Origin of the sequence: Pseudorhodobacter turbinis, from assembly GCF_005234135.1 — a bacterium.
In the GTDB taxonomy this organism is placed as follows: Bacteria; Pseudomonadota; Alphaproteobacteria; order Rhodobacterales; family Rhodobacteraceae; genus Pseudorhodobacter; species Pseudorhodobacter turbinis.
In genome coordinates this window covers 57672-173014 of the sequence record NZ_CP039964.1, presented here as the reverse complement: position 1 = coordinate 173014, position 115343 = coordinate 57672, and the positions used below count along the sequence as shown (strand labels likewise).

At 57.2% G+C, this 115343-nt stretch carries 73 protein-coding genes and 13 pseudogenes (1 of these 86 only partly in view); 29 read left to right on the top strand and 57 right to left on the bottom strand.

Annotation, left to right across the window (positions count from 1 at the left end; all coding sequences use genetic code 11):
- The 5 genes in view from EOK75_RS00695 to EOK75_RS00675 are tightly spaced (at most 24 nt apart) and all read left to right on the top strand, a layout consistent with a single transcriptional unit that may run on beyond the window.
- On the top strand, positions 1-38 hold the final stretch of the coding sequence (locus EOK75_RS00695) for a Ppx/GppA family phosphatase (protein ID WP_137192152.1). Its footprint begins 1549 nt before the window's first position; 38 of the gene's 1587 nt are visible here — the last part of the coding sequence; its start codon lies off the left edge, out of view; its stop codon occupies positions 36-38.
- Positions 25-624, top strand: a complete 600-nt coding sequence (locus tag EOK75_RS00690; RefSeq protein WP_137192151.1) for a VOC family protein — start codon at positions 25-27, stop codon at positions 622-624. Before EOK75_RS00695 ends, EOK75_RS00690 begins: the two co-directional genes overlap by 14 nt.
- Positions 621-1361: a molecular chaperone DjiA gene (locus EOK75_RS00685; RefSeq protein ID WP_240793984.1), complete on the top strand. Its 741-nt coding sequence runs from the start codon at positions 621-623 to the stop codon at positions 1359-1361. The genes EOK75_RS00690 and EOK75_RS00685 overlap by 4 nt, the downstream gene beginning before the upstream one ends.
- A complete protein-coding gene (locus tag EOK75_RS00680; RefSeq protein WP_137192149.1) occupies positions 1342-2418 on the top strand; it encodes an endonuclease/exonuclease/phosphatase family protein in 1077 nt (358 codons plus the stop codon). Before EOK75_RS00685 ends, EOK75_RS00680 begins: the two co-directional genes overlap by 20 nt.
- 24 nt (positions 2419-2442) lie before the next feature.
- Positions 2443-2793 carry an AAA+ family ATPase gene (locus tag EOK75_RS00675; RefSeq protein ID WP_137192148.1) on the top strand — a complete coding sequence of 117 codons (351 nt, stop codon included), beginning with the start codon at positions 2443-2445 and terminating at the stop codon, positions 2791-2793.
- Positions 2794-2826: 33 nt separating this feature from the next.
- Here the strand turns inward: EOK75_RS00675 and scpA are convergent, their stop codons facing one another.
- Positions 2827-4956, bottom strand: coding sequence for a methylmalonyl-CoA mutase (gene scpA / locus EOK75_RS00670; protein WP_137192147.1), 2130 nt, complete (start codon positions 4954-4956; stop codon positions 2827-2829).
- Positions 4957-5051: 95 nt separating this feature from the next.
- On the opposite strand from scpA, the gene EOK75_RS00665 reads away from it, so the two are divergent.
- Complete coding sequence (locus tag EOK75_RS00665; RefSeq protein ID WP_137192146.1) at positions 5052-5489, top strand: DUF4174 domain-containing protein; 438 nt, start codon at positions 5052-5054, stop codon at positions 5487-5489.
- A 51-nt stretch (positions 5490-5540) separates the two neighbouring features.
- On the opposite strand, the gene EOK75_RS00660 is transcribed toward EOK75_RS00665, so the two are convergent.
- From EOK75_RS00660 to EOK75_RS00635, 7 genes are all read right to left on the bottom strand, one after another.
- Positions 5541-7544 (bottom strand): acetyl-CoA carboxylase biotin carboxylase subunit, encoded by a 2004-nt coding sequence (locus EOK75_RS00660; RefSeq protein WP_137192145.1) that lies wholly within the window; start codon positions 7542-7544, stop codon positions 5541-5543.
- 128 nt (positions 7545-7672) lie between these two features.
- Complete coding sequence (locus EOK75_RS00655) at positions 7673-7906, bottom strand: hypothetical protein (RefSeq protein ID WP_137192144.1); 234 nt, start codon at positions 7904-7906, stop codon at positions 7673-7675.
- A gap of 322 nt (positions 7907-8228) precedes the next feature.
- Complete coding sequence (locus tag EOK75_RS00650) at positions 8229-8630, bottom strand: hypothetical protein (RefSeq protein WP_137192143.1); 402 nt, start codon at positions 8628-8630, stop codon at positions 8229-8231.
- Between the two features lie 81 nt (positions 8631-8711).
- A complete protein-coding gene (locus EOK75_RS20650; protein WP_168199104.1) occupies positions 8712-8852 on the bottom strand; it encodes a hypothetical protein in 141 nt (46 codons plus the stop codon).
- Positions 8853-9066: 214 nt separating this feature from the next.
- Complete coding sequence (locus tag EOK75_RS00645; protein WP_137192142.1) at positions 9067-9447, bottom strand: DUF6497 family protein; 381 nt, start codon at positions 9445-9447, stop codon at positions 9067-9069.
- Positions 9444-10202 (bottom strand): class I SAM-dependent methyltransferase, encoded by a 759-nt coding sequence (locus EOK75_RS00640; RefSeq protein ID WP_137192141.1) that lies wholly within the window; start codon positions 10200-10202, stop codon positions 9444-9446. The genes EOK75_RS00645 and EOK75_RS00640 overlap by 4 nt, the downstream gene beginning before the upstream one ends.
- A 22-nt stretch (positions 10203-10224) precedes the next feature.
- A complete protein-coding gene (locus tag EOK75_RS00635) occupies positions 10225-11751 on the bottom strand; it encodes an acyl-CoA carboxylase subunit beta (RefSeq protein ID WP_137192140.1) in 1527 nt (508 codons plus the stop codon).
- 436 nt (positions 11752-12187) lie between these two features.
- Here EOK75_RS00635 and EOK75_RS00630 point away from each other — a divergent pair, with 436 nt between their 5' ends.
- The gene (locus EOK75_RS00630; protein ID WP_137192139.1) at positions 12188-13078 is read left to right on the top strand and encodes a metallophosphoesterase; all 891 of its coding nucleotides are present in this window, start codon (positions 12188-12190) and stop codon (positions 13076-13078) included.
- Between the two features lie 86 nt (positions 13079-13164).
- On the opposite strand, the gene EOK75_RS00625 is transcribed toward EOK75_RS00630, so the two are convergent.
- A protein-coding gene (locus EOK75_RS00625; protein WP_137192138.1) for an IS3 family transposase occupies positions 13165-14252 on the bottom strand; the annotation gives its coding sequence in 2 pieces (ribosomal slippage) (positions 13165-13991 and positions 13991-14252; 1089 coding nt in all).
- 167 nt (positions 14253-14419) lie between these two features.
- On the opposite strand from EOK75_RS00625, the gene EOK75_RS00620 reads away from it, so the two are divergent.
- Complete coding sequence (locus EOK75_RS00620) at positions 14420-14746, top strand: hypothetical protein (RefSeq protein WP_137192137.1); 327 nt, start codon at positions 14420-14422, stop codon at positions 14744-14746.
- Positions 14747-14857: 111 nt separating this feature from the next.
- Here EOK75_RS00620 and EOK75_RS00615 read toward each other — a convergent pair whose 3' ends face one another.
- From EOK75_RS00615 to EOK75_RS00590, 6 genes are all read right to left on the bottom strand, one after another.
- Positions 14858-16351: a hypothetical protein gene (locus EOK75_RS00615; protein ID WP_137192136.1), complete on the bottom strand. Its 1494-nt coding sequence runs from the start codon at positions 16349-16351 to the stop codon at positions 14858-14860.
- Complete coding sequence (locus tag EOK75_RS00610) at positions 16348-18087, bottom strand: restriction endonuclease subunit S (RefSeq protein ID WP_137192135.1); 1740 nt, start codon at positions 18085-18087, stop codon at positions 16348-16350. The genes EOK75_RS00615 and EOK75_RS00610 overlap by 4 nt, the downstream gene beginning before the upstream one ends.
- Positions 18084-19532: a class I SAM-dependent DNA methyltransferase gene (locus EOK75_RS00605; protein WP_137192134.1), complete on the bottom strand. Its 1449-nt coding sequence runs from the start codon at positions 19530-19532 to the stop codon at positions 18084-18086. The genes EOK75_RS00610 and EOK75_RS00605 overlap by 4 nt, the downstream gene beginning before the upstream one ends.
- 3 nt (positions 19533-19535) lie before the next feature.
- Entirely contained in the window at positions 19536-21989 is a 2454-nt protein-coding gene (hsdR, locus tag EOK75_RS00600) for an EcoAI/FtnUII family type I restriction enzme subunit R (RefSeq protein WP_137192133.1), read from the bottom strand.
- A 169-nt stretch (positions 21990-22158) separates the two neighbouring features.
- Entirely contained in the window at positions 22159-23172 is a 1014-nt protein-coding gene (locus EOK75_RS00595) for a hypothetical protein (RefSeq protein ID WP_137192132.1), read from the bottom strand.
- On the bottom strand, positions 23172-23843 hold the full coding sequence (locus EOK75_RS00590) for a hypothetical protein (protein ID WP_137192131.1): 672 nt from the start codon (positions 23841-23843) through the stop codon (positions 23172-23174). Before EOK75_RS00590 ends, EOK75_RS00595 begins: the two co-directional genes overlap by 1 nt.
- Before the next feature lie 452 nt (positions 23844-24295).
- Between EOK75_RS00590 and EOK75_RS00585 the strand changes: the two genes are divergently transcribed.
- From EOK75_RS00585 to EOK75_RS00560, 6 genes are all read left to right on the top strand, one after another.
- The gene (locus tag EOK75_RS00585; RefSeq protein ID WP_137192130.1) at positions 24296-25027 is read left to right on the top strand and encodes a uracil-DNA glycosylase family protein; all 732 of its coding nucleotides are present in this window, start codon (positions 24296-24298) and stop codon (positions 25025-25027) included.
- 220 nt (positions 25028-25247) lie between these two features.
- Positions 25248-25883, top strand: coding sequence for a hypothetical protein (locus EOK75_RS00580; RefSeq protein WP_137192129.1), 636 nt, complete (start codon positions 25248-25250; stop codon positions 25881-25883).
- Positions 25884-26744: 861 nt separating this feature from the next.
- On the top strand, positions 26745-27422 hold the full coding sequence (locus EOK75_RS00575) for a PDDEXK family nuclease (RefSeq protein ID WP_137192128.1): 678 nt from the start codon (positions 26745-26747) through the stop codon (positions 27420-27422).
- Between the two features lie 187 nt (positions 27423-27609).
- Positions 27610-29757 carry a DDE-type integrase/transposase/recombinase gene (locus EOK75_RS00570; protein ID WP_137192127.1) on the top strand — a complete coding sequence of 716 codons (2148 nt, stop codon included), beginning with the start codon at positions 27610-27612 and terminating at the stop codon, positions 29755-29757.
- 3 nt (positions 29758-29760) lie between these two features.
- Positions 29761-30732 (top strand): TniB family NTP-binding protein, encoded by a 972-nt coding sequence (locus tag EOK75_RS00565; RefSeq protein WP_137192126.1) that lies wholly within the window; start codon positions 29761-29763, stop codon positions 30730-30732.
- Positions 30729-31739, top strand: a complete 1011-nt coding sequence (locus EOK75_RS00560) for a TniQ family protein (RefSeq protein ID WP_137192125.1) — start codon at positions 30729-30731, stop codon at positions 31737-31739. The genes EOK75_RS00565 and EOK75_RS00560 overlap by 4 nt, the downstream gene beginning before the upstream one ends.
- A 400-nt stretch (positions 31740-32139) precedes the next feature.
- Here EOK75_RS00560 and EOK75_RS00555 read toward each other — a convergent pair whose 3' ends face one another.
- The 5 genes and pseudogenes from EOK75_RS00555 to EOK75_RS21730 form a co-directional block, all read right to left on the bottom strand.
- The gene (locus EOK75_RS00555) at positions 32140-33513 is read right to left on the bottom strand and encodes a type I restriction enzyme subunit R domain-containing protein (protein WP_168199102.1); all 1374 of its coding nucleotides are present in this window, start codon (positions 33511-33513) and stop codon (positions 32140-32142) included.
- Positions 33514-33596: 83 nt separating this feature from the next.
- Positions 33597-34174: pseudogene (locus EOK75_RS00550) on the bottom strand (DEAD/DEAH box helicase family protein).
- A 284-nt stretch (positions 34175-34458) separates the two neighbouring features.
- Positions 34459-34605: a hypothetical protein gene (locus tag EOK75_RS20645; protein ID WP_168199100.1), complete on the bottom strand. Its 147-nt coding sequence runs from the start codon at positions 34603-34605 to the stop codon at positions 34459-34461.
- Positions 34606-34636: 31 nt separating this feature from the next.
- Positions 34637-39241 (bottom strand): beta strand repeat-containing protein, encoded by a 4605-nt coding sequence (locus EOK75_RS00540; protein ID WP_137192121.1) that lies wholly within the window; start codon positions 39239-39241, stop codon positions 34637-34639.
- 246 nt (positions 39242-39487) lie between these two features.
- Positions 39488-40672: pseudogene (locus EOK75_RS21730) on the bottom strand (IS256 family transposase); the annotation flags it as partial.
- A 3-nt stretch (positions 40673-40675) separates the two neighbouring features.
- Here EOK75_RS21730 and EOK75_RS00530 point away from each other — a divergent pair.
- Positions 40676-40861, top strand: a complete 186-nt coding sequence (locus tag EOK75_RS00530) for a hypothetical protein (RefSeq protein ID WP_137192120.1) — start codon at positions 40676-40678, stop codon at positions 40859-40861.
- 2 nt (positions 40862-40863) lie between these two features.
- Here the strand turns inward: EOK75_RS00530 and EOK75_RS00525 are convergent, their stop codons facing one another.
- A complete protein-coding gene (locus EOK75_RS00525; protein WP_137192119.1) occupies positions 40864-41301 on the bottom strand; it encodes a MerR family transcriptional regulator in 438 nt (145 codons plus the stop codon).
- Positions 41302-41386: 85 nt separating this feature from the next.
- Here EOK75_RS00525 and EOK75_RS00520 point away from each other — a divergent pair, with 85 nt between their 5' ends.
- The 4 genes from EOK75_RS00520 to EOK75_RS00500 all read left to right on the top strand — a co-directional run bounded on the left by EOK75_RS00520 (position 41387) and on the right by EOK75_RS00500 (position 45469).
- Positions 41387-43654, top strand: coding sequence for a heavy metal translocating P-type ATPase (locus EOK75_RS00520; protein ID WP_137192118.1), 2268 nt, complete (start codon positions 41387-41389; stop codon positions 43652-43654).
- A 1-nt stretch (position 43655) separates the two neighbouring features.
- On the top strand, positions 43656-44645 hold the full coding sequence (locus EOK75_RS21145) for a signal peptidase II (protein WP_240793983.1): 990 nt from the start codon (positions 43656-43658) through the stop codon (positions 44643-44645).
- Between the two features lie 42 nt (positions 44646-44687).
- Positions 44688-44933, top strand: coding sequence for a disulfide bond formation protein B (locus EOK75_RS00505; protein ID WP_420821913.1), 246 nt, complete (start codon positions 44688-44690; stop codon positions 44931-44933).
- Between the two features lie 68 nt (positions 44934-45001).
- Positions 45002-45469, top strand: a complete 468-nt coding sequence (locus tag EOK75_RS00500) for a DUF411 domain-containing protein (RefSeq protein WP_137194232.1) — start codon at positions 45002-45004, stop codon at positions 45467-45469.
- 374 nt (positions 45470-45843) lie between these two features.
- On the opposite strand, the gene EOK75_RS00495 is transcribed toward EOK75_RS00500, so the two are convergent.
- The 3 genes from EOK75_RS00495 to EOK75_RS21140 form a co-directional block, all read right to left on the bottom strand.
- Positions 45844-46914 (bottom strand): PQQ-dependent sugar dehydrogenase, encoded by a 1071-nt coding sequence (locus EOK75_RS00495; RefSeq protein ID WP_137192117.1) that lies wholly within the window; start codon positions 46912-46914, stop codon positions 45844-45846.
- A 134-nt stretch (positions 46915-47048) separates the two neighbouring features.
- Positions 47049-47630, bottom strand: a complete 582-nt coding sequence (locus tag EOK75_RS00490) for a ferric reductase-like transmembrane domain-containing protein (protein WP_137192116.1) — start codon at positions 47628-47630, stop codon at positions 47049-47051.
- Positions 47627-48022, bottom strand: a complete 396-nt coding sequence (locus EOK75_RS21140; RefSeq protein ID WP_240793982.1) for a twin-arginine translocation pathway signal — start codon at positions 48020-48022, stop codon at positions 47627-47629. Before EOK75_RS21140 ends, EOK75_RS00490 begins: the two co-directional genes overlap by 4 nt.
- 673 nt (positions 48023-48695) lie before the next feature.
- On the opposite strand from EOK75_RS21140, the gene EOK75_RS21725 reads away from it, so the two are divergent.
- Complete coding sequence (locus tag EOK75_RS21725; RefSeq protein WP_420821912.1) at positions 48696-48815, top strand: SHOCT domain-containing protein; 120 nt, start codon at positions 48696-48698, stop codon at positions 48813-48815.
- A 205-nt stretch (positions 48816-49020) separates the two neighbouring features.
- On the opposite strand, the pseudogene istA reads toward EOK75_RS21725, so the two are convergent.
- From istA to EOK75_RS00435, 9 genes and pseudogenes are all read right to left on the bottom strand, one after another.
- Positions 49021-49872, bottom strand: a pseudogene (gene istA / locus EOK75_RS00475) (IS21 family transposase); the annotation flags it as partial.
- 126 nt (positions 49873-49998) lie between these two features.
- Positions 49999-51642: a ShlB/FhaC/HecB family hemolysin secretion/activation protein gene (locus tag EOK75_RS00470; protein ID WP_168199098.1), complete on the bottom strand. Its 1644-nt coding sequence runs from the start codon at positions 51640-51642 to the stop codon at positions 49999-50001.
- A gap of 62 nt (positions 51643-51704) precedes the next feature.
- Positions 51705-68387 carry a hypothetical protein gene (locus EOK75_RS00465; protein WP_137192113.1) on the bottom strand — a complete coding sequence of 5561 codons (16683 nt, stop codon included), beginning with the start codon at positions 68385-68387 and terminating at the stop codon, positions 51705-51707.
- A complete protein-coding gene (locus EOK75_RS00460) occupies positions 68354-68800 on the bottom strand; it encodes a hypothetical protein (protein WP_137192112.1) in 447 nt (148 codons plus the stop codon). Before EOK75_RS00460 ends, EOK75_RS00465 begins: the two co-directional genes overlap by 34 nt.
- On the bottom strand, positions 68695-73695 hold the full coding sequence (locus tag EOK75_RS00455; RefSeq protein ID WP_137192111.1) for a leukotoxin LktA family filamentous adhesin: 5001 nt from the start codon (positions 73693-73695) through the stop codon (positions 68695-68697). The genes EOK75_RS00460 and EOK75_RS00455 overlap by 106 nt, the downstream gene beginning before the upstream one ends.
- Positions 73695-74360 (bottom strand): hypothetical protein, encoded by a 666-nt coding sequence (locus tag EOK75_RS00450; RefSeq protein WP_137192110.1) that lies wholly within the window; start codon positions 74358-74360, stop codon positions 73695-73697. The genes EOK75_RS00455 and EOK75_RS00450 overlap by 1 nt, the downstream gene beginning before the upstream one ends.
- A gap of 97 nt (positions 74361-74457) precedes the next feature.
- Positions 74458-75207: a SapC family protein gene (locus EOK75_RS00445; protein ID WP_137192109.1), complete on the bottom strand. Its 750-nt coding sequence runs from the start codon at positions 75205-75207 to the stop codon at positions 74458-74460.
- Between the two features lie 393 nt (positions 75208-75600).
- A pseudogene (locus EOK75_RS00440) lies at positions 75601-76423 on the bottom strand (IS5 family transposase); the annotation flags it as partial.
- Positions 76424-76457: 34 nt separating this feature from the next.
- Positions 76458-77020 (bottom strand): annotated as a pseudogene (locus EOK75_RS00435) (transposase); the annotation flags it as partial.
- Between the two features lie 136 nt (positions 77021-77156).
- On the opposite strand from EOK75_RS00435, the pseudogene EOK75_RS21135 reads away from it, so the two are divergent.
- Positions 77157-78182, top strand: a pseudogene (locus EOK75_RS21135) (integrase core domain-containing protein); the annotation flags it as partial.
- A gap of 118 nt (positions 78183-78300) precedes the next feature.
- Here the strand turns inward: EOK75_RS21135 and EOK75_RS00425 are convergent.
- Positions 78301-79212, bottom strand: coding sequence for a bifunctional GNAT family N-acetyltransferase/nucleoside diphosphate kinase regulator (locus tag EOK75_RS00425; RefSeq protein WP_137192108.1), 912 nt, complete (start codon positions 79210-79212; stop codon positions 78301-78303).
- A 551-nt stretch (positions 79213-79763) separates the two neighbouring features.
- On the opposite strand from EOK75_RS00425, the pseudogene EOK75_RS00420 reads away from it, so the two are divergent.
- Positions 79764-80690, top strand: a pseudogene (locus tag EOK75_RS00420) (IS110 family RNA-guided transposase).
- Between the two features lie 274 nt (positions 80691-80964).
- On the opposite strand, the pseudogene EOK75_RS00415 reads toward EOK75_RS00420, so the two are convergent.
- The 7 genes and pseudogenes from EOK75_RS00415 to EOK75_RS00385 form a co-directional block, all read right to left on the bottom strand.
- Positions 80965-81570 (bottom strand): annotated as a pseudogene (locus EOK75_RS00415) (integrase core domain-containing protein); the annotation flags it as partial.
- Between the two features lie 307 nt (positions 81571-81877).
- Positions 81878-82699: an ABC transporter ATP-binding protein gene (locus tag EOK75_RS00410; RefSeq protein WP_137192107.1), complete on the bottom strand. Its 822-nt coding sequence runs from the start codon at positions 82697-82699 to the stop codon at positions 81878-81880.
- Positions 82700-83503, bottom strand: coding sequence for an ABC transporter ATP-binding protein (locus tag EOK75_RS00405; RefSeq protein ID WP_137192106.1), 804 nt, complete (start codon positions 83501-83503; stop codon positions 82700-82702).
- Positions 83500-84318 carry an ABC transporter permease gene (locus EOK75_RS00400; RefSeq protein ID WP_137192105.1) on the bottom strand — a complete coding sequence of 273 codons (819 nt, stop codon included), beginning with the start codon at positions 84316-84318 and terminating at the stop codon, positions 83500-83502. The genes EOK75_RS00405 and EOK75_RS00400 overlap by 4 nt, the downstream gene beginning before the upstream one ends.
- A complete protein-coding gene (locus EOK75_RS00395; protein ID WP_476705436.1) occupies positions 84315-85259 on the bottom strand; it encodes an ABC transporter permease in 945 nt (314 codons plus the stop codon). Before EOK75_RS00395 ends, EOK75_RS00400 begins: the two co-directional genes overlap by 4 nt.
- A 72-nt stretch (positions 85260-85331) precedes the next feature.
- The gene (locus tag EOK75_RS00390; protein WP_137192103.1) at positions 85332-86825 is read right to left on the bottom strand and encodes an ABC transporter substrate-binding protein; all 1494 of its coding nucleotides are present in this window, start codon (positions 86823-86825) and stop codon (positions 85332-85334) included.
- A 320-nt stretch (positions 86826-87145) separates the two neighbouring features.
- The gene (locus tag EOK75_RS00385) at positions 87146-88021 is read right to left on the bottom strand and encodes an NAD(P)-dependent oxidoreductase (protein ID WP_137192102.1); all 876 of its coding nucleotides are present in this window, start codon (positions 88019-88021) and stop codon (positions 87146-87148) included.
- Between the two features lie 280 nt (positions 88022-88301).
- Here EOK75_RS00385 and EOK75_RS00380 point away from each other — a divergent pair, with 280 nt between their 5' ends.
- From EOK75_RS00380 to EOK75_RS00370, 3 genes are all read left to right on the top strand, one after another.
- Entirely contained in the window at positions 88302-89207 is a 906-nt protein-coding gene (locus EOK75_RS00380; protein ID WP_137192101.1) for a LysR family transcriptional regulator, read from the top strand.
- A gap of 104 nt (positions 89208-89311) precedes the next feature.
- Positions 89312-90427, top strand: coding sequence for a 3-isopropylmalate dehydrogenase (gene leuB, locus EOK75_RS00375; protein ID WP_137192100.1), 1116 nt, complete (start codon positions 89312-89314; stop codon positions 90425-90427).
- Positions 90424-91878 (top strand): aldehyde dehydrogenase family protein, encoded by a 1455-nt coding sequence (locus tag EOK75_RS00370; protein WP_137192099.1) that lies wholly within the window; start codon positions 90424-90426, stop codon positions 91876-91878. The genes leuB and EOK75_RS00370 overlap by 4 nt, the downstream gene beginning before the upstream one ends.
- 204 nt (positions 91879-92082) lie before the next feature.
- Here EOK75_RS00370 and EOK75_RS00365 read toward each other — a convergent pair whose 3' ends face one another.
- Entirely contained in the window at positions 92083-92640 is a 558-nt protein-coding gene (locus EOK75_RS00365) for a LuxR C-terminal-related transcriptional regulator (protein WP_137192098.1), read from the bottom strand.
- Positions 92641-92724: 84 nt separating this feature from the next.
- On the opposite strand from EOK75_RS00365, the gene EOK75_RS00360 reads away from it, so the two are divergent.
- The gene (locus EOK75_RS00360; RefSeq protein WP_137192097.1) at positions 92725-94011 is read left to right on the top strand and encodes an acetylornithine deacetylase/succinyl-diaminopimelate desuccinylase family protein; all 1287 of its coding nucleotides are present in this window, start codon (positions 92725-92727) and stop codon (positions 94009-94011) included.
- Between the two features lie 114 nt (positions 94012-94125).
- Here EOK75_RS00360 and EOK75_RS21130 read toward each other — a convergent pair.
- The 7 genes and pseudogenes from EOK75_RS21130 to EOK75_RS21120 form a co-directional block, all read right to left on the bottom strand.
- Positions 94126-94299, bottom strand: a pseudogene (locus EOK75_RS21130) (IS5/IS1182 family transposase); the annotation flags it as partial.
- Positions 94300-94431: 132 nt separating this feature from the next.
- Positions 94432-95038 (bottom strand): annotated as a pseudogene (locus tag EOK75_RS00355) (IS6 family transposase); the annotation flags it as partial.
- A 21-nt stretch (positions 95039-95059) separates the two neighbouring features.
- A pseudogene (tnpC, locus tag EOK75_RS00350) lies at positions 95060-96622 on the bottom strand (IS66 family transposase).
- A gap of 54 nt (positions 96623-96676) precedes the next feature.
- Entirely contained in the window at positions 96677-97006 is a 330-nt protein-coding gene (gene tnpB / locus EOK75_RS00345; protein WP_276612515.1) for an IS66 family insertion sequence element accessory protein TnpB, read from the bottom strand.
- Positions 96975-97061, bottom strand: a pseudogene (locus tag EOK75_RS21720) (hypothetical protein); the annotation flags it as partial. The gene tnpB and the pseudogene EOK75_RS21720, both read right to left, overlap by 32 nt.
- 7 nt (positions 97062-97068) lie before the next feature.
- The gene (locus EOK75_RS21125) at positions 97069-97275 is read right to left on the bottom strand and encodes a hypothetical protein (protein ID WP_240793980.1); all 207 of its coding nucleotides are present in this window, start codon (positions 97273-97275) and stop codon (positions 97069-97071) included.
- On the bottom strand, positions 97239-97463 hold the full coding sequence (locus EOK75_RS21120; protein ID WP_240794052.1) for a transposase: 225 nt from the start codon (positions 97461-97463) through the stop codon (positions 97239-97241). Before EOK75_RS21120 ends, EOK75_RS21125 begins: the two co-directional genes overlap by 37 nt.
- 566 nt (positions 97464-98029) lie before the next feature.
- Here EOK75_RS21120 and EOK75_RS00335 point away from each other — a divergent pair.
- Positions 98030-98659: pseudogene (locus EOK75_RS00335) on the top strand (IS6 family transposase).
- A 113-nt stretch (positions 98660-98772) separates the two neighbouring features.
- Here EOK75_RS00335 and EOK75_RS00330 read toward each other — a convergent pair.
- The 4 genes from EOK75_RS00330 to EOK75_RS00315 all read right to left on the bottom strand — a co-directional run bounded on the left by EOK75_RS00330 (position 98773) and on the right by EOK75_RS00315 (position 108229).
- Positions 98773-100104, bottom strand: a complete 1332-nt coding sequence (locus EOK75_RS00330) for an HlyD family type I secretion periplasmic adaptor subunit (protein ID WP_137192096.1) — start codon at positions 100102-100104, stop codon at positions 98773-98775.
- On the bottom strand, positions 100101-101999 hold the full coding sequence (locus EOK75_RS00325; RefSeq protein WP_137194231.1) for a type I secretion system permease/ATPase: 1899 nt from the start codon (positions 101997-101999) through the stop codon (positions 100101-100103). Before EOK75_RS00325 ends, EOK75_RS00330 begins: the two co-directional genes overlap by 4 nt.
- 250 nt (positions 102000-102249) lie before the next feature.
- A complete protein-coding gene (locus EOK75_RS00320; protein ID WP_137192095.1) occupies positions 102250-104571 on the bottom strand; it encodes a hypothetical protein in 2322 nt (773 codons plus the stop codon).
- A gap of 142 nt (positions 104572-104713) precedes the next feature.
- On the bottom strand, positions 104714-108229 hold the full coding sequence (locus tag EOK75_RS00315) for a putative sodium/potassium/calcium exchanger (protein WP_137192094.1): 3516 nt from the start codon (positions 108227-108229) through the stop codon (positions 104714-104716).
- A 663-nt stretch (positions 108230-108892) separates the two neighbouring features.
- On the opposite strand from EOK75_RS00315, the gene EOK75_RS21115 reads away from it, so the two are divergent.
- On the top strand, positions 108893-109639 hold the full coding sequence (locus EOK75_RS21115) for a helix-turn-helix transcriptional regulator (RefSeq protein WP_240793978.1): 747 nt from the start codon (positions 108893-108895) through the stop codon (positions 109637-109639).
- Positions 109626-110129 (top strand): hypothetical protein, encoded by a 504-nt coding sequence (locus EOK75_RS00305; RefSeq protein ID WP_137194229.1) that lies wholly within the window; start codon positions 109626-109628, stop codon positions 110127-110129. The genes EOK75_RS21115 and EOK75_RS00305 overlap by 14 nt, the downstream gene beginning before the upstream one ends.
- A gap of 36 nt (positions 110130-110165) precedes the next feature.
- Here the strand turns inward: EOK75_RS00305 and EOK75_RS00300 are convergent, their stop codons facing one another.
- The 4 genes from EOK75_RS00300 to EOK75_RS00285 form a co-directional block, all read right to left on the bottom strand.
- On the bottom strand, positions 110166-111788 hold the full coding sequence (locus EOK75_RS00300; protein ID WP_137192093.1) for an ABC transporter ATP-binding protein: 1623 nt from the start codon (positions 111786-111788) through the stop codon (positions 110166-110168).
- Positions 111785-112624 (bottom strand): ABC transporter permease, encoded by an 840-nt coding sequence (locus EOK75_RS00295; protein WP_137192092.1) that lies wholly within the window; start codon positions 112622-112624, stop codon positions 111785-111787. The genes EOK75_RS00300 and EOK75_RS00295 overlap by 4 nt, the downstream gene beginning before the upstream one ends.
- Positions 112621-113592, bottom strand: a complete 972-nt coding sequence (locus tag EOK75_RS00290; protein WP_137192091.1) for an ABC transporter permease — start codon at positions 113590-113592, stop codon at positions 112621-112623. The genes EOK75_RS00295 and EOK75_RS00290 overlap by 4 nt, the downstream gene beginning before the upstream one ends.
- A 73-nt stretch (positions 113593-113665) precedes the next feature.
- Positions 113666-115231, bottom strand: a complete 1566-nt coding sequence (locus tag EOK75_RS00285) for an ABC transporter substrate-binding protein (protein WP_137192090.1) — start codon at positions 115229-115231, stop codon at positions 113666-113668.
- Positions 115232-115343: the final 112 nt, after the last annotated feature.

Below are 115343 nucleotides of genomic sequence, written 5' to 3'. Positions count from 1 at the left end.
CCAATGTGATCGAAGGGGAGGATGATGTTGATCCTTGATCATCTGGCCCTATCGGCCACCACCCTTGCCGAAGGGGTTGAGGCCGTCGAAACCGCGCTGGGGGTATCGCTGGCGACGGGCGGGGAACATCCGTTGATGTCCACCCATAACCGCCTGCTAGGGTTGGGCGATGTCTATCTAGAGGTGATCGCGATCAACCCTGATGCCCCGCGCCCGCCCCATCCCCGCTGGTTTGATCTTGACCATTTCTCGGGCCGTCCGCGCCTGACCAATTGGGTGCTGGCCTGCGATGATCTGGACACGGCGCTTGCACATCTACCCCAAGGGGTCGGCGCGCCCACCGATTTGGCACGTGGTGATCTGCGCTGGCGCATGGCGATCCCACCGGATGGCCGCTTGCCATTTGCCGGCGCGCATCCTGCGGTGATCGAATGGCAAGGCCCGCACCCCGCCCAGCGTCTGCCCGACAGCGGCATACGGCTGACGCAGTTTGAGGTGATCACCCCCGATGCCGCCGCCCTTCAGGGCTTGCAGAATGATCCGCGTGTGACCATCATCCAAGGGGCCACATTGGCCATGCGCGCCACATTCTCCACGCCTCACGGCCCCCGCATTCTGGAATGACAGTGCCGCCTGATCACGCTAACATGCTGCCTATGGAACGCTCTATCTGGACCCGCATCAATGACGCGCTGGCCGCCCTTACCGCGGGTGAGGGGCTTTCGGTTGTGCTGGACCGGCTGCGCGGGGCGCGGGTGGCATCGCCGGAACGCTCTGTCGGGTTTACCATTTCCGTGATCGCGCTGGGGGCCAAAATGGCCAAGGCCGACGGGCAGGTTACCCGCAATGAGGTCGCCGCCTTTCGCAGCCTGTTCACCATCGCCCCCGAGGAAGAGGCCAACGCCGCCCGCGTCTTTAACCTCGCACGTCAGGATGTGGCGGGCTTTGACGCCTATGCCCGCAAGATCGCCGCGATTTTCCCCGATGAGGGGCGCGAAACCCTGATTGATCTGCTGGAAGGGCTGTTCACCATTGCGATGGCCGACGGCGAATACCACCCGAATGAGGATGCCTTTCTGGCCGAGGTGGCAAGGATCTTTGGCCTTGGCGACGCCTGTTTCCGCAGCCTGCGCGCCCGCTTTGTCGAAGGTGCGCCGCGTGACCCCTATGACGTACTGGGAATTACGCCAGATGCCAGCATGGCCGAAATCCGCACCGCATGGAAACAAGCCGTGCGCGACAGCCACCCCGACCGCCTGATCGCGCGCGGTGTCCCCCCCGAGGCGGTAGAGCTTGCCAGCCGCCGGATGATCGACATCAACGCCGCATGGAAAGAGATCAATGGCAGCCGCGCCGCATAAGCCCCTGCGCCTTGCGACGTATAACGTTGAATGGTTCAACGGACTTTTTGATGATGACGGCGGGCTTTTGGCCGATGACGAACGCTCTGCCCGCTATGGTATTACGCGCGCGGAACAGCTAGCAGCGCTTGGCATTGTGTTCACCGCGATGGATGCGGATGGCGTGATGATTATCGAGGCCCCCGATACCGGATCGCGCCGCCTCACGTCACGCGCCTTGGAAAATTTCGCACGGTTTTTTGGCCTGCGCACCACCCGCGCGCTGCATGGGTTCACCAGCTCTACCGAACAAGAAATCGCCTTTCTCTATGATCCCGACCGGATTGAGGCCAGCCATCAACCCATCGGCGCCCCCCCTGCCGAGGGCGATCCCGCAAAGGGTCCGCGCTTTGACGGGGTGTTCTGGCATGATCTGAATACGGATGCCCGCCCGGAACGTATCCACTTTTCCAAGCCACCCTTGGAGGTGGCGATGACCGACCTTGCCACTGACCAAAACCTGCGCCTGATCGGCGTTCACGCCAAATCCAAGGCCCCCCACGGTGCGCGCACCCCCGATGAGGTAACGCGCGTCGCGATCGAGAACCGCCGCAAGCAACTGGCGCAATGTCTGTGGCTGCGCAATCGGGTGGAAACCCATCTGGCGGCCGGTGATCCATTGGTGGTGATGGGGGATTTCAACGATGGTCCGGGGCTTGATGAATATGAAAAACTGTTTGGCAAATCGGGGATCGAGATTGTGATGGGCACCGATGCCCCGCCCGAGATGCGGATGGTGGAACCCAACGCCCAGATGGTGCTGAACCGCAAGGTCGGGATCATGCCCACCTCTGCCCGCTTTTATGACCCTGTGCAGAAACGCTATTTCGGGGCGCTCTTGGACTTTATCCTCGTCTCCCCCGATCTGGCGCTGCGCGCGCCGCGCTGGCGCATCTGGCACCCGATGGATGACCCCGACTGCTGGCGCACGCCCGAGCTGTGCGATGCCTTGCTTGCAGCCTCGGACCATTTCCCCGTCACGCTTGATCTGCCCGCTGTCTGGACACTGGACAGATAGCCAAATCATCCCCATATCTGGGGGATGAAACATGCATTTTTCCCTCTCGCCCTTTGTCTTGCCCTTGCAGCACCCGCCCATGCCCAAGAGCCCGAGGAGGGGTTAGGCCTTGTGGAACGCGGCCTACGGCAGTTGTTTGACGGGTTTATTCAGGATCTGGAGCCGACCCTCAATGATCTGACCCAATCCATGCGAGAGCTGGAACCGATGGCGCGGCAGCTTGCCGAGCTGATCGGTGATGTGCGCCACTATGAGGCGCCAGAGCGATTGGAAAACGGCGATATCATTATCCGGCGCAAAGCCGATGCCCCGCCACCGCCGCCCTTGCCCGAAACGCAGACGGACCAGCCCCCGCAAGGGCAGATCGACCTTTAGGGGCAAGGAATTGCCCTGCCCCCTTATGCGGATTTATGTGCGGGCCTCACGGATCAGACGCAAGATATCCTTGGCCGCAGCCGGGATATTGGTGCCCGGGCCAAAGATCGCCTTCACACCCGCATCATAAAGGAACTTATAGTCCTGCTGCGGAATAACACCGCCACAGATCACCAGAATATCCCCCGCGCCCGCATCTTTGAGTGCCTGAACCAGCTTTGGCGCAAGCGTCTTGTGCCCTGCGGCCTGTGATGAAATGCCGATGACATGCACGTCATTGTCCACCGCATCCTGCGCCGCCTCGGCAGGGGTCTGGAACAAGGGGCCGACATCCACGTCAAAGCCGATATCCGCAAAGGCAGTCGCGATCACTTTCGCACCGCGGTCATGACCGTCCTGGCCCATCTTGACCACCAGCATCCGTGGGCGGCGGCCCTCTTCCTCGGCAAAGGCATCCACATCTTTTTGGATCGCGGCAAAGCCTTCGTCGCCCTCATAGGCCGCGCCATAAACGCCTGCCAAGGTTTTCACTTCCGCGCGGTGGCGGCCGAACGTTGCTTCCATAGCCAAGGAAATCTCCCCTACTGTGGCCCGGGCGCGGGCGCATTCCACCGCCGCCTCAAGCAAGTTTCCACCCTCAACGGTACGGCGGCCCAGCTCTAGCAATGCAGCATCACAGGCGGCTTGGTCACGGGTGGCGCGGATTTTCTCAAGCCGCGCAATCTGGCTTTCGCGCACGGCCACATTGTCGATATCAAGAATATCAATCGGGTCCTCATTCGCCAGCCGGTATTTATTAACGCCGACGATCACATCTTCGCCGCGGTCGATCATGGCTTGGCGACGTGCCGCACTTTCCTCAATCCGCAGCTTGGGCATGCCGGTTGCGACCGCTTTGGTCATGCCGCCCATGGCCTCGACTTCCTCGATCAGCTTCCAGGCCTCTTCGGCCAGTTCCGCCGTCAAGCTTTCGACATAATACGACCCCGCCAGCGGATCGACGACCTTGGTCACACCGGTTTCTTCTTGCAAAATCAACTGGGTATTACGGGCGATGCGGGCAGAAAATTCTGTCGGCAATGCGATTGCCTCATCCAGCGCGTTGGTGTGAAGGCTTTGCGTGCCGCCCAATACCGCCGCCATCGCCTCATAGGCGGTGCGCACCACGTTGTTATAGGGGTCGGCCTCTTGCAAGCTTACGCCCGAAGTTTGGCAATGCGTCCGCAACATCAAAGAGCCGGTCTTTTTCGCGCCAAATTCCGTCATGATGCGGTGCCAAAGCAGGCGCGCCGCACGCAGCTTCGCCGTCTCCATGAAGAAATTCATCCCGATGGCAAAGAAGAAGCTGAGCCGCCCAGCAAAAGCATCCACATCCATGCCACGCGCAATCGCGGTGCGCACGTATTCGCGCCCGTCGGCCAGCGTATAGGCCAGTTCTTGCACCAAATTCGCGCCGGCCTCTTGCATGTGATAGCCAGAGATAGAGATGGAGTTGAATTTTGGCATTTCAGCGGCGGTATATTCGATGATATCCGCGATGATCCGCATCGAAGGTTCGGGCGGATAAACATAGGTGTTGCGGACCATGAATTCCTTCAGAATATCATTCTGAATGGTGCCCGACAGCAGGCTGCGGTCCACGCCTTGTTCCTCGCCTGTCACGATAAAACTGGCAAGAATAGGGATCACTGCACCGTTCATCGTCATGGAAACACTGATCTTTTCCAAGGGGATGCCATCGAAAAGGATCTTCATATCTTCAACGCTGTCAATCGCCACACCGGCCTTGCCGACATCGCCCTCAACACGGGGGTGGTCGCTGTCATAGCCGCGGTGGGTGGCCAGATCGAAGGCCACGGAAACGCCCTGTTGCCCTGCCGCAAGCGCCTTGCGGTAAAAGGCGTTCGATGCCTCGGCGGTGGAAAAGCCCGCATATTGACGGATGGTCCAAGGGCGGCCCGCATACATCGTGGCCCGCACGCCGCGCGTGAACGGACCCACGCCCGGCACGCCGCCCATATGCGGCAGCCCTTCGACATCAGCAGCTGTATACAAGGGCTTAACCTTGATCCCTTCCAGCGTGTCCCATGTCAGGGTTGCCGGATCGCGGCCCTTAAGCTCTTTTTCCGCCACTGCTGCCCAGGATTTAAGTGCATCTGTCATGGCTTTTCCCCTTACTGTGGTCAAAGGGGCGTCCCCTTGACGATCTTACTTTGGTTTGCGGCCAAGACACCCTATATGAAGGTGAAGGAGACCGCATGAAACGACTTCAAATTCTTGTTCTCACGGCATTTCTGCCCTTTATGGCCATCGCCCAACCGGCAGAGCCTTTGGAAATATTCGACGCGGAAGGCGTGACCATGGATGATTTCCTATGGCTCAAGCGACCGGTTGTCGTTTTTGCCAACAGCCCGAATGACCCATCCGTCACCACACAGCTGGAATATCTGGCCGAGCGCCCCGCGCAACTGGCCGAACGGGACGTGGTTGTGATCGTCGACACAGATCCCGCCGCCGCCTCATTCTTTCGCCAAAAGCTGCGCCCGCGCGGTTTTTCACTGGTGATCATGGACAAAGACGGCAGTGTCGAGGTCCGCAAGCCCCGCCCTTGGGACGTGCGAGAGATTACGCGCGCCATCGACAAATTCCCGCTGGCCCGACAAGAACAGCTCGAACGCTTTCCCTCGGGGCGGTAACGGGGGCATATTGCCCCCGCGCGGGATTGATGATGACGCAGTCGGGTCACGTCATTCAAACTCCATGATAATCTCGTCAACCTTCAGGCTTGCGCCTGGCTCGGCATTGACGGATTTCACCACGCCTTTTCGTTCGGCGCGCAGGATGTTTTCCATCTTCATCGCCTCAACCGTGGCAAGCGCCTGACCTTCCTGCACCTCGTCACCCACGGCCACGTTGATCTTCACGATCAACCCCGGCATCGGGCAAAGTAGGAATTTCGACGTATCGGGGGCCACTTTTTCCAGCATCAAGCCGGCCAGCTCTGCCTGACGCGGGGTGCGTACATGGCAGGTGAAATCCGCGCCGCGCAACCGCAGACGGAAGCCCGACGGCACCTTGCCCACCTTCATCACCAAAGGTTTGCCATCCACCGTCAGCCGCGCCAAAGGCTGCCCCGGTGTCCAGTCGCTTTCGACCCGCATGGTTTTGCCATCGGCAAAGCGAATGGTAGAGCCGGCGCGGTCCGCCTCAATCGTCACCTCAAAGGATTGCCCTTGCAGCGACACATTCCACGCGCTGCCAACCTTGCGCTCGTGGTTGTCCATTGTGCCGGAAATCCGCGTGCGGCGAATTTCGGCCACGCGGTTCATCGCGGCAGCGGCGGCCGCAACACGGGCTGCCAATTCACCATCCAGATCAACGCCTTGGAAGCCGTCGGGGTATTCCTCCTCAATAAAGGCGGTGGTGATATTGCCCGAAACAAAGCGCGGATGCTCCATCACAGCGGAACAAAATGGCAGGTTGTGGCCGATGCCCTCAACCTCAAAGGTATCAAGTGCCAGACGCATTTCTTCAATCGCTTCGGCACGGGTCGGGGCCCATGTACACAGTTTGGCGATCATCGGATCGTAGAACATGCTGATCTCGCCACCTTCAAACACGCCGGTATCATTGCGCACAATGCCTCCGTTTGCCGTCGCCCCTTCAACAGGGGGGCGGTAGCGGGTCAAGCGGCCAATCGAGGGCAAAAACCCGCGGTAAGGGTCCTCGGCGTAAAGGCGGCTTTCCATCGCCCAACCGTTGATCTTCAGATCCTCTTGCTTGAACGGCAGCGCCTCACCATCGGCAATGCGGATCATCTGTTCGACCAGATCAACGCCGGTAATCAGCTCGGTAACAGGGTGTTCCACCTGCAAACGCGTGTTCATTTCAAGGAAATAGAAGTTGCGGTCACCATCGACGATGAATTCCACCGTACCGGCCGAGGTATAGCCGACCGCTTGGGCCAAGGCGCAGGCCTGCTCGCCCATAGCTTTGCGGGTGGCCTCATCCAGAAACGGGCTTGGCGCCTCTTCGATGACCTTTTGGTTGCGACGCTGGATAGAGCATTCGCGCTCATGCAGATAGACGCAATTGCCGTGCTTGTCAGCCAAAACCTGAATTTCGATATGGCGCGGCTGGGTGACGAATTTCTCGATGAAAATCCGGTCATCGCCAAAGCTGTTCGCCGCCTCGCTTTTGGAGGACTCAAAGCCTTCCTTCACTTCAGATTCCGACCAAGCGATCCGCATCCCCTTGCCGCCGCCGCCAGCCGAGGCTTTGATCATCACCGGATAGCCAACTTCACCCGAGATTTTCACCGCCTCATCAGCATCCGCAATCAGGCCCATATAGCCGGGAACGGTGGAAACGCCCGCCTCCATCGCCAGCTTCTTTGAGGTGATCTTATCCCCCATCGATTCAATCGCAGGCGAAGGTGGTCCGATAAAGACTACGCCCTCTTTTTCCAAAGCTGCCGCGAAGTTCATGTTTTCGCTTAGGAAACCATAGCCGGGGTGAACGGCCTCGGCTCCGGTTTTGCGCACGGCCTCCATGATCTTTTCGATCACGATATAGGATTGGTTGGCCGGGGCCGGACCAATATGCACCGCCTCATCCGCCATGCGCACATGCAGCGCATTACGGTCGGCGTCCGAATAGACCGCCACAGTCTTGATGCCCATCGCGCGGGCAGATTTGATAACACGGCAGGCAATCTCGCCCCGGTTTGCGATCAGGATCTTTTTAAACATGGCAGCCCCTTCTTTTGGTAACGCACGTAGCGTGAAATGCAAAAAGACCACCCGCGCGTACAGCACGGATGGTCCAGTCAGATTGTCCCCACTTGGGGGATGGTGTCAGATTAACGGTCGCGCGGTGCTCAGTAGCAGGCTGGCAAGCCGGGAACGCCGCAAGAAACGCCGCCGACCAACGCGCCAACAAGCGCGCCTTTGGTTTTGCTGCCGCCGGTTGCGCTGGCAATAAGTGCGCCTGCGCCGGCACCGCCGATGGTGCGCACAGCGGCGTTATTTGTGGGTGAATTGGGGTTGTTGTTGACGCAACCCGCAAGAGCCAAGATGACGGGAGCCGCCATAAGGAGGGTGGTGATACGCATTCTGCTAAGCCTCTCGATCGTGTTATTATTGACCGCGATTCTAGCGCATTTTTGCAAGAATTAAAGAGAAATCGCAAAGGCGTAGGCCGGCTCTTGCCGATGGCCGTTCGCCGCGCCCCAAAGGCCGACTTGCTGCGGGGGAAAGCAAGCCGAAAACCTAAGGACCGTGAGCATAAAAACGCATCATCATAGTCAATGCCGTCGCTTGCGACGGCCGGGGCATTTGCCGCATCCTGTGCCGCAATGGCAAAGCCATATTCCGCAAGATCCGCGCGCTGCGCAGGTTTTTGCCAATTTATGAGAGAGATGCGCGGGTTCATGCTTATTCGTCGTCCTCATCGCCCCAATCGTCCCAGTCGTCATCCAACGGTGGGGCATCGGGGGCAAAAACCTTGGGAAAGGACGCTTCGGCGATTTTGACATTCACCTTCAAAAGCGCCTCATAAGAGGCCGGATCAAACGGATCCTCGGCGGCAATCACCTCACGCCCGAACAGCCATGACAGGCGGCCGGCATCCAGATTGCCACGCTCGAACGGCTCTTCGCCGAAATGGATCCATAGTGCCTTGAGAAAACCTTCATCCGCAGTGCGATCATTAGAAGCACGGTCGCGGTAGCGTTCGCGGCGGATAATTTTTGTCGCCCCGGCCTTATTGGCCCGACGGATCACGAACTGAAAATCTGTGGACGGAAGCCGCCCCGGAAATCCACGATGCTTGATCATGCTGCACCCCCCGTCTGGATCGGTGCAGATAGAAAAAGGGCGGGCACGGCACCAAGCGCGCCTGCTGCCCGCCCCCAGATATTACTTGTATTTGCCGGTATAGACCGGCTCTTCGGAAACCACGTCTTCAATATAGACGACTTCTGGTTCCGTTTTAGCGCCGCAAGCTGCCAGGAAAGCAACAGTGCAGAGTGCCAGAATTGTTTTTGTGCTCGTCGACATCCTCTACTCCTAGTTTTTTGTGGGAAAGTCGCCGCAGATTGGCCCGCGACGCTGCCCAAATGTGAGGTATAGACCGCTTGGGTTCGGCCTTTGCAAACCATAGCCGGCCCGAAATGCAAAAGACACTGGCTATTATTTATCATGGCAGTTTGTGGCTTGGCTACATCACGGCGCGGTGATGAAAGGGCCAAAAACCCTAGATTTAGGGGCGTCATCAGAAAACCTCCGATATGCAGGCATCACCGTCCAAGCGGTAAGCCTCAAAAAACTGGGTCGCATCAGGGTCCGACTGGCCAAAAGGCAGCTCGACATCAGAAAGCGACAGGATGATTTGCGCGGGCCGCGCCGTTTCTGCCTGTAGCTGCGGCAGAACGAAACGATCGCACAGATAAGCCATATCGACCGCCGCAGCGTCATGGTCAAGCGCCCCTTCGGCCCGTGCGATTTGCGGGGCAACAAAACGGGCACGCAAAACCAGCTCATCCCCCTCTTCCCAAAACATCTCTTGCAGGGTGACATGCTGCCCCGAAGGCACGGTGAACTGCGCATCCCCCCCCGCTATACGCCACAAAAGATCCTGCGAACGCTGGGTCATGCCGCAGCCTTACGCAGCAAAACCCGCCGTGTTTTTGGTGGCGCATCAAGATCGCTCAAGGTGCCGAATTGTGACAGGGTGGCGGCCTGTGCCGTTGCCGTTTCTGCCCTCAGATCAAAAATCGCAGCGCCGCCGGGCTTCAGGACCTTGTCCAGAAACGGCACATAGAGATCCACCGGATAGTGGAACCCGCACGACAGGAAAGAGACGGCAAGATCAACGGGCTCGATGGTTTCCGGCGCAACCTCGCGCGGGTTCAGCGTTGTGATCTGCGTGGTTGCAACCCCATTGGCACCAAGCAGTTCCTTGGCCCGCGCAAGGCTGGAATAGGCCGCCCCTTCGGCTTGAAAGCCGAAATGACGATGCTCATTGCTTTCAAGGTCAATCAGCACCAGATCAGGGTTCAGGTCCTTTGCCAGAAACAGATCAAAGAACGCATAACCACAGCCGATATCGGCCACCCGCTTGGGCGCAAGCGCACGTAAAACCGGCGCGAGCGCACGATATTCGGCATGGATCACCCCCGCCGCACGCTGCGCAATTTGCGCGCCCAGACGGTCAACCTCGGCCTCCATCGGGGCCATATCGCCCGCCCCCCACGCCCGGATCACCTGACCAGAGCGGGGTCGATCAAACATCACCTCGGAGCGTTGCAGGATCAGGTTGACCAAGTCACCCCGATCCAGACACCCGAAATCCAATCCGGAAACCACCGGATTTTCCGCCTCTTTGGCAATATCAAGACCCTGCTGCATCGGTTGCTCCGCTTTTTATGAGTTATAGCGGGATGTTATCGTGCTTTTTCCATGGGTTTGTAAGCTTCTTGCCACGCAAACTTGCAAAAGCCCGCGAAATACGACGACGCGTGGACTGCGGCATGATCACCTCATCGATAAAGCCCTTTTCAGCGGCCACGAACGGGTTGGCGAAACGGTCTTCATATTCCTTGGTGCGCTCTGCGATTTCCTCGGCGGTTTTGCCGCGATAGATGATCTCAGTCGCGCCTTTCGCCCCCATCACCGCGATTTCCGCAGTCGGCCATGCATAGTTGAAATCGCCACGCAAATGCTTGGAGGCCATCACGTCATAGGCACCGCCATAAGCCTTGCGGGTGATCACGGTGACTTTCGGCACAGTCGCCTCACCATAAGCGAACAGCAGTTTCGCGCCGTGCTTGATAACACCGCCATATTCTTGGGATGTACCGGGCAAGAAACCGGGCACATCGACCAGCGTCAAAATCGGAATTTCAAACGCATCACAAAAGCGCACAAAGCGCGCGGCCTTGCGGCTGCTGTCGATATCAAGGCAGCCCGCCAGAACCATCGGCTGATTGGCAACCACCCCCACGGTTTGCCCCTCAAGGCGGATAAAGCCGGTGATGATATTGCCCGCAAAAGCGGCCTGAATTTCAAAGAAATCCCCCTCATCGGCCAGCTTCAGGATCAATTCCTTCATATCATAGGGCTGATTCGGGTTGTCGGGGATCAGCGTGTCGAGGCTGCTTTCAATCCGCGCCGGATCGTCAAAGAAGGGCCGGACAGGCGCGCGCTCACGGTTGGAAAGCGGCAGGAAGTCAATCAAACGGCGGGTTTCGGCCAAGGCCTCCACGTCGTTTTCATAAGCACCATCTGCCACGCTCGACTTCTTGGTATGCGTACTGGCACCGCCAAGCTCTTCGGCGGTAACCACCTCATTCGTAACGGTTTTTACAACATCGGGGCCGGTCACGAACATATAGCTGCTGTCTTTGACCATAAAGATGAAGTCGGTCATCGCAGGCGAATACACAGCGCCCCCCGCACATGGCCCCATGATCAGGCTGATCTGCGGCACCACGCCCGACGCCATGATATTGCGCTGGAACACCTCGGCATAACCGGCAAGACTAGCCACGCCTTCCTGGATGCGCGCACCGCCAGAATCGTTGATCCCGATCACTGGTGCGCCATTTTGCATCGCCATATCCATAATCTTGCAAATCTTCTGCGCGTGGGTCTCGGACAAAGAGCCCCCGAACACCGTAAAGTCCTGCGAGAAAACATAGATCAGACGACCGTTCACCGTACCCCAGCCCGTCACAACGCCGTCGCCGTAGGGGCGGTCTTTCTCCATCCCGAAATCGGTGCAGCGGTGGGCAACAAAAGTATCGAACTCCTCAAAAGAGCCCTCATCCAGCAATAGCTCCACCCGCTCACGCGCCGTTAGCTTGCCTTTGGCATGCTGCGCAACGATACGGCGCTCCCCTCCTCCCTTACGAGCGGTTTCACGGCGGCCTTCCAGCTCTTGCAAGATATCTTTCATCACAGGACTCCCCTTCGGATTTTAGTTAATCTAACTGCGCAAAGCGCCTGAGGAAAGAACAAAGCGGTAAATTTGCAAATAGTTGAATATTTGATTTGTGCAAATTGCAAATTTGCAAACAAACTTCATTGCCAAATGTCAGTTGTGTCGGACACATGAAATAATGTCCATTGGAGGGGGTTTTTGTCCATTAAACCACGTGGTTAATGGCCATCTGAAAATCAAGAAATGAATATTTACAATGAAAACAATGCCCTAGACAGTCAACTCCCTGTGATAGACACAATGCCTCGGCTTCGCCTATCGCTACAGTAATGAAAGCCTGCCTAGCCCCATGTTTACTGAACGTCTCCCATATAAAAGCTGAGTGCCGCGCTTGACAGATCAAGACCTTTAGGTCGCTGTAAGGCAAACCAAATAAGCCTGTGAGTGTTTTGTGAATTTTTCGGCAAACCTAAGCTTCTATAACCTGTCATGGAGGGACTTGCCGGGGGCACTTCCTGAAAACGAAGAGATCTTCGCTATCGGAGACGTCCATGGCGAGGCTGAGCTGCTCAATGCCGCGCTTTCCTCGATTGCCTCAATTCCGCGCACCACGAGCAGACGGCACCTAATCTTTCTTGGCGATCTCATTGACCGAGGCAGAGCATCCTTCGCCGCGGTCAAACTGGCGATGGCTGGTAACATGCAGGCCCTCGCAGACAATCTGCACATACTGCCCGGAAACCACGATCTGATGCTTCTGGACGCCATGAAAGATGAAAGCTGTCTCGAACACTGGCTCACCAATGGCGGAAAATCTGTTTTGTCTGAGCTGGGTCTTTCACAGCAGGTCAATACGTGGGCTGCAATCACAGAAAAAATCAGGGCCGCTTTGCACCCTGGTTACCTCGAACAAATCGCTCACGGGCCGTCTCACCTTCATCTCGGGGATTTGCTGTTTGTCCATGCGGGGATTGACCCCCATGCCGACAGGGCGACGTTTTTGGCACAAAGCCGGTATCAAATCAGATCGGACATGCACTGGGCCACTATGCGGTATCCATTTCTCAACTGGATCGGTGGTTGGAATGGTGATGATCAAGATCCGGAGCGCCGCCGTCAAAAGCCCACTGTAGTCGTTCATGGCCATACACCGTCACTGCGCGAACAACTTACCGAAGTGGAAAAACTGGCAATCTGTGATGGCATTGACGGTTATCGGGCCGTCGACCTGGATATCGGTGCAGGTTACAGACAGCAGCTAGCATGGGCACACTTCATAACGACCAAGGGCAAGAGCCAAATGCAGATCCACGCTGTTGTGAAACTCGGCCCGTCTTCTTAAAACTAACTTAGCGCAATGCAAAACTAGTTCGGTTTTGAGCATTGCATGGTAATCGCCCCCTTTTTAACGGGGTGCATCTGTAGAACTTACGCGGCCATTTTCAGTTTCATAGCGGGTGTGATGCCGCCGATGCCCATGTTCGGGCGGTCGTTGTTATATGTCCAGAGCCATTGTGTGGCCTGATCCTGAGCCTCCTCGATGCTTTCGATGATGTATTGATCCAGCCATTCATGCCGAACCGTCCGGTTGTAGCGCTCGACATAGGCGTTCTGCTGGGGCTGTCCGGGTTGGATGTGCTGGATCGTAACACTATGTTTCTCAGCCCATTTTCTCAGTGTTTCGCTGATATATTCCGGCCCATTGTCGACCCTGATCGTGCCCGGTTTTCCGCGCCATTCGATAATGCGATCAAGGCTGCGGATGACCCGTTCGGCAGGGAGCGAGAAATCAACCTCGATCCCCAGCCCTTCGCGGTTGAAGTCGTCCAACACATTCAAAAGCCGAAAAGCCCTGCCGTCGCCGAGGCGATCCGCCATGAAGTCCATGGACCAGGTCACATTCGGTCTGTTCGGGACCGCCAGAACGTCAGGCTTCTCCCGTTTCAGCCGCTTGCGCGGCTTGATGCGCAGGTTCAGTTCCAGCTCACAGTAGATCCGGTAGACCCGCTTGTGGTTCCACGGATGCCCCTTCACGTTGCGCAAATGCAGGAAACACAGGCCAAATCCCCAAGTCTTGCGCGCATCCGTCAGCCCTGTCAGCAGATCGGCGATCACCTCGTTCTCGTCTTTCAGCTTCGGGCTGTAACGATAGCAGGTCTCGCTGACCTCGAAGGCCCGGCACGCCAGCGCGATGCTGACGCCCCGTCGCTCTACCGCCGTTTCGGCCATCTCGCGGCGCTGAGATGGCCCCGTTACTTTTTTCCGAGGGCTTCCTTCAATAAGTCCGCCTGCATGCTCAGATCTGCATACATCCGCTTCAGCCTGCGGTTCTCTTCCTCCATGGCTTTCATCTGGCTGACCATGGATGCATCCATGCCACCATACTTCGCACGCCATTTGTAAAACGACGCATTGCTCATGCCATGTTCACGGCAAAGCTCGGCCACCGGCACACCACCTTCGGCTTGGCGCAGGATCGCAAGGATCTGGGGTTCGCTATATCTGGTCATTTTCATTCAAAATCTCCTCGTTCATCTTGCCGAGAAAATTCTACTTCCGCAGCCCCTTACTTTCGGGGGGGATTACCGCATCACCTTAGAAAGCACCCTGAACTCTAATTCAGGCGGCCCGCTCTTGACTGGCTAATATTTCGGGCCAATCCATGGAACCAAAAAGGTAAAACATGAAAAAACGCCCCACACTTGATGATTTGCAACGTGAAAGGGCGCGTTTTATCGGACCACTACAACCACCTCAGCCCCCGAAAATGCAACGGCGGCCAACCGAAAGCGACGACATTTATACCGAAACTCTTGTGACCGTCCATTTTATCCGAACAGCACTTGATGCGGGCCTGCCAATCGATCCGGAACGACTGCCTGACAAAATAATCGAGATTATCGAAAACAACGGATCAGGCCATGACAGACCGATTGTAGATGGTCGTGTGCATTATCATGTAGTTGACGTTATTAAGGCGCTCGACATTCGAAACGGTAAGATCGTTTAGGATTGATCCCTAAGCATCAAGAACGCTGCGAATTCGTCTGCGTCAATTAACGATCTTTTTACGACCGAGCTTCAGCATAGTTTGCAGAGCATAGCCGCTACATCAACGGCATCAGGCGCGCAAATCCACTTGATTTCTTACGAGCATGAGGAGATCGGAAAACGCTTCATTGTCACTGTCACCCTTCCAGAAATTGATGAACTGGCAGACGACCTGTAGATTTTTGTCCTCATAGTGGCCGTCACTGTCAATTCGATCCAGTGACGGCAACAGGTTTTTGTCAGCATTGCCGCCATGAAATTGCAATCGAATGCCGGTTAACGCGCAACGGTCGCCTTGCAGCTCCAGCAGTCGGGCGATAGTGGCCTCCAATTCATCGCGCGACATCCGCAATTCCTTGTTCTTCACCGTCCGTTCAACAACCTGACCGTTAGACCCTTTGACAGTGTTTTCTACTGAAAGGCGCATCGCTATGATCGATTTTTCGCGCGCGCCCAGCACGCGACCATCTGAAGCCTTCCCTCCAGAAACCGCCAGCTCCCCAGCGGCTTCCAGCTTCATAAGCGACGCCAAAATCCAAACAAGCGAATGCGCATCAACCAATCGGACGGAAGCCAGCTTTGCCTCACTGGCGATAAGCGGACGAAGCGCAGCTAGGATTGCAAGATAGGTCGAGTAATTGTCCCATGAACACTGTCGCAGGGTAGAGAAATCAATATCCATCGCACGGAATGCACGGTCAAATCCGGTGGGCTGGATCGGCATGTAGCGATCCATGTCCTTGAGGAAGAACAGATAGGCGATCAGCGTATACTTGCCACCCATATCCGCCAACCGGTCGAACGTCGCACCATCGTCCGCGTTGCCACGATAAAAGTCGAAAAGTATCCGCTCCATTTCTCGTGTTTGATTTGGTGTTTGCAGCGCTTCCAACAGTATCCGGTGCTCGCGGTTGGCATGGCCATACCGGTTTTGCCAGAACAAAAGGTTGTTTGTCAGGTTGGTGCGACTATCCTTCTGGATTTCTATCGCATCGATCACATGTCTGAGGATGCTGCCTGAACCGATATTCGCCTCGTCCCAGCTGTCCGGCGCCAATAACGCAAGGGCATGTTTACGCAGGAGCGGCTTATAGCTTTCCCAGCTCGCGGCGAGGCCATCCTCAAAGGTTTCAAACGGATGCCCCGAGCGGGCAGTGACCAGGCTTTGAAATCGCTCAAAGATTGCTTTGAAATCTGCGATACGCGGCACAGGCAGAGTATCTTCGATCTCAACCGCAGAGCCACCGCCATACCAGTCGATGAATCTCTGCAACGCTGCCGCAGTGTCAATTTCAACTCGAAGTGTATCCGGACGCGCCAATGGGCTCAGCGGGCCGTTAATATTGGAATTCCCGTTATTCGGCACAGCCAACAAGACCACCCCATCCATCTCGGGCGGCGTCGGCGGTTGAAACCAGATCCTCGTTTCGCTGGCCTGCCGATGCATCGCCAAAACTTTCCCGGTTCGGGTGCGGAAACCTATCACATAATCGGTCGGGGCTTTGGCCGGATCACCAAAACGGTTGGACAAAAGGCGCTCTGCCTCGACGGGTTTCAATGTCATGCGCTTTCCAGTTCGGTGGCGGGTTCCAGCGCCTCGTGCAGGAGGGCGTTGAGAAGTTTGCTGCGGGTGGTGGCGGTGGTGGTGATGCTTGCCTCCAGCTGATCGCACAGCGCCATCAGGGCATCGACCTTTGCCACGATGCGGTGTTGTTCGGCGAGGGGTGGGAGGGGAACGACGAACTGCGTCACATCGGTCAGCCGGAAACTGTTCTTGATGCCTCTTTGCGGGGCGTTGAATTGATCCTGAGCAAAAGGGGAGCGAAAAAGTTCAGGTAGATAACGTCCTTTCATGTCAGGCATCGGCCGAACCATCGCGGTGTGCTGGTTGATGTATGCCTCGCCAAAATCATCCGGTATCAGTCCAAGCATACCGACATCGCCCGTGATCGATATGAGGACATCGCCGCCCTCCAAGCTTGTGCGCGTACCTTCGCCGCCAGCTGGTGCATTCACTCGCTGTATATGATCGAGCCGAAGCTGATAATGGTTTTTGGACAGGTTTCCCATTCGGACAAAGATTGCACCCTCATTTGCGTAGTGCTTGGCCCAGTCTCGCGAGCCACTTGTTACGAATTGGCTGAGGTCTCCAAGCCGCGCCCACTTCCAGCCAGTGGGCAGAATAAATCTTATTTCATCTTCATCGATTGGCGGCAGCGGTTTCTGCTTTTTGAGTTCCCCACTCTTCAAAAGCCGCGCCTTCTCCTGCGCAATTCTTCCTAACAGCTCCTCCGCCGGTTCGTCCGCTGTATTCTGCGCCACCAGTTTTCCACGCACAGCGAGGTTCAGGATGGTTTGGCGGAGGGTTTTGATTTGGTCGGGGCGGGTGGTGAGGGTGGGGAGGGATTGCAGGGCAAAGCGGGCGTGGGATTGGAAGGCCTCCGCGTCGGTGTCTGGGGCGGTCAGACGAGCGAGGCTGGCGGTGGTCAGCCGGTCCCGCACCGCCTCGCGCCCCACGCGGGCCTGTTCCAACTGATCACACAGCGCCATGAGTTCATCGACCTTGGCCACAATCCGGTGCTGCTCGGCGAGGGGTGGGAGGGAGAATGGCGTCCCAACGATTTTCACCTTAGAAATATTTGGTTGCGCGCCCCCCTCGCTGGCTGCGTGAAATTTTGCGCGGTAGGCAAGCAGAAACAAGAATAGAAAACGGTTGGCCACGCCATCAAACGGGGTGCATCCGCAAACGGCCTGATTTGTAACTGCCGTTTCCGCAAGAATCGCAAGTTTTCCAATCGTCGCACCATACATTGCGATTAGAACGTCGCCGGGCTTGTTGACCCGGAACGAACCTTTTTTAACGGCGATTTCGGTAACTGTTTCCTCTGATCCCGCGAGGGCGGTGTTGTCGTTTAACTCGCCCGATTTCAACCATGTCATCGAGCCGCCGTAGAGTTCAGAATTGCCGCGCGACGGTGTTGAACCTGCACCCCAATCACCAATCGACCCAAGTCGCGTCCATGCCCAGTTTCTTGGCAAAACATACGGTTCTTCGTCGTGGGTAACGCTTTCTACTTCTGACTTTTTGATCTCTTTCGCTTTCACCAACCGCGCCTTCTCCTGCGCGATCCGCTCCAACAACTCCGCCGCAGGCTCGTCGCTAGCGTCCTGCTCCACCAGTTTGCCGCGCACGGCGAGGTCCTGCACGAAGCGGCGCAGGCGTGGGATGGCGTCGTCGGCATCGCTGATGCGGTCGTAAAGCGCTAGCAGGCGGGCAGAGGAAAACGTGGCGTCCTTCATCTCGCCAGCGCCTCGGTCAGGATCGCTTTCAACTGGTCGCGCAGGGCGGCTGTCTCGGCCTCTGCCGCAGTCAGATCGGCCAGCAGGGTTTCAGGATCGCCGTGATCCTCGACCACCGTATGGGGGTTCTTGACGTCAAGATTATAGCCGCGCCCCTTGATCTCGTCTGCCGTGACCTTCCACGCCTGCGGGCCCTCAACGCGCCCTTCGCGCGCGGCGCCACCCCACCATGCGGCACAATCATCCAGATGATCCAGCCGGATCGGCTTGGTCATCGAATAGGCTTTCTGCGTCTCGGGCACCTTGTGTTCCCAATACCAAATGTCCTTCGTGGGCGTGCCCTTCTCAAAGAACAGCAGGTTGGTGCCAATGGAGGCATAGGGTTTGAAGACCGAGTTCGGCAGCCGCACTATGGTGTGCAGGTTGCATTCTTCCATCAGGTGCTCCTTGAGGCGGGTCTTGATCCCCTCGCCAAAAAGCGAGCCGTCAGGCAGCACCACGGCGGCACGGCCACCGGGTTTGAGCAGGCGGATGATCAAGGCAAGGAACAGATCGGCGGTTTCCCGGGTGCGGAAGGTGGGGAAGTTGGATTCGATCCCGTCCTCTTCCTTGCCGCCAAAGGGTGGGTTGGTAAGGACAATGTCGACGCGTTCGTCGCGGGTCCAACTGACCAGCGGGCGGGCCAGCGTGTTGTCGTGGCGCACGAAGTCGGGTTCCTCAACCCCATTGAGCAGCATGTTGGTGACGCAGAGCATGTGGGGCAGCGGTTTCTTTTCCACGGCGCGCAGGGCGCCCTGCATCAGCACCTCATGCTCGGGGCGTTTGACGTAGTTGTCGCGCATGTGGCGCATGGCGCAGGTCAAAAAGCCGCCAGTGCCGCAAGCCGGGTCAAACAAGACCTCGCCGGGGTGAGGATCCATCTGTTGCACCATGAAGGACGTGACAGCACGCGGGGTATAGTATTCGCCCGCGTTGCCCGCATTTTGCAGGTCGTTCAGCAATTGCTCGTAAATGTCTCCGAAGTGCTGGCGCTCGGTCAGGTTGTTGAAGTCGACTTCGCTGATTTTGTTGATCACTTGGCGCATCAACTGACCGGATTTCATGTAGTTGTAAGTGTCCTCAAAAACATCGCGCACGACCTTTGCACGCGAACCCGCCAAAATAGGCAAAGCTTTGAGCTCTGGGAATAGTGTCTCATTCACGAAATTCAGAAGCGTATCGCCGGTGATCCCTTCAGGATCTGCCGCCCAGGTGCGCCACTGCAAATCAACAGGGATTGGCGATCTGTAGTTCTCTTTCGTCAGCTCAAGCTCTTTATCCTGATCGTCGATGATCTTTAGAAAGAACATCCAAACAAGCTGGCTAAGACGCTGAGCATCACCGTCGACCCCTGTGTCTTTCCACATGATCTGCTGAAGAGATTTCACAAGGCTTCGGACGGACATAAGTTATGCGCTTTCTTTGTAAATGGCAGCTTGCAGGTCGTGAACGGCCTGTTCGAACCCAGGTTTTCCGCCGAAAGCGCGGACGAGTTCAACGACACTTCCCATGCCACTGAATGGCGCGATCTTCAACACACCAAGATCGTCGAGGTCCATAACGCCCTCATCGGCATATTTTTCCAGCAAGGCCTCCAAAACAGCTTTCGCTTGAGGCCCATATTTGGTGAATACATCGCGTTTTTTTACGCTTTCAGCCCGCTCACGCCGGGTCAGTGGTTTTGCGTCGAAGGCTATGTGACAGATCAGGTCGAATGGATCCAGATCCTTGCCCAGCTCCGAAGCGATAACATCGAGCGGCAGACCTTCGGCCTCCAGCTCTTCGAACAGGGCCTGCTTTCGGCCTTCGCCATTCCAGCGTTTGAGAAAATCATCAAGGCTGGCAAACTGCCGCTTCAGGGCTTTGCGCGTGTAATCGCGTAAAGACTCTGTAACGAGCTTGCCATTTTCGTCGAGGTATTCAACGCGCTCTGCCACGATGACTGCGCCGACCCCATCGACATAGACCTTGCGGATCGGTCCGCCGCCCTGCTTGTCAGCAATCGGATCGACGTGATCGGTGAGAACCGTTTCATCATCGCTAGGCTTATCTGGCAGGGGCGCGCCTTCATCATCGGTCTGGGGAACATCATCCGGTGGTGTGATCGGATCGTCTGGGCCAGGCTGGTAGATTTGAACAGGTTCACCATCGAATTCCGGATCAGCAAAATGGCTTGTTGACCCCCGAAAATCCATGACAGTGAAAAACAGCTTCTGGGTATCCTCATGAACGCGCGTGCCGCGACCGACGATTTGCTTGAACTCGGTCATTGACCCGACCTCTCGGTCTAAAACGATCAGGCGACAGGTTTGCGCATCCACCCCAGTCGAGAGAAGCCTCGAAGTGGTAACGATTACCGGATAGGCTGCTTCGGGGTCGATAAAGTTACCAAGTTGATCGAGGCCTTCTTTGTCATTCCCTGTGATACGCATGACGTAACGATGGTTTTGCGCCACCAGATCGGCATTTTCATTGATCAGCGCCTGCCGCATCCGCGCCGCGTGCTCCTGATCAACACAGAATACAATCGTCTTGGCCATCCGATCGCCGCTCTGCTTCAGAAACTCCGAAACCTTATGGGCAACCAGTTTGGTTCGATCGTCCAGAACCAGAGTCCGATCGAAATCCTTGGCGTTGTAGATCCGATCCTCAACTTCTTCGCCCGCACGGTCAAGTTGCCCTTGCACAGGTCGATAGCCTTGAACGTCGCGGTCGATGTGAACTTTGATCACCTTATAGGGTGCCAAGAACCCGTCCCGTATGCCTTGTTTCAACGAATAGCTGTAAACGGGTGCCCCGAAGTAGTCGATGTTGGAGGCATACTCAGTCTCTTTAGGCGTTGCGGTCAGACCGATCTGGGTTGCCGAGCCGAAATGGTCCAGGATTTCCCGCCAAGCAGAATCATCAGCAGCACTGCCCCGGTGACACTCGTCGATTACGATCAGATCAAAGAAATCAGGTGAAAACTCCTTATAGAGCTTCTGACTTTCGTTAGGGCCGGTGATGGCCTGATAAAGGCCAAGATAAATCTCATAGGAAGTGTCAATCCGGCGGTGTTTATCCAAAGCCAATGTTACATCAGTCGAGGTTCCGTCTGCACGTTCAATTGTCTTCGCCTGCGTTGAAAGCTTGGCCATACTTCCCGCAAATGGCCGGAAATCATTCACCATCGTCTGATCAATAAGAACATTCCGGTCGGCAAGAAATAGGATACGCTTCTTTTGCCCAGCTTTCCAAAGCCGCCAAATGATTTGAAATGCCGTATAGGTTTTACCCGTGCCCGTCGCCATGACCAAAAGAACGCGGTCCTGCCCTTTGGCAATGGCTTCAATTGTCGAATTGACGGCGTTGACTTGGTAATACCGTGGGGTTTTGCCACTACCGTCATCGAAATAGTCCTGAAGTGCGATCTCTGATCCTTCATCCGAAAGACCTTTCCACGCCCGATACCGCGCCCAGAGTTCGTCCGGCGACGGAAACTGGTCTAACGTCAGAGTGACCTCTGGCGGCGTCGACATACCGGTCCGATCGTGAAACACGAAACCATCGCCATTAGACGCAAACACGAAGGGGATATCCAGCGTTTCAGCGTAGTCTAGCCCCTGCTGAAGCCCTGCCCCGACCGCCTGACTGTTGTCTTTGGCCTCGATGAGAGCGATCGGTATGTTAGGCTTTACAGAAAGAATGTAGTCCGCACGCTTGCCTTTGCCGCGACTGACCAATTTACCGCGGACAATTATGCGGCCTTTGGTAAAACTAACTTCTTCACGTATCTGGGTAATTTCGTCCCAGCCTTTGAGGCGGAGTGCAGGAGTTATGAATTTTGTGCAAATATCGCGCTCACTGAGCGATCGTTTTTCCATGAAATCTTACCCGTAATAAACACTTCCATCCCCTTAAAAGCAGACGGTTGAATATTCTTTGTTGTCGAAGAATAGACGGCTTTCAACGTAAGGGGCAACGCTTATCAATCACAGCGGGCCGATTTGAGGCAGACCGCTTTCCAAATAGAGAAAGCAATTTATGGTAAGGTTAGGTGCGTGGCACGAGGCAAACTAGGGGCACGTTGGTTTCAGATCCGATCCGGCGGACATAATCGATCCCCGTCATCCCCTCTTCGCGCAACGTGCTGGCGATGCTAATTTGCCCAGCTATAGCAAGAACACCGCCTTTGATGCCATCGGTCAAGGCCCGCGCTTGGCCAAGGGCAGTTTGACGAAGACTACGGGCGGTTTCCGGATCTGGCTCACCGCGGCTGACTAGGCGGCTAAGAATATCGGGGCTGAGCACCTGGAGGAGAGCTATCTGCCGCTCCAGTTCGAATTGCCCCATGCGCTGCGCAACCTCAAGCTCATCGGCCGCAAACAGCGCTTGAATAGACGACTCCTGACAAAGTCGGATGGCGGCAGCTAGTGTCCAAAGCCGATCAAGTTGCTCAATTGGAAGCGATGTCCGCCGACTCAGCTCAGCTTCACGCAGGAAGTAATGCTCGATTTTTCGGGTCGAACGCGCAAGAGACAACTGCAGCTGCTCGGCCACGCGCTGCGGATCACGGCGGTGAGATAGAGTTTCAACATTTTGAACATCACCAGAAATTTCGGCAAACACTGACTTAAGGTCATCCTCACGGCGATCTGTCGTCACCTGATCTACGGCTGCGGAAATCGCCTCTAAACGAGCTTCAATGGCCTTCAACCGCGCGAGGGTTGCTGCGAAGCCGGCTATAGAGACACCAAGTCCGAGGCCAGACAATGCCAGTGTGCCGTATTGCAAATTCTGCATCAGGATCATGCCGTTTTGCAATTCGGCGACACCGCGCCTAATGCCTTCGTTCTGCGCCACCGAAAGTATTCCAAGCGGTGAAAAACCAGACGACCCCACTGCTCCTAGTGCCTGTCCCAGCATTGGAGCAAGGCCGGAGGCTTGCTGCACATGGCCAAGGATCAATCCCGAGGCATTGTCCTTTATCATAGCCCCCACCAGCGAAGCTTGCTGAGACCCGATCATTGTCTGCAGATGCAACGGGATTTCATAAAGTAGTGGCATCAGGCGATGTCCTCCAGCCGTGTTTGGCCCGCCTTTAGGACAGCCGCTTGTAAATCATTGAGGAGGCAGCGCGCATCAGGTGCGAGGCCATGTCCAAAGATCGCAGATAGCGCGAGGCCTTGAACTCGCCCGGCGAGATGAGCGCGCATCTTGTCCTTGGCCTGATCAAATGCCTTGACCCCAGCGAACGACACCCCAGCAAGAACCGTCCCACCTACCAGTAAAATGGGAAGACTGATTGTCGGTGTGGAAAAAACGAATAAGGACGTCGTGGTTATCGTGGCGTATGAAACAAGAGCGGGGAGCCCGAGGACTGAAGCTGCGAGCATCCCGACCCCAGCCAGCGCAGGTAGGGCAGCGCCAAGGTGGGCACCGATGCCGCTATCAAGATGGAGTGTCGAGATCAGGTCAGACAAGCTCGCCTCGGCCCGTCTAACAGCAATTTGACTTTGCTCCGCTGCCCATGGCGCAATGAGGCTCTCGGCCAACGGACGTGGGTTGATATGTGCCCTTCCAACCTCAAAAGAGGTCATCGCGCTTATGCGTGCAACTGATTCCGCAGCCAACGCGGGATATGCCGTTTCCAATTGATTTGTAATGGCCTCTAACTGACCATCTCGCCATTCCAGCAAGCCAAGCTGCGTTTCAATACTGGCCAAGTCAAATTGCATGGCAATCACCTCCGAATTTCCTCGAAATTGCCTTCACAACTTGAGCTATGCAAGGCGGAACAGTGGCTAAACCTGTTCATAAGATAGAAATATAGGACGCAAGTGGAGATTAATTTCCATTATGATGACCCAGCAGCACATCGCGCAGACCACACTAAGCCATTCCCGTGAAGTTTTCGGGAGAAATTTTCTCAACAACTAAAATGGCTGTTGCATCATTTTGTAGAAAATCGGCTCAGGAAGTTCACCAGCAGAAACTTACACACCTATTCGAAAAAGCCCTTGGTGTTCTGCCTCGCGTTGCCGTCAGATATGCGAAGCTGACCTGCTCTGATTACAACAGTATTTGCATCAAATACGGGTCCGTTTGACCGCAAAGTTCTTTCTGCACTATGGTCAGAAAATTACGCGGTTAGAATATCATTTACTAGCTATAAGGCATTACCATTAACATGACATCATCCGACAAGTTGAAGAAATTTGACGCAGACATTCTGTTCAATCCGCCATCATGGTCAAGCTTAGTGGAAACTCAGAGCGATCTCTTCGCCCCTGATGTCCTCGTGCAAATCTCTGACCGGCTTCGAGATGAGTTTTACAATGGTCACGCACCCGGCCGCATGATGCCAGAAATTCCCCGCGTTGCATGGCAGACAGACTTACTTGAGCCATACGCCAACAAGACCATCGGTTACGATCTACCGTGCCTGCTGTCTGCCGACCGCCCCACGCGGGGACGGATCATGCTTTGTGCTCAAGACCCTAAACGCGATGGAAACGAAGCCAAGTTGACCGTGGGGACTTTCTTCGGGATCGACAGCGACTATCACCGCACACGGCGACACTGGGGTATGATGTGGCAACTCATCCGCCGATGTGTCCTTGCTGGGTATGATGTCTGGGTAACAGACGCGATAAAGTTGTATGCTGGCCGTAACGTCATACGCCTTGATCAAGATCTTCGCACTCTGTGTTTTTCCGTGATCCGCCGGGAAGTGGAAGCTTTCCAACCGGACAAGGTGCTGGCGATCGGAAACGATGCCCATGATGCGTTACAAAATGCAGGGATAAAAGTTCCAGTCGTCCGCGTCGTTCATCCAACAGCGCGCGGCCTCAGGGGACCGTTTAGCGATCGCTTAGAGTTTTATTGGCAGGAACTGGGTGGTGCGAACCTGACCGCCTAATCATTGCCGTCTTACTCTCAAGGCAATGACGTGATGCTTACTCATGCTTCAGGTTGATGCTGGCATCAAGCAGAGTAGATAGCGTTCTCTGAGAGGCTGAAACTAACCTAAGCCAGGTGCCACGCGCCCCATTCGAAATTTTTTCGGAATTCATTTGACTCGTTTTCGAGTCTCTGTCATTTATACCATACGAAAAAAATTCGAATGGGAGGGGGTCGCAATGACAACGGCAGGCGAAATGGTGATGAAGACGGCACAGGTTTTCGGCGTGAACCCTGTCACGCTCGAAAGCATTGACCGAGCTTTGTTGAATGCTGGCCTGAGGAACAAAGGCGGCCGTGGTCGTTCTGCCGCGCAAATGGTCGGTTTGGATATTTGCAACCTTGCGCTGGCTGCTGTGCATGGCGTCGGAATGAAAGAGGCTCCGGCTCTAGTTGCGAAGGTTTCTGGGTTGCCACGCCATCTGTCCAGGTTACGAAGACAGCCTGCTTCGGATTCCATCCTGGATCGGCTTGCTGAAGGGACAGACTGGGCGTTTCCGCAATGGCATGACGATTTTTCCCAGCTCCCACTGGGGCAAGAGTTGATGAGAGCCGCAACGCTTGGCTCTGCGATGGGAGTTCTCGTTGATGGGTTGGCGGCAGGTGCTTTAAATAATGAAGATCACCACAAAATAACGGTGAAAATTACAAATAACGATCCCTTTGCAAGACTACACTATGAGGCAAATCGTATGGAGCTGGAAGTGAGATACGGGTTGCCGGATGCCAATCTACCAGCCCCTGCTTTTCAGATGGCGTTGACCTTGACAACGGATCTATTTGAGCAACTGGCAGACATTATTCGAGGGACTTAACAACCGTCCAAAACGGAAGCGATCCATAGTGGGACTGAATCGTGGGCCAGCGAACGGGGCGCGCAGAAGAAACGTTTTATGAACGTCGAATCAGGTTTGAAAGAACAGAGCCAAAGACTTCGTATTTGAACCCGATCGGCTGATCTCTCGAAGACGGATAAAACTTTTTTGAACAGCAGCCTTCGGAATTTGTGGACCGGTTCTTTTTTACAATCATGGTTGCGGCAAACGTGACCAGCGCCGACCGACAACGTCTTGTAGCTAGGTCACCCTTGCCAACAAAATCGAGGATTGCGATTAAAGAAAACGGTGAGACAAATGCGGTGCGCAAGAAGAAAGCGACCAAAAAGAAATGAAATCAACACGTTGATTTTATTGCATAAAAGACTCGATGCGAGGATCTGACGTTGATAAAAGGTTCCCGTCGCCGCCCCTAAAAAGCGAAAAATCTGTTCACGCCAAATAACAACGAGAGGACTGAAATGAAGTAGACATCAATCGCCGAAAACAAAAACACTGGAATGCGTCAACATCCCAGTGCGATTGTTGAGACACAGATCTGTGCCCCCTACGTGATATAGGATCCTTAGCAGTTTCAGCAGCGAAATGCAAGGACACAGGCTGTTCTCACCACCATCGAGTGCCCTTAACGCCGACTAGATTTCGTTCCAACGCTCCCCACCCTCGCCCAGTCGCGCAGGGGATCGACCGAGCATTTTTGATCGCCAAGGGACCTTTCCGGACCAAGGACCGCAGGACGCTGCATCATATGCAGAACCCGATCGACCCGCTGGATCGAACAAGAGAAATGCCTCGCCCATTTTCCGGGCGGTGTCCAATGTGCATCTGTGAGAAACATCAATGACCCATCCTCAGGAAAACTATGGCCAACGGCCCGTTCAGCCAAGCCATTCCAAGCGCAACCTTTCCGGTGCTTCGAGAAACCATCTTACCGGCCTCTTCGTGTTCGGTGACGGTGATGGTCGCGTCGTCGGCTCCGAAAGCCACCTCGAGTTCAACTTCGCCCTGTGCTTGGCCGCACACCCAGATACGGCCGACTTGCATGAGCAGGTGCCGTTCGAGTGGCGTGATTTGGAAGGCAAAGCGCATAAGCATTACTTCGACTTCGTGGTAAGCTGCGTTGGCGGAAAACGCGTCGCATATACCGTCAAGCCAGTAGTCGGTTTGAAAGGGACGTTCGCCGAAACCATGCCACATATCGCGCAGCAAGCGCGTGAATCAGGGCATTTCAGCGATGTTCGCCTTTTGACGGATGCAGATCTAGATCAGGTTTCGCTGTTCAACGCAAAGCTGCTGCACGCGTGCCGTGCTGCGCAACCTGAACATGATTTGGCTGCTTTACGTGTTGTGCAGAACATGACCGGCGTCACTACGCTTGGCGCGCTTGTTGCGGAGACAGGCCTTCAAGGCAACGGCTTCCGGGCAATGGTGCGCCTGCTTCGTAGCGGACACCTTAAGCTCCGGGATCATGAGCATATTTCCTATGAGGCTGCGATCTACAAGGCAAAGCAGCCTTAAACCGGAGCACGCGAAACCTGTCCAGCACCCAGGTTTCTGAGGTCACCCGACCAATACCAACATCAATGAGCGGCAGCCTCTCGGCTGCGGCCTGGCCTTCGACAACCATTTCTAGGCCCGCCCTGCCCTCACCGCCCTCAATCGAACGCATTTCACCTGCGCCAAAATCAAACTGGAGAAACAAACCATGGAACTGAATTTCAACAATATAAGCGTTGCCACTGCACGCTACGCATTTAGCACATCTGACCAAGTTGTCATCGAAGGCACAGCATGGCGTCCCCACAGCTTCAACGAATTAGGGTGGGTGATGGAGCTTTCAGATGGCAGCGGCATGTGCAGGGAGTTTTCCCACGAACAGCTTCGCCGCCTTGGCTCGATGGGCCGTGTGCGCCACGACCGAGGCTTTTATAACCCGGCGCAGGCTGGACGCCGCCTCACAACCACCTCGACCTTGGTTTCAAGCTTGAGCAAAAAGCGCCGTGCCCAGCACTCTAAACGCAGCGCATGGGTGGCTGCCGCAAACGAAATGCGCCGTGAAGGCAAGTTGAATGCAACAGACGATGCCCTCAAAGCAAATGAAGCAGAGCTTTTGCAGCGCGCAACAAAGTTCGCGCAGAACTTAAACCCTATGGGTTACGACAATCCTGGTCTGTCATGGGATTTCGCTGCCGCACCTTCGCCTCGCACCCTTCGCCGCTGGATGCGGGAAGCAGCCCTTCTGGGTGAAGCCGGCCTTATCGACAACATGTGCATGCGGGGCAATCGGAACCGCCGGATGGCCCCAGAGGCCACAGGTATTATGATGCAGGAAGTGCTTAAATATCAGGCACAGGAACGACCGACAAAACGCGTTATCTTCGATAACGTGGAAATCGCCTTCGGGAAAGCAAACCAAGAACGCGCCGAAGCCGGGTTACCACCGTTGGATACGCCAAGTCGCGAGACGGTGCGCCGCGCCATCAATGCGCTGGATCCATTCACAGTGATGGTGGCGCGAGAAGGCCTTGAGGCTGCGCGTAAGAAATTCATGCCGGCAGGCATGGGTCTGAACCTCACCCGCCTGGGGCAGCGCATCGAGATCGACGAACACACCATCGACCTTTTGAGCTTGATGCATTCCAGTGCTCTTTGGAATCTGATGACCGAGGAAGAGCGGCTTGCCGTCGGGCTGGATAACACCAAGGCTCGCTGGGTTCTAACCGTCGCAATCTGCACGACGTCACGCTGCATCCTTGGAATGGTCATCTCTCGGGGCGCAAAAGCTACCGCGGCGGTTCAGTGTCTGCAAATGATCATTTCGGACAAGGGCCAATGGTCCGATGGCGTGCGCGCACGTGGCCCGTGGGACATGCATCTTACCCCTGAACTCATTGTGACGGACAACGGCACGGCTTTCAAATCAGAAGCATTCCGCATGGCCTGTGCTGACCTCGGGATATCCGTTGAAAGCACAGTAGCGGGCATGCCGCAACAGCGTGGCCGCAATGAGCGCTTTTTTGCGACGCTGACTAACGCGGTGCCACCCGTTTCACCAGGACGCACGTTCTCCGACATCCTTACCAAAGGCGATGCCGATCCCAGAGCCCGTGCTGTTTTGACATTTGACGATCTAGCTTTCGCCCTGGTGCGGTGGATCGTCGATGGTTACCACAACACGCCCCATCGCGGTCTTGACGGCGAAACACCTGCACAATGCTGGCGTCGCCTCTCTGCGCAATATGGTGTGACACCTCCGCCAGACCTTCGCCGCTGGCGGTTGGTATTCGGTGAACCCCTCGTTCGCAAGGTAACAAAAGAAGGACTGACGGTTCTCGGGGTGCGCTACCACTCGGAACGGCTGGCACTCTGGATGAACCGCAACGGCGAGGCCCATATCGACGTGCGTTGGCATCCCCGCGACATTGGAGCCGTCGAGGTGCGCCTTGGAACCGAGTGGTTCGAAATCCCTGCACTGGACCCTATGATGGAGGGCAAGGCCGCAAAAACTTGGATGACTGCAACGAACAACCTTCGAGCAGCGCACCCTAAACGCAAGAGTTTCGACCGCGAAGTTGTTCTCGCGGCGATGGAAGCCATCCAAGACCGCAATGCCACAGCAATGGCGGCAGCTGGATTGTTGGTCGACGAATGGAGCGAGACGCGGATCAAGAAAATCGAAACGACCATGTTTCAGGGCTCATTCTGCAACGCTCCTGCACAACCTGCTCCGGTGGATGGTGGCTTCGGTCAGTCGATCCCCGGCCCTGAAGACACTGCAAACCCCCTTTCAACTTCAACTGCAAAACAAGTCCAAATCCAAAAGCGCCAAAGCGGCGTAAGCTTCGAGGAATAAGCCATGACTGACTACACAAAAATCGAACTGACCCTGAACCGTTTGCGCGGATTGCATGTGAAAAACATGCGCGACGATGCGTTCGCTATGCATCTTGACCGCCTTCTCAAGAGGTCGCCGGAAGGCGACCTCATCCCGGAAGCGTTGCGGTTCACCAACACCCATGAAACGCGCGGCATTATGGTAATTGACGCACCCGGCGGCGGTAAATCGACCATGGTGAAACGCGGCCTGACCCGACATCCTGCCTTCGCGCATAATTCCGAGGGTAAACGTCCCTTTATCGGCGCCACCGTTCCAAGCCCTGCCACTCTCAAGAGCATGGCAGGACACCTGCTTGAACTGACCGGCTATCCCACAACCAGTTCGCGTCGCGAGGTCTGGTCCAAATGGGAAATCCTCAAGGAACGGCTCATCCTGCTTGAAACCACGGCGCTTTGGATCGACGAGGCACAAGACCTTTTTTGCGCTGACAAAAACCAGATCTTGCGCGCCATCAAATCACTCATGCAGGGTGACAGCGCGGTGATCGTCATTCTGTCAGGGACCGAGCAGCTGGCGGACTTCGTCCGGTCGGATCCGCAGGTTCAACGTCGGTTTTCGACACTTTACTTGCCTCCGGTAGACCCCGATGCAGACCGCTATGATATCATGGCGATTGTCGAAGCGCATTGCGAGATCGCTGGCCTCAGCGCCCCTATCGAGGCTGATCTGGTTGATCGCCTGGTCCACGCTGCAAGGCGGCGCTTCGGTCGCTGCATCGAATACAACATCCTGGCCATCGAGCAGGCTTTGCTGGAAGGTGCCGATCACTTGCATATGCATCACTTCGCCGCCGCCTGGGCTCTCCAAGAAGGCGATCAGATCGATCGCAACGTCTTTCTCGCAACGGATTGGTGGCAAATCGACCCTGATCGCAAAAAGGATGCGGCAATGGTTGAAGGCCGCTCGCGCCGTCGGAGGGCGAAAGTATGAAGGGCGGCCTCTTTCCTCGTCTGGCGTTCTCGCCAGACGAAAGCCACCTGTCCTGGGCCGGCCGGCTTGCGGCGTTTCATACAAAGGGTGGTGTTGAGGCATTCTTGCGTGACATGCACATCCCGACTTTTGCGTTTTTTGGTGGTCATGCTGAATTCGTTCAGCGGCTTTGCTATCTGGCGGATCAGGATCCAGAACCCTTGCTGCGAAATACAATTCTCCGCTCAAGTTCATACCGGTTTTCGCTGAACGACGAGGTGTTCAGCAGTGACTTTCTGATGGGCCAGATGACTAAATTCTGCCCGAAATGCCTGCTTGAAGATGACGGAAATGGCGAGCGATCAGATGCACAGCGGCGCGATCGCCTGCTATGGCGGTTTCGATCGGTTTTCGTCTGCCCGATCCATCAGATATACTTAATGTCAGATGGCCAACCGGGCGACTGGAAATCCGATTTGTCAGTCCGGGTTCCGCTTTCTACCAGCAATCTGGAATTACTCTCGAATAATTCAGAAACGGTCCAGCCCTCACCCCTTGAGTCCTATCTCATCGGTCGCATGTCCGGTGCGCGTGGCCCCGATTGGTTGGATGGCCAGACACTGGAACAAGCGATCCGTTCAACTGAGATGCTCGGAGCAGTCATGGAGTTCGGCTATCGTGTGAACACGGACGAAATGACCATTGCGCAAGCTCAACATGCGGGTAGTGCCGGATGGGAATGGACAAGTCGTGGCGAAGAAGGCTTGCGGGCGGCGTTTCAGATACTTCAAGCTGCAACTCCCAGAGAAATGACAGCGCGCGATCGACATCCCGGACATGCATTCGGCGAACTCTATCATTGGTTGGCACCAGAGACCGATCATAATGATCGTGGGCCAACCAGGGATGTGCTTCGCCAACACATAATTGAAACAGAGCCAATCACAACCAACCTAAAAATTCTTGGCGTTAAAGTGAACCGCAATGGCATAAAGCCTCAGAAACAAATACCGACCAGACAGACATGACTGCTCATTGCACGAGTTTCATTCCCCCTCTACCAGCTGCCAAAAATTCAGAATGCCGCCTTCGGGCGGTATTTTTTTGGACTTACGATGGACAACAACCATGTGTTTAGTGGACAAGTTAGCCGCCACGACGAGCAATCATGTAAAATTTAGTATTATATTACAGTTACTTGCATCATATCTTTTATCAGGAGTGGCCATTATTTCGTGGGTCCGACAAGTTGCCGACCCACGAATAAATATCCATTAAAGGGGGTTTTTGTCCATTAAACCACATGGTTATTGGCCACCGCGAACAAAAATAATATTTTCTACAATAATATCAACCCCTTACAAAATATACTGATTTAACGGATTGCCATCAGGCCCACCGCAGCGGGACCGCAGCGCGCAGTTGACGTTAACGCCGCCATTCGCCTACCAATTTTGCACGGTGAAGGCGAAACCGGGGATTAACCGGACTTTCTTCGATGATTAGTTTTCTGACGTTGTTTTCAATCGCATCAGCGACATTCTCGCGTTTGCGTTTTGATGCCGAAGGTAGATCGTCTTCTGCAGCGGCCCCTTTACTTTCAACCAGGTCAATCAGACTAATGTCGTCGAGGTGGGATATGATTTCTGAGTCCTCAGCCCGGATGTAATTGTCGATCAGATGCCGCATAGCAGGTTCGAAAAGCTTCATGTCCACAGCGTCGCCGCTGTGCAGTCTTACCGCATCCCTGATCCCGATAGCACGCTCCACCTCGCGCCGACATTCACCCAACTCAAGATCTTTAAAACCGGTTCCTTCGGGTTCTGCGGCTACGTTGGCGTATGCTCGGGCATAGCGTCCGGAAATCCTGTAGAGTGCCTGACGGCGCCGCGATTTCTCTTCTGCATCCGGATCGTTGTCGATGCCCTGTGGACTGGAAAAATATGTGAAAATCTCTGCATCCGACTTTGGTTGTTCTACGCCATCCACAAGGCCCAACCAAGCGTCGCGGGCAACACGTAGATCCTGATCGGCACGATCAGTGATCAAGCCTTCAACGTCCTCTTTGTCGAAGGCATCGAATGCCTCGGAGGTGTAATCTTCAACGGCACTTTCGATATTCCGAAACAGGTCTTTATAGTCGACGATATAGCCGAAATCCTTGTCGTCCCCGTCAAGGCGGTTGACGCGGCAGATCGCCTGAAACAGGCCATGGTCGCGCATTTGTTTGTCGATGTAGATGTAGGTGGCCGTGGGTGCGTCGAAGCCTGTCAGGAGGCGGCTGACGACAATCAACAACTTCATCCGACCCGGTTCTTTCTTGAAAAGGCGCAGTGCCTCCTCCTCGTAGTCTTCTTCGGAAGTCTCGCCGCGAAGGTCGGTGTAGACCCGATGGACATATTGCTTCTCTGTTTCGCCCATGCCGGACTCTTCGCCGGTGATTTCAGGGGCCGCGCGTTTGTAAGATGCCACGATCGCGCATTTCTCTGCCAAGACCGAACCGGATTTCCTGAAAGTCTCGAAAAACTTGCAAGCCTCGGGGATTGAACCTGCCACCAACATAGCGTTGCCCATGCCTGATTGCAGGCGCGGCTTCATCTCCATATCCATAATGATGTCGTTGGCGATTTGCTCCAGCCGGTCACGGCTTGGCAGCACCCGTTGCAAAGTGCCCCAGCGTTGCGTCAAGATCGCCTTGGCGTTCGGGGTCAACCCTTTGGTCTTCACCTCGAACCATGCATCGATTTTGCCTGGTGCGCTGATCCTCTGGTCAATGTCTCGTGCCTCATAGCGCAGGTCCAATACCACGCCATCTTCAACAGCCTCGTCGAATCGATAGGGCTTACCGATATAGGGCCAAATGGCTCCAGCGACGTGCCCTTGTCTCACTTCAACAGCGGTGTGCCAGTGAAACCGACGAACATCGCCTCTGGCAGCACTTTGCGCATTGCATTCGCGAGCTTACCAGACTGGGTGCGGTGCGCTTCATCGATGAAGACAAAGGATTCGCCGACAGGTGCGCCGATATTGGCGTTCTGGATGTCAGAGATCAGCCCTTCCATTTCGCCCTCTTCGCGCTTGCCCAATTTGTGGACGAGGGAGCAGATAACGCGATCAGTCGGATCGGCCAGCGCGGCCATCAGGTCGTTGCCGCTACGGGCGCGGCACACTTTGTCGCCGGTGTTGCCGAACACGTCTTCAATCTGGCTGTCCAGCTCTTTGCGGTCGGTGACGATCAGGATGCGGCCATCCGGATACGCCTCCCGGATCCAGCGCACCAGCATCACCATGATCAGGCTTTTCCGGACCCTTGCGTCTGCCAGATGATACCGCCTTGCTTTTCCCGCACACGGCCTTGCGCCGCCTTCACCGCGAAATATTGGTTGGGCCGCGTGATCTTCTTGATGCCTGCGTCAAACAGGGTGAAGTCGTGGGTGATCTCAAGGAACCGCGCAGGCGTCATCATCTGCGTGACATCACGGTTCAGCGGACCGGTGATCTCGCTCTCTTCCTTCCAAGCCAGCCAATAGGGCTGTGGTGTCAGGATCGGGGCGTAGCGCAGCCCTTCGCTGTCATTTCCAGCGAAGGTACCCTCGCGACCCGCAAAGGCGTACCTTCCTATAAAGTTCCACGCCAAAAATACCCCCGCCCTCCCTGTCACTAGAAAGGACCAAAGTGGCAAAGTTCTACTTTGCCCGCAGCAGGACTATCCCACCACTTCCGTGGCAAACTTTTGTACTGCCGTTCTCAGTTGTACTGGGCAGCGGTTAAAATAGGCGCCTTCAAAGCATCAGCGGCGTTGGCATCTCCGCTCACCACATCAAAGCTGGTATCCACAAACGTCAAAACCTGCAGTTTCTTACCGGTGGTCGGCTGGTTTTGGCCGAAATCCATCGGCCAGACCTTGTGCGGACCAGCGGGCTACCTAAAAGAAAATCCCGATCCTCGCGACTATGCCGCTTTTGCGCTGATTGTTGTCCTTAAACTGCATGTAAGCACCTAGGCTCGCACTTAGGTCGGTGCCGCCTGCCAGCGCACTCCGATTGCTTATCTCCACCGAAACCTCACCAAAGTTGCCAAACTCGGCGGCTGTCAGGCGCTGCGTTGCACCACCAGAATCCGTAAATGTGGCGTCCCTTCCGCCCGAGAAATCAGCGAAGTAGTTGAAATTAGATGCTATTGCTGTCTTAGATTTGTTCCCTGAACGCTTGAGTGTATTTTCATACCGCCCTCCGACAGAACCTATGAGTGTAGTATGCGCATCGAACTCCAGGCTTTCCCCGCCTGTAAAGGTCAAATTGGCTTTGTCCGTGCGCGTCAGCATCAGGCCGAGATTGGGCGTAAAGCTGCCGCGACCGGCAGGCATTTCCAGGGTATAGCCGATGCGTCCTTCTACATTTGTCGAAGACAGGTCCATTTTTGTATTTGTCAGTCCCAGCCCCGCCCCCGGAAGAATTGCCGTCTCGTTAAACGTTAGATCAGTATTGTCCAAGCGTACTTGTAGCCCGGCAACAACTGCTCCGTTGCTCAGATTCAATGCGAGGCCGCCAAAGGATTGGTCGTAATCAATGTTGGTTCGGCTAAGCACCGCTGCGCTGCCGCCAGCCAACAGGCCGGATACGTCGGATTGGGAAACACCGTTGATCCTGCCACCAAAAATGCTCAGCGCGATGTCGGACCCATTCAGAAAGTCGGTGTTCTGGCAGGCATATATCCAGCGTCCTTCGACACCATCAAAGGAGGTATCAATATGTGTTCCTTGGCCGGCGTCCGAAGCACTGCCACTCATGCCACGGATTGATCCGCTTTGACGACAGGCAGCGGCAGAATTTGGGTTGAACATGTCCCTGCCAAAGCGCATCTGCGCCGCAGGAATGGCAGCGGCCGTTATTGCAGAAGTGCTTGAAATCAAATAGTTGACGCCGCCGCTAACCGTCGCAACAATCCGAATATCAGTGTCCTCTGTGGCGAGTGAATAGAGTACCGCACCACCTGTTGGCAGGCCTGTCGACGTGAAATCATAGGTCAAGTCGGTGCCGTCGAATACTGTTATCGGCGCGCCAATATAAGGTGCGCCTGAACCCGGTCCAATATCGGTGAAAGTAAAGGCCAAGGGTCCTGTTGTGGACCCTGTAACCGTGATGAGATCGGCAGTGCCGCCCGTCGGGTTACCAGCATCTGCAGCCCTCAGGTTAGTGTTCATCTGGATCGCGCCACCCGCAAAGTCACCGTTCACGGTAAGACTGTCAGCCGCTGAGCTGTTGTTCATGTCAACCTTGCCATTTGCGCCAGACAAGGCGCCAATAGTCTCGGCCCCGGCCACCACAAGCGTGCCGCTGTTTGCGACCCTTGTCGCCGCGCTCAAGCCACCTTGCGCCGTGAAGGTGCTGCCTGAGCCGAGGGTAAGAAGCGTCGATGCAATCGCGCCATTTCCACTTAGGATAAGATGGCCGCCTGACAGGGTGGTGTCCCCTGTATAGGTATTGGCCTCAGTGAATGTGGTCATCGAAGTGCCGGAAATTACCAGCCCCCCGTTCCCGGAAATCACGCCGCTGACGGTGGACGTCCCGCTATTCAGTGTCAGCACTGAATTGTTATCCAGTGCAATCGTACCCGTGCCATTGATGGATGCGATGCTCTCATCTCCACCTGCGTTCAGGACCAGCGCACCGGAGTTGGCGATCACAGTGTTGGCCGCCAGGCCAGCACCATCAGTCACCAGTGTACCGCCCGCGTTCACCGTAACCTCGTTTGAAGCGATTGAGCCTGTCAGGTTCAGGGTTCCTGCTGTTACGGTTGTTGCGCCCGCATAGGTATTTGCCGCCGAAAGCGTCAGCGTCCCGGTCCCGATTTTCTCAAGCGGACGGGCCGTCGCATCGAATTGCGAAATAACACCGGCCTGTTCTGCGGTATCGGTGCCCAGAACCTCCAGCCGTGTGTCGTTGCTGTTCAGCTCGATCAGCGTGGCCATATTCTGACCATCGGCATAAGAGATGTCCGAGCCGAGGGTCGTGATCTTTTGACCGCCCACAAAACTTGCGCCACCTTCAACCCGCAGGCGCGCATCCCCCGTGCCGCCCCCGACAGTTACAGAGGCCACGCCCGCATTGTCGCCCGACAAAAGCAGCGTGCCGCCCTGCACAGTCAAATTGCCGGCGGTATTGGCCCCGGAAAGCGTTTGCGTGCCGGTGCCAACCTTGATCAGGCTGCCTGTCCCGCTCACGATGCCATAGAGGGTGGTATCGGTGTTCAACCCGCCGGTTGTAAGGGCCTGCGCGCCCAAATTGACCGTGCCGCTTCCTGCAAGGCTGGCGATTTCTTCGTCCCCGGTCAGAACCAGCGCGCCATCATTGGCCAGAACCGTGCCCGCGGCCAATCCACCCTGGGTCGTCAGCGTGCGGCCGCCGTTGATCGTCACATCGGTCGAAACGAGTGACCCCGCGCCAGAGAGCGTCAGGTCGCCCCCGCTCAAAACGGTTGTGCCCGTGTAGGTGTTTGCGCCCGTCAGGCCCGTTGCGCCACCGGTCACATTCACATTGATAAGCCCGCCAGCGCCCGAAATATCGCCGGCAAAGTTGTTGGTCCCTTGTGTCCGCAATATCGCGTCGGCGCCACTGTTGGAAATGGTGCCACTGCCGGTAAGGTCCTCAAATCTGGTGTCAAATCCGCCCATGTCTATGAAAGCACCGCTGGCCACACTTATTCCAGCCAGGACCGGGGCCAAATCCGAGGCAATTATGGAGCTGCCAAATCGCAACGTGCCTGCGGCAACCTCAATCTTGGATGTCCCGCTTATGGCACCACTTGTCGCGCCAAGGACGTAAGTACCGGTTTTTCCGGTCTCCCCAATGGTTAGGATCGTGCCGGGCTCAGTGGCAAAAAAGGCTGCTGCTGTAAGGGTTTTGTTTGCGTCCACCGCGATTGTGCTGTCTGCGATCAGATTGATATGTGTTTTATCAAGGCTCATCGTTTCGGACGCCAATAGCGTGCCACCGTTGAGGATAACCGCACCCGACGCCGCACCCAATGCATTGCCGTTATCGATCGAGACGGTGCCCGCAGAGATCGTCGTATTGCCGGTGTAGGTATTCGTTCCGGTCAACGTCAATGTGCCACTGCCGGATTTGGAAAAGGCGCCGCTGCCGGAAATCGTGCCCGCAATCGTCTGATCCGTCGCATCGCCAACCGTCAGGCCTGCATTCAGGACAACGGTGGAGGCCGCATCCGTCGACGATAGCGAGCCGATGGTTTCATTGTTCGCAATCGTCAACGTTCCGCCATTCACAACCAACGCGCCCGAATTGGCAATCGCACTCCCACCCGAAAGCGTCAAGCTGCCGGCCATCAGCGTTGTTGTGCCGGTGTAGGTATTGGCGCCCGTCAGCCCGAATGTGCCGCCGCTCTTGTCAATGGTCAGCCCGCCCGCGCCTGAGATAATGCCGTCAAAGGTTTCTGTTGAACCATCCGCCAAAGTTAGCGTCGCACCCGATGACAGAATGATCCCGCCGGCACCCGACACCGATCCAATCGTGTCGTCGCCGTCAAGACGATAAGACCCGCGCGCCGCGACCGTTACGGCAGCCGTATCCGCCAATGCATCGCCATTCGTCCGAAGCGTGGCGATTCCGGCACTCCCCAAGCTGTCTTGGACATTGATGCTGGTAGACGCCAAACTTCCTGTCACATGCAGCGTTTTGTTGTGCCCCGCTGCCCATGTTGTGCCCGCGTAGGTGTTCGCTCCCGAAAGGGTGGTGTTACCAAAACTGTCCAAATTACCATCGCCAGAAATCACCCCGGAATAGGTGCCACCGCCGCCGTTATAACCAGTAGAAAGCGTTTGACCGGCGGAAATTGTGGTTGACCCGCCCCCCGTAAAGCCATCGATTTGTTCAGAGGTCGCCACATCCAGCGTTGCGCCGCTATCCACTGTCACGGTTCCGCCCGTGTTCGCGATGGCGTGTCCCCCACTGAGGCGCAAAGTTCCCTCTGTCACATTGGTGTTGCCTTGATAACCGTTTCCAAAGCCGGATAAAACCAAAGTGCCACTGCCGGACTTGGTCAAAGAGGCAGCTGAGCCTCCAACTTCGTCAATTGTGGACGCAATCGTCGCCGTGTTGCCCGCCGTGACGCTGATCTCTGATGACGTGCCGTCAATGACCAGCGTCCCCCCCGAGACAATGTACCCATCAGAACCGAAACTGAGATTCTTAATGTTTTGCGAGGTCACAATTGCCACCGCACTGCCGTTGCCGCCAAAAATCGCATCAGGGACGGGGGTGATGTCATTATATGGGGTGTTGCTTGCACCACCATCGGTTGTCCAATTGGTTGTGCCTTCCCATGTGCCCGCGCCACCTTGAACCCCGGCTGCCGCGTCGGGGTCCCATGCTTGCTGCGCGTGTGCAGTATGGCTGGCAAGGCTTATCCCCGCGACCAAAGCCGTTGTCGCCAGAAGGCAGGCTTTGGGGGATCGTTTTGGCTCCATTAAGGCGAAGGTGTCGGATGTCGTCGGTTCGAGTATGGTATTCATTTGCGCCCCTGTAAATCCGGGCACACCAGTCAGCACCCAAAGATTTCATATAGTTCCACCCATTCTATTCCGTATTGAAAGAATAGGGTTACAAAAATCAATAATGTGTATTGGTTGTATTTTACTTAACTCAACTCAAGAGAATCTTAGGCCCAGGATCGCCCTTGAACTATCTTGAGAGTCACTGTTTTCTGAAGACGATGGCACCACGCGGTGAGCTATGCCCGAAAGTTGGTGACAGCGTGATTAGGCGGCCTTTTTAAGTTGCTTGATACCGTCCTTGAATTCAATCCCCTGGATGATCTCAGGCATACGGTTTGCGCCGTCGAGTTTGCGCCATTTGGTCTGGGCTGACAGCATCAGCTTGAACGCCATGGCAAGGCCCGTTTTGCGGCTGAGGCATCCTTTGGTTTTGCCGGTGCGATGCCGAACCGTGGCGAAGGTGCTTTCGATTGGGTTGGTAGTTCTGATGTGTTTCCAATGCTCAGCAGGAAAATCATAGAACGCCAGTAGCACGTCGCGGTCTTTGGTCAATTTGGCGACGGCCTTGTCGTATTTCACACCATATGTCGCGACGAAGTAGTCGAATGCAGCCTCAGCGTCGACACGGCTTTCAGCCTGCCAGCCTCTCGGGCCATTGCTGCGCAACGCCCTGTCGGCCAGTGGATATCGTGCAGATGGCCCTTTGCTTTGGCCTGAACCGACGTGGGCATCGCATTCAGTGCATTGCCCCGTTTTGTGGAACCAACATCGCTGCTCTTTCGTGGAACCAAAGACCTCGCGCAGGGCATTCCAGAAGCCCAAGACACCATCCATTGCCCGGCAGTCGCTTTGTGAAGCAAAACGATGAGAGGGGCCAATGGCAAGGTCAGGCGCGTCGGTGAGCCCGCGTCGTTGCAAATCAAGGAGCAATTCGCGCCAGCTTTGGGTGCTTTCACGATAGCCGTCGGCCAAGCCGATGATCTCCTTGCGGCCTCACTCGTCTGTCACCGGCAGTGGTTTGCCTGCAAACCACGAGAGGCGCCCCGATCAGCACCAGAACACATTGTTTTTCCTCAGCCATTCGGGGGCGAAAGTAGACGCCGTCTGTTACCCGGCAGGCGCATGCAAAGCATGCTGCCGAGAGGGCGCCCAGATGTAGACGAAACGACGTGCGCTCAGATCGCGCCGTTGCCAACGGTCATACTCATCCCACCAATCAGATTTGAGCCTTGAGATCGTCGTCGAAGACAGCCCCGCCGCGTTTGGGCCAAGCAGAGCGGCGAGCGCTTCTTGGAAGTCGCCCGTGGAAATACCCTTGAGGTAAAGCCAGGGCAGTAGGTCCTCGATGGATTTGGTTTTGCGCAAATAGGGCGGCAGGATTGTTGACGCGAACCGGACATTCTCTTCGCCATCGCCTCGGTCCCGCACGCGCGGCACTCTGGCGCACATGAAGTGGCCAGTGTTTACGGTGTTGAATGCCTCCTCGGCTTTGCTATGGTGGGGGCTGGATATTGCTTTGGTGCCGCGATTGAGCGGGCTGTGGTGGACGGATGGGGCGACTTCAGCATCGTGCTGCTTTTGGTCTTTCTCGGCCTTGGCTTCTTGGGATGGCGGCGGCTCTCGCAGACGGTCGACTGACGTTACAGGAATGCGTGACCCGGCGCGTCATGCGCATGGCCACATAGATCATGGTTCCCCAGCACCTCAATCACGCGGCAATCGGCGATGGTGCCGTGGGCGCATTGAGCGATCATACGTTCCAGTTCTACTTCCAGCGCCCGCAAGCGGACAAGGCGATCCCGCACAGCGACAAGTTGTGCCTTTGCGATCTGGTCAGCCGCCGCACAGGATTGATCGGGGGTGTCGGACAGGCTGAGCAGATCGCGGATGGCCTCCAGCGTAAAGCCCAGATCACGGGCGTGACGGATAAAGGACAGTCGGTCCATTGTGGCGGTGCCATAAAGCCGCTGGTTTCCGGCACTTCGCTCCGCTTCTGGCAATAGACCGATCTCTTCGTAATAACGGATCGTCGGCACCTTGACGCCGGCAGTCTTGCTCAACTTTCCGATGGTCAGCATGAAAAACCTCTTGAACCTCTAGTTGCTAGAGACATTAAACATGGGAATCAATAAGGGCAATGCCTTGACCAAGCCGGAGATAGATATGACCAAATCACCCCCTGAACAAACTGATAGCAGTTGTGAATGGACCGTTTCCGGCATGGATTGCGGATCTTGTGCCAACAAGATCAAGGATGCCGTGGGGCGGCTGCCGGGGGTGTCTGGTATCAGCGTGGCGCTGATGACCGAACGCCTGCGCTTGACACTGGATGAGGCGCAAACGCCACGCGCGCGGGTTGAGGCGACGGTCAAATCGCTTGGCTACGGCATTGCACCAAAGGGTGAGGCCGCCGCGCGCAAGGGGTTTGTAATGCCCGAGCAGGCGGGTGCGCAGAATCATTCCGATCACGACGGCGATGACCATGACCCTAAACCCAGCCCTGATGCGGGTCACGGTGGTGCAGGCCATGTGCATGATGACCCCGCCGACAGCGGCAAGCGGTGGTATCAGACTTCCAAGGGTCAACTGGTCATCGTGACCGGTATTCTTTTGGTGGTCGCCTGGGGCATCGAACTTTTGACTTCGTCTGAGATAGGCTATTGGGCGTTTTTCATCGCCTGCCTCATCGGTGTAGCACCCGTGGCCAAACGGGCCTTTGCCGCGCTGCGCGTCGGCCAGCCTTTTACCATCGAAAGCCTTATGACCATCGCCGCCATTGGCGCGCTGTTCATCAACGCAGCACAAGAGGCGGCGCTGGTGGTGTTCCTGTTTGCGGTCGGCGAAGTGCTGGAAGGGGTTGCGGCCAACAAAGCGCGTGACGGCATTCGCGCATTGGCAAACCTTGTGCCCAAGACAGCGCTGCTGGAGGAAAACGGCGTTACCCGTGAGGTGCCCGCTGAAACGCTGACCATAGGTCAGATCGTTCTGGTGCGGCCCGGCGATCGTATCCCAGCAGATGGCGATATTGCATCTGGAACCAGTGGCATCGATGAAAGCCCGGTGACGGGCGAAAGCGTGCCGCGCACCAAAGGTCAGGGTGATGCTGTCTTTGCAGGCTCGATCAATACCGAAGCCGCATTGCGCGTCACGGTGACCAAGGCCGCGCAAGACAACACTATTTCGCGCATCATCCAACTTGTGGAAGAGGCCGAGGAGGCCCGCGCGCCGACCGAACGCTTCATCGACCGGTTCAGCCGTTGGTATATGCCTGCAATCGTTGGTGTGGCCGCGCTGGTTATCCTCGTGCCCCCCCTTATGTTTGATCAACCGTGGGACACGTGGTTTTATCGTGGATTGGCACTTCTGCTGATCGGGTGCCCCTGTGCGCTGGTGATATCGGTGCCTGCGGCGATTGCGTCGGCCATGTCTGCGGGCGCGCGCAAGGGGCTGTTGATGAAGGGTGGCGCTGTGATCGAGGCGGCAGCCAAGACCACCCATGTCGCTTTTGACAAGACAGGCACCCTGACGCATGGCCGCCCGGTTGTGACGGATGTGGTGACGCTGGGGCCGCTGGATGAGAGCGTCGTGCTATCGCTTGCCGCAGCAGTTGAGGCAGGGTCAAGTCATCCGCTCGCCTTGGCGATCTCTGGCAAAGCCAAAGATGTTAATGCCCCTGTAGTGGCGGCACAAAACGCCCGCGCGATCCCCGGTAAAGGGGTCGAGGCGGTGATTGATGGCGCATCTGTATGGGTCACCAACCCCAAATATGCGATGGAACAAGGTGGATTGGACGGTATTGGGTTGCGGCGTGCGACAGCGCTGGAGGAAGAGGGAAAAACGGTTGCTGTGCTTTATCGCGCCCGCGAACCGCTGGCCTTGTTTGCGTTGCGCGATGAGCCGCGCCAGGACGCCGCCGATGCTGTGCGCCAGTTGCGCGCCATGGGGATCACCCCAGTGGTTCTGACAGGCGACAACCCACGCACCGCAGCGGCCATTGCGGGCGGCCTCGGCATCGAGTTTCAGGCGGAAATGATGCCCGAGGACAAGCTGGCGGCGATCAAGCAGATGGGCACAAGTGGCCATGTGATGATGATTGGTGACGGCATCAATGACGCGCCCGCGCTGAAACAGGCGTCTGTTGGCGTGGCGATGGGGTCGGGCACCGATGTGGCGCTGGAAACCGCAGATGCCGCCATTCTGCGCGACCGGGTGACGGATGTGCCAGCGCAAATTCGGCTGGCGCGGGCGGCTATGGCCAACATCCGACAGAACGTGACACTGGCGCTGGGGCTGAAGGCGGTCTTTCTCGTGACTTCCGTGTTGGGAATTACTGGGCTGTGGATCGCCATTCTGGCCGATACTGGGGCCACAGTGCTGGTGACCCTGAACGCGTTGCGCCTGTTGCGCTTTAACCCTGAGCGGGAGGGTTGACGTGATATCGCTGTTTGGTTGGGCCGTCCTTGCCGTGTTGGTGGGATATCTGGCCCTGTTCGTCTGGGGCAATGCAAAGGCCGCGCGCGCGATCGGACGATCGGTCTGGCTGTTTGGCAAGGCCAAAGGCCGAGACCGTATCGCGGCCCTTGGGTTTCGCGCATCCTTTGTGTTGGCGGGCCTTGTACCAATGCTTTGGCTGGCAGTTCCGGCCTTGCACAAGGCTGACCCGCTTTGGACCGAAGGCGCGTTTCCCGCCCTTGGCATCATTGGGATATGCGTCTCCACGGTTGGCGCGATGGTCGCCGTTCTGGCCCAAAGGTTGATGGGGGCATCTTGGCGAGTCGGTGTTCCTCAGGCCGATACCGGGGCGCTGGTTCAAACTGGGTTGTTTCGTATCAGTCGCAATCCTACTTTTCTGGGGCAGGCTTTGTTGTTGGCCGGTGTGGCACTGGCGATCCCAGCGCTGCCGACAGCGGCGGCAGTCGTGATATTCCTGACCTCGGCCAGCCTGCAAATCCGCTCGGAAGAGGCCGCGTTGGCCCGCACTCTTGGGCAAGCCTACGTGACATATTGCAAGGATGTTCCACGCTGGATTGGCTTGCGGACAGAGTTTGCAGAAATGCGGCTTGCAATGGGTTTTGTTTTGATTTGCGTGGTCGCTTTTGATCAGATCACAAAACTCACGGCGCTTGTCTGGTTGACGCAAGGAAGTCTCTATCCTGTTTCGCCCGACTTTAATCTCGCTCTTGGCTTCAATGAAGGTGCCAGTTTGGACATGTTATCTGGCGTTATGGCAGGCAGGCCTTGGGCAATGGTTGCCCTGACGGGTGGATTGACATTGATCATAGGGATCATGGCATTGCGGACGAACAATCGATGGGCGCGGCAAGGCATGGTGACAGATTTTCTCGACGTCTCTTGGCGGACGTGGCATTGGCGACATTCAACATGGCCGATGTGGCGATCAGCCTTGGGGCGGTGGCACTGATTTCGTGAATGCTGCGCAAAGAGCCAAAGCAGGAGAACGCCGATGCGTGAAAACGGTTTCATCGCAACCTACCGTTCGGAAGGGGCGTTGGCAGTGGCTTTCGTGATTGCCCTTGTCGCCACCCTGGCCGCGCTGTTTATCGGTGAGGTGTTGGGCCAGATGCCCTGCACTCTGTGTTGGTATCAGCGCATCGCCATATTTCCTTTGGTGCCACTTTTGGGGCTTGCCGTTTTGCGTGGTGATACCGGCGTGCGGATATGCCAACGGGTGATTTGCCAGCATCATTGACTTCCACGAGGATCGGCGTTTCGCTGTTCCAAAATTACGCCGCATTCTGGCCTGAGGAGAAGCTCACCATGTCTTTTGCCACCTTAACACGCCGCCACCTGATGTTGATCGCCGGAGCTTCAGCCATCGCCCGGCCGGCCCTTGCAGCAGATCCTGCCATTCATGTCGTCAAGGATCGAAACTGTGGATGCTGTTCGGCTTGGGTCGATGTTCTGCAGACCGAAGGTTTTGCGGTTACCACGGAGGACAGTCTTGGAACCTTACTGATGCAGTATAAATCCGACAATGGTATCCCGCAGGACATGATTTCATGCCATACAGGTCGGATTGATCAATATATGCTGGAAGGCCATGTACCTCCGTCCGATATCCGCCGCCTTCTGGTCGAGCGCCCCGATGCCATCGGCTTGGCAGTGCCTGGTATGCCTTACGGTTCTCCGGGGATGGGGCCGGAAAGCGAGCGCGAGGCGTATGATGTGTTCCTGATCCGGCGCGACGGCACGACCGAAGTTTTTTCGCGCTACGAGGCTGCGTAAAAGATCACGTGTTTGCTCTCCTCAATGTAGCTCCGACCTGCGATATTGTTCGCACGACCTGCGCAAATTTTTGTCAGCATAATGATGTTGAACGCATTTTCTTGTCCGTTCGACCAATCACGGACCACATCTTGCATTCTTGCCGCGTAGACTGCTGGCAGTCTTCGCACCGGGGAGGAGGAGCAGGAGCTGAACAGCCTTAGCCTGATTTTTGCCAAACGCTCGGTGTAACGAATAGGCACGCATGACCCAGCTCGGTCGCGACCTACTCTCATTTCTTGTAGGAAGGGATACCGGGGACGAACGTCAGTTCGGGGCGACACGTCATTCAAGCATTTGGCTGTTGGAGGGGCGGATAAAAAGTTGGACTTGTTTTAGGGGGTGCGGATCAGCCGCAGGAGGCGAGCCTCGGCGCCGTCTTCAAGCACGTAGACCTGACCATCGGCATCGGCATCCACATCGCGAATGCGGTTGCCGATGTCCCAACGGTCAACCTCTTGCGCGGTTTCTCTGCTGATCTCGACACGGATCAGCGCTTGCGATGCCAGTCCTCCCAACAATAATGAGCCGCCCCATTCAGGAAAGACCCTGCCATCGTAATAGATCATTCCCGCTGGGGCGATGACCGGTGTCCATTCCATCAGCGGCGGCGCAAACTCGGGCCGCGTCGCATGGGCGGGGATCGCCCGACCGCTGTAGTGCCGCCCCTCAGAGACCTGCGGCCAGCCATAATTCTGGCCCGCTGCTATGAGGTTCAACTCATCGCCGCCGCGCGGCCCCATCTCGTGCGACCAAAGCCTGCCTGTGCCATCAAACGTGAGCCCGTAAGGGTTTCGGTGGCCAAAAGTCCAAACCTCGGGGGCATCGGGAAAGGGGTTGTCGCTGACGGGCGTGCCGTCAACTGTCAGGCGCAAGATCTTGCCTCTGCTGTCGCCCAAAACCTGTGCCGGGTCGCCCAACTGACGATCACCGCTGGTCAAGAACAGGTGCCCGTCGGGGCCAAATGCGATCATCGCGCCCGGATGGCCCTTGCCGCCCATGGGCGTGGCGCGCCAAATCACATCCAGATCGGCCAGTTGAAGCACCGCCAGATCCAGCCGCCCCCGCCCAAGGTGCAACGCACCCCCGCCCGAGCCATCGACCCATGTCAGATAAACCAGACCCGATGTCTCGAAATCTGGCGCCAGGGCCACATCGTGCAAGCCCACCTGCCCGTCATCTGTCACACTTGGCGCGCCTGCAATCGTCTGCACCTCGCCTGAGGTTGCAACATAGGTCAGACGGCCCGCCTTTTCCGTCACAAGAAATCCACCTTGCGGCAAGACCGCCATGGCCCACGGTTGTTCCAAGGTCGCAATCGGCTCCAACCCAAACGGGGTTTGGGCTGCGGCAATGGCATTCAAGTAAAGCAGGGCAGCAACCGCCGTGATGCATTTCCTGATCATGATATACTCCGTGTCTGTTCGCAAAGACATAGGGCGCAGCCCGGTTCAGACAAGCCGATAGGCCCGGAACGCCGACACCCCATATCCGTGCGCTTTGGTGCCTTGCCCAAAAGTCCGCGCGGCACAACGGGCCGTCAGCGTAACAACCGCCAGACCCTTCGTTGTTGCAGCGCCCATGCGCCAGCGGCCAGAACTATCACGCATAGCCCCGCCTTCGTGAGGTCCTCCATCGCGCCTTGGATACGCCATGTATGAATGACAGTGCCGGTAATCATAACGATCGCAGCAAGGCTATGCCCTAAACGCCAGCTTCGGGGGCCAATTCGCTTTCTGATGCCAGCAAGTAAACCCCCGGTAAAAACGGCCCACATTGCCACCGCACCCCAAATGGAAAACGGTGTCGGTGAGCGAAACAGCACCACGTCTATCACGTTAGGCGGGCTCGTGATCCATAGACCAGCGACGTGAACAACGACCGCAACAATCAACCCTACGCCGGCCCAGATATGCAGGCGCCGACCCGGAACACCCGGAAGCAAACCAGCGATCAATGCTGCCTGAACAAGCAATAGCGCTAACCCGATAATCCCTGAAAACCCGGCAACAATGTAGACAGGGTCCCGCCATTGCAAAAGCGGGCTTTGTGCAGCAGAAATCAACGGTATCGCAACTGCGAGGGCAAGTGCGCCCCAAATCAGCGCCCCGCGCAAAGTCATCCGACAGGACGCAAAACGAACTCTACATTGAGGCTGGTGTCAGACGCAGCCGCCATGACTGGCCACAAAAAAACTGTTTCAAAGCCGCCGTCATCATAGTCGGAATCATAGTCGGAATCATAGGTCAAATGCCCATGCGGTTGCCCGAAAGCAGGCACAATCTGGGGCATTTCTAGACGAAACATGCCATTTTCATCTGTAAGCGTCGCACCGTGCGAACGTTCGTCCCGTTCGTTGCCTTCTGTCGTATGTGCCCAGACCTGAATGCGCCGACCTGCGAGTGGCGCACCGTCCCTCGCACTCCGAACTGTGCCCGTGGTCCAGAAGCCACCACCACCGATTCTTTCGACGATTGGAGCGCCCGGACGATAGTTGTTCGCCCCACCGCGCATGGTCGCTGTCGGGGCGAAAGATTGCGCATTTGCCGGTTAGGCTAGGCCAGCCCCACCGACCAAGAGTGCTGCACCACCGGTCGAAATTAAAATTCTGCGGGTCAAAATCGAAGCTGACATATCAGTCCTTCCTGCCTGCTATTTCAAAAGTCTACATATAAGTTTGAATTTAGATCCGTGCGGAACGTTTGCAACAGCAGTGGTCGCGAAAATTTGGACCAGTGTTTCGGGTGGATCGCATAACGAGAGGGGCGATCCTGAATGGCAAAACGAAAGAGCCACTCGCCTGAGGTCAATGCAAAGGTAGCGTTGGAAGCTATGTCTTGACTGTTAAGCCAAGACATATTGTCGCCGTTTCATTGATTTAGATCACCGCACGTCACGCGGCCTGCTGGTAGCGTTGTCAATGACGGTAGTGGATACCGCAACAAGGAGACGTTAGATGCCAATGAAAAATATTTCGCAGATAGCGGGTTTTGTCACTGTGACGGCCACGTCGGCCGCAGCACAAGTTGGTGAAATTCCGGGCGATACGGGTCATCTTACCACGGACATGACATGATGTGGGGCGACAGCCAGTGGGGAGGCTTTGGCATGTTTCTTGGACCGATATTCATGATTCTGTTAGTTATTGGGATCGTGGCGGGCACTATCTACCTCCTACGCCACTTCGGTGGCGGCATTGGCCCATACGCAAACGACCGTGCATTGTCGCTTTTTGAAAGAGCGGTTTGCAAAGGGTGAGATCGACATTGAAGAATTCACTGCGCGCAAGAAAGCGCTGCTTAACTAGATCTTAGATAAGCAAGCACATCAACGCCGTGAGGAGTGACGCGCCATAAGCGCTAAGCTTTTTGGTCAGTAAGGCCACCAGTTCTTAACGTCCTCTACAGCCGCGCTTGCGACGGCGGGTGCCTTATCGCACTGACCTTCTCGCGCAATTGCGCAAGAACAAGCCCCGGTTGAGCATCTGACGATGCCGCCGCTCCTTGATACCGCATCACTTGCCAGAGCCGATGGCGCGCATCGCGGACGTTCTTCTCGACCTGTCCGCTGCCATTGGGCTTGAACCAATGGCGCACCAATGGCTTGCCCCAGCCCGCGGCAGGATTGCAGAATTCAGGCTCAAAGACATAGTGGCTGGTCATTGAGAGAAAGCGCGCATTTACATCGCGCTTTTTGCCAACACCGATACGATCAACCGCCGTCTTCATGTTATCGTAGATGCCACGACCCGGAATGCCCTCGAAGACGCGGAACCCGTGCCAATGCGCATCAAACATCATCCGTTGCCCGGCAGTGTATTTTCGCAGGAAATGGCACGAGAGGGTCATATGTTTGCAGCAGATAGGCCCTGAGCATAAACGCGCGGCTGTGCGGCAGCTTTATATGAGCGACCTGCAGCTTGATGCGCTCGCCACCAACATATGCCCAGTCTTCGCTCCAATCGAACTGGAATTCCTCGCCCGGTTGGAACACCAGCGGCACAAATGTTCCGCGACCGGTAGTCTGGGCCGCGCGCTGCCGTTCCCCTTTCCACTCCCGAACAAAGGCCGCAACGCGCTCGTATGATCCGTCAAAGCCAAGCTGCACAAGGTCGGCATGCATCCGTTTTGCCGTGCGCGCTCTTTGCGTGACTTGCGCTGTTCCGCCACAAGCCAGCCTGTCAGCTTTTCTGCAACCGTATCCAGCTTACTTGGCCGGTCCAGCGACTGGAACTGCGGCTCAACAATGCCCGCCCGCAGATACTTTTTGATCGTATTGCGAGACAGCCCGGTCCGCCGTGCAATCTCGCGAATAGGCATCTTCTTGCGTAATGCCCAAAGTCGAATAACCCTCAAAAGTCCCATGTCGATCACTCCGAAGCCCCCCGGAAAGTTCCGCTAGGGGCAAGGTTGCGCAGGGGGCAATTCTCAGTGACAATTTTAGCCGCTGCGGGGGCAGCTCTCAGTGACAATTAACACGCAAGGTCCCAACTAGAACCGTGCCAAGGTCAGCGTTGCCGACAAGGTTGCATCCGATTGACTTGCCAGCGCGTTCTTGATTGGCACCCCGACGACGAGATCAAAGCGGCCATTTTCACTGAAAGCATAGGAGGTGCCGAGTCCAACGGAGGCCAAAGACGTGACGGACGGGAAAGATGAATGCACCTCTCCGACGTCCAGAAAGGCAAAACCGTTAACTTGTTTATCTTTAACTTGGAACGCCTTGTGCAATTCGAAATTGGCGTAAAAACCGCTGTCCCCTGCTACACCGTCCGATGGATAGCCGCGCACAGTCGTCGGGCCACCGATCTGGAACAACAGCTCGCCAGGCAGCAAGACTTCATGCGTCGACTGCCACGCGCCGCGTCCGATAAAGGCCATACCATTGTTGAGCCGGTAAGTTCCGTCGAATGACCCCGTAGTCACCGAATAACGGGTCGAATTTGCCGCGATCGTATCGTCAACTGTGGCCGAGACAGCCTGAACCTGGCTGTCAAACCTCCAGTTGTCGCCGTAACTGCCAAGCAAAAGACCAACCGAACGCTTGGTCGTGCGCACATCAACCAAGGGGACGCCCGCCGAATAGGACCAGGAACTTCCCTTGAAAGCGGCCGCGGTCGCCTGCAAAACGAACCTGTCCGTCGCAATAAGGGGCTGTGTCACCGTTACCGAGGCCGAATGGGCCTTGCCCGACAGATCAAGCCCTGCGGTCGGACCGGACACAACAGAGTAGCGCGATATCGTGCCGCTGAACGCAAGGCGCGTCCCGCCCGGGGTAAAGGGCGCATCGGCGCGCACTGTGGCAGACCGGCTACCGCGCGATTTTTCGATATATGCAAGGAAGGTATCATCGATGCCAAGCAACCCATAGCGGCGATAAAGCACCGATGCGCGCAATTCGCCAGTGGACTCCACCCCGTTGTTGTCAAAGAAAAACTGCAACTGATGCGGCGCGGGTTCGGTCACGCCATAGACAAGATCGGTCAAACCGAAGGCGGCACCGGGTTGCAGCAACAGCCGCAATTGCGCCTGATTGGTCTGGTTGAAATAGGCAATATCGCGGGCGGCAGTGGGGACGTCCACCGTTGTGCCCTGCGCCATGCGAATGCGGTCGAGGATGAACTTGGTCTTGGTCTGGCGTTCGCCCGTAAAGGCAACGGCGCCCAGCTGCCCTTCGACCAGAGTGATGACAAGTTTTCCATCACCAAGGTCCTGCGGGCCAAGGACGGCGGCGGCGGTCACCACACCCTTTTCGGCGTAAAGATCGTTCACATCGCGCACCAGCTTCGACAGTTGCGAGAAATCTACACTGCGCCCGACATAGCCCGCCTTGATCGCATCCAGCTCGGCCCCGGTCAAAAAGGCAGAGGCGGGGCTGAAAGAAACGGACGCAAGCATTAACGTCGGCCCGCCGGGGGGCGGCAGATCACGCCGGTTGAGAGGCTCGGTGATCACCCCCGGCCCTGTTTGGCGCACGCTGGCCGCATCCTCTTCGGCTTTCAGCCGCCTTGCGCTTTCAGCCTCGATACGCGCCGAAATGCCGTCTTGTGCAAAGGCAGGTACGCTTGCCACGCCCGCAGCAGAAAATACCAATAATGCTGCCAAGGTTGCATGTCGCAGTACCGATCTTGCCATAGTTTCCGTTCCCATCACTGCCAATAACTTCTTGAATTCCGACGTTAAGCCGTTGGTTTTTATCACTGCCTCAAAAGGACCGCCGGGCCATCGCCCCGCACATAGACACTATAGGCAACCCCGTCGATTTCGAGCACGGAATCGTCCAGCACCGACAAATCAAACGCATCATCTTCGTCATCTGTCGGGTCTGTGGCACTCGGGGCATAGATCCGGTCGTCGGCATTGCGCATATTGCGCACCGTATCCCGCACAAGGCTGATCCCCCTATAGGGCAAACCCAGCTCATTCGTCACCTTTACCGTGCTGTCATAGACAACCACATAGGAATCTGTCGCTGTCGTGGTGCCGTCCAGCGTGAGCTCAAAGGGTTTCCCGTCGAGGAATAGCTGCACGTTGCTGGCGGGGTCCGCCTTGGGCGTCTGCGAGCGATTATCTGCAAACACCGTTTGCCACGGTGTTGACAACAGGAAGGTGCCCGCCATTGGCGACGTGCCTTGAATTGGCGCGGCGGCCTTGACGACATCGACGAATTTTGCCGTCGTGGTCATTACCGTTTCCGACACTTTCACCTCTGGCATCACAACACCGGCCGGAGCATCGACATTCAGCTGCGCCAAAGTGGCGACCGTACCATCGGCCCCTGTCAGCGTGATGTTCAGCGGGTCCGGCCCGTTCGGCACCTGTGTAATATCGAGCGCCCGGATCGTATCGGCGCGCAACGTCAAGTTCTTCCCCACTTTGAGCGCACCCACATCCAGCGTATCCGTCGCTTGCAGGTCAATATTCTTGGCCTGCATAACCTTTACATCCAGAATGCCACTGTTGCCGGTGCCAAAGCCCGCGATATTTTTAATCGTCTCACCCGCTTCTTCCAGCAGGCCAATAATATCACCGGTTGAGTAGATGATGCTGTCGAAGCCCGCGATGATGCTATCGAAATAGACACCGTTACCAGTGATAAACGAATTCCCGCCAGCATTTACACTGGTATTGATCCGCACCGCACCCGTCAGCCCCTCAAGCGTTGAATCGCCCCCTGTCTTGACCGTATCAACGCTAATCCCCCTGCCTGTGATCTCAGCATTGGTGCCAGCATCGACCGCCCCGCCATTCACCGCGCCAGCAGTGGCAAGAACGGTGGTCGTGGCGCCTGTCGTGATCCGGTCAAACGTCACCGCATTCCCCGAAATGGACGAACTCCCGCCAGCATTTACACTGGTGTTGATCCGCACTGCGCCAGTTAGGCCCTCAAGCGTTGAATCGCCCCCTGTCTTGACCGTATCAACGCTAATCCCCCTGCCTGTGATCGCAGCATGGGTGCCAGCATCGACAGCCCCCCCATTCACTGCGCCAGCAGTGGCAAGAACGGTGGTGGCGGCCCCTGTAATGATCTGGCCAAACGTCACCGCGCTACCATCTACATTGACCGATCCGGCCGCAGTAAGATCGCCGCCGATGGCATCGCCCAAAACCGACAGCAGGGTGATATCGCCTGTATCCTCCGGAAGGCCGGTGGTTGTCAGGTTGCCAAAAGTAAGGCTGCCCTGCGCATCAAAGTTTTGGCTGCCACCGCTATTGGCCAGTGCGACGTCAAGCGTACCAAGTCCGCTCACGGCAATCGGCCCATTCGCGGCAGACAGGTTAGACAGTGTCATATCGTTTTGTGCTACAAGCTCGATGCCGCCATCCGTTGTCGTAGCCGCCAGGGTATGAGTACGGATGCGCAGCGGGTTGGCCTCATCGGTCACTGTATTGTCCAGCGCGGTCGCGTTCGCCTGTGTCCGCCCACCAATACCAAGCCCCGCAGACAAGAAGACCCCTGCCCCCACGGTCATCGCCGTGATGTCACTGCGCGGATCGCTGGTTCCGGCAAAGATCCGGCCCCCTGCCGTCACCGAAACCGCATTGGCCAAGGCGCTGCCGGATGTAATTCCCGTCACCAGTGCATCACCGCCCGTCGCAACAAGAACTTGACCCGCATCAGCCCGGATCACAGCACCGTTTAACATTTTCAGCGAGGCAGAGTTAATATCAACCAGTCCTGCGACCGAATGAACATCCCCCAAAGCGGTGAACAATGTACGCCCGCCCGTCGCAATGCTAATAGTTTCAGTCGTTTCCACCAGCCCGTCAATCACCCCTTGACCCGCAGCCGCAAGGTTGATCATGCCGCCTGCACTGGCCGACCCTATGGTAAACAGGGTGTTGGCCGATCCGAACAGGTTGATCCCTTGCGCTGCCGTTGCGGTGATTTTCCCACCAAGGCCAACCCCGACGTTCAAACTGCGCGCAGCGGTGCCAATAGAACCGGTGACCGCCTGCAACACGACCTGCGCGCCAAGCACGTTGATCAACTCGTCATCCTGCGCATTCAACAGCGCGTTCTGCGCCACCAGCTTGACGTTCTGCGGCGAATAGACCGTGTCAATCAGCCCCGTGCCGGTGAAGGCAATATTGACACCGTTTTGCGAACGCGCTGTGGTCGTGCCACCTGCACGCGGCGAAAGCGTCAGCGGAACCGATGCGGTGCCGATGCTGCCTTGCGCCGCCTCAAGGATCAGGTTGCCGGTCTGCACAAGGCTTGTGCCCGCGTTGATGATATTCCCATAGACCTTGATCCGCGTGTCGCCAAAGGTGCTGATATTGCCCAGCGTTGCCCCGCCCCGCGACGCGACAAAGACACCGCCGATATCAGGGTTGGTATCTGAAACATCTGGCACCGTTATGTTCAGCGAGGTGACCGCGTTGAAGTTCACAGGCCGCTTGCTCAACACGGTCAAAAGCGTGTTCGAGGGCGAAACCAGCCCAAGGGCTGCTGCGTTCAGCGCGGCTTGTTGTACCACGCTCAACGTACCGAATTCCGCCCCGAGGTTAAGCGTGGTGGTCACACCCGCCGCCCCAAGGCCCAGCGCAACCGCCGCGTCATAGGCAGCAATTTGTTCCGCCGTCGCTCCGGTCGGCAGGTTGACGGGGCCAACAGTCAGCTGGAGGTCATTGCGTTCGGCAGATGCCAGCGCAACCTTTTGGTCCAGCGTCAGATCGCGTGGATCAAGGTCCGAACGGATCGACACACCAATCTCGCCGCTCCCCTGACGGACCGTCTCACCAATCCCACGATTTGCCTCTATGGTGACAGTCCGGCCCGAAACATTCGGGTCTTTCAGCACCGGATTGGTGCCTGTCACCGTTTTCAGCGCGCCGGGTGCCAGCGAGAAGGCCAACTCGCGTTCGGTCCAGACCGACCCACGCGTCAGCTCGGCCTTTTGCGCATCACTTGCCGTGACTTTGTAACCGGCGTCATAACCCGTCGTCAGATCACCAACGACGCTGTGCAGGCGGTGATACTCGGCTGTCTGCTGATGCTCGACATCCAGAATACGGCTAGCAACAAAGGCGTTCGGATCCGGGTTGCCTGCCTCAATCGCCTCGGCCCGGAACTGGGCGTCCAGCGCGCGACCTTGTGCCGAAGCCGGGTCAATCGTCACCGTGGCCGCAGGGTCATAGGCCGCTGTGCCACGAATACGCCAGTATTGTTTATAGGTCTGGGTCGACGACGCCTCAAACGCCAGAATGGCATTTTCCTGCTTGTCGGCGTTGACCGAGCCATCAACACCGCGCGCGGTGTCTTCGGCCAGCAGGCCAAGGCTTTCCCAGAAACCCAACAGCTCATCATATGTGCGCTGGTCGATGGATTCGACGGGATTGTTATCCAGAATTTGGCCCGTCGCCGACAGGCGAACATCACCACCGGTTGTCGAAGCCTTGACCACCAGCATGTTGCCATCGGCGTTCCCGGCCCAACCGGCCGAACGGATACCGATATCACCAGCGGCCGTAACCGTAAGCCCAAGAAGCGCGTTACCGTCCAAGCCAGGATCGACCTCTGGGTCACCAAAGGGACGATCTGCTGGATCGGCGCTAAAGCCCGTGTTCACCTGCAACAGCGATCCGGTCGCCGTATTGCCCACAGCCCCGCCCAACGAGGTCAGGACCACACGCGGGGCCTGAACAAGCGCGTTCTGGTCGATGCCATCAATAGAGCCGTATGAGAAGATATCGATCTTGCCATTGCCCGCAGCCACGCTGCCCGCAGCCGTGACCTGATCCACGACCAGATCCCCGCGCGACATTATTGAGACCACACCATTTGCGGCATTGGCCGACAGGGCGCCAAATCCGGCGGCGGTGGTTCCCGTCAGGTTGACCGCAAGCGCCGGTCCGGCAGCATCGGTCGGCAGCAAGGGCTTGGGCGCCCCGCCCACAGAACCGCCTGCATCCAGCACAATAGTCTTGGCCTTCAACTCAGCCCCAAGATCGCCTTGAACAATGGACCTATCTGTCCCTGCGTTGATCGTGATGGTACCCGCGACCGCATCCAGATTGCCGGTCAGGATCACATTGGCATCCGAAGTGACGTTGATCGCCGTTTTGCCCGCGATGCCGCTATCGCCGGTGTTAGTGCCGATAAAGTTCACGCCAATCGGGTAATCCGCTTTCAGCGATTCCGTAATGATCGTCGTATATTCCTGATGAAGCTCGGAATAATAGGTTTTGCTCGACACGATGCAAAGGGTCCACCAGTTACACCTACGCGAGCTTGAGCCTGTATTCTCAAATTCATTCTTGGTGAATGTGGTGTCATTGGCCGATGTATATTGATCGCCAGCAACGTTCAGCGCCCCGTTTGAGGTCACTGTCGATGCCGGGTCTTGGAACCAAGCGCCTTTAACTTCTTTCAGTGCTCCACCGGTGATCGTTTCAACCTTCGTCACATAGGTACCATCGCCCAAGCGATAGGTGCTCAATAGCAGCGGCGTACCCCTTTGGGTCAGGCTGTCGAACGACGAGATGGTCAGATCTGAAGAGCCAAACGCCTCCGTCGAAACCTTGGAGTAGGACGAGGTGCTTGAATACTCTTCGCCCGTGGTCCAGACATAGCGCTGGTCTGCGACAGGGGCGTAAGTCGCGGTACGATCGCCGCCAATGCCGTGCGACACCGCACCAAGGCTCAAGCTGCCATCGGCATTATTGATGGTGCCGGTCTGTGTGGCAATACGCACCACGCCATTCGCGTCGCCCGGAACATAATCACGCGTGTATGTGGTTTGGCGGACCGAGATAACCGGGTTATTGGCCACGGACGTGTTAAGCCCGATAACATCGGTAATCTCGATCTTGCCTTCAACGCCGCGCAGGGTGCCGCTTGGATCGGCGCCGGTGCTAAGGTTGCGCAGTACCACCGGAATATCGGATGCGTTGTTAATGCTGATCGTGCCAAAGCCGTCCAACACATTCAAACGCCCGACCGAAGTCGAAGAGGATGTGTTCATGATCTGGCCAAACAGCTGGATATACCCGCCTTTGACCGAGGCGCCGTTGACAAAATACTGCTTGGTATTCGCATCATATGACGCGCCGATATTGTCGCTGGCAGAACTGCTGACAACCGAGAAAATTGCATCGCCACCCGTGTTGGCCACGGCATAAGCATCGGCGACCGCCTTGTCGAACTGGAGGCTAAAGTCAATGTTCTCGGACAGGTAGTCCTTGATGTTAACCTGCGTGGCCACACCGAAAATCGAGATTGTACGAACAGGATCGGCATCCGCGTTGGCGATAACCTCATCCTTGTACTGGTTCACAACAAGGGCAAGTTCGGCCGGATCAATGCCCGCCGCTACGCGGTTGATATTGATGGTCTGACCATATTGGTTCGTTACGGTCGCGGCATTCGCAAGGTTGGCCGCATCAAGTGCCGCTTGGGTTACCCCGATCGCCTCACGGCTGGCGGTCAACGTGGGATTATTGCCCAGCGTCAGGTTCCACTCGGCAACACCGGACTGGATGGTCGAGTTGATGTTCAGGTAACGCGCCGATATAGAGATTGCGCCATTTGCCGTGATCCCCGGCCCCTGTTCCGTCACAGAGGTGTGGTCGGTAAAGCTGGCAGGGTCGCCGCCGATATGGTTGAACCCGTTGACATAGCTGGCAACGAAATCGCCATCCTTGGCCAGAATATCGACCGAGCCCGCATTGATCGTGCCCTGAACATAGATATTTCCGGCCTCCGACGCGATTTTCACCGAACCGGTGGTGTTTTCAATCACCGAACCGCGCTTGAGGATGATATCCGGCGCGATTTCGCGCTTCGCGACGGGAAGCGCTTCGGGTGCGTAGGTCGAGGTGATGACCACCGTCCCACGGTCAGAGGTGCGCGAGGTCACAACATCCCTATTGGCACCGCTGACCACAAAACCGGAAGCCAAACCACCAGAGTTCAGCGACGTGATATCATCGGGCCCGTAGACCAGCACACCGTTGAACCGCAGATTGCCCGCATCATATTCGGGAACAATCAGATTGCCCAGCTTCAGGGTATGGTGCGTGTTGTTGGTAATCAGGATCTTTGCATCGCCGGGCGCCAGCAGCTTGCCGCCGCCTGTGGTGCGCAACTGATCGCTTGAAATAGAGATATTGCCCAGACGCGCCGCCGTATCGGCAACCTCGATCGCATAGGCAACCGGAGTTCCCGAAGAGCTGGACGCAGCCGCCGCACTTTGGGTGATGCTGGCATAGCTGGTGGTCAGCGTCCCTAGGAGGCCAACGAACTGGGCCAGCGATTTCGAGCCTGCAACGGTGCCCGGGGTCGCACCGGTGTTCGCCTTCAAGGTGTTAACCGAAGTATTGATTGACGACAGCACTGCCGAAAGATTGGTAACGCTGGTGCCCAAATGCGTGGACGACAAGCCAACCTTGGTCAACGCCCCCGCAGTGACAAAGTAATCAGAGGCCGATCCAGCAGCAGTAAGCCGATCACGGATGGCCGCATTGCTGGTATTTGCCGCAGCAATCTCGCTGGCGCTTCCGGTCGCCGGAATGGCAAGCACGCTGTTCAACAGGCCGGTCAGCCCGGTTTGCAAACTCGACGCTTTGTTGCGCGCAATCGCGGACTGTGTTGCAATGGCCGCAGTGTTGGTGCTGATCGCCGTCAAATTATTGGCGATCACCGTTTGCGCAGCGGCGATAATCCCCTGCTGAGTTGATGCCGCCGACGTATTATTTGCCAGAAGTGCGGTTTCAAGTGCCCCCTGCGCCGCCGTGATTTCGGCCGCTTTGGCGACATTGGCATCGCGCAATGCGATGGTATTGGCCTCTGCTGTTTTGGCGGCATTGGCGGCGGCCAAACCCTCGGACCTTAGGGCCTGAAGTGCGGTTACCGTCGCGCCATGCGTGGCAGCGCTATAGGTGCTGATCGCCTGGATATCCGTCAGTGTGGTATCGACCGCCGTATTCAAGCCATTGGCCGCATCAGTGTAGACGTCCCGAACGGTGTCGACCAAGACGGTCAGGCCATCCACGATATTTGTCGGGGCTGCAACGTCCAGCTGAACCTTGACAGTTGCTATATTGGTCGCCTCTTCCGCCGCGGCAGCCAAGAGTGCCACCTTGGGCGATGGGCCGGCAAAGGTACCGGCGACATAATCGCCCGCCGCGTCAAATGACCCCAGACCAAGCCCCACCAGCTTGTTTTGCAGGAACCTGATTTCGTTTTGATAGGCCGCTTTGGCGATCGGATCGCTGTCATAATCCTCTATCAACTTCGTAAGCTCTGCCACCCGCTCCAGAATTTCTGTCCCCACGGGGTTTGGTCCCGAAACGGTATACTTGATATTCCCAGATGAATCATTGCCGATACAGGCATATACTGTCGGTTCGCATGTCTCGTCGATTGTCAGGGTCTTATACCCTTGGATGCTGGTTTCGATCCGCCCGTTGACGGTAACACGCGACAGACCACCATCAATGCTCGTCGACCCACCCTTGTAGTCAAAGCTGACATCGCCGCCACCAAAGGCATTCGATATGGCCGAGGCCGCCTTTGCCAAACCCTCGCGGTAAATGTCCTTGCCGGTGCCGACGGCACGCGCGCTGATACTCCCCTTCGTCGCATTGATATTTATGTCCCCCGCCGCGCGTATGCCTTGCGGGTCAAGCGCCATATTGGTCGAGGACGTCGAACCCACCGTAACAAGACCCGAGTTCGCAACAATAACCGTTGGGTTTGGCCCCGTGGGAATTGGAATGGCCGTCTTGTTGAAAATATCGACCGTAGCGTTGAACGTCAGATTTGCCATCTCGCCAGACGGGCCATTGCCCGCACCGATTGTGACGGTCGCAAAGCGCGGCACATCACCATTGGTGGGATTGTCGCCATCCGTTGCCTGAACCAATGCATTGTTCCCGACATCAACCTTATTGATGCCGGTATAGGTAATATTTGCATCCCCCGACGGGGCCCCCGCAAGACCGTAAGTCGTGGCGGTCGAGCGCATATCAACATCGCTTTCGCCCCATGCGGCAATCTGGATGTCGCCGTAATCCACCAGAACCTTGCCCGCATCACCCACCGATGCACTCGCATTGGCGGTGATGACCGCATCAACCTCGGCATTGGCAAGTGCTATGGCACCCCCACTGTCAAGGTTGACCTTTTGCTTGGAGGATATGTTGTTATAGGCCTCTTGACGGTACAGCGACGGGCCGGAAACAGGTTTGGCCAGTTGCACGGCGGCAAGCGCACCAACCGTTGCAGAGGTATCATGCGTGATGGTTACAGTCGCCCCGCCGGCTGGCACACTTGCCAACCCGCCCGAGATAGATTTCACATTGGTCGCACCGCCCGCAAGGAACGGGTTTGTTGTAATATTATGGGCCAACAGCGATAGCTCTTGCGCAGAAAGCTGTACGCGGTTGCCGATTTCGGCATCAACCGTGCTCTCGACGACATGAGACAGATTTGCCCCGCTAGCACCAACAAGCGATGCCTGCGTGCTGTCAACCAGACCGCTGAAGTTGGTGTTGTGCTGCGCCGAAATGATCGCCTCGCCCGCAACATTCACGCCATAAGCCGCCGCTCCGGTGGTATCTACCGCGGCACGTGTGGTGCTGATCGTCGAGGTTTTCGACGTCGCCGCAGACCCCGCAACAACGCCGCCGCTGCCCGCCTCCGTTACCGCATTATTGGTGTCATTGCCCAATGCCGTAACGGTAAGCGACCCCGCCGTCAGGGATGTAAGGTTGGTCAGGACCGCAGTTGTCGTTGTCCGGGAACTCGCATCCGAGACGTTGAAACCCGCCGCGACAAAACCGGCCGCGATACCGGTGCCATCGGCAAGCTGACCTGTTGAGTTGCTCGCCGAAACCGTTGTCTTGTCCGAGGACGACAAAGCGGAACCCGCAACAAGGGTGTTCGTGTTGGTAAAATTCTTGGCCTTGGTGACCGTAGCGTTCAGGCCGACAAGCGCACCTGCCGCACCGATGGCTTTGGATTTCACAGCACCGGTCGTGGCTGAGGACCCGATGATAATATCTTGTGCCGTGATGCCCGACCCGTTTGAAACGGTTGTGCTTACATCGGACGCCACTTCGGATTGCGCCAATGACGCCCCCGCAGCAAGGCCACCCGCAACGGCAATACCGGTCGCAAGGGTTAGCGACGATCCGGTTGCCGAGGCGCTGACATTCGCAAGCCCCGTCGCAAAGATCTGTGCCGAGTCGACAGAGGCGATGACCGTGGGTTTGACCGTTGCAAAAGAGCCGGCCCCTTGTAGGGCAGCACCGATGCCTCCGCCAACGGCATAAGCCTCTGTATCAGCCGAAGAATTGGCCGTGGCGGCAATAGAGACCGAGGCCGCGCGTGCGCCGAATGTGCCGATTGTGGCACCATTCGTGACGGCAGCAGTAACTGTGCCACCGATGGTCGCCGTACCTGCCGATGCACCCACCGCCAGCGTTCCCGCAACAGAGACCCCGATGGCATCAACGGTTATGTCTCGGTTGGATGTTGCATTTACCGCAACCGCACCACCGGTCGTGATGGCCTTGCGGCGGATCACGGCTGAGGTGCGTGAATTGTCAGTGTGAACACCGACATCCGCGCTGATCGCCGCCAACAGACCGCCCGATCCCGCAAAGTGCAAACCGGCAAGCGTATGGTTGGTCAGCGCCTGCACGTTCACCGCGCCCGCTTGCAATGTGCCGGTGCCGTCGATCTGGGCTGTGCTGCCGGTATCAACCGTCAGAACGCCAATCCCGGCCCCACCGCCAACAGCGCCAATAGCAACGGCCCCTGTTGTCAGTTTAACGTTCAGCGCGTCCGAGCTGTTCACCCCGACAATGCCACCCGCAATAATTGTACCACTGCCGATGCTGGCCGAGGTGCCCGCCGGAATGGATAGGTTCGATGCCGCCGAGGCTATGTCGATAGCAGCACGGCGATCTTGGGCCGCTTGGCTGATCTCACGCACCCGCGCATCATCGGATGCAGCAAGCTGGTCATTCGCGATCCCCGAACTGGCCTGCGCTTGGGCGTCACTCGTGATGCTGGCAAAGCTGAGCGAACCATCGTCGCTTGCCTCGCCAATGTTCTTGTCCGCCGCGCCGCCCGGCGCAACACCGTCACCATAATTATAGATCGCGATACCAGCGGCCAAACCGACGATCCCGCCACCTGCACCGATGACATAGGCCTCGCCCGCCTTGTTCGACAGGCCCGACACCAGCACATCACGGCGCGCATTCAGGGTCACATTATCGCTGATCGAGGCCGCAGCGGTATTTTTGAACACGCCCACATCGGCAACACCCGCGATGCCCCCAAACACACCCGCGGCAATGCCACCCGCGGCCACCGAGGTCACCGTCTCGTCACGCGCGGTCACCGACACATCCTGTGTCGTCCCCCCACCGCCCGCCGTGTTGATCGACGCGCTATCGCCGATCGAGGCCGTGTTCTTCACATCCATCAGGTAAAGGGTAATCACACCCGAAACACCTACGCCGCCCGCCGTTCCGGCAACCCCAAGGGTAAAGCCCGACTGTGCCGAATTCGACTGCACGTTTATGCCCCGCGATGCCGTGCGCGTGGCGCCAAAGCTGTCACCGGTAAAGATGGTATGGTCGCCCCGCAGACCCAAAGCCGTTACATCCGCCCCGGATAGAATTGCCGCGTTGATTTCCTTGTTCAGGTTCACGACGCTAATCGCCGCCCCAACCCCGACATAGCCAACCGCAAGCGCGCCCGCCAAGACACCCGTGCGGGTGCTATCATCGGCGATCACATCCACATTGCCCTGCGCGGTTACCGTTCCGGCAAGGGTCGCGTTGGTCTTGGTCGTCACGTCGATAACCGAAATACCGCCCGAAACGCCAACCGTGCCTGCAGAACCCGCCGCGCCAATCCCAACGATATCCTGGGTCGCGCGTGCCGCGACCACGACATCGCCGCGCGCCGTTACCTGACCTGCCGCAACGGTCGCCTCGGTCGTGGTATCGATCACCATAACGCTGGCGCCTGCGCCGACACCAACGGAACCGCCTGCAACAGCGCCGGAAAAGCCCAGCGTGTAAACATCGCTTGCAGCGCCCACATTGACGTTTTGTACATCCGCCGCCGTGCCCGCAATGCGGTTGATCTGCGCGCCAGCGCCGATCCGCGCCTTGGTGTTTGTGGTGATCACCGGCACGCCCGCCGAGATCGCCACACCAACCGCTCCAACCGCACCGGCAACAGACAGCGCACGCACAGAGGTCTTATCCGATGCATTCACGATCACGCCACGCGCGTTTGCCATTGTGGGGGTCGAAGTCCGGCTCTGCGTTAGAAGCTGAAGACCGACGCTGCGCGCTGCGGCGGCATTCGCATCCGTAAGCTCTGCCGTCGAATCTGCCTTGAAGTCCGCCGCAGCAAAACCGTCATCAGCCCCGTAATTCGCAAAATTCGAGGTATAGCCCGTGATAAAGCTTTGCTCTGCCCCATTGCCAAGCGCGGTCACCTCAGCGTTTGCATCCACAGTCGCCAAGGTGGTGGCATTGATAACCGTCACACCAACCGATGCGCCAACGCCCGCCGTCCCTGCGGCAAAGGCGCCGTCAAGCATATCAATCTCGGTCTTGCTATCGGCCATAACAGCCACATTGCCATCGGCCAGCACACGCGACGATGAACCAATACGGGCCGTCGTTGTCGGATTGACCGCAAGCACCGTGACAGCCCCCGCCAGACCGGCGGTTCCGCCAACGCCAACACCGGCGGTGGTATTGAACACCTTCTCGGCGCTTTTCGCATCGATGATGACATTGCCTGCCTCGACCAAAGTTGACGCGCCGATTTCGGCCGTGATGGTCTTGTTGATCACCCCAACCGCAACGCCCGCGCCTGCGCCCGCAGTGCCCCCGGCACCGGCAGCACCGGCAACCGCAAACAGCCGCGACATGTCCGAAGCCGCAACAACAAGAGACCCCGCATTGTACGCATTCCCGACCTTGGCATAACTGCCAATCCGCGCCTCGGTCGTCGTGCCCAGAACGTAGATCCCGGCCCCGGCCCCGACGCCTGCCGTGCCACCCGCAGCGCCCGCAACGCTGAACAGATCGCCATCTTCCGTGGCCGTTGCGCGGATGGAAATTGCGCCGTTTGTGTTGATCTCGGCGCGGTCCGCAACCGATGTGCCATCGCCAAGCGCTGCGCGTGTTGTGTTGTCGACCACGACCACAGTCGCCGCCGCCCCGATGCCTGCGGTGCTGCCAACGCCCACGCCAGCCGCCAGACCAAAGATTTTAAAGGTATTGGTCGCATCAAGCGACACAGCGCCGGCCCCCGAAATCGTAACGCGCGCCCCGCGCCCCATCAGCGCCTCGACCCGATTGTTCGATGTGACCACGCCTGCCACACCTGAAACGCCCGCCGATGACGCCGCCGAGGCTGCGGCCGCATAGCTGCGAATATCCTGCGATGCCGATGCGATGTTCGAGAATGACCCCGCCGAGGTGACGCGGGCGTTATCCGCCAACTGCGCAATTGTCGTGCCCGAGCTGACCACAACCGTTGACGACACGCCAACAGCCGCGCTGGATGTGCTGGCAGACAGCGCCCCCGACAAAGATTTCGCCACAAAGGCACTGTTCGCGGATAGGGCGGCGGCCCCCGTCCCGACATTTATCGTCGCACCCGTCCCAATGCTGGCCGACAGATTATCCGAAAAGACCATAACCCCAAATGAGCCCTGAACAGCCACACCGGACCCACCGGCACCGCCAATGGCCTCTACGTAATAGTTTGAATTACCTAGCAATTTACTTGTCGCCAGATCTTTTAGCAGATCCCCGAAGGCTTCCAGATCATCAAGGTTTGTAAAATCGAAATCCGGTGCCGCATCGATTTTGCGGTTAATCGCCGTCACTGACAGCGCGCTGCCGGTCAGGTTGCTATTCGCGCCAACGCTGGCCTCATAATCCTTTTGGGCCACAACAACGGCAATGGACCCGCCAACCGCGATCCCGCTGGTCGAGACCGACCCCGCGAGCGCCTTGGCCGAGAGGTTGCTTTCGTTGTCCACCGCAACCGACATCGCGCCGCCATTGGTGACAGTGACATTGCTGCCGATGCTGGCCTCGGTCTCGCCGGTAGAGATGGCAACAGCCAGCGCGCCCGCAACAGACACGTTCTTGCCCGATGCCCCGGCAATACCAAGCGCGCTTAGTTTCGAAAGATAAGGCTCTGACGCGTTTTCGCGCGAGGTGGCTGACAAGCTCAGGCCATTTGCATTGGTAATGATCGCACCATTGGCGATATTGGCCGTCGTGGTGTTGTTCAAAATCGCCAAACCAACGCCGACACCGATGCCGACCTTGCTGCTCGAATTTTTGGCGGCACCAATTCCCGATGCCGTCATGCCGACGGTGTTCGTCGCCGTGATGCTGACCGCACCCGAGGCATTGACCGTGACGCCTTCCAGCCGCGCGGTCACCACATCTTGCGCCGCCGCAATGCCCGCAGCCGCCGCGATAGTCACCTTGGCGCCCGTGGATTTTCCGTCCTGATCGCGCTGGCTGTCCTTGGTCTTGTCCAGCGAATCCGCTGTGGTCGAGGTACCGCCGGTTTTGTCGTTCTTCTTCTCATCCGTCGAGGAGAAATCACCGCCGCCCGCCGTCGCCGTGGCATTGGCATCATAGCTGCGCGCCGCCGACGCGTTAATCGTTACCGCACCCGCCGTCACCGAGCGCGCCAGTACCGCAGTCGTCAGCGACGTGTTGTTCAGCGCCCCACCCGAAAGCCCGTTCCCCAGAACGACAGCCGCCGATGCGCCAACACCCACCTTGTCGGATTTGTTCTCGCCGGTCGATTTCGCAATATTCGTGCCGGTATTGGCCGCAATAACGCTAACCGCACCTGCCCCCATTGTCAGGGCGGCGCCGGTTCCGATCCGCGCAACCGTGGTCTGATTCAAAAGCGCCAAGGCAACCGATGCATCCACCGCAATACCGCCTGCCGCCCCTGCCGAGGCTTCTGTCGTGGTATCAAGCCCCGATGTCGCCGCAACCGCAAGGCCCGTGCCCCCCGTCAAGGTGGCCCCATCGCGCAGTTCCGCACTGGTCGTGGCCTCTATCAGGTTCATTGCAAAAGATGCGCCTACGCCCACCTTGCCGCCGGTTACACCTTCGTCCGAAGGGGCCGCCGTGGCTGTGGCCGAAATCATGTTCACCGCTTGCAGGTTTGAGGTACCGGCACCCGCCGCGACCACGGCCCCACCGGCAATCTGCGCCGAGGTCTCAAGCGTCAGGATATTCAGCGCAACCGATCCCGCAATGCCGACCTTGGAGCCGCCGGCACCCGAGATGGCCGAGGCAAGAAACGTATCCGTCGCCGCACCCGTTGCCTGCAAGGCCCGTACATTTACACCCGCGCCGGAATGCACCGCCGCACCCAGATAGGCTGTGTTGATTTCCTTGACCACGTTGACCGACACCGCGACGCCGATGCCAACCTCCGAAGTGGCCCCGTCTTCGCCCTTAACGGCCTGCCCGTCAGAGCGCGCAGCGCCGCTTGTCGTCGCACCCGAGGCAACATTGATCGCGCCACCCGCTGCAATACGCACGCCATCGGGAACAAGGGCATCAACCCGCGAGGTCTGCACGTTGATCGCAACAGCGGCAGCCACAGCCACCTTGCCCTCCGAGGTTTTCGCCGAGCGGCCATCTTCATCATTCGCGGCAGTCGTTGTGGCCGACTGCTGGTTGGCATCGCCTACACCCGCGGTTTTCTGCTTGCCGGAACCCGCCTGAAATTCCTTGGTTGCCGTTTTGTCAACGCTATCCCCACCCGTACTGGTCGGGGCCGCATCCGCATCTTTTGCATCTTTCGCGCCCGATGCACTTGCAACCGAGGTCAAGGTCGAAGCGGAAATCCCGCTTGCCGTGAACGAGACCGCCCCGGTGGCGGTGACATTGCGGGCCGTGGTGGCAAGCGCGCGGTCGTCGACCAGCGCAAGCGCAAGGGCGGCACCTATGGCAGCCTTCGATCCGGCGGCCTTGCCCGAAGCCTCGGTCGTGATGGTCGAGGATTGTGCCGCCGACACGATCACATCGCCCGTAACCGATTGCGGGCCGCCCGTGCCCAAACGCGCCGTCGTCGTGTTGTTGATCATCGACAGCGCCAGCGCAGGCGTGACCGACACGCCCCCCGACGACCCCGCCTCGGCCTTGGTCACCCCCGCATAGGTCCCCGACGCCGCAAGCGTCAGATCATCCGCACCCGTAACAACACCGCCGTCAGAAACCTCCGCCAACGAACGGTTCGCCAGAATATTCATCGCAACCGACGCGCCAACGCCAACCGTCGCCCCCGTCGCACCGCCGCCAACCGGCAGCGCCTCTGCCGTGGCATCCGTGCGATTGTCGGTAACAAGCGACACGGCACCGCCGCCAGTGACTGCCACTGTCGCGGCCCCCGACACGCGAGCCACCGATTGCGTATCCAAAAGGTTCAGCGCAACCGAACCCGCGATCCCAACCTTGGACCCGCCTGCCCCCGACGAGGCCTTGGCCAGATACACATCCCCGCGCAGCGCCGCCGTCGCAGGGTCCGCCATATAGGCCGCAACATCGCGCTTGGTCGCCGATAGCGAAAGCCCCCCCGCGCTATGCGCAGCATCCCCCAAAAGCGCGTCATTGCGCGCCTTGACCACGTTCACCGCGACCGCGGCCCCAATACCGACCTTTGATGCAGGCGGCATCTCGCCCGCGTCATCCTTGGTGCCAACGGCATCGCCAACCGCTTCGATCTTGCCGTCGGTATTGTTCATCGCCGCCAGCGTCAGAACGCCGTTCGCAGAAATCGCGACCCCGTCCGGGATCGCGGCCGTCACAGTCGAGGTTTGCACATTAACGCCAACCGCCGCCGCAACAGAAACCTTGCCTTCCGATGTCGAGGCAGACCGCCCCTCCTCATCCGCGGCCGCCGTGGCGGTGGCATCGCGCTGGTCATCATCGCCCACGCCCGCCGCCGCCTGCTTGTCCTTGCCCGAGGTCAAAGAGCCGGTCACCGTCGTGTCCACATCACCGCCGCCTGCGGCCTCATCCTCCGCTGCCGCCCCCACAGCCGAGGCTTCTGCTTTCAGGCCTGACAATGACGCCCCGGCAGCCGTGAACGAGACTGCCCCGGTGGCGGCGACATTGCGGGCCGTGGTGGCAAGCGCGCGGTCGTCGACCAGCGCAAGCGCAAGGGCGGCACCTATGGCAGCCTTCGATCCGGCGGCCTTGCCCGAAGCCTCGGTCGTGATGGTCGAGGATTGTGCCGCCGACACGATCACATCGCCCGTAACCGATTGCGGGCCGCCCGTGCCCAAACGCGCCGTCGTCGTGTTGTTGATCATCGACAGCGCCAGCGCAGGCGTGACCGACACGCCCCCGACGACCCCGCCTCGGCCTTGGTCACCCCCGCATAGGTCCCCGACGCCGCAAGCGTCAGATCATCCGCACCCGTAACAACACCGCCGTCAGAAACCTCCGCCAACGAACGGTTCGCCAGAATATTCATCGCAACCGACGCGCCAACGCCAACCGTCGCCCCCGTCGCACCGCCGCCAACCGGCAGCGCCTCTGCCGTGGCATCCGTGCGATTGTCGGTAACAAGCGACACGGCACCGCCGCCAGTGACTGCCACTGTCGCGGCCCCCGACACGCGAGCCACCGATTGCGTATCCAAAAGGTTCAGCGCAACCGAACCCGCGATCCCAACCTTGGACCCGCCTGCCCCCGACGAGGCCTTGGCCAGATACACATCCCCGCGCAGCGCCGCCGTCGCAGGGTCCGCCATATAGGCCGCAACATCGCGCTTGGTCGCCGATAGCGAAAGCCCCCCGCGCTATGCGCAGCATCCCCCAAAAGCGCGTCATTGCGCGCCTTGACCACGTTCACCGCGACCGCGGCCCCAATACCGACCTTTGATGCAGGCGGCATCTCGCCCGCGTCATCCTTGGTGCCAACGGCATCGCCAACCGCTTCGATCTTGCCGTCGGTATTGTTCATCGCCGCCAGCGTCAGAACGCCGTTCGCAGAAATCGCGACCCCGTCCGGGATCGCGGCCGTCACAGTCGAGGTTTGCACATTAACGCCAACCGCCGCCGCAACAGAAACCTTGCCTTCCGATGTCGAGGCAGACCGCCCCTCCTCATCCGCGGCCGCCGTGGCGGTGGCATCGCGCTGGTCATCATCGCCCACGCCCGCCGCCGCCTGCTTGTCCTTGCCCGAGGTCAAAGAGCCGGTCACCGTCGTGTCCACATCACCGCCGCCTGCGGCCTCATCCTCCGCTGCCGCCCCCACAGCCGAGGCTTCTGCTTTCAGGCCTGACAATGACGCCCCGGCAGCCGTGAACGAGACTGCCCCGGTGGCGGCGACATTGCGGGCCGTGGTGGCAAGCGCGCGGTCGTCGACCAGCGCAAGCGCAAGGGCGGCACCTATGGCAGCCTTCGATCCGGCGGCCTTGCCCGAAGCCTCGGTCGTGATGGTCGAGGATTGTGCCGCCGACACGATCACATCGCCCGTAACCGATTGCGGGCCGCCCGTGCCCAAACGCGCCGTCGTCGTGTTGTTGATCATCGACAGCGCCAGCGCAGGCGTGACCGACACGCCCCCCGACGACCCCGCCTCGGCCTTGGTCACCCCCGCATAGGTCCCCGACGCCGCAAGCGTCAGATCATCCGCACCCGTAACAACACCGCCGTCAGAAACCTCCGCCAACGAACGGTTCGCCAGAATATTCATCGCAACCGACGCGCCAACGCCAACCGTCGCCCCCGTCGCACCGCCGCCAACCGGCAGCGCCTCTGCCGTGGCATCCGTGCGATTGTCGGTAACAAGCGACACGGCACCGCCGCCAGTGACTGCCACTGTCGCGGCCCCCGACACGCGAGCCACCGATTGCGTATCCAAAAGGTTCAGCGCAACCGAACCCGCGATCCCAACCTTGGACCCGCCTGCCCCCGACGAGGCCTTGGCCAGATACACATCCCCGCGCAGCGCCGCCGTCGCAGGGTCCGCCATATAGGCCGCAACATCGCGCTTGGTCGCCGATAGCGAAAGCCCCCCCGCGCTATGCGCAGCATCCCCCAAAAGCGCGTCATTGCGCGCCTTGACCACGTTCACCGCGACCGCGGCCCCAATACCGACCTTTGATGCAGGCGGCATCTCGCCCGCGTCATCCTTGGTGCCAACGGCATCGCCAACCGCTTCGATCTTGCCGTCGGTATTGTTCATCGCCGCCAGCGTCAGAACGCCGTTCGCAGAAATCGCGACCCCGTCCGGGATCGCGGCCGTCACAGTCGAGGTTTGCACATTAACGCCAACCGCCGCCGCAACAGAAACCTTGCCTTCCGATGTCGAGGCAGACCGCCCCTCCTCATCCGCGGCCGCCGTGGCGGTGGCATCGCGCTGGTCATCATCGCCCACGCCCGCCGCCGCCTGCTTGTCCTTGCCCGAGGTCAAAGAGCCGGTCACCGTCGTGTCCACATCACCGCCGCCTGCGGCCTCATCCTCCGCTGCCGCCCCCACAGCCGAGGCTTCTGCTTTCAGGCCTGACAATGACGCCCCGGCAGCCGTGAACGAGACTGCCCCGGTGGCGGCGACATTGCGGGCCGTGGTGGCAAGCGCGCGGTCGTCGACCAGCGCAAGCGCAAGGGCGGCACCTATGGCAGCCTTCGATCCGGCGGCCTTGCCCGAAGCCTCGGTCGTGATGGTCGAGGATTGTGCCGCCGACACGATCACATCGCCCGTAACCGATTGCGGGCCGCCCGTGCCCAAACGCGCCGTCGTCGTGTTGTTGATCATCGACAGCGCCAGCGCAGGCGTGACCGACACGCCCCCCGACGACCCCGCCTCGGCCTTGGTCACCCCCGCATAGGTCCCCGACGCCGCAAGCGTCAGATCATCCGCACCCGTAACAACACCGCCGTCAGAAACCTCCGCCGTGCTGCGGTTGGACGCGATATTCATCGCGATGCCGGCCCCCACGCCGACACTCTTGCCCGAGGCACCACCGCCAGTCGGCAATGCGCTTGCCCTGGATTGCGTCGCATTGTCCGCCGCCAGAGACACCGCCCCGCCCGCCACCGTAACAACAGAACCGGAGGCGACGCGCGCCATTGCCTGCGTATCAATCAGGTTCAAGGCGAATGACCCGGCAAGGCCCACATCCGTCGCCCCTGCACCGGACGTCGCTGTTGTGGTAAAGACATTGCCCGCAGCAGGCCGAAGCGACGAAAGCGATGCGCTGGCGGCATTGACAGCGCTTGTGATAACCGCATCATTCGCCACTTTGGCGATATTGATCCCCAAGGCAACACCAACCCCGGTGTCCGAGTCCACAGCAGAGCCATCGGCAATGACAGCGGCGTTATTGGCACTGCTTGTCGAAACGCTGACAGCCCCGGCCGCATTTGTCACGGCGGTTGAATTGATGCGCGCATTCGTGGTCGAGGTAAGGTCGGAAATTGCAATCGCGCCGGCAACTGACACGCCGCCATCATCCGTTGTTGCCTGACCGCCATATTTGCTGTCGGTCAGATATGTCACGGCCTGGCTTCCGGTCGACGGCTCGGTGGCCCCGCCTGCGCCGGCGATGGCTTTGACGTTAACGCTTGTGGTTGTTGCGGCGCCGATTGCCAGAGAGCCGGTTGTAACAGATGCCCCTTCGGCGATTTCGGCGGTCGTGACGGCGTTAATCACGCTGACGCCCACGCTGGCCCCAAAGGCCGCAGCCGCCGGTGTCGCATCCGAGGTCGAGGTCACACTGTTTTCCGCGCTCAGGCTTGTCGCCCCCGTGACCTTCACCACCGCAGCCCCGCCAACACGCGCAATCGCGGTGCTGTTGATCGTTGAAACCGCCACGGCACCATCCGCCGAAGAATCCACAGGGGCCAGCGATTCCGTCACGATGGATGACACGGTCGTCGATGCCGCCGTCACGTCCAACGCGGCGGCGGACAGGATGGTGCCCCCTTTGATATCAACGCCCGAGGTAACATTGGTCACCACAACGCCAAGCGGCAGCAGGGTCAGCCCGCCGGCTGCGGTTGCTGTCGCTGTGGCTTTGAACGTTCCAGATGCCGAAATCGTGCCGCCATGCGTGGTGATCTGCGCTGTTGCTGTCGGCAGTGCCAACAGCAAACTGCTTTGATCCACGGTAGAGCTGGCGGTCAATGTGATGTTCCGGCCCGTCAGCTCGGGGCCACCCGCACCGCCGTTGCCGATCACAATGCCTGCCGCCCCGCCATTGGCCCGCACCGCGTTAAAGGTAACATCGCCCCCCGCAAATGCAGCGCCCGTGGTAACGCCCGCCAGCACCTTGGAGCCGTCCTCAAGCGTGATCATCGGCGCATCAAGGGTGATGCTGCCCGAATTGCCTGTGGACACGCCAGCCGTCATAATCCGGCTGTCAAGAATACCACCCGCGACGACGGTGATCGAGTTATCGGCCTCCAAACGGATATTGGCGCCGCTGCTGATGATATTGGTGGAAATGCTGGCATCATCCGACGGGCCGGACAGGGTGGACGCACCGCCGATGAACAGGTTGAACGGATCGATCAGCAAGGTGCCCGCCGTGCCGCTGCCCGACGACAGGTTAAGGTTAACGGTGCCGATATGCGCATCGCGCCCAGACAGCTCGATGAACCCGCCATCGCCCGCGCCAAGGCCAGCCGCATTCAGGGTTGCACCGTCCTGCACCACAAGACCGCCATCGGCAAAGACAACAATCTCGCCGCCCGCATCACCTGCGGCCGTCAGCGAGGCATCGCTTTCAACAGCAATGTCGCCGCCCGTGATCGAGATCTTGCCCGCCTTTTCGCCAGACGTCTTGGCATTTACGTCAACACGGCCGGCAATGCGTGCCGCGCCCTTGGCGACAATCGAAATCCGCCCCCCCGAGGCAACAAGCGCCCCGCCCTCAACCATGCCCGTTGCGTTGACGGTTGCGTTGAATTTGGTGCGCTGGCTCAGGTCGGTGCCGGTCAATGGCCCGCTGTCGCCGTTAACGGACACAGTATGGCCCTGTAAGGTAATCGACCCTTTGGCATTCACCTGCCCCATGATGGCAATATTGCCATCCGAAGACATCGGAATTTCGCCGCGCATAAGCTGGCGTGCAACGCCATTGTTAACGGATCCATCTGCGCGTACGACCCGATCCAAAAACTCTTTGGTCGGGGTATTCACGGTCAGCGAGCCGACATTAACACGCCCGTTCTGGCCAACGATGAAACCATTCGACGACGAGAAGAAAATATTCCCGCCAATCTCGCCATTCATGACGCTGTTAAGCTCACCATTGATCACAACGCCATTTTTGACGATGTTGACCAGGTTTCCCGCACCATCCGGCATCAGCAAATCAACACGCGTACCGGCCGCCTGCTGGAAATCGGAAAAGGTGTTGAACCCGACATCCCCCGACACGGTTTTGGTCGAGATCCGCGACGTCTTGCCAGTTGTCTTAATGGTGGTCCGCGTACGACCATCCGGGATGATGTTGTTGGCCGTCAGATCAAGGTTAACCGCCTGTGCAAAGACAGGCTCCACAACACCGGCCCCAATCAGGGCGCCCATAACAAGCGGGCTTGCACTGACCAGAAGTTGATTAAAAAAAGCACGCCGTTGGCGTGCTTTATGCAGTCGAGACTCTTCCAAGTGATGCACATCAACGCGCTCGCCCATCAGAAATCTCCCTTTTTAATCGTCAGGATGTCCGGATTGTCAGGACTGACGGCATACAAAAGCGTCAGATTTTCGGGGAACAGCGTGCGCAGCCCGTCCTTTTCCTCAAAACGCCCCTGAAGCAGCAAAATCGCCGTATGCCCTTTGGCATCCGATCCACGGAACAATAAAATCCCGTTTTCCAGCACAACATCGCGCGTCACCGTTTCGGGCACATATCCGGCCGAGGCCAAAAACGCCCGCAACACATCGCCGTTGGCATAAAGCATCGCATCCGTCATCGCCGGATCGGTGGCTGGTGCCCATAACAGGCCAACCTGTATCAGTGTTTTGCTTTGATACCCGAAGATATAGGAAATCTGCGCAATCCCGCCATCCGCCAGAACATCCGGCACAGAGATGGTAATCACCTGCGTCCGTTCTACCGTGTTCAGGCCAAGCTTGACTGCATCGCCCTCCAACCCGAAATCGGCTTTGATCGCCGCAAGCACCGCATCCACGTCATCCCCGAATTGCGCAGACCGGAAGCCCGTCAAGTCTGCGACCTTTGCCTCGGCCGTTGCTGTCGGAAGCTCTGCTGTTTGTGCTGTCGCCGGCGCATCAAGGAAGACCATTCCAACCAGTGCAACAGCAAGGCAAGCACGAAGGGTACAAGCGATAGACATTTAGAACTCCAGACTTCGGTCAATCAGGCAGCGCGCGCTGCAACTCTCGGGTCAAATCGCCCACGTCTCTGCCCCGAGGCGCGATGCCCCGAAGAAATTATGCAGTCTTTTTAGATTTCGGCCGAGCTTTGGGCGCCACATCAGGCAGCAGCTTCGAAACCGCTCGCAGGCTTGCGATCTGGCTATAAACCGCCTTCAGAAACCCTTCGGCGTGCAGCGCATAAAGCTTATCGGCGGAAAGCGCGGCAATGGCGGCCTCATTGACAATCAACAGACCATGCACCACGGATTTGGAACCATCAGGCGCGGTCGTATCAAGCGTGGCCGTCTGCAACAGGTCGAAATCACGCAGCATCGCGCAGAATTTTTCGGTCCGCACAGCTGCATCACGGTAGCTTTGCGCAAGGGTCAGCGCATTGGTCAGCGCCTCTTGTTGTTCACCTGTGTCCGAAAAGAAACGATCCCCTTCGACCTCGCCCAGCCCCTCATAGCTTTCATCAAGGCATAGAACCGCCTCGCTCTCGCTCACTTCGCCAATGATAAAGGGATAGCGGCGCAAATACGCGGGAACATAGGTGCCACTCCAAAGGCCGCCGTCGGTGACATACATATTGGTCCCCGGTGCCGAACCCGTTACGAAAACCGCCGAAGGGCCGTCGGTGCCCGGCAGGAATGCAATTGGGATCTCGGCCATTGCCAGATCGAATTCATCAACCAGAGCGGGAATAACATTCGCCTCACGCGCATATTCAAGCGGGCGAAGCGGTGACGAAATGCGCAAAGATCCGTGGCGGCGCGTGTCGAGAGGGACCACAGTCTTGTAGAAGAGCGGTTTAGACGAATGCATACAACAGCCAATCTTAATTAGCTAAATGGATTGAAAAACGAATTCGTTAAAAGACAAAAACCAGCGGTAAGGCACGAGAGCATCTTAGACTTTTAAAGTCAAGGATTACAGAAGATAGAACATAGTTTGGGTAGTCTTGTCACGGTTTAGTTCCGGTCATTTTCAAAAAATGTTAGCTATAAAAAAGATAGGGAATGGCAAGAAATTACACCGTCCCGTTTCACCCGGATGCCCTACGCAACGCGAGAACCAATGGGCAGACGCCCCCACAAGCAGCACCAAACTTGCGGTTCACCTTAAAGGCGATATTGCAGCGCTGTTGGCATTCCGCCTGAAAGCGGCGTTGTTGCATTAGTCGTCTTTAAGACGCGACGTCCCCGTTCCCCTTTTGGGTCAGGCAACGCGTTCGATCTCGGCGGTGCCGAGTGCATTGAAGCGGTTCATGAGTGCCACACGGATATGGACTTCAGCAGCTTGGCGGTCGGGGTCTCGTGACGCGATCCTCTCACCGAATGCTTTGAGACATCGCATCCCGGCCTCGATACGACTTCTGACGTAGATAGCCGGACCAGCGTTTCCAAATGGCCCTGCCCAGGCGTTAGGTCGCCCTGAGTATGTCGTTGCGGGCTTGGGCGGAGGGACAATCCTCTTTCCAGCGGCGGCCATTCTTGCGAATGGGGATGACTGCGGTGCCGCCTCGATCAAGGATCGCGGTGTGACAACGGCGGGTGTCGAAGGCGCCATCCACTGCCCGGCAGTGCATGTTTACATGCATGTGAGGGACCGGTCACTGTGCCGATCTGTTCATCGGGCGGGATCTGGTCCAGAAGATGAGGTAGAACCGGGCTGTCACCGTGGTCGCTTGAGGTGAACTCCACCGCCCGGATGTCGTCGGTGGCAGTATCCATCGCCAGATGCACCTTGCGATACTGGCGGCGGCGATGTGTGCCATGCTTGCGCGCAAGCCATTTGTTACCCGGCAGGGGATTGCATCGCAATCGCCCGAGAGGGCGCCATCGCCCAAGAACTTGATCCCCGTGCTGTCCACCAGCAGGTTCAGAGGCCCCGGCGCACGGCGGTTCGACATTTGCACCGTGATGGTCTTTTGTCGCCAGCTCAGGGTCGAAAAGTCGGGCACCGTCCAGTCCAGGCCTGCCATCTGCAGGATGCTGCCCACCATGCCAGTCGTGTGCCGCAGTGGTAGGCTGAACAGAACCACGAGCTATGCCCGAAAGTTGGTGACGGCGTGATTAGGCGGCCTTTCTAAGTTGCTTGATACCGTCCTTGAATCAATCCCCTGGATGATCTCAGGCATACGGTTTGCGCCGTCGGGTTTGCGCCATTTGGTCTGGGCTGACAGCATCAGCTTGAACGCCATGGCAAGGCCCGTTTTGCGGCTGAGGCATCCTTTGGTTTTGCCGGTGCGATGCCGAACCGTGGCGAAGGTGCTTTCGATTGGGTTGGTAGTTCTGATGTGTTTCCAATGCTCAGCAGGAAAATCATAGAACGCCAGTAGCACGTCGCGGTCTTTGGTCAATTTGGCGACGGCCTTGTCGTATTTCACACCATATGTCGCGACGAAGTAGTCGAATGCAGCCTCAGCGTCGACACGGCTTTCAGCCTGCCAGCCTCTCGGGCCATTGCTGCGCAACGCCCTGTCGGCCAGTGGATATCGTGCAGATGGCCCTTTGCTTTGGCCTGAACCGACGTGGGCATCGCATTCAGTGCATTGCCCCGTTTTGTGGAACCAACATCGCTGCTCTTTCGTGGAACCAAAGACCTCGCGCAGGGCATTCCAGAAGCCCAAGACACCACTCGTCTGTCACCGGCAGTGGTTTGCGTGCAAACCACGAGAGGCGCCCCGATCAGCACCATAACGCATTGTTTTTCCTCGGTCATTCGGGGGCGAAAGTAGACGCCGTCTGTTACCCGGCAGGCGCATGCAAAGCATGCTGCCGAGAGGGCGCCCAGATGTAGACGAGCCCACCGAACAAAAGGACGGACAGATGAAGGCACGATTTACGGGCGAACAGATCATCGCGATGATCAAGGAGCAGGAAACTGGTGAGAAGACTGCTGATGTATGTCGGCGGCATGCGCTGCCCGGCAGGGCATTGCGCAGCAATGGCCCGAGAGGGGGATCAGTTCTGCGACGTTTTACAAATACAAATCGAAGCATGGCGGGACGGAACCTTCTGACGCGAAGCGGTTGCGGGCTTTGAAGGACGAGAACGGGAAGTTGAAGAATCTTCTGGTCGACCAGATGTTGGAGCGTCATCTTGTCCGCCATTGGTCCGAGGACAATGGTCACGCGCCATGCTGCGAGACATCAATCGTTGCCCAGCAGGGTTTGCATAGCAAAGCTCGAGAGGGTCAAAAAAATGGTGGCGCCTGCTGTAAGGCGGGAAGCGTGCTTTGGGCACGAGGAAGCCGATGGTGCTACCTGATGGTCCGAACCAACGCTGGAGCTTGGACTTCGTGTCAGATGCGTTGACGGATGGTCGAAGGTTTCGCATTCTTACCGTCGTTGATGACTTCAGTCATGAGAACTTGGTGCTGGTAACTGATACTTCGCTGTCTGGCCACCGCGTTGCACGCGAGCTGGATCGGATCATCGCTGAACGCTGCCTGCCAAAGACAATCGTGTCGGACAACCGCTGCCCGAAAGGCGATTGCGTAGCAACCTGCTGAAAGGGGGCACCCAGTTCACCAGCATGGCAATCCTCAAATGGGTTCAGGAAACCGGTATCGATTGGTATTACATCGCGCCCTGGAACCCCCTGCAGAACGGCTTCATCGAAAGCTTCAACGGCAAACTGCCAGACGAATGCCTCAACGAAACGCTGTTTGGCACATTGTGTGATGCACGCAAAACGTTTGAAGAATGGCAAGAAGACTACAATTGGCGCAGACCACATTCAGCATTGGGCAACCTGACGCCGATGGAATTTCTGCAGAGAAAGGCGGCGGACAAAATGGCGGCATACGCCAAAGATTTAACCCCAAGGACTCCGCGCAAAGCTGGACGGAACTTGGGGCTCAGGTCAGTCACAAGCCTCCGGACACGACAGCAGACCTAACGCATTTGGGCGACTAGAGGTGAAGGTCACCGACGGATTCCGGTTGGTAGATCACCTTCTCGATGCGGATCCGGCGCGTGCGATTTTTGACCACCCAATCGATAGCGTCGCCTTCCTGATAGCCCAAAATCGCTGTGCCGACATCGGAGAGGACCGAGAGTTTACCCGCACCTTCCTCGGCATCTTGCGGGTAGACCAGAGCCACGTCCTTTTGTTCATCGTCCAACCGTAACACGACCCTGGAATTCATTGTGACGACATCGCCCGCGACGTCCAAAGGGTCGACGACGATGGCGCGCTCGATCTCGTGCTGCAGCTCAACATTTGCCGCTCCCCGTTCAAAATCAACCAGACTTTGCAGTCGGGCTTTGTCCATCTCGGTGACGTAAATATCGGCAGAATTTGCCATCGCACCTTCACGCAAAAGGTCAAGGTACCGGCCAGAGGTCATGGACAGGGAATGGAGCGTCGGTGTCTCGCGGTCGAGACGGAAGCCGCAGCCCTCAAACCCTTTCATCGAACGCGTGTTGTCCGGGTGGATTTTGGCGATGACCGTCTCGGCGCGCATATCAAGGAAGGCAAGCTTCAACCCTTCGCGGATGGTGCTTTTGCCAAGCCTGCGGCCCCATTTGTCATGATCGCCGATGACCAAAACGATCTCACACTCGGCGCCCCTCTTGACCAGACGGACAAAGCCGACCGGGGCATCATCTCGATCATAAACCATGAAAAAGCGGCCACCTTGATTGAACAGATGTGTCAGGATCGGCATCTGAATCCGATTGACGGTCTGTGCGATGAACCGGGACACATCGCCTGAATCGCTCAGGTAGCGGGTCACGCGGTCATCTTCCAGCCAGTCCATCAGGATCTCGGCGTGCATCCGAGTGATCTCCGGACGCAACGAAACAAAAGGCTTGTTCATCTTCGCTACCTTGGTCGTAAGAGTGAAAGCCTGTCACGGGCCCTGCCGTGCTGGTTCTTTCGAGTCAGTGTTAAAAATCGCAAAGCAATTCCTAGCAAGATCCCGTTATGAAAGCTAGCCAAGAGGTGCTCGTGCTTGCAACGCCACGAGCAAACCCCGCACCCAGCGCGCTGGACGCGCGCAATCTGTCAGGGCAAAAATGAAGATTGACCTTTCGAAGGTTTGTGCAAAAAAATTTGGTGGGATGTATTCATTATCGCGTTGAAACAGGAAGTGGTTGGGCAATCCCCCTATTTGTGGAGGCGTTTGCAACTAGAACTACGCAGCCATTTGGTGCTGGTTCAGTTTCATCGCTGGGGGTAAGCCCACCGATACCCATATTCGGCCGGTCGTTGTTGTAAGATGTGGTGGTTGCCGCTCTCTCCAGACGGCATTTTAATGTGCCAAAAGTGGAGGTGAAAGAACCACGACATGGAGAGGACGGCGAGATGAACGATACTATGATCGGGGTGGGCTTGGCAAAGGCCGTATTCTAACTGCATGGCGCGTCGATGACAGGCCAACTCAAATTCCGCATGAAGCTGGCGCGCTCTCGGTTTCGAAAGCTCATGGCAGATCAGCCGCCTTCGGTTATCGTGATGGAGGCTTGCGGCAGCGCACATTACTGGGCGCGCGAGATGATCAAGCTGGGGCATTAGGTAAAGCTGATTGCACCGCAATATGTGCGTCCGTTCGGCAAGCGGCAAAAGAATGATGCATCCGACGCCGAGGCGATCGTGATTGCGGCGCAGCGTCCTGAGATGCGGTTTCTCGTGCCAAAGTCAGAAGATCAACAAGCTTTAGCTGTGCTGTTTCGGGAACGGGAACGGGAACGGGAACGTTTGGTTCATCAGCGCACCGAATTGGTGAATGCGCTGCGCGCAGTTCTCTATGAATTCGGCCACGTCGTTCCGCGTCGTTCCGCAGGGCATCGGAAATGTCGAACTGATCGATGCTATTCTGGAGTACCCGAACTGCGATTTGCCAGCGTAGGCTCGCATCGAATGCGCGGGTCTTGTCAAACAGATTGCGGAAAAAACAGCCAAGATCACGCTAAGATGATTGCCGCGAAGGGGGCAGCGGGAGTCGGGCGCATAACTGCTTTGGCGTTAGAAGCATTTGCCCCAACGATGCAAAACCCGCAAACGCGGGCGTGACTTCGCCGCCTGGCTTGGCCGCGTGCCACGACAGCATGCCTCTGGAGGCAAGGAGCGATTGGGACGCGTGTCAAAAGCCGGCCAATGCGACATTCGTCGATTGCTCATCATTGGAGCCATGTCTCGGTTGAACTGGATGGGTCGTGGTTGGCACGCATGCTGGCCAGGAAGCCGCGCATGTTGGAGGCAATCGCGGCGGCAAAAAAAATGGCGCGCGGAATATGGGTTATGATGACAAAGAACGAGAATTATAGGCATCCGGAACAGGCGGTGGCAGCTTGAATGACAGTGCTTTGGCCATCTGGTCCGGTGAAATGGGGGGTGAGAAGGCGACGAGTGGCATGGGCGAAATGATCGAACAGATCTGGAATGGGGAAACCAGCTATGGGCTTCGAGCCAACAAAGCTCGTTTGTAAGATTTGGACCCAATCCGCAGATCACCATACCGGCCAGCGGCTTCTGACAACGCCGCATATCAAGGCCTGACAGAAGACCGCACTCGATCACACATTCACAAAAGGAAAAAACCTCTTGCACAAACGGCGGCAACCACAGAAGTCCATAACCATTGTGTGGCGTGATCTTGAGCCTCCTCGATGCTTTCGCATGATGTATTGGTCCAGCCATTCATGTCGAACGGTGCGGTTGTAGCGCTCGACATATGCGTTCTGCTGGGGCTTCCCTGGCTGGATGTATGACAGGGTGGTCTGGTGCTTGGAAGCCCCGGATACCAGCGTTTCACCAAGATACTCTGGGCCGTTGTCCACACGTATCATCGCCGGTCTCCCACGCCATTGGATGATCTGGTCCAACGCTCTAACGACCCTCGCAGATGGTAACGAAAAATCAACTTCGATGGCCAAACCTTCGCGATTGAAGTCATCCAACACATTGAGAGTTCTGAAGGATTTCCCATTCCACAGCTGGTCAGCCATAAAGTCCCCCTCTCGGCAGATTGCTCCGCAATCGCCTGCCGGGCAACGATTGACCACACCTGATTTGGGCTGTCTGGCACCAATAAAGGGTCTGGGCGGTCGCGCTTGAGCCGCTTCTTAGGCTTGATCAGCAGATCCAGCTCTAACTCGCAATAGATGCGATAGACCCTCTTATGGTTCCAGCCAAAGCCCCCGTTCCGCAGATTCAGGAAACACAAGCCAAAGCCTCAACCGGGTTTCGGATGCAAAAACGTTCGCAAAACCGGGGCTCGCGGCATATCCAAACAGCAGGTTTGCGCAACGAGGCCTAGATTGGTTAATAGTATAGTTGAAAACGAGGCGGCGAGCCACCCAGTTGTCACGGCCCTGACTGGCCGCATGACAGGCTTTGCCCCTATCCGCGCCCGACGTCTGGCACATAATCAGCTCGGGTTCAGCACTTTCGAAATAGCCTGAATCACATTACGCCGCCTGAAATTGAAGATTTCAACGCGTCAAGTGACAGGCTATCTATCAGGTGTTTTGAGAAGTGCATTACGGAGACGTTGCCAGCGTAACGGTGCGCTTTGACTTGCGCCCGATGACATCCAGCCGAGGCTCAGCGCTGAGAAGCCGTTGGGTATAGGCCTCCGACGGATTATCGAGAACCTGCCGCACCGGACCTTTTTCGACCAGCCTCCCGTTTTGCATCACTGCAACTGTATCGCAGATTTCATCAACGACACCGATATTGTGGGTAATGAACAAAATGGATATCCCATGCTCGTCGCGCAGATCGAGAATAAGTTTCAGGATTTGCTTTTGCACCGTCAAATCAAGCGCGGAGGTCGCCTCGTCTGCCACCAAAAGACGCGGCTTGGTGATCAATGCGCGTGCCACGGCAATGCGCTGGCGCTGACCACCGGAAAATTCATGCGGGTAACGGTCTTGGTCGATGGCGGCCAAACCCACATCTTCAAGAAGTTTGCCAACCATATCCCTGCGTGCGGCGCCCGTGGGGGCGCCCGGTTCAAGATGAAGCGGCTCGGCGATGATCCGGCCCACACGGTGGCGCGGGTCAAGCGATCCGTAGGGGTCTTGAAATACCATCTGGAAGCTGCGCCGCGCCTTGCGCAGTTCACGGGTGCTCAAGGCGAATAAATCCTGGCCATCAAGGATCACCTGGCCGGAAGTCGGCGTATCCAGCGCCATAACGATATTCGCCAAGGTCGATTTCCCAGAGCCGGATTCACCCACAACGCCAAGGATTTCTTTGGCATTCAAGGTTAGCGATACATCATCGAGAGCCTTAACAATGGTGTGGGGGCCGACATTGTAATGACGCGACAGGTTGCGGATTGTCAGAAGCGGGCTCATTCAAGCCTCCTTTAGCGACGCGCGCACACGGGCGGGCATCGCATCAAGCAATTTGCGGGTATATTCGTGACTGGGGTTACGCAGAACACGCTCGGTTGGCCCCTCCTCCATCTCATCGCCGCGAAACATGACCAACGTGCGGTCCGCGATGCGGGCAATCACGCCCAGATCATGGGAGATCAAGATTAGTGAAATCCCCAGATCAGTGACAAGATCATCAAGAATATCAAGAACTTCCGCCTGAACTGTCACATCCAATGCGGTGGTCGGCTCATCCGCGATCAGCAGATCGGGTTTGAGCGCCAGCGCGATGGCAATGCCGACCCTTTGGCGTTGGCCGCCGGACATTTCATGCGGGAAACTGTCAATCATCTGGCCCGCGCGGGGTATCTGCACCATTTCCAACAGCCGCAATGCCTCTTTGCGGCCCTCGGATTTGCTAAGGCCTTTATGGAGGATAAGGCCTTCTGAAATCTGGGCACCGACACGCATCGCCGGATTTAGCGCGGTCATCGGTTCCTGAAAAATCATCCCGATACGGTTCCCGCGCAGCTTGCACAGATCAGGCTCCGGCATCTTGAGGAGATCGCGGCCTTCGAACATGACTTCGCCTGTCGCCGTCGCCGTGCTTGCCAACAATCCTATGATCGCCAGCGACATCGCCGTTTTCCCCGAACCGGATTCCCCGACGATGCCAAGTGTTTCGCCCCGTTCAAGCGAAAAGCTGACCCCATGGATTACCTCGGCAGGCGGCAGTTTTTCGCGAAGGAAAGAAACGCGAAGATCTTTGACATCAAGCATCATGAGCCTTGCCCCCGTCGTGGGTCAGTGAGATCGCGCAACCCGTCACCAAGCAAATTCAAGCCCAGCACAGCAAGTGCTATGGCAAGACCGGGTGCCAGCACCAGATGCGGCGCGGATTCGAGGTACGTCTGGCTCTCGGCCAGCATGCGCCCCCAGCTTGGCGTAGGTGGCGAAACGCCCATGCCAAGAAACGATAGCCCCGCTTCGGACAAAATACCCAGTCCAGTCTGGATCGCCAGCTGCACGATGATTTGCGCCGAGATATTCGGCAAAACATGCTCAAGGGTGATAATCGCATCGTTCTTGCCAGCCATCCGAGCCGCCTTGATGTAGTCACGGGCCCAAATCTGAATCGCAGCGCCGCGGCTGACACGGGCGAACACGGGCACCATAAAGACACCGATGGCGATAATTGAAGTCAGCGCCCCCGGCCCCAAAAGCGCCCCCAAAAGAATGGCGGAAAGAATGGGTGGAAAGGCAAAGAGCACGCCATTGAATGCCATGACCATCCGTTCGAGACGCCCCCCTTTGGCGGCAGCGATGACACCAATCAGAGTTCCAATCCCGCCGCCGATCACCGTGGCCACAATAGCGATCCCCAAAGAGGTCCATGCACCAGCCATGATGATGGACAAGACATCACGACCAATTTGATCGGCGCCCAAAAGGCCGCCCTCTCCGGGAGGCTTGAGGCGGTTTATAATATCCATCCCTGTCGGGTCAGATGGGGTCCAGACACGGCTGACAAGTGCCGCTCCGACGAGGACCGCGGTAATTATGCCGCCAAGAATGAGCGATTTTGGCAATTTTGTCATTTACGGGCTCTCAGTCTGGGGTCAAGGCGGGCATAAAGCGCGTCGGTTCCGGCGTTTACGGCAAGAACAATCACAGCGAAGAGCAGCACGACGTTTTGTACAACAATCAAGTCCCGCTGGGACAAGGCCTGATAGGCGAGCGTCCCGATGCCCGGAAGGCTAAACACGTTCTCGACCAATACGGCACCGGAAATAAGAAACGGAATTTGCAAGCCAAGCATGGTGACCACGGGCAAAAGCGAGTTGGGAACGGTATGGAGCCAAAGTGCGCGATGCCGCGAAAGGCCCTTGGCGCGGGCCGTTCGAACGAAATCCTCGTTTGTCACCTCAATTACAGCGGCGCGGGTAACGCGGGTCAGAACCGCAGCTTGTGGGATGGCAAGGGCGATAGACGGCAGGATCAGCGCTGATAGTGCCGAGCCAAAGCCTTCGCTCCAGCCAGTGAAACCGCCAGCGGGAAACCACGGCAGCTTGATGGCAAAAGCCAGGATCAACAACAGGCCGATCCAGAAGTTCGGCACCGCAATGCCGACTTGCGAGAAAAGCGAGGCGACGCCATCGCCAACCTTTCCAGGGCGCGCTGCGGCGAACACACCAAGCGGCAACGAGATGGCGACGGCAAGAAAGGTGGCCATCAAAGTCAATGGAAGTGTAACGGCCAAGCGGTCAAGGATGAGGCCGGAGACAGGGACGCCATAAGTGTAGGATTGGCCAAGATCGCCGGTGAACACGCCCCCGAGCCAGACAAAATAGCGCGTCATCAACGGCAGGTCCAGACCAAGTTCGGTGCGCAATGCGGCAAGTGTATCGGGTTGGGCGGAGGTGCCCAGCATGATCTCGGCGGGATCACCGGGTGCCGCTTCGATCAAGAGAAAGATCACCAGCGAGGTGATGCCAAGTAGCAGCACCGTACCCGCAATGCGTTGGAGAAACTTGAGAATTTTCGTCATTGAGTCCACCGGAATGGGCCCGGCGGCACGGACAAGGCCGCGCCGCCGGGAAAGGGAAGAATATTACTCGGCACGGCGGACGTCGGTCATATCGTTTGCGGGTACCGGACCGTTTTCCCACACGCCGTCAATGCCGGCTTTCCAGACGCCGAGCTTGGGATATGAGAAGAGAAACAAGGCCGGCAAATCGTTCGCAAGCATCTCTTGTGCTTTGCGGTATCCGGCTTCGCGTTCATCCTCGTTGACGGCGGCGGCGATCACGCCCGCCTCGGCTTTCAACTCTGGGCTGTCGTAGTTGAAATAATAGGAGTCCCGCGAATAGATCCCGATATCGAGCGGCTCTGCATGGCCAATGATGGTCATGTCGTAATTGGTGTCTTTGAATACATCCTTGATCCACGCCGCAGGAAAATCAGAGCTTTGTATATTTGCCGTCACGCCGATTTGTGAGAAGAACGCCTGCAAAATTTCGGCAGATCGCTGTGCATAGGGGCGTGTAGGCACCTTGAAATCAAAGGTAAAGCCGTTTGGATGACCCGCTTCGGCCAAAAGCGCTTTGGCCTTTTCTGGGTCATAAGGGAACAGCTCGGTCAGATCCTCATAGAACGGGTTTGCGGGCGAAAAATGCGAGCCGATCGGCGTGCCGTATCCGGAACTGACCGCTGCGATCAGGCTGGGACGGTCCACCGCCATCATTAACGCCTGTCGTACGCGCACATCGTCAAACGGTGGCTTTGCGTTGTTCATACCCGCAACGATCTCCATTTCGCCGGAGCCCGCGACCGTCGTGAACCTGTTGTCATCGGCAAATTGTTTGAAGAGTTCAGGCGCGCCAAGATCGCCGACAATGTCGACCTGGCCCGATTGAAGCGCTGCTGCTTGTGCCTGCGCATCGCCAATAAAGCGCGCAGTGACGGTGGTCATCGCAGGTGTTTCACCCCAATAGCCGTCCCACGTTGACATGATTACGCGGTCACCCTTGCGCCATTCGCTGACCTTATAAGGGCCGGTGCCCACAGGCTCAGTGCCATTGTTTTCAGCTGAGGACGGTTCCACCATCACCGCAGCCGGATAGCCGAGCCAGTACAAAAGATCGGCGCGGCGCGCGGACAGCGTCAAAACCAGCGTGCTTGCGTCGGGCGCCCCAATCGAGGAAATGGCGGTGTAGTTTGCCTTTTGGCCGTTGGTCGAATTCTCTCCGATGATGCGCTCAAGGGTGAATTTTGCGGTTTCGGCATTAAAGGGCACGCCATTTTGAAATGTTACACCTTCTCGCAGTGTGAAGGTGTAGCTGAGCCCATCTTCCGAGACTGTCCATTCCGTCGCCAGTTGCGGCACAATATGCCCACCGTTGTCGATTGCAACAAGGCCCTCAAATACGTTTTGCCAAGTGACTTGACCCGCCGCCACCGGCGAGGAGACAGTTGGGTCAAGGCCCTGTGGTTCGACTGCTTGCACGAAAGTCACTGCATTCGCGTCCTGCGCAAACGCAGGCGCAGTGCCCGACAAAAGAACGGCGAGGCAGATGCCCTTTAAAAGTTTGGAATGTTTGGTCATCTTGATATCCCTGTTGGAGGAGGTGAGCCATGTGATCTGATAATTCACTATCGTAATCATAGTGAACGAATGAAATGGAAGTATATATTTTGAGTACAAAGGGCTACCATAAACGTAGCACTCGGTAGTTCAGGGCATTGAAATGTTGGCCGCTGACCAAGCGCCATAATGCGGCAGCGGGAATGCGGTGGTTTCGACCGCCCATCCAGCGGGCACCGGCGACCGACTGGTGAACAAGCCCGTGACATGCATCAGTGGGCAGGCAACATAACGCCGCTTGCAGGGCCTCGGCACGAAGGCACGCGATCCGGTGAAGTGTCTTAAACATCTTTACGGAAAACGCGCACAAGTTCGGGCAGATAGGCTTCACCCGCGCCGCTGTCCACGACGTCTGACAGGGCGTGGTACACACCATCGGCAATTGTGTGCTGCGCACCGGCCTCGGTCGACATGGTGCGAAAATAGTCAATATCCTTCAATGCATTACTGATGGCAAAGGGCAACGCGTCACGACTTCCATCGGTGATGAACGGTGCCAAACGGTCCAACGCGATGCTGGCCCCGCCACCACCTGCCAGCACGTCCACAAAGGATTGCGGATCAATCCCCGCATCGGCCGATTGTGCCGCTGCTTCGGCCAGCAGAGACATAAAGCCGACCGAGACGTAGTTGTGCAGCAGTTTCATACGGTGCCCCGCGCTGATGCCGCCCACATGCACGACGGCTTCGGTGAAGGATGCCAGTATCGGGCGCACGCGTTCCAACACGGCAAGATCGCCCCCGATCAGCAAATTCAATTTGCCTTCATGGGCGAATTTGGCGGTACGGGTCATCGGGGCATCAATAAATTCACCACCCGCTGCCTTGACTGCCTTTGCCATGGCAAGCGTCGAGGCGGGAAGTGCGGTTGAACAATCGACGACAACGGTCCCCTTGCGCAAGCCAGAAATCACGCCGTCCGGCCCGGTCAAAATGGCTTCGACCTGAGGCGAGCCTGTGACGCACAGGATTACCACATCCGACGCTGCCGCCACTTTGGCTGATGTGTCCAGCGCCTGTGCGCCAAGGCCAAGCAGTTCATCGGTCGGCTGGTTGCCGGGATGATCAAGAAAGCTCAGCTGAAAATCCCCGCGCCGCAGCACATTGCGTGCAATACCGTGGCCCATCAGGCCAACACCGATAATACCTACATTCATGTGATCCTCCTCCTTCAATCGCGTCGCCTGTCTGAACCACAGGCAGACGATACCTGCCTTAACGGGCGTTTCGCACACAATCCCATTGAATCCTGCGGTTGCAATCGGATTTTCCTGACATGGTGTTCAGTTTTTCTGATTCAACGACCAACTATCAGGTCATGGTTGCTGATATTTCGGTGACGATAGTTGACCTTTTTGTTTCGATACACCAAGCCTTGCATGCGTAGAAGATGCGTTGCACATCTGGATATGAAGGGCGTAACGCGCATGAGGTCCAATGATCCAAATTAATCTCAAGCTGATAAATGTGTTTCTGGTTGCGGCAGAGCAACGCAGCTTCACGCGCGCGGCTGAAATAACCAACAGGTCGCCGTCTGCTGTCAGCATGCAGATCAAAGAGATCGAGGCGCAGATCGGGATGGCGCTGTTCTTGCGCACACAACAAGGCGTTGTGCTGACCCCCGAAGGTCAAATCCTGTATGACACGGCACATAACGCCATCGGAACGGTGGAAATCGGGCTGGAGCGGCTGGGGCGGATTGCGGCCGCACGCAACGGCAACATCCGGCTGGCCTGCGCCCCGACGCTGGCGGCGACGCGGCTGCCAGACATTTTGGTCGACTTCAAAAAGCGGTTTCCGAACAGTGCCGTTAGCGTCATTGAGGTGTCACCCCGCGCATCAGTCAAGTTTTTAAAGGATCAGATGGTTGAATTCTATGTCGGGCCGGAATTGCCCGACCAGACCGACATTCTATTCGAAGCCGTCGCGGAAGACCCGCTTGTCGCTTTTATCCCGCAGAATTTTGATCCCGGGCATCCCGTGCTGGCGTTAAAGGATTTGTGCGATACCCCCGTTATCATGCTGGACAAGCAAACCGCGATACGGTCCCTGACCGAAGAAATCCTTGCTGGTGAAGCGCAGGCGCTGAATGTGCAATACGAAGTCCATACCGCGCAAACGGCACTTGCGCTTGCGACCGGCGGTTTGGGAATCGCGATCCTGCCCGGCATTGCGGTGCCGACGGTGCCTCCTGACGGAATGCGAATTGTCAGGATTGACCATCCGCGCGCGCGCAGATGGCTTGGCATTATGACGCTGAAAGGCTCAGCACCGCACAGGTATTCGGAAACGCTTATGGATATGGTGCGATTGGACCTTAAACGGTACTATAAGGCCCAATAGATTTTGCGGGCATCAGAAATTCTGAATGCCAGCTAAGGAAATCCGACTCCACTCACTTTGCGCCATCGCCTAAGATCAGGCAACTTGTTTCGGGGGACGTATTCTTGGCTACTTTCAAAATTTTGGTATTGCCCGGCGATGGCATTGGGCCAGAGATCATGACACAGGTCATGCGGGTCATCGAATGGTTCGGCGAACGCCGTGGCATCACTTTTGACATCTGCGAAGATCTGATCGGGGGCTGTGCCTATGATCGATATGGCAAGCCGATATCGGATGCCGCGGTAGAGTTGGCCCATAGCTGCGACGCGATTTTTGTGGGCGCGGTGGGCGGTACGAAATATGACGAATTACCATTTCATCTGAAACCCGAACAAGGGCTGCTGCGTCTGCGAAAAGACCTTGTGCTGTTTGCCAACCTGCGCCCTGCCGTCTGTTTTGACGCGCTGATCGATGCCTCCACGTTGAAGCCTGATGTGATTTCCGGTCTTGATCTGATGATTGTGCGCGAATTGACCAGTGGTTTGTATTTTGGCGAACCGCGCGGCATTTTCGATCACGAAAGTGGCCACATCGGCATCAACACGCAAAGCTATACCACAGAAGAGATCTCCCGTGTCGCCCGCGCCGCGTTCGATCTGGCCCGCCAACGCAATAGCAAGCTCTGCTCGATGGAAAAGGCCAACGTGATGGAGTCTGGCAAGCTATGGCGCGATGTGGTGCAGCGGATCGGAGATGCAGAATACCCTGATGTTGCGCTGACGCATATGTATGCGGACAACGGCGGCATGCAGCTGGTGCGCAATCCCAAACAATTCGACGTCATCGTGACCGACAATATGTTCGGCGATGTGCTGAGTGATGTGGCTGCGATGTTGACAGGTTCGCTTGGGATGCTGCCTTCTGCGTCTCTTGGTGCAAAAGATAAAGACGGCAAGGTGCCGGCGCTTTACGAGCCTGTACATGGCTCGGCCCCTGATATCGCGGGACAGGGCAAGGCAAACCCGATTGCGGGCATCCTTAGCTTTGCGATGGCGCTGCGCCATTCTTTCAACCGCCCCGACGATTGCATCTTGCTGGAAAACGCGATTAACGCGGTGCTGGAAAATGGCATCCGCACGGCAGATCTACTTCAGGCTGACGGAAAATCCGCTGCCACAACCACGCAAATGGGTGACGCCATTCTGGCCTCGCTCGACGCAATTTCGGAAACCTCATGACAGTTAAACCTCTCAATATAGACCCCGCGCTTTGCTTTATTGACGGCGAATGGGTGGCAAGCGCCTCCGGTCAGACGATCGCAGTCAAGAATCCGTCCGACGGGTCCGAGTTGTGTCATATCGCACGCGGGAACGCGGTTGATATCGACCGCGCCGTTGTTGCCGCCGAAAAGGCCCTTTCGGGGGAGTGGGGCAAGATGACTGCGCCCGAACGGGGCCGGATCATGCAAAAGATCGGCGCACTTGTGCTGGAAAACGCCGACGAGCTGGCCAATCTTGAGGCAAGGGACGTTGGCAAGCCGCTAAAACAGGCGCGGGCCGACGTGGTCGCGCTTGCGCGTTACATGGAATTTTACGCCGGTGCGGCGGACAAGCTGCACGGCCAGACAATCCCCTTTCTGGAAGGCTATACCGTTTATACCCTGCGTGAACCGCATGGGGTGACGGGGCATATCATCCCGTGGAACTATCCGATGCAGATCATCGGTCGCTCCATTGGGGCGGCGCTTGCGACTGGAAACGCCTGTGTTCTAAAACCCGCAGAAGAAGCCTGCCTGACCGCCATTGCCTTTGGCGAAATCGCGCGCCGTGCAGGCCTGCCTGCCGGGGCGCTGAACGTGGTGCCGGGGCTGGGTGCCGAAGCCGGTGCCGCGCTGACAGAACATCGCGGCGTGCATCACGTGTCGTTCACCGGGTCGGTTGGCGTTGGTAAAATGATCCAGCGGACGGCCTCGGAAAACGTCATTCCGGTAACGCTGGAACTGGGGGGCAAATCCCCGCAACTGGTGTTTGACGATGCCGATCTGGACGCGGCATTGCCGTTTTTGGTGAACGCAGGCATTCAGAATGCGGGCCAGACCTGTTCCGCGTCCTCGCGCATCCTTGTGCAGCGAGGCGTTTACGAAGAGGTCGTGCGCCGCATGGCCGAAGGGTACACAAAACTGCGCTGCGGTCCGGCGCTGTCGGATCTGGATGTGGGGCCGGTTGTATCGGTTCGTCAAAAGGAAATCGTCGAAGGTTTCATCGCCAAGGGCAACGACCTGAAAATCGCGGCACAAGGAGAAATCGTAGCGGGCACGCCTGCGGGCGGAGCCTATGTGCGGCCCACGCTCTTTGTCGATGTCCCGCCCGATCACGCGCTGGCCCAGCAAGAGATATTTGGCCCTGTGCAGGTGGTCATCCCGTTTGATGACGAGGCTGAAGCGGTCGCAATTGCAAACGGCACGGATTTTGGGCTGGTCGCTTCGGTCTGGTCGCGCGATGGCGCACGCCAAATGCGTCTGGCCAAGGTGCTGCGTGCGGGTCAGGTGTTTCTTAACAACTACGGCGCTGCGGGCGGAGTGGAATTGCCATTTGGCGGAACGGGCCTGTCGGGGCACGGGCGTGAAAAAGGTTTCGAAGCCCTTTATGGCTTTACCACGCTCAAAACCGTCGCGGCATATCACGGATAGACCGACCGCAGAAGTTTGAAGGCTAAAACAGCGATTGCGACAGACACTGGTTCTGTCGCAATCTTTTGGCGTTTGGCAGGATGGCCCACAGGGTTCGAACAGTCAGCTTCCGACTGATCTAGGCACTAATTTCAGGAGTTTGCAGAGCCGCTAAAACCAAATGGCGCTTGGCTTGAGTTAGGTGAATAATTGGGACGAAACTGTTTATGTGATAGTCCCATAGCTCATCCGGCCCAGCAACTCTGATGTGCTCTTCACTCCGAACTTGCGCAACAGCCGCGCCCGGACATCTTCGATGGTCCGCGGGGATAACCCCTTCTCCCTCCCGATCTCTTTGCTCGTTTGACCCCGGCTCAACCCGCTCAGCACCTCGCGTTCTCGTTTGGTTAACTGCACCCCATCCAGTTGATCACGGATTTGCGAAAAGCTCATTACAAGATGGGCAAGCGGATCATTCGGCGTCAATGTTCGCGCACTAAACCGGCACCAGATGCGCACGCCATCCTTGCGCTGCATCATGCGTTCATCGTTGTAGATGCTGTGTTCTTCCATCGCTCTAAGGCCAATATTGCGGACACGGTCAAATTCCGCATGGCTGGGGTAAAGGATGCTGAAGGACTGGCCCAAAAGGTCACTGCGCGCATAGCCCAACATCTCGGCAAACGACGTGTTGCACACGGTCAGCACGCGATGGGACGACACGGCGATGCCGATCGGTGCCGCGTCGAATGCCTGCTCAATAAGATTTAGATCGCCATCCACCCCGGTACTCCGTATTTATACGGTATTGATGCAGTATATCGGGCGTGCCAAAAGAGGACAACAACTCATTTGGTAGGGTAAAAAATGACAACTCCTCTCATGGCGCGGATTGACGGAAAACGCGACGATTTGATCAAGCTCACTCAAGATCTGATCCGCATCCCGACGCTCAACCCCCCCGGCGAAAATTATCATGCGATCTGTGATTTTCTGGACAAGCGGTTGCGCGCCCACGGATTTGAGACACAACTCATCCGCGCTTTTGGGACGCCAGGCGATAGCGAACGCTTCCCACGCTGGAACATCATTGCACGGCGCGACGGAACCAGCTTGGGCGATTGCGTCCACTTCAACAGCCATACCGATGTGGTAGAGGTCGGGGCCGGTTGGACATTTGATCCTTTTGGCGGCGAGGTTTCCGACGGCAAAATCTATGGTCGAGGCGCTTGTGACATGAAAGGCGGCCTGGCCACCTCCATCATCGCGGCCGAAGCCTTTATCGAAGAGCATCCCCATTACAGCGGAGCAATCGAAATCTCTGGCACCGCTGACGAGGAATCGGGCGGTTATGGCGGCGTTGCCTATCTGGCGGAAAAAGGTCACTTTTCGCCAGAAAAGGTACATCACGTCATCATCCCCGAGCCTCTGCACAAAGATCGCATTTGTCTGGGACACCGCGGCGGGTGGTGGGCCGAGATTGAAACCAAAGGCGAAATCGCACATGGTTGCATGCCGTTCCTTGGCGATTGCGCGGTACGTCACATGGGCGCTGTGTTGAACGAATTCGAGGGCAAATTGTTCCCTGCCATGGCCGCGCGGCGCACAGACATGCCCGTAGTGCCCGAAGGTGCAAAATCGTCTACAATGAATATCAATTCAATCCATGGCGGCCAAAAAGAACAGAGCGATGATTTTGACGGATTGCCCGCGCATTGCGTTCCGGACAGCTGCCGCATTGTTATTGATCGCCGCTTCCTTGTTGAAGAACCACTGGATCAGGTGCGCGGGGAAGTTAAGGACTTGCTCGAGGGATTGCGTGTTACCCGCCCGGATTTCGAGTATAAACTGACCGAATTGAATTCGGTCCTGCCCTCGATGACAAATAAAACTGCCCCTGTTGTCGAAACCGTTGCGCGGGCGATCCAGCAGGTTATGGCCAAAGCGCCCGAATATGTCGCATCCCCCGGCACCTACGATCAAAAACACATTGACCGGATCGGCAAGCTGAAAAATTGTATCGCCTACGGGCCGGGCATTTTGGAAATGGCGCACAAGCCTGATGAGTATATTGGCATTGATGATATGATGGATAGCGCCAAGGTAATGGGTGCCGCTCTTGAAATGCTTCTTTTGCCTGCATATTCAAAATAGCGAAGGCTATGAGGTCAGTTAATTGCACCTCAACCCCCTACGCGTACCGGTCCCGACCCGACGTCGGACGTGGTAACTCGCCCACCTCCTCCAGAGCGCTTGGCCCAGATGTCACGTGGCGCGCAGGAGCCCGTTAGATGATCGCACCATGGCACCGCCGCGTGTCATGGCGCAATCTACAGTAACGGTCTCAATTGGCTCATCCGGTGGGATCTGCGTCAGCAGTTCTGATAGATGCGGACCGTCGCCTTGGCTGCTTGGTGTGGAGCCAACCGCGCGCAAATCCCCCGGTTCACACCAAAGAAGATACGATGTGCGAATGCGTCTTCGCTAAGCCTTGCCCTGCCCCCCGGAAGTCCCCTCAATCTGATGTAGAGGTGTTGTCACGTTAACTCGCCGAGTTTGCAAGTTGGTCGTAGTTTAAGCGGCATCCGCAGCGGATTTCCACGCCTCGAATGCCTCTAGCTTATGGTAACGGATAGTGAGTGCGGAACGACGGCGGGCTGATACGGAAAAACAATTGCGGGCTGCGAACAGCATAGAGACGAAGCGAAGCAATCCACCCGGCGACTGGAAACCCTGCATCGCCCGCTCTCGCTTTCGGAAAGGTAAATGGCTGTTTTCTGCGCGGTTATTGAGGGCCTCGTGTGACCAATGATCAAGGCCAGGCGCGACCGCGCGCTTAGCGGCACCATAATAGGAGCGCAGCTTGTCCGTAATGATCCTTTTTGGCACACAGCCCCAACGCTTCATCAGCTTGACCAAAAGCAGCTTTGCGGCGCGTTTGTCTCGCATCGATTGGAGGATTTCTTCAAGAACAACGCCGTGTTGGTCGACCGCGCGCCAGAGCCAATATGATCGGCCCGCGATCTTCACAACACCTTCGCCCAGATGTCAGACATCGCCGTAGAGCGTGGGCGATCAGGGGGCCGAACTTGACGCTCCAGCGCCGGATCGTCTCATACGAAACGTCCACGCCACGTTCCAGCATCAACTCCTCAACCTCACGCAGGCTCAAGTTGAACCGTAAGCGGTGCGCCGATCCTACCTATTTGACGTAATTCCACGGCAGCAGGTCGTTGATCTGGTTCTGTTTGTGGCCTGCGACGATGGCTGTGAGCGTATCGGCCAGATAGTCATGCGGATCGACACCGTTTAATTTGCAGGTCTTGATCAAGGAAGCGATGACGCCCCAGTTTGTGGCTCCGGCGTCGTGGACAGCGAACAGCGCGTTTTTGCGATTCAAAGCGATGGGCCGGATTGTGCGCTCGCACGGTATTATTGTCCATCTCGATGCGACCGTCAGTCAGAAACAGGCACAGTCCATCCCAGTATTTTGCGATGTATTTGAGCGCTTCGCCCAAAGGGGCTTTTGCAGGCGGCCGGGCGCGATTGGTTGTGAGCCACGCTTCAAACGCGGCAATCAACGGTGCTGATCTGTCTTGCCGTGCTGCCAGTCGCACCCCAGATGCCAGGCCTCGGATATCCTTTTCGATCCGGTAGAGTACAGCGATCTGTTTTGACCCGTCTTTGGCGATGGGGGCAGTGCCAGATTGTGCAACTTCGTGCAGTTTGCGGCGTGCGTGGGCCCAACAGTAAGCGGGCGCAACCCTATCATCGACACGTTTGAGCAGGCGATTGTATCCTGCATACCCGTCCACTTGGAGGATGCCTGAGAAGCCTTTCAAAATGTCATCCGCATATTGGCCAGAACGCCCCGGCGCATAGGTAAAGGCGACCCCTGGTGGAGCAGCAGCGCCCCACGGTCGATCGTCGCGGGCCAGCGCCCAGAAGTATCCAGTTTTGGTTTTGCGTTTTCCGGGGTCCAGCACTGGGGCGCGGGTCTCGTCCATCAATAAGTTGGTCGACCGCTTCAGGTCGGTAATCAGCGCGTCAAAAACAGGCCGCAGCTCATAGGCCGCTTTACCGACCCACCCTGCGAGGGTGGAGCGATCCAGATCGATACCTTGGCGGCTGTAAATTTGCGCTTGACGATACAGGGGCAGATGATCTGCATATTTGGATACCAACACATGCGCCCCTGTTGCCTCAGTTGGCATGCCGCCTGGGATCAGGCGCGCTGGTGCAGGCGCTTGCACCACACCATTGGTGCAGGCTCGGTAAGCATACTTTGGGCGGCGGGTAACGATCACACGGAACTGGGCGAGGATGATGTCGAGGCGCTCAGACGTATCCTCACCGATCACATGGCGTTCACCTCCGCAGCCGCAGATCGGGCTGTCGGGCGCAATCACCTCTTTAATGCGCGGCAGATGCTTGGGCAGTGAGCCACGGTTGGTATTGCGCGGTTTTGATGAGCGCGATGCAGGCGGATCCACCGCGTCATCTTCAGCGCAGACCGCCGCCATCCCTTGCCGGCAGGTGATGCTTGCATTACCGAGAGGGCGGTTTCGATGTCTTCAAGCGACAACTCATATTGCTCAGGATCGGCCTTTTCGGACCTTGCGCCAAACAGGGCGCGTTTGAAGTCAGCGACCAGTTTCTCCAACTCATCAATACGATCCTGCTTACGCAGATTGCGATCCTCTGAGGCGACAAGCAGCGCCTTCAGGGCCTCAACATCATTAGGGAAATCAGTAAGTTTGCTCATGCGGAATGACGATCATTTCCAGCACATTAGTGCTGCCGCAAAAGATCGCCAGATTCACTCTGCCGCAGTTGGCGGACGCACCGAAAAAGCCCTTACTTTGCGCCAATCCAAGCCCGAGAACAGTGCTTCAAACCGCGCATGGTTCAGTGCCATCAGCCCATCTTTGATCGCGGGCCAAGTGAAGGTGTGTTCCTCCAACCGTTTGTAAGCCATGACCAGCCCGGTGCCGTCCCAATACAGTAACTTCATCCGATCTGCCCGCTTTGAGCGGAACACAAAAACGGTCCCCCCTCTCGGCAGATTTGCTTTGCAAATCGCCTGCCGGGCAACGCGTGAACGGGTCCTTGCGCAGCTCGTTTTTGACAAGCGCTGCCAGACCGTCATGACCCTTGCGGAAGTCCACCGGCTTGGTCGCGACACGATCCGCACCCGGTTTGATGGGAACATCATAAGGCGGCGTTCAAGACGCGGGCAATCTCGGCAATGCGCGCCGCTGATGTTCTTGCATCCAATCGCACGGTGACAGCACCGCAGATCAGATCCAAAGGCGGCGCAGGTTCGGGTGCCGCCTCAACATCTTTCCGCACAACCAAAGCTGCAAAGTTTGGCTCCTCCGTCACAGCGGGCAGAACCAGTTTGCCCTCGCGTGCCATCCGCCGCCATTCCCCCTCTCGGGATCTTGCAACGCAAGACCCTGCCGGGCAACGGACAAATGATTGGCCCGCATATCATACCGCCGTGCCACAGCGCCCACCGTCGTCCCCTCAACCAACGTCTCGGCCACGATCTGCGCCTTCACCGCTTCCGGCCACCGCCGGTGACCACGCGGCCCCACAACCATATCAATGTTACTGAGAAGCTCCGTTGAGCGCTCCATGGAGAAACTCCCTGATAATCCATCCAATAAGGCTGAATCTCAGATCAGACGACCACAAGAAAGGTGGGGTGGGCGCTTCGATAACGTTGAATCGGACGTAGAGCCAGACAACATGAGCAATGATCTGAGGCGGAAACCCCCTCTCATCGATGCCATGCATCGACTGCCGGGCAACGGGTGTCGTTTGTAGCTAATCTTATGGGTTTGCATCGACACCGCCTATGCCCAAATTAGTGAATCAACAATCTCAGGAACGTTAACGTGACAGCACCGTTGCGCGCGTTCGCAACAGCACTTCGGGGTGGTCAATAAAAAGTTGGACGGCGGGGCCATGTGGAGCAGTTGGCGCGTCAGAAACTGCAATTCCTGTTCATGCCGCTTGGTAACACCGGGCCCCCTGTCACCACACTGTGCACGACTGCCGTTGTAGCAAAAAGCCCTGATAGATCATGTTATATGGTTTTATCTGCCAGGGCTTTGTCAGAAAAAATCGGCTTGAGGCGGGCAGGATGATTTCGTTGCGTCGGTCCATGACAAAACGCCACCCTTTCAAATACTATTCACAATAGCCCAGAGATCATCCGCCTCGCTGTGATGCCCTGCGTTCGCTTTCCTCTTTTGCTGCGAAACGTTGATGTCCTGCTGCAAGAGCGCGGCATCGACATCAGCTATGAGACGGTTCGGTTTTGGTGGGATGTGTTCGGTCCGATGTTCGCCGCAGAAATTTGAAAAAGGCGGCCAACGGTATGCGTGGATACTCGAACTGGCAATACCATTCGGATGAGGTTTTTGTCAAAATAAACGGCGAGCGACACTACCTTTGGCGAGCGGTTGATCACGAAGGCGAGGTACTGGAATCCTTCGTTACGAAGACAAGGGACAAGAAGGCGGCGTTGAAATTCCTCACGAAATCGATGAAACGGTACGGCCGTCCTATTGTCTTGGTGACAGACAAGCTTCGATCCTATGGCCTGCAATGAAGGTTATTGGCAATGCCGACAAGCAGGAAACTGGCTGCTGACTGAATAGTCGGGCCGAGAACTCACACCTGCCATTTCGACGACGAGAACGCGCCATGCAGGGGTTCCGCAGCACGCGAAAATTTCAAGACCAACCGTATCGCCGTTCTCGCTGAGTGGCGTCAACTGGGCTGGGCCTGACGGACAGCGGATCTGGGTAAGCAGAGACTGGTCGCTTTGGCCTGACAAGGCCGATGGGGGCAATCCATTTTGCCTGACCACTTAAGAACCTATCCACACATGGTAATGCCCGTTCATTGCTCGCGGAATGCACGTGTCATGCTGTCGGCGATGGGCTTTGCAAGGTATTGCGCAAAGGTCCGCTCTGCCGTCTGGATCATAATCTGCGCTGGCATGCCCGGCGTGGGGGTAAACTGCCTTACCCGGCGGATTTGGTCGATGGAGAGAGACACGCGGGCGACATAAACCTCTGTCGGAACGCCGGTTGACGTGTCGGTCACCGAATCTGCGGACACATAAAACACCTCACCATTCAGTACCGGTGTTGTGCGTTGGTTCAGGGCAGTCAGCCGAACAGTGACGGGCTGGCCGGTGCGAACGCTGTCAATATCATTTCGGGGGATCTGAACCTCGACAATCAGCGGCTCGCTCTCGGGAAGGATCTCAAGGATCGGGCGGCCGCTTTCAACCACGCCGCCGCCAGTGTGATAATAGAGACGCACAACTGTGCCAGAAACCGGCGCCAACACATCCGATCGTTCGCGCACATTCACCGCCGTTCGGGATTTTTCGCGCACGCCGTCAAGCTCGCTTTGAATGGTTTGCAGGTTTTCAAGCGCCAGTTGGCGATAGCGGTCCAGGGTCTGCGCGATCTGCTGCTCGTATTTGAGGTTGACCTGCTCGATCTCATTCACCTCGGCCACCAGCCGCCCGATCTGGCCTTGCGCCTCAATCTGGGCCAGTTGGATGCTGGACACTTCCGATGAGCGGACCAAACCACGTTCGAGCAGGTCATCTTTGGTCTCCATTTCAGAATCCAAAACGGTCAATTGTCGGCGCTGCGCATCAAGTTGAATCTCATACCCCAAGCTGCGGATTTTCAACGCCTCGATGTTGCGTTGCAGCAGACCGATGTCGTTCTTCAGCGCAGTTTCCGCCACTTGAAATGAGATCATCTGACCGTCGAGGATTGACGCAATTTCGTTGTCAGCCCGTTCTGCCTGCAGCGCCTGCGGAAACACCAGCACCTCTTTGCGGTTATATTGGGCAAGTAATCGCGTCTCGGTCGCCTCCAGCCGCGCTTTGCGCAAACCCAGTTCGCGCGCGTTGGCAGCAGCAGCCGTTTGATCAAGCCGGAGCAGGACCTGCCCTGCCTTGACATGATCGCCTTCGCGCACCGTGATTTCGCGGATAATACCGCCTTCAAGATGCTGAACAATCTTGTTCTGTCCGGTTGCCACAAAGCTTCCCTGCGCGATGATGGCCGCGGCAAGGGGGGCCTGAAACGCCCAAAGGCCAAAGCCGCCGAACGTGATGATCATCAGCGTAAAACTTATGATGACGTGCCATTTGATTGAGCGGGGAACCGCAGCGTACCATTCCGATTGGCGCGTTGCCATGCTCATTTCGTCACCTTTTGCGGGGCTTTGCGACCGGCCAGTTTTTCGAGGACGGCCTGACGTTCGCCAAACATCTGGATCGTACCATCAGCCAGCAACATGATCTTGTTGACCGAGCTGAGGAGTGACGGTTTTTGCGTGATAACGACCACAGTGATCTTATTATCCTGCGCATGTTTCACCGCGCGGGCCAAAGCCTTGTCGCCGTTGGTATCAAGGTTGGAATTCGGCTCATCCAGCACCACAAAGCGGGGATCGCCAAAGAAGGCACGGGCAAGGGCGATACGCTGCTTTTGCCCGCCCGACAGCGGAGAGCCATCGGCCGCCACTACGGTTTCATAGCCTTGCGGCAGATTGGCGATCATCTCATGCACATCCGCAAGGCTGGCTGCCTTGAAAATATCGGCATCGGTCGCATCATCACGCATCCGACCGATGTTTTGTTTGATCGAGCCGGGGAAAAGCTGCACATCCTGGGGTAGATACCCGATGTTTTCACCAAGCTGGCGCGGGTCCCAATTCCGCAGATCCATCAGGTCAAGCCGGACGTTGCCCGAGGTTGGCAGCACCGAGCCAACAAGCATTTTGCCCAAGGTGGTTTTCCCCGCTCCGGAATTGCCGATAATGGCCAGCGTTTCGCCGGGGTTCAGCGAAAAGCTGATGCCGTTCAGCACAACCTGCTTGGTGCCGCCGGGAACGTAAAGCAGACGTTCAACATCCAGACGCCCTTCGGGTTGCGGCAGGTTCAACCGTTCGAACTGTACCTTGGAACTTGTCAGCAGCGCCTTGATCCGCCCAAAAGCCGAGCGGGAAATGGAATAGGCATTCCACCCTTCGATTGACCCTTCGATAGGGGCCAGCGCGCGGCCGGCGATAATCGACGCCGCAATCACCATGCCACCGGTAATCTGCCCGTCGAGCGCCAGAAAGGCCCCCCAACCCAGCATCGTCACCTGGGTAAGCAGGCGGATTATGCGGGACGCGGCAGCGGTCATGATGTTGCGGTCCTGCGCTCTTACCTGTGCCGAAAGTGAATTGGCCGTATCACGCCCCCAGATGTTCACCGTCTCGGGGATCATTGCCAGGGCGTTGATAATCTGGGAATTGCGGGCCATTGAGTCGAGATGCATGTTTGCCTTGGACTGGGCGATGTTTGCCTCGCCAAAGGGTTTCGCAGTGATCCGCTGATTGATCAAAGCCACGACCAGCAACATGAGGCTCGTTACCACGACGATTGCGCCAAGATGTGGGTGGACCATGAAAATGGCAAAGATGAAAAGAGGGGCAAAGGGCACGTCAAGAAATGAAATCAGCGTACTCGATGTCAGAAAACCGCGCAGCGTTTGCAGATCACCCAGCGTTTGGTATTCACGCCCTGTGCCGTGCAGCGATGCGTGGGCCGCAGCGCTCAGGATCGGGGCCCCAAGGCGGGCGGCCACCTCTACCGCGGTGCGCAACAGGATAAAGCGGCGGAACGCGTCAAAGATGGCCTGAAAAACCACCGCGCCTACGATGATAATCGTCAACATGATCAGCGTATCGACGGACCGGCTGGTCAGCACCCGATCCGAGATCTGGAACAGGTACACCGGAATCGCAAGGATCAGCATATTGGTGGCGCACGTCAGGATTAGCACGAAGAAAAGATTGCGTTTGACCGCTGCCATGCCCCGCTTGAGGCTTTCGCCATAATCATCATCGCACAGCCGTTTGTGAAATTTTGGCGGCGGGGCACCCCTTCCTCCGCCATTTGCAGGCAAATTTGCATTCGGGCCGTTGACCTTTATCGGCCCGGTTTCGCCTTCGATCGTCGTGCCGGGGGTATCGTCAGGGCCGTTGATGCGGTCTTTGGTTTTGGGGGCTGGATCAGGCTCTGGTGTCTGGGGGGGCGCCGCTGGCATGGGTTTTGGCTGCTCGGCCGTTGGTGGATCGGGCCCTACTTTTTCTGCGGATGTTTGCGCCACCTTTTCGACAAAATCCTTGCCCGTAACAGGCGTGACCCTTTGATCAACAGTCAGGTACAGCGCCATTGGCCGGCTGGAGGCGGTCAATGGCGAACGACACTTCTCCGATGCAGGTGGTATGTCGTTATGTTCTGCGGGACTGTTATGATCTTTCACGTGAATGTTAATACCTCGGTCTAAATGATTTCTAGCTCAACATGCTTTGCAAAACGTCGGATTGGTCGATTGCGTCGGCAATCATCCCGTTTGTCATGGATGTGATATCGTCGCCCAAAGTGTCGGGGCCAATGTCGTCGGTCAGAAACGCCACCGCCTCATTCGCCAGATCGGTGACCGAGCTGCCCGTCTCCATCAGGCCGGTATCCATCAGGTTGGCCTGATAGATCAGCGCATCGGAATAGGTGTCGCCCTTCGCCATCACGGTGCTGTCCATGCCCTTGTCTTTGATACCGGCGATATTGGCCGTAATGTTGGACCCGGTGGTGACTTTGATCATGGCTTGCAAGTCATCTGCGAAACTGTCGCGGGCAAGGTGAACCTCATCGGCATCACCCAGTACGTTGATCTGATCAACCATGTTTACCGTCGTGAAGTCGCCATCGATATACAAAACCCGCAAAAGTTCGGTGCCAAGAAAGGCGGGATCCTGAACAACCTCGTCAGGGATATCATCGTGGCCCAGCGCGAAACCGGCCAGAACATCGGTGAAGGTCTGGTTGATCTCGGCGTCGGTGTCCTCGCCAATCGTCTCGATCGATGCCTGATTATAGGCAAGGTTATCGCCGGTTGAAAACGGGGCTTCTGAGGCTGGGCCGTCTGGCATTGTGCCATCCGAAACGTCGGCTTCATTCGGCGCTGGCTCCATTGTCTCAGGGACCGTTTGTTCTGTGAGGTGGCCGCCGATGGCTGCGGATTGTTGCGACAGCCCATCGACCCCGGTGCCGGAGACGGAGCTTGACGGAGCATCGGCAGTTTGCGCGGCCGTGTCTACAGATCCGGCTGCAAAGGACGGATGGATTTCAGCGGGTGCGTTGTTTGCGGTTGCCTGGCTTGGCGCGCCCTTCTCTGCGGCAGTCGCATCGACAACATCGCTGTCCAACAGGATATTCAACTGGCTGATCAGATTAATATCGATCAGGCTGCCTGCGATAAGGATCAGGTCGTAATGGTATCCGGCTTCATTGATATTGAAACTGTTGCTCAGGCTGTTTTCACCCATCCCGAGGAAAGTAGCCCCCCCCGAAAATGCAACAACGGCCTGATCGAAATCGGTGGTGAATGTGTATTGTTTGACCCAGTTGATCTGTGTCACCGACCCTTCATAGCGCACCACTGCCCAGTTTGCAGGTGCATTTGCAAAGGCTGGCGGTAACGATACGGCAACATCATCTGCGCTCGACTTGTCAGGTTCTCTGGCCTCTTCTTCTGATGACACAACCGTTTTCGTCTCGATTTTGGCGGCATTGGATGCTGTTGAGCCTTGATTTTCCAACCCCGCCGGAGAAAGCGCCGTGGTCACGAAGTCATGGTCGATAATCACGTTGACCTGCGAAATCGCATCCATTCGCACCACATCCCCCGCGACGACGATCATTTCCGCGTCAAGCCAGGTCGATGAGATGGAGGCGGTGTTCACAAGGCTGTTGGCACCCGCCACAATGGACAGGCCCGCATCAAGTTTTAAAGGGTTCTGGTCCTTGCCAAAATCGGCATCAAAATCATGGCCGTCTTTGGTGGCGTCATGCGGGGTCAAAGCCGCTTCCGCTTCGGCAATCCTTCCGGCGATATAGGTCGGCTGTATTTCCTTGAAGAATGTAAACTCCTCGGCGGCAACACCGTCAATAAAGGTGCCATGCGCGCCATGGCCCAGCAATACGGTTGTGGTCAGCGTGCCACTGTCCCTGCTCCCGATCGCGGCTGCGGCGTCCTTGATATCGCCAAGAACCCCGGGCCAGTTGCCTGAGGAGGGCAGCACGTCCATCCCCATCGGCAGAATGGACGTCACCGCTGCATAAACGGAATGGAGCGTTTCGATCAATGTCGAAACCGTCTGAAACCCACCCCCTGAAACCGGACCAAAACTGTCGTTGTCGGACAGCATGTTGCCCTGATACGTCACCTGCGCAACCGAGCTTGGCGGCGGAAGGTTGAAGGTCATAACCGCGTTATTCGCGGTAACCGGCGGGCCGTTCAATTGGCCGATGCCAAGCACGGGGGCAACCGTTCCGACGGGCAGATGGAGCGGGGCCAGCACTGGTGGGGGTGCCAACTCCGCCATAGATTGCTTTTCTTGCGGCAGGGCTTTCATCTTGACGCCCGCATCAACGTCTTCAAGCTTGTAGGATTCTTTGGATTTGAGGCTGCGCAGTTCGATCGCTCTTGCGTCATCTTCTGCAGCCTTGATCGCGCGGAACTTGTCGTATTCGGCGCGCAAGCGGGTTTCCTGTTCGATCAATTCGAAGGCGCCGATAAAATGGGCGATTTTTTCTGAAATGACGTCGAGCGACATAGCGAAGATCCTCCCAAATCAAAATATCGGTTGAATACTGACCGCGCATCTGTGCCGGTGAAAGTACCGCCCGGCCAGCGTTTGGAATATCAAATTCCCGAAGAAACGGGGGCCGACCTGAACCGGCCCCCGCAGGTGTTGGTTACGAGTCGTCGCTGCTGTCGTCGCCCACATAGGTGGAGCTGAACGAGCCGCCAACGACGTTCATGTCGACGGTGTTGCCCATGACGTTAGCGCCCATAACGATGCTTTGGTTAAACGCCGCGACATCGACCGCCGCTGCCGCAGAGGCATAGGACTCGCCGGTGACATAGCCGTCATCACCGTTACCCGACCCCCACGACCCGGCATCACCGCCAGCACCGCCAGCCCCATTGGTGGCCGAACCACCCATGCCGCCGGTTGTGGTGCCGCCGATGGTGTCACCGACCGCCGCTGCACCACCCATCGCATCACCCGAAGCGCCGGATGCTGCCTCGGACATGCCGCCATAGCCACCGTTACCGGAAGAGCCATCTACGTTACCGCTTGCATCTGCATTGGCAGAGGAGTCGGCACCGTTGCCCGTTCCGCCGCCTGCACCGGTCGACACATCCGTGTCATTGTCGGCGTAGGATTCCGAAAGCGCCTCGGCTGCGATATCGGACAAACCACCATAGCCACCGTCACTGTCGGCATAACCGTCTGTGGTGGTATCTGTGGTGTTGGCGTTGGAGGAACCGCTATTGCCTCCGGCGCCGGATGCTGCGTCAGACGAAGCACTGCCGTTGCCGTTCACATCCGATGTTGCAGATGCGTCCGTGGCACCGCCTGCACCCCCCATAGCATGCGAGTCGCCGGTGCCTGTTGCTGTCGCATCGGCATCATTGTTCGCAGACCCGGCTGCACCGGCCCCGGATTCGGAGTCTGTGTAGCCACTGGATGTGTTCGCAGCGTCATCATCTGTCGCTGCGTTGCTGCCTCCACCTGCGCCGCTTGCGCCTGTGTTGGTCGCATCACCAGAGAGGTTGTTTTCAAACATCCCTGTTACCGCAGATCCCGAACCACCGGCACCGGACTGATTGTCCGAAGAGCCCATGGCATCAGCCATCGCGTCGTTGTCCGCCGCTCCGGCCGCACCGGCACCGCTTTCAGAGTCCGTGCTGCCATTGCCGTTGGCGGCAGCGTCATCATCTGTTGCCGCGTCGCCCATACCAGCAGCGCCCGTTGTGGCGTTGTTGGTCGAAGTCCCGGTGGACGACCCATTGGCGGGACCGGCATTGCCCGTGGCTGCGCCACCTGCTCCGCCCGCATTGGCCGCGTTGGCATCCCCTGCCGCCGTGCCATCATTATCGGCAGCACCGGCTGCGCCTGCGCCAGACTCGGAGTCTGTGTAGCCGCTGTTGGTTCCTGCTGCATCATCATCGGACGCCGCATCGCCATTTCCACCCGCAGCGCCGTTGCCAGAGCTGTTTGCGTCACCAGAGACATCGTTATCGGCCATGCCAGAGGTGCCGTTGGCGTTGCCACCATTGCCACCCGTACCAGTGCCGGTTCCCGTGCCATTGGCATTGGCGTTACCAGAGGTTGCCGGACCGTTTCCGCCCGCACCGCCGGTGCCGTCACCCGCAACACCTAAGCCAAGACCAAGCAACGCGCCGATGCCACCCGCTTCGCTTCCGCCTTCGCCACCTTCACCGCCTTCACCAGCAGCTTCGGTCGCAGCGTCGCTCTCGACTTCGCCTTCACCTTCGCCAGAACCGGCATTGCCTGCCTCGGCTTCGGATTCGGATTCGGCATCGCCAGATGCGTCGCCCATTGCTTCGTTTTCAGCATCGCCACCGGATGCACCTTCAGCGTCGTTGTTGCTGTCGGTTTCGGCCTCTGCCATGCCATCTACATTGCCGTCGATGTCGCCTCCGCGCCCACCATCGGCGGCGCCGTCAGCTTCGGCCTCGACTTCATTGTCGGCGTTGCCATCGGCATCACCGGCATTGCCGGATTCTGCGTCGGCATTGGTTTCAGCCTCAGCATCGCCATCAACATCGCTTGCCTGATCAGCATTGCCAGTGTCGCCGCCTTCAGCGTCTGCATTGCCGTCGGTTTCAGCGTCGGCTTCTACATCGACATTCCCGTCGATATCGCCACCATTGCCGCCGTCAGCATCGCCATCGGTCGAGGAGTCTGCTTCAGCATCAACAGTGCCGCGGGCATTGCCCGTTTCGCCACCATCAGCTTCGGCGTCAGCCTCGGCATCACCTTCCGCTTCACCTGTAGCGTTCAGATCGACCTCGCCGCTCTCGGCGCCTTCGGCATCTGCACGGCTGTCGGTTTCGGCTTCGCCTTCAACATCGACATTGCCGTCGATATCGCCACCGCTACCGCCATCGGCTTCGGCCTCGCTTTCGCTATCAGCCGATGTGTCGATTTCGGTTTCGCTGTCGGCACCGCCCGCGTCTCCGCCTCTGGCTTCGGTTTCGAGTTCGGCTTCGGCATCGGTTTTCTGGTCTGCCTCACTGTCAGCATTCCCACTGTCGCCGGCGTCTTCGTCAGAGCTGACCTCAGCTTCTACCTCTGCATCAGTGTCATTCTCGGCATCGGAATTGCCACCGCGACCACCCTGACTATCAGCTTCGGTGTCAGCCTTGGCTTCGCTGTCACCATCATTGTCAGAGTCATTGTCGCCGCCATTGCCGGCGTCACCTTCAGCTTCTGCTTTAGACTTCCCTCCGTCGGCGCCGTTGCCTTTGGCTTCGGCTTTACCGGAGTCGCCACCGCTGCCACCATCAGCTTCGGCCTCGCCCGTGTTTCCGCTTTCGCCCCCTTTGGCCCCGGCTTCACCACCATAGGTATCTGCACCCTCGGCATTGCCACCGTCAGAGTCGGCATTGCCGCCGCCTTCGCCGCCATCGCTGGCAACCTTGATCCCTTCGGCCGCACTGGCCTTGCCGCCTTCAGCATTGCCGGACTGGCTAAATTCACCGTTGTTGGAAACCTTCGCTTCTTCCAGAAAGTCATTGTCGCTCAGGTCATTTGTCAGAACATTCACAAAACCGGCGTCATTGCCTTCGCCGTTCAAGGAATTGGTAAGGATATCACCCATGTTGATGTCATTGCCGGGATCAAAATCAATGTCACCCTTGACCATGACTATGTCACCGGTCGAGCTGTTGTTGAGGTCGAAGTCGCCAAAGTCATCGTCATTCGGCTCATAGCCTTCCAGGTCAACCCCGACGTCAATATCAACATCGACATCAACCGTGCTGGACGTATCGTTGGTGTTGTCATTCACGTTGTCACTGTCGACCGAAACATCGGCATTGGCCACGGCGTCCGCATCGGCATCCGACCCCGCTTCTGCACCCGCCCCTGTTTCGGCATTGGCGCTATTGGTGCTGTTCGTGTTCGATGCGGAAGTATTCGTTCCGCTGGACGAGGAGGAACTGTCAGCAGTACCGTTTCCGTTACCGGTTCCCGTGCCTGCCCCTGTCCCAACCCCGTCACCCTCGGCAGAGGCGTCGGTCTGGTTCGTGTTCTGGTTGTCGTTTCCGTTTTCGTTTTCGGATACGTTTCCGTTGTCGTTTGCATTCGTATTTGTGTTGACGTTTTCGTCGTCATCCTGATGGCGAGAGCCGCTTTCGCCGTCGCCCCAGCCCATAACATTATTACGCTTAGCCATATCTAAATCTCACATATTGAGGCCAGAACGCACCGCCAGTCATTTCCAAAGCGGTCACCGTCATGGCATGTTTCAGTATTGTTTGATTTCGTGTCCGATGCTGACGCAGTCGCAGTCAGATACGGACAGACCTTAAAACTGTGCGGTATCTGGTCAGTTCCCCCCCCCCTTCCAATCAGAGTATCCGCAGCCCGTCGTCCGATGCCGCCTCCGTAAAATGCTGAGGCACAGGCGTTTTGTGGCTGCGGATCACGCCATAAATCGGCAAAAGTATTCTTGGCGCTCTAAGATCATGTTGGCAGCGAATCGGGCGTCCGGCACCTTGGAAAAAAGATCAGGTCCGGGGAAACCCCTTCCCGAATTGGCGGGCTCGGGCCATAAAAATAAGGGGAAAATCAGTGTTTCGGAGGTAAGTCATGAATATTTTCTTAAAAAATAAAATTAGTTAAACAATTAAAAGTAATGATTTATTAATAGTTTGCCTTTCCGGCACACACCCGCCAACCAGCTTAGCGCTTTGGTCTAGGCAACCTAGCCGAACGGCTTATTTACCTAAGCCAAAAAGTCAGTCAGGCTTGGAGATCGAGAAGGATTTATAAACCCCGGCCTATCGGATTTTGTTACAATTTTTACTGGTTTGCCGTGTAGATTTAGGAGTTTTTCATGCCCCAAACGATACACCAAGACTCAGTTCATACCCCGCCGGTCTCACCGACTGTCAATAATCGCCCTAAAATCGTTTTTGTCGGAAGCGCGATAAGCTTTTCGGAACGAACTCTGGCCGTCTACCGCGCAGAGTTTACGGACTACGACTTTTTCCGCATTGCGACGCTGGCCGAACTCTCGGTTATGCGCAGCGTGCATAACGATGTGCAGCTTGTGATCTTTGAAGCAGATATGATGCAATCCGCCCTGGACGATACGCAACGCTTTGTGGATGCGGTTGGTGCAGCAAGGACCATCTTTTCGATGTCGGACCCGCAGGATGCGGCACGGTTCCTTTTAGCACGCGAACGACATTCAGGATTGGATAATGTTGGTTTCCTGCCGCTAAATGGTCCAATGGATGTTTGGATATCGATCATGTATCTTTTTCTGTGTGGACAAAGTTTTATGCCGCACGAGATTGCCGATGCACTGATAAATCACTGTGCTCAGGCAGCGAGAGAGGATGGATTACAACCCGGTTTGACCACGCGGGAATGGGAAGTATTGCACATGGTGGCACAGGGCGCTGCGAACAAGAACATTGCAGCCGATCTGGATCTGTCCATTCATACAGTGAAACTTCACATTCATAATCTGCTAAGAAAGATTGGCGTTTCCAACAGAACCTGTGCCGCAAGCTGGTTTATGGAACATCACAGCGGACAGCCTGACCCGCACCGCGGCGCGCATGGCGGATCGTAAAAATCCTGCGGCCAGTTTCGACAGTCTACTGCTTTTGACCGGCAGGCTGAACTATGCCTGGACCAATACGGAAAGCCTGCTGATCCATCTCATTGCAGGTCTGGCAAAGACCGACAAGGATCGCGCGGTCGTGATTTTTCTGACGCTCAACACAACCCGTGCGCGGGTTGATTTGGTCGAACGGCTCGCCAAGCTTGACGACACGCCCGCAGCCCAGAAAGCACGCGTGCTGGAATTCACCCAGGCGATGATGAAATACGCAAGTCTACGTAATCGCTACAGCCACAGTATCTATGCTTTTGATCCTGAAAGTGGTGATGCACGGACGATCATGATGCGTATTGCCGACCGTAAAGATGGCCTGAAGATAGGGCGGAGTGATAAAATCAACTTAGCCGCGATCACGGACATCGAGACGGCAATTGCCGATCTTGGCCAGTTGAACAGAAAGTGTTGGACAATTATCCGCGATTTTAATTATCCGGCATAGCGCTTGTCCTGTGGGACCTGTTGGTGGCGGCGAGCTTTAGTCTGCCGCCGCCAATGCACGCTCATATTCCTGACCCGGAATCGCGTCCAGCAGACTGCGGGTATAGGCGGTGTCGGGGTCATGCAACACTTTGCCCACCGGCCCCGCTTCGACAATCTTGCCTTTTTGCATCACAATGATCCGATCACAAATGCGCGCGGCCACGCGAAGATCATGGGTGATAAAGAGCATGGAAAGATGCAGTCGGCTTTTCAGCTCTGCCAGAAGGTCCAGCACTTGGGCCTGAATCGACACATCAAGCGCCGAGACCGCCTCGTCCGCGATGATAATGGACGGCTCCAATGCCAATGCGCGCGCGATCCCGATCCTTTGCCGTTGTCCGCCAGAAAACTCATGCGGGAAACGCTGCATCGCGGAGGCATCAAGCCCAACCATTTCAAGAAGCTCCCGCGCCTTGGCCTGCGCATCGCTTTTGGAGGTGCCATAGGCGATGAGCCCCTCGGTCAGGATGCGTGAGACCCGCGCACGCGGATTCAAAGACGAATACGGGTCTTGAAAAATCATCTGCATCTTGCGCCGCTGGTTGCGCAGGTCCGCCCCCGACATACCGGCAATATCGACACCGTTCATCAAGACGCGCCCGCCATCAGGGTCCAACAGCCGCACAAGACAGCGCCCCACTGTGGATTTTCCCGACCCGGATTCCCCCACGATACCAATGGTTTCGCCTGCATAAAGCTCAAAGTTCACGTCCTGAACGGCCTTCACCACGCGGCGCTTGCCAAAAAACGTGCCCGACCCGGTCGAGAAGGTTTTTTGCAAACCCTCCACAGTCAGGATCGGCGTCTGTTCAGCCTCTTGTACTTCATGGGGGTGGGTCAGTCGGGGTATCGCGTCGATCAATGCGCGGGTGTAGGGGTGCTGCGGTTTTAGCAACACGTCATGCGCAGTACCGGTTTCGACAATTTCACCCTTTTTCATCACAATCACCCGATCCGCGATATCGGCCACAACGCCAAAATCATGGGTGATGAAAATAACTGCCATGCCACGCGCACGGCGCAGATCTTCGATCAGCTTCAGGATCTGCGCTTGCGTCGTGACATCCAGCGCGGTTGTCGGCTCATCCGCAATCAAGATGTCCGGCTCCAGCGCCAGTGCCATAGCGATCATCACGCGCTGGCGCTGGCCACCTGAAAGCTGGAAAGGATAGGCCCGGATCGCAGCCTGCGGATCGGGGATGCCCACTTCTTCCAACAGCTTTAGCGCGCGCGCACGCCGTTCGGCCCCGGTAAGCGCGCCGTGGGCCTCGAATACCTCCGCGATCTGTGCACCAACACGCATCAGCGGGTTTAACGCGCTCAAGGGTTCTTGAAAGATCATCGAAATGCGGCTGCCGCGCAGCTTGAGCATCTCTTTTTCCGACAGGCCCAAAATCGACTGCCCGTCAAAAGTGATACTGCCTTTATCGGGCACAACACCCTGTGGCAGCAGCCCCATCACCGCGTTGGCGGACATGGATTTGCCTGAACCGCTCTCCCCCACGATGCAGAGGATTTCGCCGGGTGCGAGGTCAAAGTTGATATCCTTGGCCGCATAGTGGCGGTCCGCCCCGGCGGGCAAGGCAATGGATAGGTCGCGGATACTCAGCAAGGTCATTCGGATTTCCTCATCAAACGCGGATTGAGCGCATCATTCAGGCCCTCGCCGATCAAATTCAGCGCCAGCACGGTCAACAAGATCGCCATCCCCGGCAGGAACGACAGCCACCACGCGGTGCGGATTACGGTGCGGGCAGCACCAATCATATACCCCCAAGACATGATATTGGGGTCGCCCAAGCCAAGGAAGGAAAGCGAGCTTTCAAGCAAGATCGCCTGCGCCACCATAAGCGAGGCCAACACGATGATCGGCGGCAGGGCGTTGGGCAGAATATGACGCGTGATGATTTGCAGATTGCCAAGGCCCGACAGGGTCGCGGCCTCAACAAATTCGCGCGTGCGCAGCGACAGAACTTCACCTCGGACGAGCCGTGCCACAGGGGGCCATGAGACGACAGAGATCGCGATGATCACAAATGTCAGACTGGGCTGGAAGATCGCCAAGAGAACGATGGCCAGCGCAAAGCTGGGGATCGTCTGGAAGAACTCCGTAAAGCGCATAAGCGCATCATCCGTACGCCCTGCAAAATACCCCGCCATCGCGCCAACCGGCACACCGATCGCAAGGGCGACAATCGTCGATACCAAACCGACCAAAAGGCTGACATAAGCCCCATGCGCCAACCCCGCCAGAACATCGCGCCCCAGCGCATCTGTACCCAGCATCAGGCCGTCTTGCGTGAAAGGTGGCAAGAAGGGCCGTTGCACCATCTTCCACGGGCTTTGCGGGAAAAGGACCGGGGCCAGGATGGCTGTTGCAATCACAAAGGCCAGAATGACCAAGCCGATCACGGCACCGCGATTATAGCTGAAACGTTTCCAAAAACTCATCATGTTGTAAGCCTTATCCGCGGATCGACAATGACATAGACAACGTCCGTGATCAGGTTGAACAGCAGCACCATCGCCGCCGAGATGTAAAATACGCCAAGGATCACGTTATAGTCTCTTTGGTTGATCGCTTCGAACATCAGCCGCCCGATGCCCGGCCAGGCAAACACCGTCTCTGTCAGGATCGCACCGCCGAAAATTTGGCCCGCCTGAAGACCTGCCAAAGTAATTACCGGCAAAAGCGCGTTGCGCAGGATATGCCGCCGCTGGATAACGCTGCGCGTCAGCCCTTTGGCGCGCGCGGTTTTCACAAAGTCGAGCCGTGAAACTTCGAGCATCGATGCACGGGTCATGCGCATGTAGATCGCCATAAAGAACAACCCTAGCGTCGAGGCCGGAAGTATAAGGTGTTTGGCCACGTCCAGCGCATGGGCCATGCCCGTATAGCCTGCCCCGATGGTCGAATACCCAAAGCCCGGCAGCCATTCCAGCCAGACGGAAAAGACCAAAGTCGCCATCAACGCAACCCAAAACAGCGGGGTTGCATAAAACAGCAGTGCAAAGATCGAAATGATCGTATCTCCCCAGCTGCCCTGACGGGCAGAGGCGGCGACACCGGCAGTCACCCCCAACACCAAAGACAAGACAAATGCTACGCCTGTCAGCAAAAGCGTCGCGGGCAAACGGTCACCGATCATCTCGGCCACCGACATCTGCTGCCGGAAGGAATAGCCAAGGTCCAGTTGGACCGCCCCTTTGATATAAAGCCACAGCTGTATGTAAAGTGGCTGATCAAGCCCGAAGCGGGCGCGCAAATCGAGAAGGAATTTTTCATCCGCAGCACCGGCTTCACCAGCTATAACCGCTGCGGGATCGCCCGGGGCTGCATGTATCAGCAAGAAATTGAAGACGAGGATTGCCAGCAGGATAAACACCGCCTTGATCAACCTGCCCAATATGAATCGTATCACGCTATCCGCCCCGTTCTTGTTTTGAGAGAGCCGGGCCACAGTGGCAGCCCGGCCTTTTGGACATTATCTGCCCTTACTTCTTGTCGATCCACACATCGCGGAAACCGTCGTTTACACCAAAGGCGGTGTTTACGGGGTTCTTGATGTCACAGCGATAGATCGTCGGGAAACCCAGTTCCAGCAACCAGATGTTCGGCACGTCCGATACGATCTTATCCTGGATTACCTTATAGGCTGCCTTGCGGTCTTCGGGGTTGGCCATCAGCGCCGCGTCGCTGAACAGCTTGTCCGTTTCGGGGTTTTGATAGTTCGCCACGTTGTTCCAAGGCGAACCGGGTGCTGCGTTGTCGCCCATGTAGGTCCGTGAAACGCCAAGTGCCGGATCGCCGTACTGATAGAGATATGTGAAGGCAAGGTCATAGTCACGATCCGAGACCTTCTGGTTCCAGCCCGCCACATCCGTCGGCACGATCTCGGTCGTCATGCCAATCTCGCTCAGGTTTTGTTTGACCGCTTCGGCCCAGCGCTGCCACGTCTCACCATATGGCAAGCCAAGGATGCGGATGCTTTCGCCGTTATAGCTGCTGTCTGCCAACAGGGCTTTGGCTTTTTCAGGGTCATAAGAGATGTCGGGCGTGCCGCCATCCCAGAACCGGGTGGCCGAAGAAAACGGACCCGTCGAAACCTTGCCCAAACCGTTCCAAAGCGCGTTCTTGGCAAACTCGCGGTCGATCCCGTGCATGATGGCTTGGCGCACTTTCAGATCGTCCAGCGGCTTGTTGTCGTTGTTAACCCACAGCCATGACAGCGGCCCGAAATATTCCCAGCCCTTGTCGGTGATGCAGGTGTTGTCCAGCGCCTGAATACGCCCCACGTCAAAGTTTTCCACAGATCCGCCGGGCAGAACGTCAACCTGGCCCGTCTCATAAGCAACGGCGCGCGAGGCGGCATCGGGGATGACGTGATAGTACACCTCGTCCACGTGAGGCCTGTTTTCAATGTAGTAGTCTTCGTTCTTCACAAGGTGGATAAAGCTGCCCTTTTCCCAAGTGTCGAACTTGAAAGGACCGGTCCCGATGGGCGTATTGTTCGCCTCGTTGCTGGCAAAATCAGTCCCCTCATAGAGGTGCTTGGGGATCATCGGCGCCGTACCGGGTTCAAAAATGCCGATGAAGGGGCCGAATGGCTGCTTTAGGTTAAAGACAACGGTGAAGTCATCGGGCGTGTCGATGCTTTCGACATGCTCCATATAGGTCCGCATGCGTGAGTGGCTTTCACGCAAGAACTTATCCATCGAAAATTCGACATCCGCAGAGGTGAATGGCTTGCCATCGTGGAACACAACACCTTCGCGCAGCTTGAACGTGTAGGTTTTGCCATCTTCGGAGACTTCCCAGGATTCAGCAAGCTGACCATGAGGGGTGAGATCAAGGTCATAGCGCAGCAGGCTCTCGTAGATATCCCCGCCGACCATCTGGGTCGCCCCGTTTTGTACAAGACCCAGCATCAGGCTGGACGGTTCCGGCTGGATCACAACGTTAAGAGTGCCACCCGCTTTCGGCTCTCCGTCCTGCGCGGCCAGCGGGCCGGCAAATGCCAGCGCCAAAATGGCGGCGGTTAATTTCACTGGTTTAAGCATTGATATTCCCCATTGTTATCTGTTGGTTATTGCTGTTGCAAAAGCGTCTTGACTTGGTGTCAAATATCGCCCCCGACGCCGGAAAGCCTGTGCGGCTTGCCGGTCTTTGCGC

Coding starts and splice junctions, on each gene's coding strand:
- EOK75_RS21115 (WP_240793978.1), top strand. CDS start 108,893: ATGCCCCAAACGATACACCAAGACTCAGTTCATACCCCGCCGGTCTCA.
- hsdR (WP_137192133.1), bottom strand. CDS start 21,989: ATGGAAAAACGATCGCTCAGTGAGCGCGATATTTGCACAAAATTCATA.
- EOK75_RS00470 (WP_168199098.1), bottom strand. CDS start 51,642: ATGGCAAGATCGGTACTGCGACATGCAACCTTGGCAGCATTATTGGTA.
- EOK75_RS00405 (WP_137192106.1), bottom strand. CDS start 83,503: ATGATGCTTGATGTCAAAGATCTTCGCGTTTCTTTCCTTCGCGAAAAA.
- EOK75_RS00650 (WP_137192143.1), bottom strand. CDS start 8,630: ATGATCAAGCATCGTGGATTTCCGGGGCGGCTTCCGTCCACAGATTTT.
- EOK75_RS00330 (WP_137192096.1), bottom strand. CDS start 100,104: ATGAGCATGGCAACGCGCCAATCGGAATGGTACGCTGCGGTTCCCCGC.
- EOK75_RS00320 (WP_137192095.1), bottom strand. CDS start 104,571: ATGTCGCTCGACGTCATTTCAGAAAAAATCGCCCATTTTATCGGCGCC.
- EOK75_RS00455 (WP_137192111.1), bottom strand. CDS start 73,695: ATGGGCGAGCGCGTTGATGTGCATCACTTGGAAGAGTCTCGACTGCAT.
- EOK75_RS20650 (WP_168199104.1), bottom strand. CDS start 8,852: ATGTCGACGAGCACAAAAACAATTCTGGCACTCTGCACTGTTGCTTTC.
- EOK75_RS00660 (WP_137192145.1), bottom strand. CDS start 7,544: ATGTTTAAAAAGATCCTGATCGCAAACCGGGGCGAGATTGCCTGCCGT.
- EOK75_RS00390 (WP_137192103.1), bottom strand. CDS start 86,825: ATGACCAAACATTCCAAACTTTTAAAGGGCATCTGCCTCGCCGTTCTT.
- tnpB (WP_276612515.1), bottom strand. CDS start 97,006: ATGACGGTCTGGCAGCGCTTGTCAAAAACGAGCTGCGCAAGGACCCGT.
- EOK75_RS00640 (WP_137192141.1), bottom strand. CDS start 10,202: ATGCAGCAGGGTCTTGATATTGCCAAAGAGGCGGAAAATCCGGTGGTT.
- EOK75_RS00385 (WP_137192102.1), bottom strand. CDS start 88,021: ATGAATGTAGGTATTATCGGTGTTGGCCTGATGGGCCACGGTATTGCA.
- EOK75_RS00295 (WP_137192092.1), bottom strand. CDS start 112,624: ATGATGAGTTTTTGGAAACGTTTCAGCTATAATCGCGGTGCCGTGATC.
- EOK75_RS00425 (WP_137192108.1), bottom strand. CDS start 79,212: ATGAACAAGCCTTTTGTTTCGTTGCGTCCGGAGATCACTCGGATGCAC.
- EOK75_RS00500 (WP_137194232.1), top strand. CDS start 45,002: ATGTCTTTTGCCACCTTAACACGCCGCCACCTGATGTTGATCGCCGGA.
- EOK75_RS00655 (WP_137192144.1), bottom strand. CDS start 7,906: ATGCGTATCACCACCCTCCTTATGGCGGCTCCCGTCATCTTGGCTCTT.
- EOK75_RS00565 (WP_137192126.1), top strand. CDS start 29,761: ATGACTGACTACACAAAAATCGAACTGACCCTGAACCGTTTGCGCGGA.
- EOK75_RS00315 (WP_137192094.1), bottom strand. CDS start 108,229: ATGGCTAAGCGTAATAATGTTATGGGCTGGGGCGACGGCGAAAGCGGC.
- EOK75_RS00380 (WP_137192101.1), top strand. CDS start 88,302: ATGATCCAAATTAATCTCAAGCTGATAAATGTGTTTCTGGTTGCGGCA.
- scpA (WP_137192147.1), bottom strand. CDS start 4,956: ATGACAGATGCACTTAAATCCTGGGCAGCAGTGGCGGAAAAAGAGCTT.
- EOK75_RS00505 (WP_420821913.1), top strand. CDS start 44,688: ATGCGTGAAAACGGTTTCATCGCAACCTACCGTTCGGAAGGGGCGTTG.
- EOK75_RS00540 (WP_137192121.1), bottom strand. CDS start 39,241: ATGAATACCATACTCGAACCGACGACATCCGACACCTTCGCCTTAATG.
- EOK75_RS00450 (WP_137192110.1), bottom strand. CDS start 74,360: ATGTCTATCGCTTGTACCCTTCGTGCTTGCCTTGCTGTTGCACTGGTT.
- EOK75_RS00620 (WP_137192137.1), top strand. CDS start 14,420: ATGAAAAAACGCCCCACACTTGATGATTTGCAACGTGAAAGGGCGCGT.
- EOK75_RS00610 (WP_137192135.1), bottom strand. CDS start 18,087: ATGAAGGACGCCACGTTTTCCTCTGCCCGCCTGCTAGCGCTTTACGAC.
- EOK75_RS00360 (WP_137192097.1), top strand. CDS start 92,725: ATGACAACTCCTCTCATGGCGCGGATTGACGGAAAACGCGACGATTTG.
- EOK75_RS00285 (WP_137192090.1), bottom strand. CDS start 115,231: ATGCTTAAACCAGTGAAATTAACCGCCGCCATTTTGGCGCTGGCATTT.
- EOK75_RS00525 (WP_137192119.1), bottom strand. CDS start 41,301: ATGCTGACCATCGGAAAGTTGAGCAAGACTGCCGGCGTCAAGGTGCCG.
- EOK75_RS00460 (WP_137192112.1), bottom strand. CDS start 68,800: ATGGCGGACCCTGCGACGGCGGCGCTGCGCGGGGATGTGTATCTGGCC.
- EOK75_RS00570 (WP_137192127.1), top strand. CDS start 27,610: ATGGAACTGAATTTCAACAATATAAGCGTTGCCACTGCACGCTACGCA.
- EOK75_RS20645 (WP_168199100.1), bottom strand. CDS start 34,605: ATGGATTTCGGCCAAAACCAGCCGACCACCGGTAAGAAACTGCAGGTT.
- EOK75_RS00520 (WP_137192118.1), top strand. CDS start 41,387: ATGACCAAATCACCCCCTGAACAAACTGATAGCAGTTGTGAATGGACC.
- EOK75_RS21140 (WP_240793982.1), bottom strand. CDS start 48,022: ATGCGCGGTGGGGCGAACAACTATCGTCCGGGCGCTCCAATCGTCGAA.
- EOK75_RS00370 (WP_137192099.1), top strand. CDS start 90,424: ATGACAGTTAAACCTCTCAATATAGACCCCGCGCTTTGCTTTATTGAC.
- EOK75_RS00585 (WP_137192130.1), top strand. CDS start 24,296: ATGACATCATCCGACAAGTTGAAGAAATTTGACGCAGACATTCTGTTC.
- EOK75_RS00300 (WP_137192093.1), bottom strand. CDS start 111,788: ATGACCTTGCTGAGTATCCGCGACCTATCCATTGCCTTGCCCGCCGGG.
- EOK75_RS00560 (WP_137192125.1), top strand. CDS start 30,729: ATGAAGGGCGGCCTCTTTCCTCGTCTGGCGTTCTCGCCAGACGAAAGC.
- EOK75_RS00615 (WP_137192136.1), bottom strand. CDS start 16,351: ATGACATTGAAACCCGTCGAGGCAGAGCGCCTTTTGTCCAACCGTTTT.
- EOK75_RS00575 (WP_137192128.1), top strand. CDS start 26,745: ATGACCCATCCTCAGGAAAACTATGGCCAACGGCCCGTTCAGCCAAGC.
- EOK75_RS21125 (WP_240793980.1), bottom strand. CDS start 97,275: ATGGCACGCGAGGGCAAACTGGTTCTGCCCGCTGTGACGGAGGAGCCA.
- EOK75_RS00580 (WP_137192129.1), top strand. CDS start 25,248: ATGACAACGGCAGGCGAAATGGTGATGAAGACGGCACAGGTTTTCGGC.
- EOK75_RS00675 (WP_137192148.1), top strand. CDS start 2,443: ATGAAACATGCATTTTTCCCTCTCGCCCTTTGTCTTGCCCTTGCAGCA.
- EOK75_RS00590 (WP_137192131.1), bottom strand. CDS start 23,843: ATGCAATTTGACTTGGCCAGTATTGAAACGCAGCTTGGCTTGCTGGAA.
- EOK75_RS00635 (WP_137192140.1), bottom strand. CDS start 11,751: ATGAAAGATATCTTGCAAGAGCTGGAAGGCCGCCGTGAAACCGCTCGT.
- EOK75_RS00595 (WP_137192132.1), bottom strand. CDS start 23,172: ATGCCACTACTTTATGAAATCCCGTTGCATCTGCAGACAATGATCGGG.
- EOK75_RS00645 (WP_137192142.1), bottom strand. CDS start 9,447: ATGACCCAGCGTTCGCAGGATCTTTTGTGGCGTATAGCGGGGGGGGAT.
- EOK75_RS00605 (WP_137192134.1), bottom strand. CDS start 19,532: ATGTCCGTCCGAAGCCTTGTGAAATCTCTTCAGCAGATCATGTGGAAA.
- EOK75_RS00680 (WP_137192149.1), top strand. CDS start 1,342: ATGGCAGCCGCGCCGCATAAGCCCCTGCGCCTTGCGACGTATAACGTT.
- EOK75_RS00690 (WP_137192151.1), top strand. CDS start 25: ATGTTGATCCTTGATCATCTGGCCCTATCGGCCACCACCCTTGCCGAA.
- EOK75_RS00305 (WP_137194229.1), top strand. CDS start 109,626: ATGGCGGATCGTAAAAATCCTGCGGCCAGTTTCGACAGTCTACTGCTT.
- EOK75_RS00665 (WP_137192146.1), top strand. CDS start 5,052: ATGAAACGACTTCAAATTCTTGTTCTCACGGCATTTCTGCCCTTTATG.
- EOK75_RS00400 (WP_137192105.1), bottom strand. CDS start 84,318: ATGACAAAATTGCCAAAATCGCTCATTCTTGGCGGCATAATTACCGCG.
- EOK75_RS00445 (WP_137192109.1), bottom strand. CDS start 75,207: ATGCATTCGTCTAAACCGCTCTTCTACAAGACTGTGGTCCCTCTCGAC.
- EOK75_RS00490 (WP_137192116.1), bottom strand. CDS start 47,630: ATGACTTTGCGCGGGGCGCTGATTTGGGGCGCACTTGCCCTCGCAGTT.
- EOK75_RS00410 (WP_137192107.1), bottom strand. CDS start 82,699: ATGAGCCCGCTTCTGACAATCCGCAACCTGTCGCGTCATTACAATGTC.
- EOK75_RS00495 (WP_137192117.1), bottom strand. CDS start 46,914: ATGATCAGGAAATGCATCACGGCGGTTGCTGCCCTGCTTTACTTGAAT.
- EOK75_RS21120 (WP_240794052.1), bottom strand. CDS start 97,463: ATGGTTGTGGGGCCGCGTGGTCACCGGCGGTGGCCGGAAGCGGTGAAG.
- EOK75_RS00685 (WP_240793984.1), top strand. CDS start 621: ATGACAGTGCCGCCTGATCACGCTAACATGCTGCCTATGGAACGCTCT.
- EOK75_RS00325 (WP_137194231.1), bottom strand. CDS start 101,999: ATGCCAGCGGCGCCCCCCCAGACACCAGAGCCTGATCCAGCCCCCAAA.